The organism is Frankia sp. RB5 (assembly GCF_059816245.1).
The window spans coordinates 57,672-173,014 of sequence record NZ_JCBATA010000004.1; the positions used below are offsets into that span (position 1 = coordinate 57,672).

Sequence of the window (115,343 nt, forward strand, 5' to 3'; positions counted from 1 at the left end):
GGTCCCCAGCGGACGCCTCGAACCGCCGTGCCGCTGGGGCGGCGGGCGCGCCGGGACGGTAGGCGCCCCCGCTTCGGGGGCGGGTCAGGACGCGCTGACGGACGACCCGAACGGCGAGCGGGCTACTGGGCGACCGCCTGGCCGTGCCGCCCGCGGCGTTCTCGTTCGCGGATCGCGCCGTTCGTGGATCGCGCCGTCGCAGAGCCCGTCGTTCGTGGATCGCGCCGGCCGGAGTGCGCGACAAGGCCGGGGCACGCGACAAGGCGGGAGCACGCGACAAGGCCGGGGCATCCGTCGCATCGCGGATGCCCCGGCCGAGGGTGGCTCAGATCTGGCCGGCGTGTTCCGGGATCGGCTGCCGGCGATCCTGCTCGAGTGGGGCCTGGGCGGCTGCGACCTTGGGATGATCCGGGTGCAGGAAGACCCACTTCTTGTAGGCCCAGAACCGGAACACCGTGCCCAGCCCGGTGCCGATGATGTTGCCGAAGACATTGAAGGCGACAACGCCGCGCAGATCAAGAACGTACCGGGCGAAGCCCAGGCAGCCGAGCGCGATCAGCAGGCCAACGGTATTGAGGATCACGAACAGCGTGTACTCCCGGCGCAGCCCCGTCCGGGCGCGGTGGTTGAAGGACCACTGCCGGTTTCCGATGTAGGAAAGGGTCGCGGCGACGACCGTGGAGACGGTCTTGGCGCTGAGCGGGCCCATTCCGAGAAGCGTGTGACACAGGTTCGAAACCAGGAAGTCGACGGCATAGCAGGCGCCACCGACCAGGCCGAACTTACCCATCTCGTGGATGAGTACCTGCACGGGTGAGCGCGTCTGCCGGTGCCTCACCACAGGCGACCTCGATCGATTTTTACCACCACAGGAGAGTACCGGCTGGCCCGTCGCCGCCGGGGGGCCACCCCCTGTGCCGTCGACGGGTTCGCGGTCGTCCTGGGCGGCGGCGCCCGCTCGACGCACGCGCAGGGTCACAAGTCGCAGAGCACAGTGTGTCCGACCCACCGGGTGAGTGTTCCCAGATCTACGATGGGTGATGCAACCGATCCGCTGCGGCGGGCTACGTGAGCGGCGCAACCCCGCCGAACGTGCGGATCGTTGACGAATGTGGGTAGGTAGACGGCATCCTGGCAACGCGGCTCTGGCGACGCGGACCGCGGGCATCATCGATCGGAGGACTGACGACCATGATCTGCTCTGGTGGCCGGTTGGTCCGCGCTGACGGAAGGATGCGGGGCTGACGGCGATGTCGACCGAGTACAGAGGCACTTCCGAGACGTATCAGGGCGTCGCCGGGGGGGATTCCCCCGAGGGCGGCCCGCTCCCGACGGTCGCTCTGGAGGAGAGCTCCACGGCCACCGAGGCGCTGCTGACCTACGCGGCGCGCAACCCCGCCCGCCGGCAGGAGGCGGGCCTGCCGCAGGCGCCGCCCGCACGGCCGCGGCTCGGCGTCGCGGTCGTCGCCTGCATGGACGCCCGGCTCAACGTGGAGGCCCTGCTCGGCCTCGCCGAGGGCGACGCCCACGTGCTGCGCAACGCGGGCGGCGTCATCACCACGGACGTCGTGCGCTCGCTCGCGGTCAGCCAGAACGTGCTGGGTACCAAGGAGATCATCCTCCTGCACCACACCGGCTGCGGGCTGGAGAAGATCACCGACGACGGTTTCCGGGACCAGCTGGAGCGGGACACCGGGGTGCGCCCGGAATGGCCGGTCCAGGCCTTCGCTGACGTCGAGGAGGATGTGCGGCTGTCGCTGCGGATCCTGCGCTCGTCACCGTTCCTGCAGTCCACGACCTCGGTCCGCGGCTTCATTTACCAGGTCGAGACCGGTGCCCTCGTGGAGGTCCCCGCCTGACGGCGGGCGCTCCCGCGGCACCAGCGGTCCGCGTGCCGGCCGGCCCAGGGCGTGGTAGGCCCAGCCGGCCTCCTGCCAGCGCCGGGCGTCCAGCGCCCCTCGGCCGTCGAGGACGACCGGGCGGGTGACGTGCGGACGGATCAGGGCCGGGTCCAGCTCGCGGAACTCGGGCCATTCGGTCAGAACGAGGAGCAGCTCCGCCCCGGTCACCGCTCCCATGACCGAGCCCGCGACGTGCAGGTCCGGATGGCGATCCTGCGCGTTCGCCGCCGCGGCCGGGTCGTAGACCGAGACGTGGCAGCCGGCCCGGCGCAACGCCACGGCGACGTCGAGTGCCGGCGAGTCGCGGATGTCATCGGAGTTCGGCTTGAAAGCGGCGCCGAGCACGCCCACCGCCCTGTTCGCCGGCTGGCCGCCGAGCACCTCATGGGCCAGCGCGACCGCCCTGTCCCGCGCGCGCATGTTCACGGCGTCGACCTCGGCGAGGAATCCGAGCGCCGGGCCGACGCCCAGCTCCCGTGCCCTCGCCTGGAACGCCCGGATGTCCTTGGGCAGGCAGCCACCGCCGAATCCGATGCCCGCCCGCAGGAACCGCGGCCCGATCCGAGGGTCGTGCCCGAGCGCGGCGGCCAGTTCGGCGACGTCGGCGCCGGTCGCGTCGCAGACCTCGGCCATCGCGTTGACGAAGGAGATCTTCGTGGCGAGAAAGGCGTTCGCGGCGACCTTGACCAGTTCGGCGGTGGCGTAGTCGGTGACGATCACGGGTGTCCCGGCGTCGGTCATCCGGGCGTAGACGGCCCGCAGCCGTGCCTCGGCGGTGCCACCCGGGGCGACACCGAGGACGATCCGGTCCGGGTGCAGGGTGTCGTCGACGGCGATGCCCTCCCGCAGGAACTCCGGGTTCCAGGCGAGCTCCGCGCCGGGCGCGGCGGCCGCGAGCCGGGCGGCCAGCCGCGACGCGGTGCCCGCGGGCACCGTCGACTTGCCGACCACCAGGTCGCCCGGCCCGAGCCCCGCGGTGACCAGCCCGCTCACCGCCGCGTCGACATGCCGTACGTCGGCGGCGCCCGAGTCGGGGCGCTGTGGCGTGCCCACGCAGACGAAGTGCACGTCGGCCTGGTCGACGGCCGCCGCCGGTGACCCGGTGAACGACAGCCGGCCCGCCTCCAGATGCTTGCGTAGCAGGGCCTCGAGCCCCGGCTCGAAGAACGGCACCTCGCCGGCGGCCAGCCGCCGCACCCGCTCGGCGTCGACATCGACGCCGACAACCTCGAACCCCAGCTCGGCCATGCACACGGCGTGGGTCGTGCCCAGGTAGCCCGTGCCGATGACGCTGATGCGCGGATCGGTCGGCCCGCTCACGCTCACCACCTCCGCTGCCTCGGCCGTCCTACTGCCTCGGCGATCCTGCGACCTCGGCCGTTCTGCCGCCTTGGCCGTTCTGCCGACTCGGTCGTGCTGCCATCTCGGCGGTTCCGCCGGTTCGGCGCACCGATGCCCGCCGACGCTCCGCCGTGCCGGAAGCCGGAGGTCCGTCAGGTCGCGGGTGCTGACGGTGACCGGCCAGGTGGTGACGAGCGTAGTCACTACCCGCGTCGGACGGCTGCCACCGCGGCCCGATCGGGTGTCACCCACGACGGGTGACCCGTACGCGGCTCAGGAGGTGAGGCTCAGTGCCCGCACCCGCTCCGGGAGCGCGCTGGGCGTCGGGACGAGGGTGTCGGCGTCGGAGAGGACGGCGCTCACCCGCTCGCTTTCGAGGCGGCGGGCAAGCACGGCGGGGTCGAGACGGCGGCACAGCACGATCGACGCGCCGGCCGCCAGCGGCGCCAGCAACCCGCCGAGCAGTCCGGTGGCGGTCGACATCGCGGCGGTGACGAGGATCCGGTCGTCCGGGCCGAGGCCCCAGACGGCGGCCGTCCGCTCGGCCGCGCGGACCAGCCCGGCCTGCTCGGGCGGCGCCGGCGGTGCGGCGAAGCGGTCGCCGTGCGGGGGGACCTCGGCGGCGTAGTCCAGCACACCGGGAACCTGCCGGGTGAGCCGGCCGCCCAGCGGGCGCAGCGACAGGGCCACCGTCTCGTCGGCGGGCAGGTCGGCGGTCGCCTCCAGCCGATCCTCCGCGACGAACAGCGCGCCGAGCCGGGACACCGGGGGCGGTGCGGCCGCCGAACGGCCGCCATCGGCGCCGAGGCCGGCGGAGTCACCGGAGTCGGAGTCGGAGTCGGAGTCGGCGAGGACGAGGTCCAGTCCGGCCGACCAGCTGGCCAGCGCGACGACCACGGCCAGCCAGTGCGTCGGCAGGTCGACGCCGACCCGCTCACCCGGTTCGAGCCCGACGGTGTCCACGAGCATGTTCGCCGTCTTCGCCACCCAGTTGTCCAGGGTCGTCGCGGAGAACTCGACGCGTTCGCCGGTCGCGTCGTCGTAGAAGGTGAGCAGCGGCCTGGCCGGATCGGCGGCGAGGCGCCGGGCGAGCAGTCCGGCGACGCCGGGCACTCCCGGGCGGGCCTCGGCGCTCGTACGCGCTCCAGTGTCAGGACCGCTGGCCGCGGCGGACTCCACCAGCGCGACCGCGGACAGGAACTGTGGTGGCGTCGCGATCACGGCTGAGTCCCTGGTTCCCGGCGGGCTGCTGTCGGCGTCGTCATCGGTCCAGTGTGGTCGTCATCGGTCCAGTCAATCGGACGCGGCGCGGACCGTCGACAGCGCGGGTGGGACGCGCGGGCGAGGTGCGCGCCCGCCCCGGTCCGGTGCGCCCGGTGCCGCGGGGCGCTCGCGGGCGTGTCGTCGGGGCGCACAGGAGGGTCGTCTACCCTGACGAGAGATATGGATGAGTCGCAGCCGACGGCGGCCGGGCGGGTGGGTTCCGCGGCCGACGCCGAGAAGGTCGAACAGCCGCGGCGCTCCGATGGGCCCGCCGGCATCCGCGCCATGGGCGAGGGCCCTGCCGGCGACCAACCGCCGCCTCGCGGGGACGGTCTGGGCAACGCGGACCCGGACCGCCCCGCCGCCAACCCACCGTCGCGTCGCGAGGACGGTACCGCCAGCGTGCCGGGGATGCGCGGCCCACGGCCGGGACCTGCGGTCTTCCGGGCGGTGCGGCTGCCGCGGCGGCTGCGCCGCGCCCCGCTGCTGCTCGTCCTCATCACCGCGGCCCATCTGGCCATGTTGCTGAGCTACGCCTTCGTCTACCCGACCTGGACCGGCTACGACGAGGCCCAGCACGTCGACATGGTGTACGGCCTGCAGCACGGCGCCGGCTGGCCGGCCCCGGGTGAGAAGATGATCTCGACGGGGGTCGCGGCCGCGTCGGACGACTTCGATCGCGGCCGCTACCAGGACATGTTCCAGTCGGGTGGGAAACGCCGCGGCGCGGCTCCCTTCGCCGAGATCGATCCGACGCCCCGCGGCGCGCGTGCCTCGTTCGACGCCCTCGGCGGGCCGAAACCCGTCGACGACGGCCGGCTTTCCAACCAGATGGTGCAGCACCCGCCGGTGATCTATGCGGTCGGCGCGGCGCTGCTCGACGTGCTGCCAGGCTCGCAGGACTGGTCCTACGACCGTCAGGTGTTCGTGCTGCGGTTGCTGAACATCCTGGTGGTGGGGCCGCTGCCGTTGCTCGGCTGGCTGGCGGCCCGCCGCTTCGGCCTGGGTGAGCCGGCCGCGCTCGCCGCCGCGGCGCTGCCGTTGGCCGTTCCCGGGCTGACCAGGGTGGGGGCCACCTTCAACAACGACGGCATCCTGATGCTGACGACGGGCGCGCTGACCGTCGTGCTCGCCGGGGTGCTGCGAGGAGACCTGCGGGCGCGCACCGGCGCCTGGGCGGGGCTGTGGTTCGGGCTCGCGCTGCTGTCGAAGGCGTTCGCCCTCACCCTGCCCTTCATGATCGTCGGTGCGTACCTCGTCGGCTGGTGGCGCTCGCGACAGACGGCGGCCGGCGGCGGCCGGGCGCGCGCGATGTGGGCCGGGATGCGCTCGCTGCCGTGGCTGCCGGCGGCGCTGGCCGTCGGTCTCGGCATCGTCGTCGGCGGTTGGTGGTGGGTGCGCAACTATCTGATGTACGGCGCGGTGCAGCCCAACGGGTGGGCGACTGATCCGCCGCGCCGTGAGCCGCTGTTGCTGCCAGACTCGTTCTGGACCTGGTTCTGGTATTTCGTCCGGACGATGATCTCGAGGTTCTGGGGCGGCCTGGGGATGTTCGAGCCGCCGCAGCTCGCCCCGGTCGCGATCGTGCTGGCAACGGTGGTGGTCGGTGGGCTGTGCGTGATGGCGCTCGCCGGGGGCCGCCGCCGGCTGGGCCGGGCGCGGTGGCTGATGGCGGCGGCCGGGGTGGTCGTGCTGCTGCTGCCGGTCGCCTTCGCATATCTGTCGGTCGGGCAGCGCAGCTGGGCGGACTATCAGCTCTACACCCGCGGGATCGCCGTGCAGGGCCGCTACCTGTACCTCGGGATGGTCGGGCTGGGGGTGGTGGTCGGCAGTGGGCTGTGCCAGGCGCTGCGCGGGCGCGAGCGGCTCGCCCCCGTGGTGATCCTGGCCGGGGCGCTGCTCATGCAGGGGGCCGCGTTGCTGGCCATCTGCTCCTACTACTGGCTGCCGCGTCAGGTGGCGTACACCCCGGCGAGGACCTGGCAGGTGGTGTCGGGGATCGCCCGCTGGGCGCCGTTCCCGATCGGCGTGACGGTCGCCGTGTTCGTGCTCGCCGCCGCCCTGTTCGTGGCATCGCTCGTCGTCGCCGCCCAGCAGGCGCGCGGGTGTTGGGCCCGGTCGGCGGTGGATCGCCCAGGCTCCTCGGACCGGCCCGTGGATCAGCCCGAGGGCAGCGCCGAGAAGACACCGTCGGCCGCGGACGACGGGCCGTTCGGGGGCCGCGTCGCGGTACCCGCGGGCTCCCCGGCCGACGGCACCTGAGGGCCCGCCCGGGTCCCGGGAGGGCCCGCCCGGGTCCCGGGAACTCTGTCCGGGGACCGCGTGCGGGTCCTTCTTCCGCCTCGAGGACCCGTCCGCCCGCGCAGAACGTTGCCCGCGGGGCTGACCGTCCCGCGGGTGCGCCGTGCTGGCGCCCCGGCTCCTGGGGGACGGTCCGAGCCGTCACAGGGCTGGGCCGCGTCAGTGCCCCGAGGTTGTGGCCACCGAGACGCGGGAGTGGTCGCCGAGCATCAGCCGGTGCGCCTTCGGCAGCGCCGCGGACGGCACGACCTCGACGTCCCGACCGATCAGTGAGTCCTCGATGCGGCCGATGCCTCGGATCGTCGCCCGTTCGAGGACGATCGAGTACTCGATCTCGGTCCGCTCGATCGCGCACGAGTGGAAGATCGAGGTGAACGGGCCGACGTAGGTGTCGACCAGCGTGGTGCCCCGGCCGATGATCGCCGGACCGCGCACGGTCGAGCGGACGAGCGAGGCGCCCTCCTCGATCACGACCCGGCCGACGATCGAGCTGTCCGCGTCGACGCTGCCGTGGATCGCGGGCTCGATCGACTCCAGCAGATGGCGGTTCGTCTCCAGCATGTCGGCGAGCCGGCCGGTGTCCTTCCAGTAGCCCTCGACCAGGTGCGAGGCGACCTCGTGGCCGCCGTCGACCAGCCACTGGATGGCCTCGGTGATCTCCAGCTCGCCGCGGGCGGACGGCTTGATCGCCCGCACCGCCTCGTGCACCGCCGTGCCGAACATGTAGACGCCGACCAGCGCGAGGTCGCTCGGCGGGTCCTGCGGCTTCTCGACCAGGCGGATGATCCGCCCCTCGGCACCGAGCTCGGCGACGCCGAAGGCGGACGGGTTGTCCACCTTCGTCAGCAGGATGAGGGCGTCGGGCGTGGTGCGGCGGAACTCCTCCACGAAGCTCGCGACGCCGCCGATGATCAGGTTGTCCCCGAGATACATGACGAACGGCTCGTCGGCGAGGAAGTCCCGGGCGATCAGCACCGCGTGCGCGAGGCCGAGCGGAGCCTCCTGCTGGATGTAGGTGACGCGGATCCCGAACGCCGAGCCGTCCCCGACGGCGTTCTCGATCTCCGCGGCCGTCTCGCCGACGATGATGCCGACGTCGAGGATGCCGGCGTCGCGGATGGCCTCCAGGCCGTAGAACAGCACCGGTTTGTTCGCCACCGGGACGAGCTGCTTCGCGGACGTGTGCGTGATCGGCCGCAGACGGGTTCCCGAGCCACCGGCGAGGACGAGGGCCTTCATGATCCGTGACCCTATCGCGTCGCGCTGAACTGACCGAAAGTAACGACAGGTGTGGCGCCCGTCATCGACAGCTGCCGGCCCCTTTTTATCCGAAAGTAACGGAGGACATCCGCCTCACCCGCCCGTCTTTCCTACGCCACCGGGTCGTTGACGGGTACACGCCACTCGATACGGGTACGTTGAGTAGCCGAAGGGTTCGCGACGGCCAGCGGGCCGGAATGCGTATAGCCCGGTTGATCGTTCACGACTCGGGTGAAACCGCCGGCCGCCTGGGAGGGGGACACGGTGACCGATGCGCCGCCGCGGCCCTCGGGCTCCGCGACCGCCGGGAAGGCGGAGTTCGCCCCCCGCCGGGAGCGCTCCACGCTTGGCCGGCTGACGCTGGTGCTCGCGGCCGGCCTGTCGGCCCTGGTCCTGCTGACCACGGTGGGCGGTTGGACCGCCTACCAGTACTTCGGCGCGCAGATCCACCGCATCCGGCTCGGGCTGGGCGACGACCGCCCGGCCGACGCGGCCGCCGGCAACCGCAACTACCTGCTGGCCGGCTCGGACAGCCGGGCCGGCACCGGGAACGAGTACCAGCGCGGCGGCGCCGTCAGCGACGAACGGTCCGACACGACCATGCTCGCCCACCTCGACGCCGACGGCACCACGACGATGGTCTCCTTCCCCCGTGACACCCTGGTGCGCATCCCCGGCCACGGCCGCGGCAAGATCAACTCTGCGATCACCCTCGGCGGTCCCAGTCTGCTGATCAGGACGATCGAGGACCTCACCGACATCAGGATCGATCATTACGTCTCGATCGACCTGGCCGGCTTCAAGGCGATGACCGACGCGCTCGGTGGCGTGACCGTCTGCGTGAAGGCGCTGGCGAACGGCTCCCGCTCCAACCTCTATGACCCGTGGTCGCAGTGGCGCGGCCACGTCGGCCAGAACACGCTCTCCGGTGAGCAGGCGCTCGCCTTCGTCCGCCAGCGTCACGGCCTGCCCGACAACGACTTCGACCGCATCCGCCGCCAGCAGCAGTTCATCGGCGCGGTGTTCACCCGGGCGACGTCCAGCGGGGTGCTCGCCAATCCGATCAAACTGGAGAGCCTGCTGCACGCCGCGACGAAGGCGCTCACCGTCGACGACGGCACCAGCATCAACGACCTGCGCGCGCTCGCGACGCGGCTGCGCGGCATGTCCGCCGACCAGATCCGCTTCGAGACGATCCCGGTGCACACGCCGACTCCCGCCGAGGGCGCCAACGCGATCGGGGAGCTGCCCCGCTTCGGCGCCGTCCAGCTCTACAGCCCGATCGAGCTGGAGAAGTTCCTCGCCCCGCTGCGCGGCCGGCCCGGGCGCGCCAGCACGCCCTCGGCCGCGAGTCCGTCGGCGTCACCCACCGCCCTGCCCGCCGCGCGGGTTCGGGTGGACGTCTACAACGGGGCCGGGGTGAGGGGCCTGGCCTCGTCGGCGGCGACCCGGCTGACCAGCGCGGGCTTCCAGGTCGGCAGTCCGCGGACCTGGTCCGGCGCGTCGCAGCGCACGACCCAGGTGCGCTACCACCCGGGCGACGAGGCCGCGGCCCGCACATTGCTGATCGCCGTGCCCGGCAGCCGGATGCAGCCCGACTCCGGCGTGCCGGCCGGCCGCGTCCGTCTCGTGCTCGGTACCGCCTTCACGGTGGACTCGATCGTCACCCCCGTCTCGACCTCGACGGCTGGTACCGACGGCGCGACGGGGGGCGGCGAGGCCGGCACCGGCGTCGCCGGCGGCACGACCCCGGACGCCGCCCCGGGCACAGGCGCTATGCCGGGCAGCGGGGCGGGCACGTCGACGAGCGCCCCGAATCCCACGACCACGGCCACCCAGCTCACCACGGGCTGCACCTACTGACCGCCCGCCGTGACCTCGTGGCCGAGACGGGGTGGCGAGGTGACGGTGCCGCGGCGCGGACGGGTGCGTCTGGAAGACTCGGGGGCGTGCGTGTTCTCGTGACCGGCGCCGCCGGACAGCTTGGTGCCGACCTGTGCCGCCTGCTCGAGACCCGGCTGGCCGATCCGGGCTCGCCGGTGCTGGCCTGGGCGGGGCTCGGCCGTGCCGAGCTCGACATCACCGATCCGGCACGGGTGCGCGCGGTGCTTCGTGACCAGGCCCGCCCGGCGAAGGTGCAGGGCGGTCTCGTCGTCGTCAACACCGCGGCCTGGACGGACGTGGACGGCGCCGAGTCGGACGAGGCCGGGGCCTACGCCGCGAACGCCGCCGGTCCCGGGCACCTCGCCGCCGTCTGCGCCGAGGTGGGCGCCATCCTCGTGCACGTCTCCACCGACTACGTCTTCGACGGCCGGGCGACCAAGCCCTACGAGACCGACGACGAGCCGGCCCCGGCCAGCGCCTACGGCCGCACCAAGCTCGCCGGCGAGCAGGCCATCCGCGCCCTGCTGCCGTCAGCGTCGTACATCGTGCGCACCGCCTGGGTCTACGGCGAGACCGGCGGCAACTTCGTCAAGACGATGGCCCGCCTGGCCCGCGAGCGCGGCGCCGTGTCCGTCGTCGATGACCAGACCGGCTCGCCGACCTGGTCCGCCGACCTCGCCGCCGCCCTGCTCGACCTGGCCGCCGCCGCGTCCGCCCGGCCGTCCTCGGTACCGCCGGGCATCTACCACTGCACGAACACCGGCGAGACGACCTGGTACGGCCTCGCCCGCCAGATCATGACCGAGCTCGGCCTCGACCCGGCGATCGTGAGCCCCACCACCACCGACGCCTTCCCCCGCCCGGCCGCCCGCCCCGCGTACTCGGTGCTGTCCTCTCGCTCCTGGGCCGACGCCGGCCTGCCCCTGCCGCGCGCCTGGGAGGACGCGCTGCACGCGGCCTTCGCCGCCGGCGGCGCCGCTCTGCGCGGCTGAGGGATCATCAACCCCGGACAGCCCGTGCTCAGTCGTCAGCCCCTGTTCTTGGCGGTCGCCTCGCGGACCGCGGGAGCGATCTCCTGGGCCCAACGGGCGATGGACGTGGCGTCCGGCGCGCCGCCGGTGGGGGCGAACAGGATGAAGCCGGTCGCGCCGTGCTCCAGCACGGCGCCGGTCAGCTCCTCGATCCACTGGTCGGGCGATCCGCCTGCCCAGCGGCCCGCATCGTCCCGGGTGGCGCGCAGCGGCTGGTCGGTGATGCGTCCGGGCAGGTTGTAGACGGTTCTGATCGCGGCCGGGTCGCGGCCGGCGGCGATCGCGGCGGCATCGATGACCGGTCGCGACTGCCGGAATCGATCGCTGAGCCAGTCCGACGCGTGGCCGGGAATCCAGCCGTCGGCGACCCGACCGGTCGCCGCCAGCGACCGGGGGCCGACCGAGCCCGTCCACACCGGGGGCGCGGGGACCGGCGCCGGCTCGATCTGGCGCACCCGGTAGTGCCGGCCCTCGTGGGTCACCGGCGGACCGCCGCCGGACAGCGCGCGCACCACGACGATGGCCTCCTCGAAGGCCTCCACCGCCTCCGCGGGAGTCAGCCGCGCCACCCCCAGGTCCGAGATGCGATCCCACAGCCCGCCGGCGCCGGCGCCAAGCACGACGCGGCCGCCGGACAGGGCCGACAGCGACGTCACGGATCGGGCCAGCAGGGCGGCGGGCCGGGACGGAATGTTGGTGACGTTCGCGAGCCCCGCGATCTGCCGGGTGCCACCGAGCACGAACCCGATGGCTGCATAGGCGTCCACTCGGTCGCCGACATAGGGGTGATCCGAGAACGAAAAGATGTCCAGCCCGTCGCGGTCCGCCTGCTGGGTGGTGCGCAGGAGTTCGGCCGTGCTGCCGATATCGGTGAGCGCGCCGAAACCAAAGACAACATCCTGTACAGCCATGTGTTGGTTTCTCTCCCACGGGTCGTCTGATGATGCCGACGCTGGCGATGGGGCAGAAGTATCCATCGGGATACCGGCGGGGAGCGGGATCGACGCCGCCAGCTCAGAGTTCGTTCCACGAACTATAATGGTTCGTGGTACGAACCGCAAGGTCGTGCCCGGCGCCGCCGGCCCGGCCCGGCCCGGCCCGGCTCAGCGGGCGCGGCCCCGGGTGGCCTCGTCGTCCAGCTCCAGGAATACCGCCGGTACCTGGTTGTCCAGGACGATCCGGCCGAGCAGGTCGGCGAGAAGCCGCCGGTCGGCGTCGCCGAGGCCGGCGGACAGGCGCTCGATGCGCCGGCACGTCTCCGCGTAGAACGTCGCCGCGAGCCGCTCGCCCCGCACGGTGAGATACACCCGCACCGCGCGCGAGTCCTCCGCGGAGGGGCCGCGCCAGACCAGGTTGATGCGCTCGCAGCGGTCAACCAGGCCCGTCACGCTCGACTTGGCCAGCCCCAGTACGCCGCCCAGTTCGCTCATGCCATAGGGCCGAGCCATCAGCACGCACAGTAGTTGACCCTGCTGCGCGGTGAGCCCGTGCTCCCGGGCGGACTCGGCGTAGACCGCGTTGACGAGAAAGGCCGACCGCACCAGCCCGGCGACGACCCCCAATGCGCCGTCGCCCTGCTCGCCCACCTGGTCAGCGTATCGCCGAGCCGCGCCCGGCTCCCGCGACGGAGACCCACCTCGGATGAGGCCGGTCAACGGGTGCGGTTGATGCGACGCCTGTCTATAGTTCATGTTGACAACAGTTCATGGGGAAACCTGGGATTATGTAGATCGCAGGGTTGAGCTCAGCGGTCCTCCCCGTGGCGGGGTAAGCCGTTCAGCACTGCGTTCAGGGGGGTGACCGGCGGCCATCGGCGTCGCCTCCGTCAACACGCTCCGCACCGCCCCCAGCGTCGTGGTGTCCGGGCATCCGGCATAGACGAGTGCGGTGGTGCCAGCCGTGTCCAGAAAAGCCGTCGCGGAGAGAATTCCGGCCGGCGACGTGGGCGCGCTCAGTCGTCGGATGACGGTATCGAGCGCAGTGGTGCCCTCGCCTGGAGGACAGATGCCAGTGGCCGACGAGGACGGCGGCGACGCCGGCGGGGCGCATGCCGGGCACGGTGAGGAACGGTGCCAGCGTCATGGGTCTCCCTGCTGGGGCTGGTCGGGTCGATCGATGCCGTCCGCGCGCGCATGCCCCTGAACGTGCCGACCAGAGACCGGGCCCTCGGAAGCGACACTCGGTCCGTGGCCCGCCGATTCTGTGTCGGCGAGGTCGGCGAAAGTGCTCGCGCCCTGCTCCAGGCCGACGGGAGCGGGTGGTCGGCGATCCCCTTCCCTGCTATAAGGCGCGCCAAGTCCATTTCTTTGGCAGGCGAAGCCGCGGCTGGCGTGCGAAAACGGGATCTCGCTGAGAATCGTCATGGTGCGGATCCTTCTCCAAGGTTCGCCGGGACTTCCGAGGCTGTCAAGAACGGCCACCATGAAGAAGTACGGGTACTTGTCAGATCGCGGAAAGCGGAATGCGATGTGCGTACGGTGGCGTCCGCCGCCGCCGCGGGGACGCCGCCGAACCACCCCGGCGGACCCTGAAGATCACGTGGCCGATGCCGGTGGCCCCCCGGAGGGTGGCAGGAGGGGTGCCTGCGACACTGGCGAGCGATGCGCGGTGGCGGAGGTTCTCCCGGAGATGAGGGCAGCGCCGTGCGTCGCGAGCGCACCGGCCAGCCGGTGGCGATCGCCGACCGTCCCGAGGTCACCATCACGCCGGCGCCCGACTCCGGCTCGGCGCGGCCAGCCAGGCGGATGCGACGGCTCGTGCGGCGGCATGCGGTCTTCGGTGTGCTGGCGCTGCTGGGAGCGGTGGGGCGGATCCTGGTGCTGGTCGCGTATCCGCCGGCGCTGATGTATCTCGGGGATTCCGGGGCCTACCTCGATCAGGCATGGCGTGGCCTGTGGCCGGGAGACTGGCGGCCGTCCGGTTACCCGATCTTCCTGCGGTTGCTGGACGGGCCGGAGCACATCACCCGGGTCGTGATCGTTCAGCATGTGCTCACCCTGGTCGTCGCCGGCGGGCTTTACGCGGTGGCGGTGCGGGCTGTGCGCCGACCGTGGCTCGCCGCGCTCGCCGCCACGCCTGCGCTGCTCGCCCCCTGGATACTGGACCTGGGTCAGTTCGTGCTGGCCGACTCGCTGTTCGGGGTGCTCACAACGGCCGGGGTAGCCCTCCTGGCCTGGCCGAACCGCGCGGGGCCGCGGGCGGCGGCGCTGGCCGGCCTGCTGCTGGGGGCGGCGTTGTGCGTCCGGACCGTCGGGTATGGGCCACTCGCGGTCGCGCTGGTCACCCTGATCGTCGACGCCGCTCGCCGCTCGCCGCGCCCGTGGCGGGCAGATATCTCGGGGCGAAACCTCTCGGGGGCTGACCTTCCGGCGCCGACTGTCACGGGGGCGGACATGCCGCGGGTAGATGTTTCGCGGGTAGATGTTCCGCGGACAGGTGTATCGCGGACAGGTATGCGGCAGAGGGCGTGGCGGCGGGTGCGCGTGCGGCGGGTGCGCGTTCGGCGCGTGGCGCCGGTGATGGCGTTCGTGGTGGGCGCGGCGATGCCTGTCGGGGCGTACGCGGGATGGAGCGCCGCCGCGGGCGAAGGCTTCGCCGTGTCGGCGCATTCGGGATTCTTTCTGTACGGACGGGTCGCGCCGTTCGCGGACTGCGCGGATGTCACCGCGGCCGGTCTTCGGTCGCTGTGTGACCCGCGGCCGGTCGGTCAGCGGGGCGCGCCGGTGCGCTACCTCTGGCCCGCGGACTCGCCGTTGCGGCAGGGGCATCGGCATATCCCGCCTGGTCGTGAGGAGCTCGCCGGACGGTTCGCGCACGAGGTGGTGCGGCAGCAGCCGTGGATGCTCGTCACCTCGTCTGCCCGGTATCTCGCCGGCTATTTCTCGCCCGTGCCCTATGAGACGGCGAAAACGTCCCGGGCGGACACCTGGGAGCTGCCCACCGACCGGTCGAACGCGCTGCCACCGAGCGATCCTCATGCCGACGACGGCTATTTCGTGGCCACCGCCGTGCGCGGGCCGTCCGGGCTGCTCGCCGAGTGGTCCCGGGTGTCCTATCCGCTGATGCCCATGGTCGGCCTCGGGCTGCTCGCCGGGCTCACCGCCGCCGTGATCGCGGCCGTCCGCGCGCTGCGAGCTCGACGATCACCACGTCAGGCGGACGGAACCGGAGTCTCGAACGTCGCGGTGGACGCGACCCCGGAGGCGGAGGCGGAGGTGGGGCCGGGGGCGGACGCGGGCCTGGGCCGGGGGACCGAGGTGGGTGTGGGCCCGGGGACGGGTGTGAGAAGAGGCGGAGAAGCGGGTGTTGTGGCCGAGGGGGACACCGCGGCCGAGCGTGCGCCAGGCGAGGTGTGGCGGGTGCTCTGGTTGGCGGGAGGTGCGGGAGGGTCGACGCTGGTGCTCTCGGCCGTCACGTCGGGCTTCGACTATCGGTATCTGGGTGGGGTGATTGGGCTGGTTGGGCTGGCGGCGATGATGGGCGCGGTCGCGTTCGTGCGGGTCGTGAGCCGTCGGCCGGCCGGATAGGTGGGTCGATCGGCCTGTCGAGCCGATGACCGTGCCGGTGGGCGCGGGGAAGGTCGGGGGGACCGGTGACGTGGGGCACGTCGGGGCGGCGCTGGCTGATGGCCGGCGTCGTGGGCGCGGCTGTGCTCCTCAGCTCATTGGGACTGCTGGTGGTGGCGGTGGTGCCACCATTCACCAGCGCCGACGAGGCGGAGCACACCGCGTACGCCGTTCAGATAGGGCACGGATCGCTGCCCACCCTCGACACGCCGATGCGTTCGCGGCTGCCAGGCATGCCGGGGTTGCCGAGTGGCTGCCGCGCGTCCTCGGCGCAGGCCCGGGCGGCGATCGAGACGCGGGCCCGGGAGCTGTGCGGGGTGCGGCTCGACCGACCGCTGACGAACTTCGACCTGATCTACACCGCGAACCATCCGCCGCTGTTCTACGCGGCCGAATCGGTGCCGCTGCGCATCGGGACGGGTCTCGATCGGCCGCGCGGCGGATTCCGGGCCGCCCGGGCGCTCAACGTGCTTTTCGGTGTGGGCCTCGTTGTCGCCACGGCGGCACTCGCCCGCGAACTGCTGCCCCGCCGGCCCGCGGTGGCGGTGGGCGCGGCGGGGATCATCGCGGTGATCGGCCTGGTTGTGACAACGTCCGGGCAGGTCTACAACGATGTGCTGGCGATGGCCATGATCACCGGTCTGCTCGCGGCCGCCTCCGCGCTGATACGGCGGGGGGCGGACTGGCGGGCCGTGCTCGCCGTGTCGGTGCTGGCGGCTGCGGCGGCGGCCAGCCGGGCGAGCGGGGCGGTGGCGCTCGCGGTGGTGCTGCCCGCCGTCGGCGTGGGGGCCGCGCTGGGCGTGGCGGGGCGATGGTGGCGGCGGCTGGGCGTCGGAGTCGTGGCGGCGGGTGTACCCCTGGTGGTGACAATGGGTGCCATTGGCTGGTTCTACCTCCGCAACGACCATCTTTACGGTGATCCGACGGCGTCTGGGCGGATCGCGACGATGTTCCCGGTCGGTGGTCAACGGCCCATGGTGCGCCAGCTGCTCGGCGACGGTCACCTGTGGTGGGAGCTGTATCGAGGCCTGCTGGGACGGCCGGCCCTGGTGACGGGGTGGCCCCGGCGAACCGAGGTGGCCGTGGGCGTGCTGACCTGCGTGGGACTGCTCGCCGCGGCGCTGCGGACGGGATGGCGCCAGCGCCGGCCCCAGCACCGGGCCGGTGGATCGGTGGTGGGCCGGGTTCCGGGGGCGGGAACCGCCTGGGTGGCGTGGCTGATGGTGGGCGGGCACTGCGTGCTCGTGCTCGGGACGCTGGTGGGCTATATGGCCGCGGGTGGGGCACCGTTCGCCCGGTACCTGCTGCCGATGGTGCCCGTGCTCGCGGTGCTGGTGGCGTTGGCGGCGGACGCGGTGCCGCTGGGGCGCTGGGGAGTGCCGACGATGGCGGCGGTGGTGGGGTTGGCCGGCAGCACCCTGGTGGTGATCTCGCGGGAGCTGGCGTGGAAGCAGCACGCGCTCGGACGGTACAACGAGGCCGACCGGCTCCTGGCGGCCTGGTCGATCGCCGGGCCGGGATCACCGCGGCTGGGACTGGGGGCACTGGCTGGTTGTGCGGTGGTCGGGCTGGTGCTGCTCGCGGTGGCGCTAGGGCGTCTCGGCGACGCGCTGGTAGACAGCGGCGGTGCGCTCGGCGGTGCGCCGCCAGGTGAACGTGCGGGCATGGCGGCGGCCGACGGCCGTGTCACCGGGAGAGACGAGCAACTCGCCGATCGCCCCGGCGAGTTCGTCAGCGAACGAGGAGGCGCTGCCGGCCTGCCGGACGAGCCGGACGGGACTGCCTGTCGCGACGGTGCCCACGCTGCCCGCGGCGCCAGTACCGCCACCACCGAAACCCCCACCGCCAACGGCCCCACCAGTGCCACCAGTGCCACCAGTGCCACCAGTGCCACCAGTGCCACCAGTGCCACCAGCGTGACCGGCACCAGCACCAGTGCGCGGGTGAACGGCCGCGGAAACGGGGGCGAGGAGCGCTCCGGTGACCTCGCGGACGGTGGGGATGTCGGCGGCGACGACGGGGACACCGGCGGCAAGAGCTTCCAGCGGCGGTAGGCCAAAGCCTTCATACCGCGACGGGAAGCACAGCACGCTGGCCCCGGCCACGGTGGAGCGCAGCTGGTCGGCGTCGAGGTAGCCGGCGGTGATCACGCTGCCGCACGGCATCGCGGCGAGGTCGAGGGCCGGCCCCCAGCCGTGCGGGCCGACGAGGACCAGGGGCGGGGCGTCGGTGTCCGACGCGTGCAACCGGCGGACCGCCTCCAGCAGGACGGGCAGGTTCTTGCGCGGCTCCACTGAGCCGACGAACAGGAGATACCGCTCGGGCAGACCGTTCGCCCGCCGCCAGGCCGCCGTCGGCGCCGGAGTGGTGAACCAGGCGTCGTCCACGCCCAGCGGGGTCGGGGTGACGCGAGCCGGGTCGAGTCGGTACGCCGTGATCACCTCCTCGGCGACGGCGCGGCTCGGCGTGAGCACGGCGGACGCCCGGCGCAGGCCGCGGGGCACCAGCTCGCTGTAGCGGGCTGACGTGGCGCTCACCGTGTCGGGAGTGCGCAGGTAGGAAAGGTCGTGCACGGTCAGCACGCCCCGGGCGCGGCGCATCGGCGGGAGTACGAAGTTCGTCCCGTGCACCAGATCGGCCGCCCCGACCAGCCATTCGATCGGCGGATGCTCACCGCGGACCCAGCTCTCCTGCAACAGCCGTGCGGGCGCCCGCCACCCTGCCGGTCGCACGCCCGCGGGCAGCGCACCGGCGAGCGCGTCCATCCCCCGCCAGGTGAACGCCGTCGCGGCGAGTTCCCACGACGCGTCGATCCCCAGGCCGAGTGCGTCGACCCCCCGAGCGGACGCATCGGCGCCAGTGTCGATTCTGGCCTGGGCAGTGGTGCCGCCATCGCGGGTCTCGGCGATGAGGCGGGCCAGGCTGGCGAGCAGGTGCTCGGTGTAGCGGCCGACGCCAGTGCGGCGGCCGAGCAGGGGGGTGCCGTCGAGCACGATCCTCATTGGCCGCCTCGGCGTTCCACGTCCGAGCCCGCGTCGCGTCTCCCCGTGCCCGTGCCCCTGCCCGTGTCCGGACGCGTCCCGGCCGCCATCATCACGCCTGGTAGAGGCGCTGGCGTAGGGCGATGTCGCGCCACTGGTCGGCGAAGGCGGCGTCGGAGAAGGTCGTCGCCCGTTCGATCGCTGCCGCGGCGAGCCGGCCGCGCAGCCCCTCCTCGGCGGCGAGGCGCCGGGTGAACGAGGCGACCTGCTCGGGGCCTGTCCACCGGTAGCCGTCGACGCCGTGGCGGACGATCTCCCGCTGACCGGCGCGGTCGATGACGACGGGCACACAGCCGCCGGCCATCGCCTCCACCGTGGTCATCCCGAAGTGCTCGGCGGTCCAGGGACGGCGCCGGTCGTCCTCGCCGTAGCCGGTGGCCGACCAGAACACCGAGCTCGTCGACAGCAGCCGCTCGACCTCGGCGCGGGGCGCGTTGGGATGCAGGTGCACCGGCAGCCCGGCGCCGGCCGCCCGGACCTGCTCCAGGTAGGGCAGTTGCGAGTCCTCACAGCCGCCGACGACGTGCATCGACCACCCGGGCAGGTCACCGGAGCGGTACAGCTCGGCGAACCACTGGACCATCTCCAGCTGCCGCTTCGCGTGCCCCAGGCCCGGCGCGAAGAACCGCCCGACGGTGATGACCGCCTTCTCCCGCACCGGTGCCGGATGCAGCCGGTCCACCTGGATCGGGGGGAACAGCAGGTCGGCGTCGCGCTTCCACAGCCGGCGGATCCAGCCACGGGTGAACTGCGAGTTCGCCATGACGACGTCGTAGCCGTCAAGGTAGGCGAGGTCGGCGGGGTCGCGCAGCAGCCAGGGGAAGCGCAGCGGCAGCCGGGCGATCGGCCCCTCGTCGCCGTCGGTGACCCGCGGCCGGCTCACCGCGACGCCGAGCTCGCGCACGTCCGCCTCGCCCGGTGAGAACGCGTCGCTGACCAGCGTGAGCTCGGTACCGTCGGTCGTCGGCGGCAACGGCACCTCGAACGGCGCGAAGTCCGGGCCGATCTCCAGCTTGGCGAGCACCCCGCCGGCCGCGTCGAGGACGCGCAGCGACGTGCCGGACGGCGCGCCGGGACGGCCGATGTCGGCGCGCAGCGTGCGCCGCTCGCCCGGGCTGACCGCGAGGATGCCCGACCCGTTCGTCCAGGTCCACTGACGGCGGCGGCCGCCCTCAGGCGGGTACCAGCCCTGGCCGAAGCTGACCGCCGGTCGGACACCGCGCAGCAGCGGACCGGCGGTGCGCACCGCTGCCTTCCGCCAGGCCGCCATGTCGTGGTCGAACGGCGTCGGGAAGAAGCACAGGTACGCCGAGCGGCGGGACTGCGGCGCGATCCGGCTCATGTACGAGCCGTTGACGAACAGGTCGTAGCTCGCCGACAGGGCGGCGATGGCCTCCTCGCCCCGGTCGGGCAGCCGGACGTAGCGGCAGCCGTCGAGATCGAGCCCGAGGTGGCTGCCGAGCCGGTCGAGGTCGACCTCGGAGTGCCCGAGGATGTCGACGTCGGCGCCTTCGCCCGCCAGCACCTGGGCGATCATGCCGTTGTGGCGCTCCCCGCCGCCCATCGAGTGCCAGAACCGGTTGTAGACGGCTGCCCGCACCCCCCGCGCCGGCCGTCCGGCGCCGTCCGGCGCCCCTGCCTCGCTCATCGGGAGACCAGCCAGCTCTGGAGGCTGCCGCGGCGTTCCGCCGCCGTGGCGCCGATCTGGCGGCGGGCGCGCAGCATCGTGGGCAGCAGCCGCAGGTAGGACCCGCAGACCCGCAGCCGCAACAGGGTCGGGCGGACCGCCGGACGGCTGCGGGCTCGCCAGGCCTGGCGCATCGTGCGCACCGCTATCGACGCGGTGGTGACCGGGTAGCGCAGCACCGCGGACAGCGCGAGCGTGGCCGTCGCGTCCTTGGTGAGCATCAGCAGCCGGTTGCGGTCGGTGTGGAACACGAACAGCGGCGACCACTCGACACTCGACGCCGAGTGGATGTGCCGCAGCACCGCGCCGGGAACGTAGCGGATCGTGTAGCCGCGTGCCCGGATCCGCCAGGACAGGTCGGTGTCCTCGTAGTAGAGGAAGAACGCGTCGTCGAACCAGCCGAGCTCGTGGCCGAGCGACGAGCGCATCGCCATCCCGTTGCCGCACGCCGTGAAGACATCCTCCGACTGGTCGAACTGGCCGGTGTCGACCTGCTGGTAGCCGCGGTCGGCGCCGTAGCCGTCGGCCAGCACGATGCCGCCCACGTTGTTGATCACGTCGACGCGCGGCGCCTCGCCGCCGACGGTGAGCGACACGGTGGCCGACTCGGGGCCGACGGCGAGCTCAGCGCGACCGCCGTCCGCCGCGCCGGTGGGGCCGTCCCAGCTCAGGATGACCTGCTTGCGGGACTCCGCCGCCCAGGTGAAGCCGAGCGTGACCGGGCCGCCGTCGGGAATCGGCACACACAGCTCGCCGTCCCCGCGGGTCCAGAAGTAGGGGTTCTTCGCCGGGCCCTCGGCGCCGTAGGTCAGTTTCTCCCACAGCACCTCGCGCAGCGCCTCGCGGCCGTCGACCGTGACCGACGAGACGCGCACGCCGAGTTCGCGGGAGTCCTGCGGTCCGGGGACGAACGTCGACGTGTGCAGCCGGATCCGCAGGAACCGCGGCAGGAAGACGACCTTGCCGGTGGTGGCGCCCAGATGCCGGCCGCCCGGCTCGTCGAAGGGCGCGAGCAGCGCGGCGAGCCAGGTCGGCTCGGGGATGGCGTCGTTGTTGACCAGTACCGCGTACGGGGTGGTGACCTGGCGCAACGCCAGGTTGTTGCCGCCGGCGAAACCGAGGTTGCGCTCCGAGGCCACGACCCGGACCCACGGGTAGCGCTCGGCGAGCAGCTCCCGGGACCCGTCGGACGACGCGTTGTCGACGACCCAGGTCTCGAACGCGAAGCTCGTCTCCTGCTTGGCGATGCCGTCGAGGCAGGCCGGCAGCAGATGCGCACCGTTCCAGTTGACGATCACCACAGTCGCGACCGGCGTCCCGCTCTGCGCTGGCGGCGAGTTCTGTGCCGACGCCGCGTCCGCTGTCGGGGTCGGGGTCGGGGTCGCTGTCGGGGTCGGGTCCGCAGCCGGGGTCGCTGTCGGGTCCGCTGTCGGGGGCGGGTCCGCAGTCGGGTCGGTCATCCCCGCCTGATCCGTCATGCGCGCAGCCTCGCCTCGTAGTCGACCTTGAGAAGTCCGTCCGCCTGCGGGCCGGTGACGCCGAACAGCTCGTCGAAACGCCTCGTCGTCACCGGAGCACCGGTGGCGGCGTCGGACACGTGGACCTTGATGGCGAACGCGCCGAGCAGCTCGGGCAGGTGCGGCACGGAGAAGTCCACCGTGTGCCGACCCGGGCCGAGAACGAACCCTCCGGCCGGCGTCTCCATCATCCAGATGGGGACCTCACTCTGCCCGACGATGTAGGTGTGCAGGTAGATGTTTTCGGGCGCGCCCTCGGTGACGTCCAGCTCGACGCTGACGGTGAGCCGCTGGCCCGGGTCGTACTGCACCATCGACAGTCCGCCGGGCTCGGGGCTGAAGCTCACCGACTGGGGGCGGACGGTGGCGTACTGCCAGTCGACCGGGCCTTCGGCCGGCAGGCTGCCGAGCTTCTGGCGCAGTAGCTTCGTGCCGACTGCCGGCTGCCCGTCGAAGATCAGCGAGCCGGACTCCAGGACCAGTACCCGGTCGCACATGCTCTCGATGAGGTCGAGGGAGTGCGTGACGAACAGGATCGTGCGGCCCTGCGCCCGGAACTCGGCGATCTTGGCGAGGCACTTGCGCTGGAACGCCTCGTCGCCGACGGCCAGTACCTCGTCGACGAGCAGCACGTCCGGGTCGACGTGCACGGCGACGGCGAACCCGAGGCGCACGTACTGGCCGGAAGAGTAGTGCTTGACGTCGTCGTCGATCTTGTGGCGCAGCTCGGCGAAGTCGACGATCGAGTCGAAGAGGCGGTCTATCTCCCGCTTGGACAGCCCGAGCAGCGAGGCGTTCAGGTAGACGTTGTCGCGCCCGGAGAGCTCCCCGTTGAACCCGGCGCCGAGCTCGAGCAGTGAGGCGATTCGCCCGTGCACCTCGACGTCCCCGCTGGTCGGGCGCAGGATCCCGGCGAGGACCTTGAGCAGCGTGGACTTGCCGGAACCGTTCGCGCCGGCGAGGCCGACCGTCTGGCCGCGTCCGATCGTCGCGTCGATGTCACGCAGGGCCCAGAAGTCGTCGCCCGCCGGGCCGCCGCGCCGGACGAAGCGCTCCTTCAGGCTCGTCGCGCGGTTACGGCCCGACACGAACCGCTTGCTGATACCGGCCGCCCGGATGACCGCCGGCGCGCCCGGAGCCACACCGGCCGGCCCCACGGCATCGGCGGCGCCGAACCGGCCCGGCTGGTTCGGCGCCGCGACGCTCGGGTAGGCCGGGCCGCCGGCCGCGTTCGGGTGATCCATGGAGGGCTCGGAGATACCCGGGTAAGCGGGAGACCGCGCGGCGCCCGGGTGGGGAGACCCCGCGGCAGCGGGATAAGCCGCTGGATCGGCGGCGGTCGGGTAGGCCCGCGGACTGGCGGCGTCCGGAAAGGTCGCAGGATCGCCGGCGCCCGGGTAGCTCAGGGGATCGGTGACACCCGGGTAGGCCCCGGAGCCGGCTTCCGGGTGCGTGGGGGAGTCGGTGGCGTCCCGCGCCGGCTCGGGCTGGGGGCTGGGGGACCGCCGCCCCGACGGCGGGAATGCCGAACCGCGCTGGTACGCGGACGAGTGTCGGGCCACTGCAACTCCTTGCTGACCGCCGGGGGCGTCCTGCCATGATCGCACCACGGCCGGCGCGCTGACTCCGAGGGCTGGCAGCGGGGATACCACGCGGCACCCCGCCAGGCGCCCGCTTACAGATCCTCGGCGAAGTCCGCCTGCATGGTGCGGAACACGTGCAGCCCGACCCACAGCAGGACGAGCGAGATGAACCCGGCTATGGCGAGATGTTCCAGGTAGAACCGATAACCCATGTCGGCCAGGACCGTCGTCGGCCCCGCTCGGTTCCCCGGCGGCGGATCGTAGATCGCGCGCTGGAACGAGACGACCACCACCGCCATCGGGTTCAGCAGATACACCCAGGTCCACTCGTGGAGCCGGTCCTGGATGAGCCCGAAGGCGTAGACCATCGGGTTGACCCAGAACCAGGCAAGCAGCGCGACGTCCAGCAGGTGTGAGGTGTCGCGGTAGCGCACGTTGAGTGAGCTGACCAGAAGTGACAGCGCGATGGTGAACGTCAGGGCGACGGCGCCGGCTGGCACGAGGAGCAGCAGCTCCGGGCCCAGCAGGCTGTAGCCGAGGATGAGGATCACCACGAACAGCACGAGCAGCTGGAGCAGGAAGTGCACCGCGGCGAAGCCGACCGCCGACAGGGGGAGCACCGCGAGCGGGAACCGTACCTTCTTGACCAGATTGGCGTTCGCGACGACGCTGCCACACGCCGCGGAGACGCTTCCGGAGAAGGCGTTCCAGATCAGCAGTCCGGACATCAGGTAAATGCCGAACCGCGGAACCTGGGACTTGAGCACGATCTGGAAGACGAAGGTGTAGACGACGAGGATCAGGAGCGGATTCGCCAGCGACCAGGCGAAACCAAGGCTCGAGCCCTTGTACTTGACCTTCAGGTCCTTGCGGACGAGATTGCGCAGCAGTTCCCAGCGCACCTTCGTCTGGGCGCGGCTGCGGCGGGCGAGCCGGCTCGCGTCGGCGGAATGCGCCGGGGTGTGCTGCGGCGCTGTGCCGGACGTCACCGGGTTCCCGGGCGGCAGCGCCGCGTCGGTCAGACGTGACACGGCCGGCTCCTCCCGCCATGGGGCGGATCGGGGCGCTGCCTGCGGGCGCCACGTGGCTGGAGCTGCACCTGTCCGCTCCTCACTCGATCCGACAAGGTCACTCTCGATACAACAGGGATGCGACAGTACCGAGAACCGCCGCGAGCCCGGCGGGGGGAGGCGCGAGTCAGGTCCGTCCCGACTTCGCCGGCTCCGTTGGCTACCATCGGTGCTACCGTGACCACGGCTGAATCGGATCCGGTGGGACGGGTGGCCCGCCGCCGGTGAACGGCCTGTGGTGCGCGGTGACGGCCCGGCCCGCTTCTCGTCACAATCGTGACGCTACCGTGCGCACGACTCCAGGGTGACGCCGCCTCGGTTCGAGGCCTGCCCGAGTCGGGATGCTCTGCGTCATGGTGTGTTCGCCGGCGTGATGCTCCGGTGTTGACCAATGGTCCGGTGGTTGGCGTCCGGAGCGGGGTTCATAGTATCGACCCGTCCAACTGGCTTCGGCCGGCCGATGCCGCGCGGGATTCCCGGCGTTTGGCGAGCCGTCGGGGCCGACCCGGCGGAGGCGGCCACCGACGGCCGCATGGAGAGGACGGCCGTGTTCACCGACGTCCGACTACGCGAAGTGTGGTCGCATCTGGAGTCGGGCGGGGCACAGGCCCTGACTCTCGACGTTTTCGACACCCTGCTGTGGCGCATGGTCCCCGAGCCCACCCATGCGTTCGTGCTGCTCGGCCACCGCCTCGCCGACGCCGGGCACCTGCCGGCGAGCGTCTCCCCCGGCGAGTTCGCCCGGCTGCGGACGCACGCCGAGCACGTCGCTCGGATGCACGCCCACGACACCCGCGGCACGTACGAGGTGCGTCTCGACGAGATCTGGCAGACACTGCTGCCCGCGCTGCCGGGCACCGCCGGCGTGCAGGACCTGCTCGACGCCGAGGTCGCCGTCGAGCGGGAGCTGTGCCGGGCGGACCTCGCGGTGGTGGAGCTCGCCGAGCTCGCCATGACCAAGCTCGGTCTACCCGTGTACCTGCTGTCGGACACGTACTTCTCCGCGAGCCAGCTCGAGCGGCTGCTGAACCGGCCGGAGCTCGCCGGCGTCCAGTTCACCCGGATCTTCACCTCGTCCGACGCGGGCACGTCGAAGAGCGACGGACTGTTCCGGCACATGCTGGCGGCGTCCAACCTGCAGCCCTCCCGGGTCGTCCATCTCGGTGACCATCCCGTCGCCGACGTGGAGGGCGCCCGCGAGCACGGGTTCGTCGCCATCCACTACCCCAAGTACGCCGGTGCGCTGCGCAGGACCCTCGACCTGGAGGGCCTGCGCAACGCCCCCAGCGACGACCTGCCGATCGACCCCGTCGACGGTGACTACGGCATGACCGCGCTGCGGGCCCGGGTGCTGCACCGCGCCGACGCCGCCGCCGTGCCCGCCGGACTGCGGCGGTACTGGGAGACCGGGGCCACCGTGTTCGGCCCGGTCTTCGCCGGCTTCGGTGAGTGGGCGGTCGAGCGGGCCCGGGACTTCGGCGCCGACCACATCCACTGCCTGATGCGCGAGGGCGACTTCCTGTCCCGGCTGCTCGTCGACCCGGGGGAGGACATCGGTGTCACCACCTCCACCCTGTGGGCGTCCCGGCAGGTGTGTGCCCTTTCGAACGTCTTCGAGGGCAGCCCCGACGAGCTGAAGAGCTTCCTCGTCCGCCGGCACGCGCCCAGCGTCGGCCAGCTGCTGCGCCAGCTCGGCGTCCGGCTGGAGAACGTCGCCGGCATCTCCGCGCTCGCCGACCGCCGACTGGACGTGCCAGGCCTGCTCGACGACACACTCGAGGCACTCTGCTCGGACGAGCGGATCCGCAGCGAGATCGTGCTCACCGCCACCAGGCTGCGCGAGCGCTACGTGCGCTACCTCGACGGCCAGCTGCCCGAGACGGGCCGGATCGTCCTGTGCGACCTGGGCTGGGGCGGCACGATCCAGGTCCTGATGACCCGGCTGCTCGCCTCCACCGGCCGCAGGCTGGAGATTCTGGGCCTGTACCTGGCGACGAACCAGGCCGCGATGACCCATCGTCTCAACGGCCTTGAGCTCGAGGGCTATGTCGCCTCCGGCGGCCAGCCGGAGACCATGGCGGGCCAGCTCATGCGCAGCCCCGAGGTGCTCGAGCAGCTGTGCATGCCCGACGTCGGCTCGCTCGTCTCCTTCGACGAGATGAGCAACCCGGTGCTCAGCATCGACCGGACCTCGCGCACCCAGGTCGCCCAGCGGGCCGCCGTGCAGGACGGCATCATGGCGTTCCAGCGGGAGTGGCTGCGCTACCGCCGCTCGGAGACGCCGATGCCGTCGCTGGCCGCCGCCGGTGCACGGCGCGCCGGGCTGCGCACGCTGACCCGGTTCGTCGCCCGGCCGACCGCCGCCGAAGCCGCCGCGTTCGGCTCCTGGGCCCACGACGACAACTTCGGCTCGGACGCCACCGAGGGCCTGCTGCCGCCCGAGCTCGTGCGCCGCATGCCGTACCTGACGCCCGCGGACATCGACCGGATCTCCATGCGGGAGCTGTACTGGCCGGCCGGCGTCGCCGGAGTGGCCAACCGCCCGCTGGCCGTCATCAGCGGGCTCGCCGCCGCCGCCGGGGTGCCGACCGAGGAGGTCTCGCCCGAGGCCGCCGCCGGACCGGTCGAGGTGTACGTCGACACCGGCGCCGACTTCGTCAACGGGCCGAAGGAGACCGTGGTCACCCGCTCGGCCCGCGACGGGCTGTCCCTGGTCCGGCTCAGCCTGGAGGCGGTCGGAGCGCGGCGCGTCCGCATCGACCCGGCTGGCCGGCGCGGCCTGCTACGGCTCGACTGGCTGACGATCTCCTTCCACGTGAACAACATGGCCGAGCCGTACAAGGTGACCATCACCTCCCTGGACGACCCGGCCCAGCAGCTTGCCCTGCTTGGCCTGCGGCTTCTCCAGCCGAACCTGGTCGAGATCGTCGGCGACGACCCGCAGTTCATCTACACGATCGATCTGGCCTCGCAGCCACAGCTGGCCGGGGTCTACGCTCTCGATGTCGAGATGGCCTTCGGCTGGATGGGGATCCGGGGCGATCCGCTGTCCCTGCCCGACGAGGGTGCGATCCGCGATGGGTTGCCGGTCCGGGCGGCCCGCAAGATCCGGCGGGAGCTGGGAGGGCTGCGGTGACCGAAGAGGCGGACCCTGTCGCTGATCGTGATGGGTCGGACGCCGAGGGTGTCGCGCCGGACGGTCGTGGCACCACCGAGCCCGGCGGGAGTCTCCCCGTGCGAGGCGCCTTCCAGAGCCACCAGGCTGGCGGCTCGGGGGGCGAGTCGATGGCGCGCGGCCCGTTCGAGGTCCGCAGCGGCACGGGTCGGCCGGCGGCTGCGTCGCCCCGCCCGGACGAGGACCCCTCGACCCGCACGGCGGGTGCCCGGCCGTTCGCCGCCGCGGCCGCCGTCGCCGCGGCCCGCGCCGCCGCTGAGGACGCACTGCGAGAGGGCCTGGACACGACCACCCGCCTGGACACAACCTCCTACCTGGAGGCCGCCGTCCAGCGGGGCTCCTCCGCCGCCTACCCCGGTCCGGTTGCCGGCTTCGGTGGCCCGACCGCGGCCGATACGGACCCGTCCGGCGATACGGACCCGTCCGGCGATACGGACCGGACCGATCGCGGTGCGGCGAAGACCGCTGGCGACCCTGCCCAGGCTGTGGGCGGTCCGGACCGCGACGAGCAAGGCGACGGTGAGGACATCGCCACGAGGGTCGTCTTTCCCGGGCCCCTTGGTCCGATAGACGTCGCCTCGCGTGAATCCGACGCTCCGCTTGGTCCTGGCGCCAGCGATGGGCGGGTCGATTTCGGCTCGCGGTTCGGGGCCGACGCGTGGGGGGCCAGCGTTCCCCCCGGCCGTGACAGCGCCGCGAGCGGGAGCGGACTGGAGCCCGAGGACCAGTCCAGGGCCCAGGAGAGCGAGGCCCACGCGGGCAAGGCGTGGGACGGCACAGTCCGCCCAGGCGGGGTATGGGGCAGTTCCCCCCGAGACGGGGAGCCGTGGGAGAGCTCGGCCCGGGATGGTGATGGGCGGGGCGGCTCGGCTCGGGATGGTGATGGGCGGGGCGGCTCGGCTCGGGATGGTGAGCCGTGGGGCAGCTCCACCCGGGACGGCGAGGTCCGGGACAGTTTCGCCGAGTTGGCGGCCGCCGCCGCGGCTGACCTCGCCGTCTCCGGCGGGCCCGCGACGGATGGCCCCGCGACGAGCGGATCGTCTGCCCAGGCGGCGGCGCCCGTGAACACGCCGGTACCCGAGGGTCCCGCCGCAGGTGGATTCGCCCCGAGCGGGTCGGTGACAAGCGGGCCGGCGGTGGGCGACCCCGCGCCCGGTGCGGTGGTCGGCGGCGGGCTGGTCCGCCAGGATGATCACGCGGTGGAGGTTGAAGAGGCCGCCACGTCCACGCTCGCCCCGTTACTGCTGCACTCGCTGGCCGATCTTCGCGAGATCTGGGTGCCGTTGATCGAGGCGTCGGGCGCCCGCAGCGTGGCCGAGATCGGCTCGGAGAGCGGGGTCACCACCTCGCTGCTCGTCGATCTGCTCCGTCGAGGTGGGGGCGGCCGGCTGCTGGTCGTCGACCCGGAGCCGGGAGTGGAGCCGGCCTCGGGCGGCGGGCTCGATGTTCAGGTCATCCGTGGCTACAGCCCGCAGGCCCTGGACGGCCATGCCCCGACCGACGCCTACCTGATCGACGGTGACCACAACTACGCCACGGTGAGCGGCGAGCTGAGCGCCATCGCCGAGGCGGTTGAGCGGTTCGGCCGATCTTACTTCCCGATGGTGATCCTGCATGACGTCGGCTGGCCGGCCGGCCGGCGCGACCAGTACTACGCTCCCGACCGGATCCCCGAGGACGACCGCCAGCCCCACTCGTGGGACATCGGCGTCGAGATCGACAACTCCGGGGTGGTGCGCGGCGGCTTCCGCGGGATGGGGGCCTTCGCCTGGGCGCTGACCGAGGGCGGGCCGCGCAACGGCGTGCGTACCGCCATCGAGGACTTCATCGCGGGCCAGCCGGAGCTGCGCTTCTTCACGGTCGCCCCGATCTTCGGCCTCGGAGTCGTTGTCGACCGTCGAGCGCCGTGGGCCCGCCGCATCGCGGACCTGCTCACCCCCTGGGTGTCGAACCGGTTGTTGTCCCGGCTGGAGCGCAACCGCATCGACCTCTACCTGCATGTGCTGCGGCTGCAGGACTCCGCGGCGGCCGTCGCCCGCGCCCGGCAGCGGGAGTGGTCCCGGCTGGACGACGAGCGCAGCCGTCTCGCCGCGGTCGACCTGGAGCAACTGGCCCGCATCGCCGAACTCGAACAGGAGCTTGCCGAAGCGCGCCGCCGCGAGGCCGACCGGGAGCGGTCAGCCACCCGGGGCCGCGCCACGGTGGACGCCGACGCCCCGCGCCTCGCCCAGGTCGCCCGTCTCGCTGGCTCCGCGCTGCGAGCTCGCCTGGGCCCGGCCGGGCAGGAACGCCTGACCCGGGTCCAGACGCGCATCACTGACGGCGGCCAGGCCCTCCCCGCCCTGCGCCGCCGCTCGTCCTCCTCACTGCCTGGCCGGGACACGCCCAGACGGCCATGACTCCGGGTGTGCCGGGCGCCCGGGTGGCATGGCTGCTCGCCCAGGCACTGGGGTCCGCTGAACATCCGCGTGCGGCGTAAGGCTGGGATGGGTCTGGGCGGGTGTGGTGTTCGGGTGGACCGGACACCAGGTGGTGGGCGTAGGTCGTCGCGACGTGGGCGCCGGTCTCCGCCGCTACCCGCGCATGCCGCTCCTGGCACGCGACGGAATGCGGCTACTGTCCGCAGCCCTGGCATGCGGCTGTCGGCAGGTGGCCGGGGTGTGCGGCCTGTGGCTGCCGACTTGTGGCCGGAGTATGTGGCCTGCGGTTGTCCGCGTGCGGCCGGGCAGAGCGGCGTGCGGTTGCCGGCATGTGGCTGGGGTGAGCGGCGTGCGACCACTGGCGTGCGACCACTGGCGACCGCCCCGCCCCGCGCCTGCGGGCGGTGCCTGCCCTTGCCCGTCAGGTCCGCTGATCTGCCCCGTGCGCGGGTCTCCGTGGAGCGCTGGAGGAGCGGTTTCGCCGCGCGCGAGCCATTCCTCGTTGACGCTTCGGCTATGGCATGCCGAAGGAGGGCGGGGGGTGACTGTAGGGGTTGCGGCGGGGGCGCCGGTGGGGGTCGATGTGCGGGGGCGGGATGTAGGAGGGGTGGCCATCGTCCTCCACGGTGATCTGCCACTTGTCGTGGTGGACCTGGCGGTGGTGCGGACCGCAGAGGAGGACGAGGTTGGGGAGGGCCGTCGGACCTCCGTGCGTCCAGTGCCGAATATGGTGCGCGTCACACCACTGCGGTGGGGTGTCGCATCCGGGATAGGTGCACCCATGGTCGCGCGCGGTGAGAGCGCGGCGTAGTTGCGACGGGACGACGCGGCTGGATTGTCCGATGTCGAGAGGCACGCCGTGGGCGTCGAGGATGATTCTGCTGATCTCGGCGTCGCAGGAGAGCCGGGTGAGGACTCCGCGGGGGAGGGGAAGCCCCCAGTCGGTGATGGCGGCGTCGAGGCCGCTCGTGACCAGGGTCTCCCAGGAGACGTGGACGCTGAGGTGAGGGCGGACGCCTCCGCTGGTGGGTACGGCGGCGGCGGTCAGGGCTCGGGCGACGAGTTCGATCAGTGCGTCGGCGCGGCGGCGGGCGGGGCTGCGGACGTCGGGGGTGCCGTCCGCGGCGGGGCGGGGTGCGGAGAGCCGGTCGAGGGCGGTGCGCAGGAGCGCGGCGCCCTCCGCGTCGAGCTCCCCACTGACCAGGGTGGTGCCCTCAGGCGTGTCGATGAGGGAGAGCCGGCGGATGGCGGCGGGGTCGGGGGAGGGCCGTTGGTCCTCGTCGCCGTGTCCCAGTCCGCACGTCCCGTTGCCGTCGGTGCCGGTGTCGGTGTCGGTGTCCGCCTCGGCCGAGGCGTCGCTCTGGTTGTCGCCCCCGCCGTCGTCGCCCTTGGCGTGGCTGCCGGGGGAACTGGGGTTGTCGTCGTCCGAGGGGTCGCCGGGGCGGCCGCGATGGTTGTCAGCGTCCGGATCGCCGCCGGGGGACGTGTCGACGCGGGTGAGGTGCTCGCGGATACGGGCGGCGAGTTTGACCAGCGCGTAGGCATCGAAGGCTCGGGCGTTGTGAAGCAGGGTCTGTTCGGCGCGGGTCCGCTCGTCGGGGGTGACGTCCTTCGGAAGGGCGGCGAGGGCGGCGCGGATGACATGCGCGTGCTCGACGGTGATCTCTCCGTCGGCGAGTGCCTCCCCGGTGGCCTGGCAGGGGCCGTCGGCGACGGCCTGGGCCAGCGAGACCTGCCGCCGGGCCTCGCGGCCGGTCAGGGCCAGCCGGTCGCGAAGAAGACTGCCGATGTCGGTGGCCCCGAGGCGGGGAGCCAGATTCCGGTCGACAGCCTCGGTGATCAACCGGTTGTTGACGGCGGCCACCGGCCCGCCCAGCCGGCCGATACCCTCCAGCAGCGCGTCGAGGTCGCCGTCGGACAGTTTCCAGGCGGCGTCGGTGAGCAGGCCCTCGATCTGTTCGCAGATCACCGCCAACCGGCTCGCCATATCCCCCGCACGCGAATCGGGCGCGGACGGCCTGGGCAGGCCCCCGCCGGGTGGTTCGGGGGGACCGAGAAGGTCGCACGGATCGAGGGGTTCGGGTGGGTCGGGAGGATGCGCTGTGGGGCTGGAACTCTCGCCGCTCGGCGCGTGAATGACCATGGACCGAAAGTAGGGCGGGAACCTCGGACTGTCGAACGCATGTTTGAATCTGTGGATAGTTGAGGCAGGCCCGCCGGGCTGTGGACAAGGCGGTCGTGAGCCCTGGACGGGAGCCCTGGGTCGACGGGAACACGTCCCGCCCGCTCGCGCGGGGTACGGTGCTGGACTCGACCTCGCCGGGAGGCTCCGGCCCCCGACAGACGAGTGGGCGCCAGGGGGTGCGCTAGCAGACGGGCTGGTATGGGACGTCCGAGATGTAACGCCGCCACTCCGCGGCACTGATCTCCTTCGACGGGTCGGCGCAGGCGGCGGCGATCAGGCTGGCGTCGTCGACGCGGCTGATCCGGACGGTGTAGTCGTCACTCGCGGTGGCGATGCCGGAGCCGTCCGGTGTCCAGTCGACGGCCTGGATCCAGTCGCCGTGCCCGTTGATCGTGCCGATGGACGGTGGGCGGCCGGGGCCGCTGACGTCCCACAGGTGCACGGTCGTGTCCCAGCCGGCGGTGGCCAGCGTCCGGCCGTCCGGGCTGAAGGCCAGGTCGAAGACCCACTTCTCGTCAGCGGGGAACGATGCCACGGCCTTGGGGCGGGACGGATCGGCGATGTCCCACAGCCGTGCCGTGCCGTCGTACCCGCCGGTGGCCAGCCGCCGACCGTCCGGGCTGAACGCCACCGTCCAGACGTAGTCCGTGTGCGCTGTGATGGCGGCGAGCGGACGCGGGTGACGTGGATCGGCGACGTCCCACAGCCGAGCGGTGCGATCCGCGCTGGCGGTTGCCAGCAGACGTCCGTCGGGGCTGAAGGCGACCTCGTTGACCCAGCTGGTGTGCCGGTCGAGCACCGACAGCTCGCGGGGACGGCGCGGATCGGTGACGTCCCACAACCGCGCCGTGTTGTCGTAGCCGGAGGTGGCGAGGATCCGGCCGTCCGGGCTGAACGCGGCGTCGAGCACCCAGCCGTCATGGCCGAGGATGACAGACAGCTGGACGGGGTGGCGCGGATCGCTGACGTCCCACAGGATGGCCGACCGGTCGTAGCTGACCGTCGCCAGCAGCCGGTTGTCCGGGCTGAACGCGGCGTCGAGGACCCAGGAGTGGTGCGCGTTGAGGGTCGCGAGCCGCTCCGGATGCGCGCGGTCGGCGATGCTCCACAGCGCAACGAGGTCGTCGGCACCGGTGGAGGCGAGCAGCCGGCCGTTCGGGCTGATGTCGACACCGAGCGCGGACGCGGTATGGCCGGGCAGCACAGTCGCCGTCGCCGACGCGAACGACGTGCGCAGCGCGGCCCGTGCCTCGCGCACCGGGCTGATCCGGTAGGCGGCCAGCGACAGCCGGGCGGCCAGGTCGGCGTCGGAGTTGCGCACCGCCTCCGCGGCGAGTGCCACTCGCGCCGCCGTCTCCTGCCGGCTGGGTCGCACGTCGCCACCGGACGTCAGCGCGAGTGGGACGAGCGCGGTGATGAGCAGCACCGCGAGCACCGGGGCGGCGAGCAGCGCGACACGCCGCCGGCTCCACCGCCGGTGTGGTCGCGTCGCTGGTTCAGTCGGGGCGGGTCCGACGCCCACCGCGGTTCCCCCGGAGCCATCGCCCCCGGCGGCGGCGCCCAGCGTGCCGGGCATGGCGAACCCGGCGGGATCGGCGAAGCCGGTGCGATCGGCGGGCCCGGCGGGATGGGCGAGCCTCGGTGAGTCGGCGAACCTCTCTGAGCCGGCGATTCCCGCGGAGTCGGTGAACCTGGCCGAGTCGGCGATTCGGGCGGAGTGGGCGGAGTGGACGGATCGTGCTGACTCGGCGGATCGCGTGGGATCGGCGAATCCGGCGCTGCCGGCGGAATCCGGCCAGGCCGCGGGTCCAGCCGCGTCGTGGGCGACCTCGCGGCCGGTGCCGCTCGCCTGGCCGGCGCCGGCGCCGGCGCTGGGTCGGGGGCCGGTGCGCGTGGCGTATCCGCCGCCCACACCATCGACGTCACCTGAGCCACTGCCGTGATCTGGGCTGGAACCGGTGCCGCCGGTGTGGGGTCGCCCGGCGGCGCCGGGCCCGGACTGGACGGCTGCCTGACCGGCGTCCGGGCCGGGCCACGCCCGCGCGTGCGGGCGTGGGGTTCCGCTGGCGCGATCCCCGGGAGCCGGGGCGGCACCGGTGGACGCGGCCCGCCCGGGTCTACCCGGGTCGCTCGGCCCTGCGCCGGTGTCGGTGCGCTGAGGTGGCGTCGCGATCGGGACCGACGAGTGCAGGACGCGGGTGAGATCCGGATCGGGATGCGTCGACGGCCCCATCCCCACCAGCCGCAGGAACAGCTCCTGCGCGCTCGGCCGGGCGGCCGGGTCCTTGCGCATCGCCTCCTCGACGATCGGGCGCAGCGCCGGATCCAGCCCGTCGAGCAGCGGCTCCCGGTGCACGACCCGGTAAAGCTGCACCGGCGTCGGGCCGTCACCGAACGGGAACGAACCGGTGCCCGCGTAGGTGACGAGCCCGCCCCAGGCGAACACATCCGCAGCCGCCGTGACCGGCTCGCCGTTGGCCTGCTCGGGGGCCATGAACGCCGGCGTCCCGATCCTCTGGATCTCCTGGCTGAGCATCGTCTGGGCGTCCAGTGCCCGCGCGATCCCGAAGTCGATCACCCGGGGACCGAGGGACGACAGCAGCACGTTCGACGGCTTGAGGTCCCGGTGCACCATGCCCGCGCCGTGGATGGAGGTCAGCGCCGCCGCGACGCTCACCGCCAGGCGTTCCAGGTCGGCCGAGCGCAGCGGGCCCTCCGTGGCCACGCTCTGGGCGAGGGTGAGTCCGTCAATGTACTCGGTGACCAGGTAGGGCAGGCCGTCGGGCGGGTCGACGACATCGAGGACCTCGGCCGTGCAGAACCGGGCGACACGGCGGGCGATGTCCGCCTCCCGCCGAAACCGGGCCCGGAACTCGGACACCCGCGCCAGATCCGGCCGGATGACCTTGGCCGCGACGAGTCGGCCCGCGTACCCGGGTGCGTTCGGCCGGCCCCGGCCGAGGAAGACGGTGCCCATGCCGCCCTCGCCGAGCCGGCCCAGCAACTCGACCCGGTCGAGGTCGATCGGATCGTCGCGTTCGAGCGGGGCGATGGGCCCGCCGGGCCCGGTACCGCCGGGCCGGGTACCGCCCGTCGATCCCGACCACCCGACCGGGGTGGTGGGCCCACCCGGACGAGAACGGCCCGCCCAGGGCGGTGAGGTCACCCGGGCGGTGGTGCCGCCGGCACCCGACGGCTCCCCACCGCTGCTGGCCGCCGACGGCTCCCCGCCGCCGGCCCCGGGCTCCACGGGCCCCGGCGGTGCTGGTACCACGCCCGCGGCGACCTGGGCGACGACCTGCGCCACGCCGGCCGCCCCGGTGGGCGCGGGCCCGATGATGCCTGGCGCGGCTCCGGCCGACCCGGAGCCGACACCCGCGGCCGCGGGGTCCGAGGAGGCCGAGCCGGTCGCCTCGGGCGCGCCGGACGGGTTGGGCCTCGCGGTGGACAGGAGGCCGGCAGCGGAGTCGGTGGAGCCGGCCGAGTCGGCGGACGCGATGCTCGGATCGGCAGGCGGATCCGGCTGGGGGGCGGGCGGCGAGGTGGGCGGGGGCGTCATCGCCCGCGCCCTGCCCGTCTCCCGCTTGCGGCGCACGATTCCCCCCGAGCTGAGACGGTCGACCAGGCGGACACCGGACGCACGATCACCATCTCATGGTGCGACGGCCCCGGCGGCTGGCGGCCTCGCGGTCAACCGCCCGGGTCCAGGATCGAGGTAAGTCTGCCGCCACGCGCGGGAGTGCGCATGCTGCGCCGTGGATATCGACGCAATGTCGCCGTTCGCTACTCCGCCGGGTCCGTGGCGGTACCGCCGCCGAGACTGGCGATCGGACGCAGATCGGCGGATCCGCCCGTGCCGCGGGACGCGTCACGCCGCGCGCCCGCCTCCCGCCGCCGCGGGCGGCCGGACCCCAGCGGAGCCTTCCGGAGCTGGCCGGGACGGTCGCCCGACGAGGCGTGTGTCGGCGGGTCGAGTCGCGTCCGCGCCGGCGGGTCGGCGTCCGCGCGCGGCAGGCCGCCCGGCTGTGGGCCCGCGGCACGGACGGCACGCCGACCGCGCCGCGGCGGGCGGCGCTCACCGTCGCCGACGACGAGCACCCACAGGCAGACGCCCAGGGTCGCCACGGCGAGCACGCATACCGCGACGGCCATCGTCACCAGCGCGGATTCGGGCCAGGGGGACCACGCGGCCATGTCGGTCCAGGCGTCCCCGAGATCGCCGCCGGCGGGCCGCCAGAAGCGCGGGAACACCATCATGACCGACCAGACCTGCATGGTGACGGCACCGGCCAGGAACAGCAGGGGCATCAGCCGCGACAGGTAGCGACCGGTGGTGGCCGCGCCCATCCCGACCCCGATCGCGAGCGAGGCGAGCCCGGCGTACAGGTAGCGCCCGGAGATGCCGCTGACGTGGAGGTACTTGTCGAAGTTCTTCGCCGACTGCAGCGTCATCAGCCCGAACAGGCCCCAGGTGACCCACAGCAGGAACAGCAGGTCCACGCGGATGCGCCCGCTGCGGGCCCGGATCAGTGCCAGCGCGAAGAAGGTGATGACCAGGGCGGTCCCGGTGCGCACCGGGACGGTCGTCAGATTGACCTCGAACCAGCCGAACGAGCCCCACCAGCGCAGGATCGTCCCGTTGATGAGCAGTTCGGTGTAGGCACCCCAGTCGTCGCCGAGGTACTGGCCGAGCGGGAAGCCGGGGGTCTCCGGCTGGAAGGCTCCCCAGCGTACGACGTTGACCACCCACCACCAGCCGCCGAGCGCCAGCATGATGGCACCGCCGAGCGCGACGGGCCGCCACGGGACGCGCAGCGCGGCCGCGGACGGACCGGCCGGGCCGACGTCGGCGAGCCGGAACGGGCTGTTCCCCTCGTCCTCGCCACCCCCCGCGGCGCCGTTGCTCGTTCCGCCGAGGCCCGTGAGGCCGCCACCAGCACCCCTGGTGCGGCTGGTGCCGCCGACGGCAGCGGCGGTGCTCGACGTGGCGGAGGTGGTGGAAGCGCCGGCGGCTCGGCGCAGCCGGCGGGCGTCGCGTCGGGCCCGGGACCAGGCGACGAGGTACGCCAGCACCGCCATCGGCACCAGCACGATCGCCAGGGACTTCGTCATCAGCGCGAGGCCGAGGAAGGCGCCGGTCCACGCCGCCGTGCGCAGGGAGGTGTCGCCGCGCAGCACGTAGACGATCGCCACGGTGGCCAGGCCCGCGGTCAGGACGAGCAGGTTGTCGTTGTTGACGCTCGACCCGATGTGGGAGAGCTCGGGGATGGCGAGTGGGACGAGCGCGGCGCAGATGCCCGCGACCCGGTTGCCGTCGGACAGGCGATGCGCGCCGGCCCAGGCCAGCAGCGGCAGCGGCGCGACCATCGCCACGCTGACCAGGCGCAGGATGCCGATGATCTCATCCCAGCGCAGGTGGGTGCCGCCGTCCGGGATCGCCTCGAGGATGACCGCGTTGACCCAGTAGTACAGCGGCGGGTGCTGGACGAGCTGCTGGACATCGCCCGGCGGGTTCCGTCTCTTCTCCAGAGTCTGCCAGCTGGGCCGCTCGTCGCGGTCGGGCGCCCGCGCGGCGGTGAACGGGCCGGCGGACAGGTCCCGCGGCTGCTGGGCGGAGCCGTAGGGTGCGGACATGATCGCGCCGACGCCGCCGTTGGTGACCGTGGCATGGCCGGGATGCGGCCAGCCGCGCCCCTCGACGAGGCGCATGACGGCGTCGACGTGGTTCGGTTCGTCCGGTGCGTGGTACTGCGGCATCATCACCGACCAGCTGGTCAGCACCGCGGTGAACAGCAGCGTGATCACCCAGACGGCGGCTGGCGCGGAGCGCACGATGCGCCATGGCCGGAACCGGGCCATCACCGGCGGCACGGCCGCTCCGGTGGCAAGACCAGCCGAGGCCCGACCAGCCGTGGTCGGTTCGGATGGAGCCTGCCCCACTGTGGCTGGTTCGGGCGGGGCCGGAGCAACCGCAGCCGGGTCGGACGAGGCTCGCCCCGCCGTGGCCGGGCCGGCCGAGCTCAGGCCGGACGGGGCCGGACTGGCGGGACTGGCGGGACTGGCGGGACTGGCGGGAGCTTGACCGGCGAGAGCGGGGCGGTCCGCCGCGTTCGGTTCGGCCGACGCGGACGATGCGGCCGCCGCGCCGGATTCGACGGAGTCACCCAAGTCAGCACAGTCCCATCGGACGAAGGTGCTGTCATGTTACGGACACCCCCCGCCTGTTGACGGTGGGGGTGCCCGCGCAGGTCAGCGCCAGGAGTCGATGTGGCCGACGACCTTGGCGGGCGAGCCGGCGACCACGGCCTTCGGGGGCACGTCCCGGGTCACGACCGAGCCCGCCGCGACCACCGCGCTCTCCCCGACGGTGACGCCCTTGAGCACGATCGAGCCCGTGCCGATCCACGCCCGGTCCTCGAGGATGATCGGACCGCTCATCGGCTGTTCGACACCGTCGACGACCATCGGGTGGAAGTCGTTGTCGAGCAGCTGAGTGTTCCACGAGACGTTGCAGTAGGCGCCGATCGACACCCGCTCCCGGACGAGGATCTTGGCGAAACCGTTGACGTTCGCCCCGGGCGCGAGTTCCAGCACGCCGGAGTCGACAACCACCCGTACCCCCCGCTGCAGCGAGACGACGCCCTCGCAGCGCAGCCGGCCCTCGGGATGCACCCGGATGATCGACGTGTCCCGCTTCGTCGACAGCCCGAACGCGCCCATCCCGACCCGCAGCGCCGCGCCGTCGGTGAACTCGATGCGCTCCCGGCCCTCGATGACGGTCGGCGAGCCGATCCAGATCGGCTGCCGGTGTGCCAGCGGGTAGCGCAGCCCGGCGACGAAAGCGCGGGCCGAGGTCTCCCGGGCGGCCCGCAGCGCCCGGACGTGCCGGACGTACTCCCGTAGATCACTTCTGAACGCAGCCACCACCAAACAGTAGGCGCAGGTGTGGCCCGGCCCGTGGCCGGCACCGGTCCGCGTCCCGGCGTCCCGGCGGCCCGGCCCGCGCCTTGCCCACCTTGCCCGCCTCGGCCGGTGGCGTGCCCGACCGGGCCCGCACGCGCACGCACACCCGGTGATGGCGTGTCGTGCCTGGTAGCCCGGCCGATCGGGCGCCTGGACGGACCGGTCGTCGTCCGACCGGGCGGGGCGTGCCACCCTAGAACAGCAGGTCCGTGGGGACGGACCGCACGACCACCGCCACGGGCCGGCGATCGGAGTGGGGACGACGTCGGGCCACCGAAGCAGCGGCGGCAGCGTCGCCCATGCGGCGACCACCGCCGGGAACGGACCACCGCCGTCGAACGACGACCGGCGGGAACGACGACCGGGAGCCACACCGACGTGAGTGTCAGCGCCATCCACACACCCGAGCAGCCCCAGAGCGGCACCCCGACGCAGCCGGCGACGGGCGACGGCCGTGCCGAGGCCGGGCCCGACGTCCCGTACGTCACCATCGTGCTGCCCTGTTACAACGAGCAGGACCATGTCGTGCGCGAGCTGGAGCGCATCTCGGCCGCGATGGACGTCAGCGGGTACGCCTACGAGATCCTCGCGATCGACGACAAGTCGACCGACAGCACCCTGGCCGTCCTGCGCGACGCGGCCCCCCGCTTCCCGCGGATGCGGATCATGCCGTTCCGCCGCAACGGCGGCTCGGGTACCGCGCGGCGGATCGGTACCCAGGAGGCCCGCGGCAAGATCGTGGTCTGGACCGACGCGGACATGACCTACCCGAACGAGCGGATCCCCGAGTTCGTCCGCTACCTCGACGACAACCTCGACGTCGACCAGGTCGTCGGGGCCCGGCTCACCGAGGAGGGCACCCACAAGTGGGCCCGGGTGCCGGCCAAGTGGCTGATCCGGATGATCGCGCAGCGGCTGTCCGGCATGAAGATCCCCGACCTGAACTCGGGCCTGCGCGCCTTCCGCCGGGAGGTCTCCCTGCCGTACCTGCGGCTGCTGCCGCCCGGGTTCAGCTGCGTCACGACGATCACGATGTCGTTCCTGTCGAACCAGCACCCGGTCGACTACCTCCCGATCGACTACGCCAAGCGGGCCGGGACGTCGAAGTTCCACCCGTTCCGGGACGCGCGGCGCTACATCCTGCAGGTCCTGCGGATGGTGATGTACTTCGACCCGCTCAAGGTGCTCATGCCGCTGGCCCTGTGGATCATGGGGTTGGGCTTCGTCAAGCTGATCGTCGACCTGGTCCGCTACGACTTCCACGTGGCGACGTCGACGTTGCTCGCGATCCTCGTCGGCTTCCAGATCGTCGTGCTCGCCCTGATCGGCGACCTTGTCGCGCGCTCGCGCAGCGACACCTGAGGCGCCCGCGGATGCGTGTCGCGATCGTCGGCCCGACCCACCCCTACAAGGGCGGCATCGCCCAGCACACCACCGAACTCGCCCACCGGCTGGCCGCTCTCGGCCACGAGGTGGTGATCGAGTCCTGGTCGGACCAGTACCCGGCCCGGCTCTACCCGGGTGTGCAGCGGGTGAGCGAGCCCGAGATGGAGCCGTACGCGCCGACCCGCTATCCGCTGTCCTGGCGGCGCCCCGACGGCTGGGTGCGGCTCGGCCGGCGGCTGCGGCGTACGGTGGACGCGGTGGTGCTGGTCGTCGTCACGCCGGTGCAGGCGCCGGCGTACCTGTCGATCCTGTCCGCGCTGCGCGCTGGTCGCGGTGCCCGGCCGCGGGTGCTGGCGCTCTGCCACAACGTGCTGCCGCACGAGCGGCGGGCGGTGGACGAGCCGCTGACGCGGGCGGTGCTGCGGCGGGTGGACGCGGTGCTGGTGCACACCCCGGCGCAGGCGGAGCTCGCGGGCCGGCTCACACCGGTGCCCGTCACCGTCGCCGAGATGGCCCCACACCTGTGGACCGCGCCGAGCATGACCACCACCGGTGCGGTCGACGCGGACGGTGCCGGGACGCGCCGGCGGCTGCTGTTCTTCGGCCTGGTCCGGCCGTACAAGGGACTGGACGTGCTGCTGCGCGCGCTGGCTCGCGGGCCGGCGGAGGTGGGCCTCACCGTGGCCGGGGAGTTCTGGGGGGACGAGGCGGCCACCGTCAGCCTGATCGACGAGCTCGGTCTGCGCGCGCGGGTGGACCTGCGGGCCGGCTACGTGGCCGCCGCCGACGTGCCCGCCCTGTTCGCCGCCGCCGACGCGCTGGTGCTGCCGTACCGGGCGGGGACGGCGTCGCAGAACGTCGACCTCGCCCGTCTGCACGGCCTGCCGGTCGTCGCGACCACCGTGGGAACGCTCGCCACCTCCGTCCGCGACGGCGTCGACGGGCTGCTCGTGCCGCCGGACGACGCCGCCGCCCTCGCCGCCGCCCTGCGCCGCCTCTACGAGCCGGGCGTGCTGGCCGACCTGCGGGCGAAGGTGGCGCCACCGGACGTGCACGGCACCTGGCAGCGGTACCTGGACGTCACACTCGCCGCGCTGGCGGGCAGACTGGCGGTCAGCACCAGCGCGAACAGCGAACCTGCGGGAACGGCCGCACCTGCGGGAACGGCCGCACCAGCAGGAATGGCCGAGTCGGCGGGAACCGTCGCACCAGCGGGAACGCCCGCGTCCGCGGGGACGGCCGGGTCGGCAGGAACCGTGAGCACCAGTGAGGCCAGTCAGTATCAGCGGGAACGGAAGGCGGATCGGTGAGCCCCGTACGTGACGATGCCCTCGCCTTCGTGGGACACCAGATCCACGTGATGCGCCGCCGCGAGGTCGGCACGCTGCTGTCGTGGGCCGGCGAGCTCACCGGGCGCACCCTGCTCGACGTCGCCGGCGGCGACGGCTACTGGGCCGGCCAGGCGGCCCGGCGCGGCGCCCGCGCCGTCTGCCTGGACCTCGCCCGGCACAAGCTGGAGTTCGGCCGGCGGCTGCGCGGCCATCCCGGTCTCGTCGAGGGCGACGCGCTGGCGCTGCCGTTCGCGGACACCAGCTTCGACGTGGTCATGTCCGTGTGCGCGATCGAGCACTTCGACGACGGCCCGGCCGCCCTCGCCGAGATGGCCCGGGTGCTGCGCCCCGGGGGCGACCTGGTGATGTCCGCGGACGCGCTGACCCGCGCCGGCAGCTGGCCGGACCTGTTCGACCGGCACCGGGAGCGCTACCACGTCAAGCACACCTACCCGGGTGAGCGGCTCGCCGAGCTGCTCGACAAGGCGGGCCTCGACGTCATCCGGCAGTCCTACATGTTCCGCGGCGAGCGGGCCGAGCGGCTGTACCTGACGTTGTCCGCCCGCGGCGGCCGGGCCGGCTGGAACGCGGCGGCGGTGCTCTCCCCGGCGATCGCGCTGGCCGACCGGCGCGCGCCCGAGGGCAGCGGGGGCAGCGTCGTGCTGACCCATGCCCGCAAGCGGGGGAGCTGAGCGCGGATGGCTGCCAGACAGCGCCCGTCCCGGCCCGCCGACGGCCCGCGCCGCACCCCGCCGGGCGGCGCCGCCCGCCCGCCTCGCCCCGGCACCTCTCCCGGCACGGGAACCCCGTCCCGCCCCGGCGCCGCGGCTGGCTCCGGGCCGCCGCCGCGCACCGGGCCGCCACCGCCGCCGACCTCCCGACTGGCGCAGCGGGTGGTCGCCGTCCTGCTCACGGTGCTGCTGTTCGGGCTGATCGTGTTCGGTGCGGGCGCGGGGTTCGCCACCTTCACCGATCGCTGGGTGGGGTACGCCGTCGGTGGCCTGTTCTGCGTGGTCATGGTGGGCGCCGGGATCTGGTCCAGCCGCCGCTGACCGACCCACCGCTGCCGTGTGTCCCGCCGCTGTCTGCCCGGTGCCCCGCCTCCGCAGGTCGCCGCGGCTGCCTGGCCGGTGCTCTGCCCGCGCAGGTCGCGGCCGTGGTGAGGACGGCTGCGGTACCCCGCACGCGGGGCGCGGCGGGGCAGGGGCAGACTGTGAACCGTGCGTGTGGGCTTTCTGGTCGAGCAGCTGCTCGCGCCGGTACCGGGTGGTACCGGCCGGTACAGTGCCGAGCTCGCCGCCGCCCTGGCCCGGCTCGCCGAGCCCGGTGACTCCGTCGCCGGCTGGTGCGCCGCGCATCGCCGGTTCGAGGAGGCGGCGCTGCCCGGGGTCCTCGGGCCGATGCGCCTCGCCCTGCCGCGCCGGGCGCTGGCGGCGAGCTGGTCGCGTGGTGTGGGTCCCGCGCCGCGGTCCGTCGACCTGATCCACGCCCCGACCCTGCTCGTTCCCCCGGCGGGGGGCACCAGCGGTCAGCTGACCAGGAAACTGAGCCAGCGGCTGCGGGGCGAGCCCGGCCGGTCCGGCGGCGGTTCCGGTCGCTCGGGCGGATCCCCCCGAGCCGCCGGGGGGCGTCTGGGGGCCGGGCGGCCGCGGCCGCCGCTGTCGGCGTGGGCCAGCGCCACGGTGGCCCCGGCGCTCGCGGACGCCCTCGACCGGCGCCGCCCGCGCCCGAGACTCGTCGTCACGATCCACGACGCGGTGCCGTGGACGCATCCCGAGACGCTCACCCCGCACGGCGCGCGCTGGCACCGGCAGATGGGCGAGCGCGCCGTCCGGCTGGCCGACGCGATCGTCGTCCCGACCTTGGCGGTCGCCGCCGAGGTGGCCCGCCACCTGCCCATCCCTCCGCAGCGGCTGCACGCGATCGGGGAGGGCGTGGCAGAGGCGGTGACGCGGGTGCCGCCCGACGCCGACGCCCGGGCCGCGCGCCTGGGCCTGCCGCCACCCGGCGGCTACCTGCTCACCCTGGCCACGCTGGAGCCCCGTAAGGGGCTGGACACGGCGCTCGCCGCGCTGTGCCGCCCGGACGATCCGGGCCTGCCGCTTGTCCATGTCGGTGCCACCGGCTGGGGCGGGCTCGACGTGCGTACCGAGGCGACGCGCCGTGGGCTGGATCCCGCCCGCGTCCGCACCCTTGGGCGCATCAGTGACGAGGATCTCGCGGTGGTGCTCTCGCGGGCGGCGGTGCTGCTCGCGCCGAGCCGGTCGGAGGGTTTCGGGCTGCCCGTGGTGGAGGCGATGGCGCACGGGGTACCGGTGGTCGTGTCGGACGCGCCGGCGCTGGTCGAGGTCGCGGGCGATGCCGCGCTCGTCGCGGGGGTCGGCGATGCCGCGGCGCTGGCGGCGGCGGTGGCCCGGATCGTGGGTGATCCGGACCTGCGCGGGCGGTTGTCGGATGCCGGACGCGCCCGCGCCCGGATGTTTACCTGGAATGCGGCAGCGGAGGCGACGTGGGCGCTCTACCGTCGAGTCAGCGGTTCCCCTGCCGTGTCCGTCGCCGACGACGGGCGGGCGTAGTGTTGCCCCCGTTGAGAAGCAAGCGGTCAGCGTGAAGCGAGCGGCCACCCCTGGTGGGGTGGCGCGTCAGGGAAGGAGCGCCGTGGGACCCCGGGTGCTCGTCGACGCGACTTCGGTCCCGGCGGACCGTGGTGGCGTGGGGCGTTATGTCGACGGGCTGGTCGCGGCGCTGGGCGCGGCCGGTGCGGACATGGCGCTCGTCTGCCAACGGTCAGACGAGGAACGTTACAGCCGGATGGCTCCGCATGCCACCGTTCTGTCCGGACCGGCGGCGATCGCCCACCGGCCGGCGCGGCTGGCGTGGGAGCAGACCGGTCTGCCGCTGGTCGCGGAGCAGGTGAACGCGGCCGTCATCCACTCACCGCACTACACGATGCCGCTGCGGGCGGCACAGCCGGTGTGCGTGACCATCCACGACGTCACGTTCTTCACCGAGCCGGACATGCACACGGCGGTGAAGGGGACGTTCTTCCGCTCGGCGATGCGCACGGCGGTGCGCCGGGCGGCCCGGATCATCGTCCCGTCGAAGGCGACCCGTGACGAGCTCGTCCGGGTGCTCGACGCCGAGTCGACGACCACCGACGTCGCCTACCACGGTGTCGACACGTCGACCTTCCACCCGCCGACCGCGGAGGACAAGCAGCGGGTGCGCCGCCGCCTCGGCCTCGGGGACTCGCGCTACGTGGCCTTCCTCGGGATGCTCGAGCCGCGCAAGAACGTGCCGAACCTGATCCGCGGCTGGGCGGAGGCGGTGCACTGGCGGGACGAGCCGCCCGCGCTGGTCCTGGCCGGCGGCTCCGGCTGGGACGACGACGTCGACGCGGCCGTCGCCTCGGTGCCGAGCCACCTGCGCGTGATCCGTCCCGGCTACCTGCGCTTCTCCGACCTGCCCGGCTACCTGGGCGGGGCGACTCTGGTGGCCTACCCGTCGCATGGCGAGGGCTTCGGCCTGCCGGTGCTGGAGGCGATGGCCTGCGCGGCTCCGGTGCTGACGACGCCGCGGCTGTCGCTGCCGGAGGTCGGCGGCGACGCCGTCGCCTACACCCAGCCGGACGCGGACTCCATCGCCCGGGAGATGGGCACCCTGCTCGACGACGCCGACCGGCGGGACGCTCTCGGTCAGGCGGGCCTCGCCCGCGCCCGCGAGTTCACCTGGGCGGCGAGCGCCGAGGCCCACCTGGCGAGCTACGCCCGCGCGGTCGCCGAGCGCTGAGCGGTCCGCCGCCGCCCTGCCCGTCGGCCGTGTTCCGCGGCGGCCCCCTGCCCATCGGGGGCCGACGGGCGGTCGGTGATGGGCGGGCGCGCGGCGGAGTCCTCGGGGCACCCGGGGGGCGGACCGTCGGAAAGCGCGCGCTACGGTCTCCATCGGTGCGGATGCCGCGGTGTCACCGGGGCGGCGCGGGCCGTGGGGTTGCGGGGCCGTGGAAGGGCGGTAGGCGAGGACATGGGTGTGGAGCCGGAGATCCGGGTCGTGGTCGTGACCTTCCGATCCGGAGAGATCATCGGCGACTTTCTCGACTCGCTCGCCAAGGCGACGACCCGGCCCTACGAGGTCGTCGTCGTGGACAACTCGCCCAAGCTCGACGCCGGCACCGCCGCGGTCGAGCGACGGCCCGAGGCGCGGCTGCTGCGTCCGGGGCGCAATCTCGGCTACGGCAGTGCCGTCAACCGCGGCGCCGCCGGAGCCCGGGCGCCGTGGCTGGTGTTCTCCAACGCCGACATCGCCTTCGTGCCCGGCGCACTCGACGATCTGGTCGCCGCCGCGGGCCGCTGGCCGGGTGGCGGTGCGTTCGGCCCCGGGATCACCAATCCGGACGGCGCGCTCTACCCGTCGGCGCGGGACCTGCCGTCGCTGGGCCGCGGGATCGGGCACGCGCTGCTCGGCTGGTGCTGGCCGACGAATCCGTGGACCGCGTCCTACCGGCGCGAGCGCGGCGCGCCGCGGGAGATGACCGCCGGCTGGCTGTCGGGTTCCTGCCAGCTGCTGCGCCGGGAGGCGTTCGAAGCGGTGGGCGGCTTCGACGAGTCGTACTTCATGTTCATGGAGGACGTCGACCTCGGCCGCCGGCTTGGGCTCGCGTCCTGGTCGTCGGTGTACGTGCCGGCCGCGGTGGTGGAGCATCTCGGCGGGCACTCGACGAAGCGGTCGTCGCGGCGGATGGTGCTCGCCCATCACCGCAGCATGTTCCGGTATCTGTCCCGGCAGTACCCGGGGCCGTCCCGGGCCCCGCTGCGGGCGCTGCTCGGTGTGGGACTGGCCGCGCGGCTGCTGGTGACCCTCGCGTTCGCCAAGGACAGCGCCGGAGCGCGGGCCACCCGTTCCGCCCGCCTGCTGCCCGCCCGCGGCAGGGCCACGGACGATGCGGCGACGGGCGGCACGACATCGGGTGGCGCCCCCGGCAGCCCGGCGACCCCCGTCAGCCCGGCGACCCCCGGCGTCACGGCGACCCCCGGCGGCACGGCCGGCCCGGGCGCGGCTGTCAGCGGTACGGCCGTCAGTGGTACCGCGGTGGATTCCTAGTGGTCTTCCTGATGGCTCGGGGCGGCGGCCTATCGGGCTTCTGCCGGACATCTGACGGTCCGTCCAGGGTTCATCGGCGGAGGAAACGGGCTTCCGGTTACTGTGCCGGAGCGCCTGGAGTACTCGCTTCGGTGGTCGTCTGGCCGCGTAGAGTAATTGGTCCATGGCGGCCCGTTGGTGGTGTGGTCTTGGTGCCCATCCGTCTCCAAGGGCTACCCCGTGCTCTGCGACACTGACGCCCCATGGACGCAGTGATGCTTGTCGGCGGTCAGGGGACCCGTCTACGACCGCTCACGATGTCGGCTCCCAAACCGATGTTGCCGGTCGCCGGAGTGCCGGTCACCGCGCACATGCTCGCGCGAGCCCGGGACGCCGGCATCGCGCGGGTGGTCCTGGCCACCTCCTACCGGGCCGAGGTCTTCGAGGAGTACTTCGGCGACGGCTCGGCGCACGGGCTGGAGCTCGAGTACGTCACCGAGACAGAACCGCTGGGCACCGGCGGCGCGATCCGCAACGTCGTCGAGCGGCTGCGCGGCGGCCCGGACGACCCGGTCGTCATCTTCAACGGTGACATCCTGTCCGGCCTCGACATCCCGGCGTTGGTCCGCCGGCACTCCGAGGCGGACGCCGCCGTCACCCTGCACCTGACGGAGGTTGTCGACCCGCGCGCCTTCGGCGTGGTCCCGACGGACGCCGACGGCAGGGTCACGGCCTTCCTGGAGAAGACACCCGACCCGCCCACCAACCTGATCAACGCGGGCTGCTACGTGTTCCGCCGCTCGGTGATCGACATGATTCCCGCGGGCCGGCCGGTGTCGGTCGAGCGGGAGACCTTCCCGGGCCTGCTGGCGGCCGGTACGCCGGTGATGGGCTATCCGGACAGCACCTACTGGCTCGACCTCGGCACCCCGGCGGCGTTCGTCCAGGGCAGCCGGGACCTGGTGACCGGGCGGATGGCTTCCTCGGCGCTGCCCGGCCCGGTCGGTGACTGCCTGGTCCTGCCCGGGGCGGCCGTCGCCGCCGACGCCAAGATCGGCGGCGGGGCGACCGTCGGGGCAGGCGCCCGGGTGGGTGCCGGCGCCGCCGTCGACGGCGCGGTGCTCTTCGACGGCGCGGTCGTTGAGGCCGGTGCCACCGTGCGGGACAGCGTGATCGGCCGGGGGGCCGTGATCGGCGCCGGAGTCCTGCTCGACGGCGTGGTCATCGGCGACGGCGCGATCATCGAGCGGGATAACGAGCTGCGGGCCGGGGCCCGGGTGTTCCCCGGCGCCGTTCTCGCCGCCGGCGCGGTCCGGTTCAGTTCCGACCGCACCTGACCCCACCCGACATCCCCCCTGACCATCCCGGCGCGTCCCGGTCGGGCGGCCACCGCGCCGCCCGACCAGGGCGCGCCCGCCCATCCGGCCGTCGTGGTCGCGGCCACCGGGGACTTTCCCGGCGATCCCCCCATGCTCCGGGAGCCGACGGGCCAGACTGATGATCGTGCCGGTCAGCGCATCCGACGCCCTCGCCGACGTCGTCGTGCGAGCCTTCGCCGTGCTGCGGGTGCTCGGGATCGTCACGACCGCGCTGCACCTGATCGTGTGGCGCTCCTGGTACGGCGGGCACCCGGTGGCGCTGGCCGGGGGGCTGCTCGTCGAGGTGTGGGGGCTGGCCTACATCCTCCTGAGCACGCGCCGCGGGCTCGGCACCCGGCTGGTGCTCGCCAACGTGGCGGTCGGCGCCGCGGCGGCGGTCGCCGCCGGGGTGCTCCTGCCGCCGGTGTCCGTCGGCACGCCGGGAACCTGGGTCTTCCTCGGCTGTGCGCACGCGGCGCTCGTCGCCGGCTGCCGGACCGGCCGGCGCCTGTTCGCCCTGGTGCTCGCCACCCTTGAGGCCGCCCTGCTCGTCGGCGTCGCATGCGCCGACCGGCTCGCCGCCGCGCTGCCCGGCCCGGCCACCGCCACCGCCACTGCCGCGGCGCTGCCCGGCCACCCCGCCGCCACCGCTGCCGGCGGCACCTACGCCCCCACCGCGACGAGCACCGCGGCCGCCGTCTCGTCCGCGGTCGAGCGGGCCGCGGCCGATCCCGGTGGCGGCTACCGGCGGGCCGCGGTGTCGATCATGCTGATCGTCATGCTGACGGCACTGATCCGGTTCGGTGTCGGCCGGCTGTGGACGATCGCGCAGGACGCGGACACCCGACTGCGCGCCGCCGCCGACCATCTGAGCGCCGAGGCGATCGCGGTCGCCCGGGCCCGCGCCGAGCGGGAGCGGGAGCGGGTCCTGCACGACACGGCGCTCAACACCCTCGCCGGCATCGCCTGGGGCGGCGGCGACGACCTGGAGCTGACCCGCGGCCAGGCCGCGGACGCGATCGCCGCCGTGGACCGGCTGCTGCGCGGGCCGGCCGGCGACGTCGGCGACCTCGACACCCGCCTGGACGCCGTCGTGGCCGCCGCCCGCCGACGCGGGCTGCGCGTCGAGCTGGGCCGCACCGGCGCGATCGGCCTGGCACCCGGCGCCCCGCCGCGGCCATCGTCCCTGCCCGGCCCCCTGTGGGCGGTCCTGGGGCCGGCCGACCCCGGCCCGGCGCCCTCGGGCGAGGCGGCGGGGGAGACGGGCCGGGCGGCGCCGCCCCGGGAGGCCGTCGACGCGCTGGCCGCGGCGGTCGCCGAGCTGCTGTCCAATGTCCGGCGGCACGCCGGCACCGACGAGGCGTGGGTGACGGTCCACCGCACGCCGTCCGCGGTCGGTATCGAGGTGCGCGACGAGGGCTGCGGCTTCGACCCGGCGGCCGTCCCCGCCGACCGGCTCGGGCTGAGCCGCTCCGTCCTGGCGCGGGTCGCCGATGCCGGCGGCCGGGCCCGGGTGGACGCGATGCCCGGCCGGGGCACCCGGGTGCTGCTCACCTGGGCCGTCCCGGTGCCCGCCGGCCAGACGCCGGCCGGAGCGGTTCCCGCCGGCGCCTGGCGCCGCCGATCCGAGCCGCTGGCCCGGCCGATCTGGCCCGCCTGGTCGACCTGGCCCGCCGGCCTCGCCCGACCCGGCCCGTCTGCGCTGCCCGCCCGGCCCGCCCTGCCTGCCCGGCTTGGCTGGCTCACGCGGCCTGCCAGGCTCGCCCGGCGGATGCACCTCGGCCCGCCGGTCCGGGCACTGCGCCGCGCGCTGATCCGCGTCGACGGCCCGGCGGCCGCGCCCGGTCCGCGGTCGGCGGCGCAGTTGCGCGACGCCTACACCGCGGGCCTGCGCCGGGCCGTCGCCACCGCGGTGCTGGCCTGGTATCCGTGCACCCTGCCGGTGCTGTTCGTGCTGCCCGCCGGTCGGTATCCACGCCCGGCGGTGCTCGGGCTGTGGTGCGCGCTGGGGGTGTGCGTCCTCGTCGTCACCCGGCGGGTCCGGCGCCGCCCGGCGACCAGGCTGGACGCGCTTGGCCTGGTGGCCGTCGCGCTGGTGGTCACGGTGGCCACGGCCGCCCTGGTCGGCGTCTCCCGCCCTGACGGCAGCCGGCTCGCGATCTGGCCGGTGCTGATCCTGCCGCTGCTGCTCATGCAGGTGACGGTGGCGCGTCCCCGCAGGGAGCGGATCATCGCACTGGTCGCGACGACCGGCACCCTCACCGCGATCGCCTGCGCCGACGGCGTTCCCGGCCCGCTGCCGGCGACCCAGCTCGTGGCGGTGCTCAACGCCCTGGCGTCACTGCAGATCGTGGCGGCGATGGGCGGCCCGGTGCTGCTGCGGTCCGCGGACGCGGCGGCGCGGGCGATCGACTCCGAGGCGCGGCTCGCGGCCCGCCAGGAGGCCGAGCTGCGCATCCGGATGGACCGGGCCCGGGCGCTCGGCATGATCCGGCGGGAGGTGCTGCCGCTGCTCACGGCGCTGCGCGACGGCCTGGTCGACCCGCGCGACCCCGCCGTGCGGGCCCGCTGCCGCCGCGACGCCGGGACGATCCGGCGCACCCTGGTCACCAGCCAGACGGCGACCCTCGGCGAACTCGCGCCCGCACTGTTCGAGGCCGAGACCCGGGACCTGCGGGTCGACGTCCAGGTGTCCGGTGACCTGCGGGCGGTCCCGGACGAGGTGCGGGCGGAGCTCGCCTGGCTGCTGCCGCGGGCGCTGCGGTCGCTGTCGGACGGGCGCGCGCTGCTGACCCTGATCTGCACGCCCGCCGCGGGCAGCCTCACGCTGACCGTTCCCGGCACGTCGCTTCCCCCGGACTGGACCGGCATGACCACCGCGGGGGGCGGGGAAGCCCGACCGGACCGGGCCCGACTCGCCGCCGTGGCGGTCCGCGCCGACGCGGATGACGGCCAGCTGTGCCTGGACCTGCACTGGCCCGCGGGCGGTGGTCTGCTCGGCCGGGCTTCGGCCGGCCACACCCGCTCCCGGCCCGCCTGACCTCATCCCGGGCGCGGCATCCCCGCTCCTTGCTCTCGGCGTACGTGACGGTGATCAGGCCTGACCTCATCCTCAGGGCGCGGCATTCCTTCCCCGGGGCCAGGAAGGCAGGCCCTCCGGAAGGGGCGCACAGCGTCGCCGGAGGCCCTGAACGGGGGCGTGGCGGTGCGGTCGGGAGGCCGCGGGCGACGTCCAGGCCACGAAGCGGACGGACAGAGCACGGACACCGGCAGGTGAATGCGGCGATTTCCGGCTGTGGACGGGGACAATCAGGCCCCATGAGGTTCAGCGTGGAACGCGACGTGCTCGCCGACGCGACCGGCTGGGCCGCCCGGCACCTGCCCAGCCGCCCGGGACAGACCCCGACCGTGCTGACGGGCCTGCTGCTCGAGGCGTCCGCCGGCGCGCCGGCCACCGCCGGGCTCGTCGTCTGCGCCTTCGACACGGAGGTCGCCGTGCGCGCGCCGGTCGCCGCCGAGGTGGCCGAGCCCGGCCGGGTGCTGGTGCCCGGTCGGCTGCTCGCCGACATCGTCCGCAGCCTGTCCGCGACGGTCGTCGAGGTCGAGGTCGACGGGGAGCGGCTGGTGCTGCGCTGCGGCAGCGTGCGCTTCACCGTCCCGCTGATGGATCCCGCGGACTATCCCGAGCTGCCCCGCTTCCCCGCCCCGATCGGCGAGGTCGACACGCTTGGCTTCGCCGCGGCCGTCGGCCAGGTGGCGCCCGCGGCGGGCCGGGACGAGACGGTGCCGGTGCTGACGGCGATCCGCCTGGAGATCACCGGGCGCGGGCTCACCCTCGCCGCCACCGACCGCTACCGGCTCGCGGTGCGCGGCATCCCCTGGCAGCCGACCGTCGAGGACCCCTGGGCGCTGGCCCACGTCCCCGCCAGGGTGCTCGCCGAGGTCGCGCGCACGCCCACCCCGGCATCGCGGATCGTCGTCGGCCTGGACGTCGCCGATCCGGCCGGTGCCCGGCTGGGGCTCGCCGCCGCCGGGCGGCAGACCATCGTCCGGCTCATCGACGGCACCTTCCCGAACTACCGCAAGCTGCTGCCCGACACGGCCGCGTACACGGTGACGGCGTCGACGGCGGCGCTGGCCGCGGCGGTCCGCCGGGTCGCCGTGGTCGCCACCCGCACCGCGCCGCTGCGCTTCACCCTGAGCACCGACCAGATCGTCGCCGAGGCGGGGGACGGCGGCGGCGCCCAGGCCAGCGAGACCATCCCCGTCGAGTACGCCGGGCCCGAGCTGTCGGTGCTGTTCAACCCCCAGTACCTGCTCGACGGGCTCGGCGCGGTGGAGGACGACGAGGCGACGATCGGCTTCGTCGCCGCCGACCCGGGTGAGGCGTCGGCGCGCCCGGCGGTGCTGACCGGCAAGGACAGCGGCGCGCGCGGGCGCGACGGCCGGCCCGCGGACGGGGGTGCCTTCCGCTACCTGCTGATGCCGATCCGGACCGATCCGTCCGCCTGAGCCGCCTGAGCCGGCGGGCCGGCCGGCTCAGGCGGGCGCGGGTCAGGGGGCCGCGGCGGGCGTGGTCGGAGACAGCGACATGGTGCCCGCGCCCGGGCTGGGAGCGGTGGACGACGTCCCGTCCGAGCCGTTCGCCGGGATGGTGAGTGGGCCGTCCTTCGAGACGTCCGGGGTGCCGCCGGCCGCGCCCGACTCGGGTGCGGTCGGGGAGTCCCAGGTCGCGCCCTCGATGCTCGGGTTGGCGTGCTTGGCGACGAAGTCGCTGATCACGTCGGCGGAGACGGTGGAGCAGCGCTGGGTGCGGTCCCAGGCGGTGAGGACGAAGTGCTTGCCGTCCGGGAAGGCGCCGCGGGTCCACGGCACGCCGATGAACCGCGGCCCGGCGTCGGCGGCGATCGAGCGCAGCTTCTCCACCTGGGCGGCGGGCAGGCTCTTGTCGTACCAGCCGACGACGAAGCCGTGTTCGAGGTTGTGCACGGCGCGCTCGACCGGGATGCCGGAGGCCGGGTTGTAGAACGGGATGCCGTCGGGCAGCGGATCGGGGTTGTGGCTGCCGGAGGACGGCGGCGAGACCTTGTAGTCCACCGTCGTGCTGACGTGCGACGAGCCCTTCGAGGCGTCGTTCACCGTCCCGGTGCAGCCCGCGGCGGTCGCCGCCGACGAGGCGGCGGCGACGTAGCCGACCTCGCGGGTCTTGTTCTTCGCATGGGAGTCGGCGACCGTGTAGAGCACGATCCCGAGCAGCAGGGCGACCGCGGCGAATCCCGACGTGCCATAGATGAGCAGCGCGCGGCGACGTTCCTTGCGCTTCTGGTCGCGGCGCAGCTGTTCGAGCCGGGCGTTGCGTTCGACGCTCTTCTTCCCCACGGGGGCTGATCCTACGAAGTGTCGAACCACTTCTCACGGGCAGGCGGCGTCCGACCCGCCGGTGGGCACCCGGAACGGCCATCCCGGGTGCCCAGCGTCATCGTCATACCGGCCCGCATCGTCGAGTAACCGTTCGTAACGGACGTCGGGTGCCCGGGCGAGCGAGGTGGATGTCACCCGGCCATCGCGCCCGTCGGGTCCGCGTCGACCGCACCGTGCTCGCCCGAGGCCGTGTCGGCGGGCCCTGAGCTGTCCGGCCGGTTCTGATCAGCGGTGCAGCAGGAACTCGCCGGGCTCGCGCGGGGGGCGGGGGGCGGCGGGGGCCGCGGCGTGACCGACGCCGACGGCGCCCATCGGTACCCAGCTCTCCGGCAGGTCCAGGACCTGGGTGACCACCTCGGCGCAGAACAACGTCGAGGACACCCAGCAGGAGCCGAGCCCCTCGGTGGCGAGCGCGACGAGCAGGTTCTGCACCCCGGCGCCGACGGCGACGGTGAACATCCGCTCCTCGGCGCGGGCGCGGCGCGCGTCGGGGTAGGGATGCGCGCCGTCCAGCACCATGATCGGGACGATGAGCAGCGGGGCGCGGCGCAGCACGTCGCCGCGGCGCAGCCGGCGTTCGATCGCGGCCTCGTCGAAGCCGTCGCGGCGCAGGTCCTCGGCCCAGGCCTCGGCCATCGCGGCGAGCAGGTCGGCGCGCCGCCGCTCGACGAGCACGAACCGCCACGGCGTGGTGTGGTGCGGCGCCGGCGCGGTCAGCGCGGCGCCGACCGCCCGCTCGACGGCCGCCGGGTCGACCGGCTCCGGGCCGAACTCGCGCACGGTGCGCCGTTCGGTCAGCGCCGCGCGGCGGGCCTCCAGGGTGCCGAGCCGGAACAGGTCCTCGTCGCTGGGGCGCACCAGCGCGCGGGCGCCGCGGCCGTCGTCGGCCAGTCGGCGGTAGCCGCGCACCACCGCCACCGGGATGGCGCCGAGCTTGCCCTTGACCAGGTCGGCCGCGGCGGCGAGCTCGTCGGCCTCGGCGACCTCGGTCATGCCGAGCTCATTGCCGTAGCCGTCGACGTCGCCGATGTGGCTGCGCAGCGCCGCCATGCCGGCGACGCCGATCGCGAGGTCCGTCAGGCCGCGCCGCCACGGCCGCCCGGCCGTGTCGGTGACGACCACCGCCACGTCGACGCCGAGCCGGGCCGCGACGCCGGCCCGCAGCGCCGCCGCGCTCGCGTCGGGATCCACCGGGAGCAGCGCCAGCGTGTCCTTGGCGATGTTGGACGCGTCCACCCCGGCGCTGGCCATGACCAGCCCGTGCCGGGTCTCGACGATCCGGGTCGGCCCGCGGCTCGCCACCACCCGCACGGTCTCGGCGTCGATCGCCGTCGCCCGCGCGGCCTCCCGCTCCCGCTGGCCACCGGTGACGGTGACGAGCCGGCCCTCCGCCTTCGACATGATCTTCGAGGTGACGACGAGGACGTCGCCGTCGGCGAGCGGGCGGCCCGAGGCCGCCACCGCATCGGCGACCGCCGCGGCGAGGTCGTCGCCCGGGCGGATCTCGCCGATGCCGCCGAGCCCGAACACCTCCAGCGCGCCGCTCGGCGGCTGTGGCTCAGACACCGGCCAGCTCCAGCGCGGCGCGTACGATCGCCGCGGTCGCGTCCAGATCGGTCATCAGCAGCGGCCGCGCCACCACGGTCGCGCCCGGCACGGCGGCGCCCGCGTCCACGGTGTCCACCAGCCAGCCGTCCAGCAGCCCGCCGTCGCCGGAGCGGCCGCCGTAGTGACGGCCGACGGCCTCGGCGGACGTCTCGACGCCGATCGCGGTCAGGCAGGCGTCCGCCATCCCGCGCACCGCGGCGCCGCCGATGATCGGGGAGACGCCCACGACCGGCGCCGGCGCGGCGGCCACCGCGTCGCGGATGCCGGGGACGGCGAGGATCGTGCCGATCGACACCACCGGGTTCGACGGCGGGAACAGGATGACGTCCGCCTCGGCGAGGGCGTCGAGCACGCCCGGCGCGGGCTTCGCGGTCTCGGCCCGCAGCGGCACGATCGCCCGGGCCGGCACGGCCGCGCGCAGCCGCAGCCACCACTCCTGGAAGTGCACCGCGCGCTGGCCCTCGTCGTCGTCGAGGACGACGTGGGTCTCGACCCGTTCGTCGGTCATCGGCAGCAGCCGCACCCCGGGCCGCCACCGCTCGCACAGCGCCCGCACGACGTCGGACAGCGGGTAGCCGGCGTCGAGCATCTGGGTGCGGACGAGATGGGTGGCGAGGTCGCGGTCACCGAGGCCGAACCAGGACGGGCCGACGCCGTAGGCGGCGAGCTCCTCGGCGACGACGAACGTCTCGTCCTCGCGGCCCCAGCCGCGCTCGGCGGAGATGCCGCCGCCGAGGGTGTACATCACCGTGTCGAGGTCGGGGCAGATGCGCAGGCCGTGCAGCGTGATGTCGTCGCCGGTGTTACCGATCACCGTCACGTCGGCGTCGGGCAGGGCGGCGCGCACACCGCGCAGGAAGCGGGCGCCACCGATCCCGCCGGCCAGGGCTGTCACTCTCACAACCCGTGATCCTCGCACCGGACGCCGGCCGGTGACCCGCGGGCCTGGCCGCGCGGGATGGGGCCCGCGTGACCAGCACTGGCGGTCGAGGCCGGCGTCGATATTGATCATGAATGGTCGATCTCGGTCGGCGCGCGTCTGATCGCTGCGCCAGAACGCGGCCACGACCCGCGGCGCGACGACACCCACGAAGATCACAACCAGAGGCGCGGCCCGGAGGGCTGGGCTGGTGCGGCCCCGTCAGTCGAGGCGGGGGCGGGCGAACAGCGGGGCCACCCAGCCGGTGAACTCCGGGCGGGCAGGCAGGGCCGTGTCCTTGCAGAACGCGGCGAGCAGGAAGTGCACGAGGTGGCTGGTCGGCCGGGTGGGCGCCGGGTTGGCCAGGCCGCCCTCGATGGTGGCGACGACCGCGTCGGCGGCGAGCGCGCGGTCCGTCTCGGGCACGAAGTCGTGCACCGCGGCGAGGGCGAGGCCGTGCAGCCACTTGTGCAGCCGCTCGTGGTACTCCATCACCGGCTCGGCGTGCGGGGCCCGCTCGGCGACGCAGGGGTGCAGCGTGCGGCGGCGCTCGACCGAGTCGAGGGCGAGGAACAGCTTCTCCGCCGGGTCGCCGGACAGCCCGGCGATCCGCTCGACCTCGACGTCGAGCAGGCGGTTGAGCACCGCGGCGAAGGCGTGGTCCTTCGACCGGAAGTACCAGTAGACGCTGCCTGGCTCGATGCCGGCGGAGCGGGCGATCTCGGCGATGGAGGTGCCGGCGAAGCCGCGGGCCAGGAACTGCTCCTCGGCCACGGCGAGCAACGCGTCGATCCGCTCCTCGCGGGGAACGTCCTGGCGATTTCGTGGCACCTGATCAGGGTAGCGACTTCGGCTCGCACACAGGAGGGATTCGTTCGGCGGCACACCTGACGGCGCTGCGATACCCAGCCGGAAGCCGGCCATGCCGCATTGGGAAGCTCTGTGGCGAGGATCACTCGCAGGTCGGTTCCGGCGGCGGTGGACGGCCTGCCGGTCGAGGGTTCGGCCAGGTCGGTGGCCCTGTCGGAGGGTGCGAACCGGGGTGAGCGGGGCCTCGTCCGGGGACGACCAGCTACGTCGTCCGGCCCCGGACGGTCGGGCGAGAGGGGGGCTGTGTCGTCCATCACGCGGTATCTCTTGATTCCGATTAGAGAGAGCTGTGTGATGAACCTGAGCTCTCCATGTCGCTGGAAGGACCGTCATGTCCGAGATCAGGACCACCAAGAGCCTCGAAGCCCTGTCCGCGTCCCTCAACCGCGCGCTCGCGGGTGCGCGTGCCCCTCAGGTGGCCGCCGCCCGCCGGGCCCAGATGCGGCAGGCCGCCGCGTCGCCGGCCTCGGGCGCGGCTGGCGAGCCGCACCGGCGCGCCCACGCCGTCACCGACGTCCTCGCCGCCCGCTCCCGGACGAACATGCTCATCGGCACCCTGGATCGCCTGCGCCACCCGACCGCAGGCCGCCGCGCCGGACGGTCGAAGCCCTGACCCGACCGTGACCGGGCCGCCGCCGTCCCTCGGCGGCGGCGGCCCGGCCTCACCCTGGCCCACCCGGGCCACCCGCGGGCCCGGCCGCGGCGGATGCGCGACCGGCGCGGACGCCCGCGGAATCCCGGCCCGCTGTGATGTCGTTTCCCTTTCACGATCCGTGCCCCTTCGACACCGGCGGCGGTGGGACGGGCTCGCCGCCTCACCGGGCGGCGTCCGGTTCCGCCGCGCCGGACGACGATCAGGAACCGAGGAAGCCATGACGAACACGGCGGCGAGATCCGACTGCGTGGACGGGCCGCCGGCCCCGTCGGCGATGCGGCGCGCGCTGCGCCGGGCGCGCGACGGAGCCACCCTCGACCCGGTCGAGGCCGCCGTGCTGCTCGCCGCCCGCGGTGACGATCTCGCCGACCTGTGCGCCTCGGCCGCCCGGGTCCGCGACGCGGGCCTGGCCTCCCTCGGCCGCCCGGGGGTCGTCACCTACTCGCCGAAGGTCTTCATCCCGCTGACCCGGCTGTGCCGGGACCGCTGCCACTACTGCACGTTCGCCACCGTGCCGCACCGGCTGCCGGCGCCCTACCTGAGCCTCGACGAGGTGATCGAGACGGCCCGAGCGGGCGCCGCCGCCGGCTGCGCCGAGGCCCTGTTCACCCTGGGCGACCGTCCCGAGGAGCGCTGGCCCGCGGCCCGGGAGTGGCTCGACGCCCACGGCTACGACTCGACCCTGGGCTACCTGCGCGCCGCCGCCATCGCCGTGCTGGAGGAGACGGGCCTGCTGCCGCACCTCAACCCCGGGGTGCTCGGCTGGGCCGAGCTCGCCCGGCTCAAGCCGGTCGCGCCGTCCATGGGCATGATGCTGGAGACCACGGCGACCCGGCTGTGGTCCACGCCCGGCGGCCCGCACTACGGTTCCCCGGACAAGGAGCCGGCGGTCCGGCTGCGCACGCTCACCGACGCGGGGCGGCTGTCGATCCCGTTCACCACCGGCCTGCTGCTCGGCATCGGCGAGACCCGTGCCGAGCGGGCTGAGACGATCTTCGAGCTGCGCGGGCTGGCCCGCCGGTACGGCTCGATCCAGGAAGTGATCGTCCAGAACTTCCGGGCCAAGGACGACACCGCGATGCGCGGCGAGCCCGACGTGGGTGCCGAGGAGCTCGCCGCGGCCGTCGCGGTCGCCCGGCTGGTGCTGGGCCCGACAATGCGGGTGCAGGCGCCGCCGAACCTCGTCGACATCGCCGAGTGCGCCCTGTTGCTGTCCGCGGGCATCGACGACTGGGGTGGCGTCTCGCCGGTCACCCCGGACCACGTCAACCCCGAGCGGCCCTGGCCGGACCTGGACGTGCTGCGTGAGGTGACGGCGGCGGCCGGCCTCACCCTGCGCCCGCGGCTCACCGTCTACCCGTCGCACCTGGACGAGCCGTGGCTCGACCCGCGCGTCGCCGGGCACGTGCGGGCGCTGGCCGGCCCGGACGGCCTGCTCGCGCCGGACGCCCGGCCCGTCGGGAGGCCCTGGCAGGAACCCGACGGCGGCCTCGCCGACACGGGCCGCGTCGACCTGCACACCGCGGTGGACACGGTCGGCCGGCACAGCGAGACCCGCGCCGACTTCGACACCGTCTACGGCGATTGGGAGTCGCTGCGCGCGCAGGTCAGCGCCGCCGGCACCGGCGCGGACGGCGTCGTGGGCACCGGCCGTCGAGCCCCCGCGGTGGCCGGATCGGCCGCGCCGGCGGCGGTGACGCCGGGCGGCGAGCCGGCGGTGGGGGGCGCTGGGCGAGGGGCGCCGGAGCGGGGGGACGCCGACGTGGTGGCGGCGCTGCGGCACGCCACCCGCGATCCGGCGGGGATCAGCGACGCGGAGGCGCTGACGCTGTTCGGCGCCTCCGGGGCCGCGCTGGAGGAGCTGTGCGGGCTCGCCGACGGGCTGCGTCACGACGCCGTCGGCGACGACGTCACCTACGTCGTCAACCGCAACATCAACTTCACCAACGTCTGCTACACCGGCTGCCGGTTCTGCGCGTTCGCGCAGCGCCGCGGGGACGCCGACGCCTACACCCTGTCGCTGTCCGAGATCGGCTCGCGGGCCGCCGAGGCCTGGTCGGTGGGGGCGACCGAGGTCTGCATGCAGGGCGGCATCCACCCGGACCTGCCGGGCACCGCGTACTTCGAGCTCGCCCGCGAGATCAAGCGGGCGGCGCCGGGCCTGCACCTGCACGCCTATTCGCCGATGGAGGTCCTCAACGGCGTCACCCGGACCGGGATGAGCATCGAGGACTGGTTGGTCGCCGCGCGCGAGGCGGGTGTCGACTCGGTGCCCGGCACCGCCGCGGAGATCCTCGACGACGAGGTCCGCTGGGTGCTCACCAAGGGCAAGCTGCCGACGGCGAGCTGGGTCGAGGTGATCAGCACCGCGCACCGGGTGGGCCTGCGCTCGACCGCCACGATGATGTACGGCCACGTCGACACCCCCGCGCACTGGGTGGCCCACCTGCGGCTGCTGCGCGGGATCCAGGAGCGTACCGGAGGGTTCACCGAGTTCGTCCCGTTGCCGTTCGTGCACCACAGCTCGCCGATCTACCTGGCCGGCGTCGCCCGTCCGGGCCCCACCGTCCAGGAGAACCGGGCGGTGCACGCGATGGCCCGCATCCTGCTGCACGGGGCGATCGACAACATCCAGTGCTCGTGGGTCAAGCTCGGCGTCGACGGCTGCCGGCAGGTGCTCGCCGGCGGGGTGAACGACATCGGCGGCACGCTGATGGAGGAGACGATCAGCCGGATGGCCGGGTCCCAGCACGGGTCGCGGCGCTCGGTGGCCGAGTTGGAGGAGGTGGCCGCGGCGGCGGGTCGTCCCGCTCGGCAACGGACCACGACCTATGGCCCGGTCCCGGACGAGCGGTTTCGCGCTGCCCGAGGAGGAACCGTCCGGACCGTGCTGCCGGTGGTGTCCTGACACCCGCCAAGTCGACGACATCAGAAACTACTCTAAGTAGCTGTACGGTTCGGGCTGGTGGGATGTGGTGTCCGTTAGGAGGGGAATAAGTGGCTTGTCTGTCGGCAAGCCTGCCCGTTTAGGCCTTTATGTCCGCTGCGTCGGGGCGGCATAATGCGGTCATCGTCGCCGCGCCGATTGCACACAGTTACCGATCGGAAGGTTGTCTAGACCCTCGGCGATGGTGTGCAGTGACTGTGAGCTATGGTCTCATCGCTGGTTGTAGAAGATGTTGCGCTGGTGGGGTTGACGCGACCGAGTCTGGAGCGTGTAATTACCGGCGTGTCATTCCCCTCGCTGGCGGGGTTCGTGCGGTAGTGCGACGCCTGACCGGTGTGGAACCAGTCACCTGCGCGCCGGCGCCCAGGGGGTGGCCGACCGCACCGCGACGGGTCTGGAGGAGTCCCCATGGAGCACACCGACGCGGGCGTCCACACCGTCCTCGCGGACGTCGAGCGTCCCGCTGAGCATGACCCGTTCGGTGACCACTCCGAGCGGGTGCTCACCGAACGGCCCACCCAGGCCACACCGAACCCGGTGCTGCCGCGGCCGTCGGCGCCCGCCGTCGACGTCCCGCCGGCCCGCTCCGGCTCCCCCGAGCGGATCCTCGGGGCCGCCGCCTTCGCCCCCGGGCCGCGGGCGGCGGAGGCAGGTCTGCTCGCCCGGCCGAACGTGCCCGCGCACGCGCCCGTCGACGATACCGCCGACGACCCGGCCGATGATGATGTCGATCCCGCCGGCCTCGCCGACGACCTGGTCGACGATCCGCAGGCCGCCGAGGAGGACAACCTCGCCGCGGTCATCGACCTCGGTTTCGGTGACCTGCTCGGCGAGGCGATGGAGTGGCAGGAGCGCGCGCTGTGCGCGCAGACCGACCCGGAGGCGTTCTTCCCGGAGAAGGGCGGCTCCACCCGGGAGGCCAAGCGCATCTGTTCCGGCTGCGAGGTCCGCGCCGAGTGCCTGGAATACGCCCTGGAGAACGACGAGCGGTTCGGGATCTGGGGCGGCATGTCCGAACGGGAGCGACGCAAACAGCGGCGCCGAGCCGTCTGATCCGGGACGGTGGGTGGCGTCCGACGGGGGGTGCAGGTCCCGGCGGCGCCGCGTGCCGTCCCGGGCGGGCCCGGTGCGGGCCCCGCGGCCGTGCGCCGCGTCGTCGCCGTGTGCGTGTGCCACGGCGGGTCCGAGGCGGGCGCTCGGCTGCGCGCCGCCGTGGCCGCCCAGGTCCTGCCGCCGGACCTGACGGTCGACCTGCGCGTCGTCGAGGTGCGCGTCGGTGAGCCCGCCGGCGGCGGGCCGTCCGGTGGCGCGGCATCCGAGGGTGCGGCCTCCGAGGGTGCGGCCTCCGTCGGCGAGGTGTCCGTCAGCGAGGTGTCCGTCGGCGAGGTGTCCGGCGGTGGGGCGCCGGTCGGCGGGCTGTCGGTCGGCGGGCGCTCGGTCGAGGCGGCGTTCGTCGGCGACGACCGGGTCGGCGAGCCTCCCGTTGGTGACGGCCCGGTGGGTGAGATCCACATCGGCGCGGCGTCGCGGTCAACGCCGGCGGGCGAGGGCTGCGCACCGGTCGAGACGGTGGATGTCCCGGCGAGCACCTCCCTCGGCGCCGCGCTCGCCATGGGCCTGGCCCGGGCCGGCGGTCCGCCACCCGGGACCGGGGGCTTCGTCTGGGTCCTCGACGACGCGGCGGTGCCGGACCCCGATGTCCTGCACACCCTGCTCGCCTACACGGTGCTCGATCCGGGGGCCGCCGTCGTCGGGCCCAAGCTGCGCACGCCCGCGGCGCCCTCACGCTCGCCGTCTCCGGCACCGCCTCGCTGGATCGTGGTCGAGGCCGGGGCGAGCGTCGACCGTTGCGGGCGGCGCCGTACCGGCGTCCGCCCAGGCGAGGTGGACCATGGTCAGCACGACGCGGTCCGCGACGTGCTGGCCGTCGCCTGCTCCGGCACGCTGGTGCGCTCGGCCGCCTGGTCGCTGCTCGGCGGCCCGGACCCCGACCTCGACGCCGCCCACGACATCGACCTCGGCTGGCGCGCGGCCCGTGCCGGTCTGCGCGTCGTCGTCGTCCCCACCGCTGCCATGACCGTCACGCGCACCCCGGCCTGGCCGGTGGCGCAGCGCGCCGCGGCGCTGCGGGTCCAGCTCGCGAACGTGAGCGGCCCCGCGGCGCTGCTGGCCGCGGTCGTCCTCGTGGCGGCGAGTGTTCCCCGGGCCGTGGCGGCGCTGCTGCGGGGCCGGGTCCGGGCGGCGCGGACCGAACTCACCCTGCCCTGGATGGTGCTGGGACGACCGCGCCGCCTGCTGCGCCTGCGCCGGCGCGCCGCACGGACCCGGGCTGTCTCCCAGCGTGCCGTCCGCGTGTTGTTCCCGTCCGCGCTGCCCGGCGGACGGCTGCGGGAACGTCCCGCCCGCCGGCGACGTGGCATCCCGGTCGGTGCGTCCGGGGCATGGCACGGTGTGGCACCGCGCGACCGGCTGGCGCCCACACCATCAGGAACGCCCGCGATCCCCGCCCCGCGATCCCCGGTCTCGGACCTGCCCACAGCGCGACCGTCCGACCCGCGATGGCCAGATCCGCGATGGCCCGACCAGGGACCGTCCGGCCCGCGTCCCTCCGGCGCGCGACCATCCGACGCGGGGCGTGCGCGGGACGTGAGTTCGGCGGGCGAGCGGGTGGCGTGGGCGCCGTGGGCGCTCGCCGCGGTGCTCGGTGTCGCCGGGGCCGTGGCGATGCGGGGGATGCCCACGGACGCGCTCGGTGCTGGGCTGCCGCTGCCCACGGGCGCCCGCGATCTGTGGTCGGCGGTCCTGTCGGGCCGACCGGCCGGCTCCGGTGGGCCCCTCGACGCCGCCGGGCCCACCCCACCCATGACCGCCCTGCTTGCCGCGCTCTCCACCGTGTTCGGCGGTCGGCCAGCCGCGGCGTGCTGGCTGCTGCTCGCCCTGGGACCCGCGCTCGCCGGCGCCGGGGCGTATCACGCGCTCGGTCGGCTCGCCGCCCTCGGCCGGCGTCCGCGGATGGCGCCACGCCTCGGTCTCGCCGCCGCGTATGGCCTGTGCCCGGTGCTGACCCAGGCCGCCGTGGCCGGTCGGGTCGACACGGTCGGGGCGCTGGCACTGCTGCCGATGGTGCTCGCCGCGGCGGCCGGCGTGCTCGGGGCCCGCCCGCGCGGTGGGCGGGTGGGCGCGCTCTGGCTGCTGGCCGTGACCCTGGTCGGGCTCGTCGCCTGTGCCCCGGTGCTGGCGCCGCTGGCCTGGCTCGGGCTGCCCGCCGCCGCTCTGCTCGTCAACCGGTCCCGGCTGCCCGACATGCTCGCGGCTGCGGCGGCGACGGTTGTCGCGCTGCTGCCCGTCCTGCCTGACGGGGTGGTGGCCGAGCCGCCCGTGGCGCTGCCACAGGTGCCGCGGACCGCGCTGGCTCTGCTCGCCGGCTCGGGGGAGCAGCCGACCTCCGCCATGGCCGGATTCCTCGCCGTCGCCGCCGCCTGCTGGCTGCTCGCCCGCCGCCGGGCGACCGCGTCCGCGCGGCGGGCCGCCCGGGCCGGCGGGGCGCTGATCGCGCTGGGCCTGTTCGCCGTGCTCCTCACCCCACGCCTGGCGCCCGGCGGCGGGCAGCGGGTCGCCGGCGCGCAGGGCTGGTGGGTCGGTCCCCAGTACGGCCTGGTCATCGCCGGCGCGCTGCTCGCCGCCGCGGCGGTCTGGCTGCCATCGGAGCGCGGGCCCGGCCGGGTGGGCCGCCTGACGGCGCTGCCGCTCGCCGCGCTCGTCGTCGCCGGGCCGGTCGCGCTGGGCGTCGATCGGGTCGCCGCCGGTTCCGCCTGGGTGGACCGCGCGTCCGGTGGGAGCCGCCCGCCGGTGGGCGCGGTCGCACCGGGCGGTGGCGGTTCGGCCGGCGGTCTCGACGGGCCCGGCGGCAGCTCCGGTGACGCCGGCCTCGAGGCCGCGCCGGATCTCGCCGGCCTCGCGGCGGGCAACGGTGTGTGGGACCCGGTGATCGCGCGGGGGATCCTCGCGGTGACCCGCACCGCGCCGCCCGGCTCGCGTGTCCTGCTGCTGGACCGGCCCGACCGGTCGGGCGCCATCCGGTACACGCTGGCCGCCGGCCACGGGCCGCGCTATCCGGCCAGCCTGGTCCGCCCGGCGTGGCCGGCGGCGCGGTTCCTCACCGCCGTCGTCGACGATCTCGCGGCCGGCGGCGACCGGGCCGCCGGGTGGTTGCCGTTGCTCGGCGTCACCGCGGTCGGCACACCTGCCGCACACCCGAACGCCGCCCTGGTCGACCGGCTCGACGCGACGCCGTCCCTGGTCCGGGAGCGCCCGCGGCCGGGACTGCTGGTCTGGCGTCCCGAGGGCGCCCCGAGCCCGGCCGTCACCCGCGGGCCGCGGCCATCGACGCCCGCTCTCGCGGCGTTCCCGGGGCTGGCGTCATCCGTGGGAGCGGCGTCGTCCGTGGGAGCGGCGTCGTCCGCGGTGGCGGTCGTCGACGTCGCCGACGCTCGTGACCTCCCCACCCGACCGTCGCTGCCGGCGGCACCGGCCTCCGCGCGGCCGCTGCCCGTGACCGGGCGGATCGTCCCGGTGGCCGCCGGGCGGGGCGGGCAGCGTGCCCTGGTCGTCGCGGTGCCCGCCGGCACCGGCTGGCATGCCTGGCTGGACGGGCGGCCGCTGCGGGCCTTCCGGGCGTGGGGCTGGGCCACCGGCTTTGACCTGCTCCGCGAGGGCGGTCAGCTGCGCCTGGCCCGGGACGATGCGGCGGCCCACCGCCTCGCGGCCGCGCAGGCCGTGGCGCTGGGCGCGCTGCTGGCCGGCGGGGTGCCGATCGGTCTACGCGCTCGGCGGCGCCGCCACGAGCTGGAGATCGCCCCCGCGGTCACCGCCCCCGCCGCCGGTCCCGCCCCTGCCGGTCCCGCTTTCGCCCCCGCCGGTCCCGCTCGTCTGGGCGCGGGCCGGCGGCCGGGGGCAGCCCGGCGCCGGGCTGCCGTCCGGGCGTTCGTGCCGCTGACGATCGTGGGGCTGGGTGGGGCGATCCTGCTGCAGGACGACCGCGGGCCGGCCGTGCCCGGCAGCGGACCACTCACGGCCGCCATGCTCGCCTGCCCGGATCTCGCGGTGACGCCGCCGGGGGCGCACGTCCCGCTGCTGCCCGGCCCCGCCGGCCTGGACGTGCGGACCGGGACCACGGCGGGTCGGGTCCAGGTGTCGTCCCGCGACGCAGAGCTGCGGACCACCCTCGGCAGCGGGCGGCTCGCCCTGGGATCGTCCGCTGGCGGCGCCGGTGCCGTGCTGCTGACCGGCCGGGACGACGCGGCCGCCGGATTGTCCGCCGTCGTCACCGCCGCCGGGGACGGTGCCGGGCCGGCCCGGGCGCGTTGCGTCCCGCCGGTGTCGCGCAGCTGGTTCGCCGGCCCGTCGACGGCGGCGGGCCGAGACCCCGTCCTCGTCCTGGCGAACATGGCGGACCAGCCCGCCCGGGCCAGCGTGCGCACGCTCGCGGACGGCCCGGCCGGGCCGCCAGTGGACATCACGGTGCCACCTGGTCGCACCGTCACCCGACGCCTCGCCGCGCTCGCCCCCGAGGCGGCCACGACGGCCCTCGACGTCCAGGTGCGGGCCGGCAGGATCGTCGCCTGGATGACGGACCGCTCCAGCAGCGGCGGGCCGTTCACGGCGCCGCGTCTCGTCCCGGCGACCGCGCCGCCGGGCCGCCGACTGCTGCTCGGCGGGGTGATCGTGCCGTCCGGGCCGCCCGCGCCGGCCGCGACGCTGGTGCTCGCCGCGCCCGGGACGGCGACGACGGTCCGTGTCAGCATCCTGACCGCATCCGGTCGCCGCACCCCGATCGATCTGGCCGACGTGCCCGTCCCCGCCGGCGGCGCCCTCGCGGTGCCGGTGCCGCTGCCGGCGGGCGCGGCCAGTGCCGTCCTCGTCGAGTCGACGGGGGCCGCGGCGCCGGTGTTCGCCGAGCTGGGCGTGGCCTCGGGCTGGCCCGGCGTATGGACCTGGGCGCCCGCGTCCCGGGTGGAGGCGCCGTCCGGCGGCCAGGCGCTCGACGCCTACGGTCGGGGCGTCGGTCGGCTCGCCACGGCCGGCCCCACCACCGGGCCGGGCACGGCCTCCGACGCCGTCGTCGCCGTCCCCCCGACGCCCGCGGGGGCGGTGGGAGCCGTTGTCCTCACCGCGCCGCTGGGTCCCGTCACGGCGCGGCTGGACGGCGTGCCGGTGCGGGTCGACGCCGGCTCGGTCCGCGTGATGGCGGCCCCGGTTGCCGGGCGCGGCGGGCGTCTCGTCGCCGAGGGCGGCCCGCTCGTCGCCACATCCATCCTCGGTGCCGGCCCAGCCGGTGCCGGGGCCTCGTCGGGTGCCCTTCGGGTGGTGCCGCGGGTGCTGTCCGCGGCCGTCCCACTGACCGGGGCGCCGAGCCTGGCCGAGCTGCCGGCCAGCGTCGCCGACCCCGCGCTCGCGTACCGCTGACCATCCGTGGGCGAGGACGTCTCGCGCCCGCGCTTCGGTGCACCGCGTGGGCACCCGGCTCCATCACGACGGCAGCCAGCCGTCATGCGCTCGCGGTCAGCCGCCTCGGCTGGCCAGGAAGGCGCGGCCGTTGCCGCGCACGGTCACGTTCGCCGGTGCCGTCACCAGCGCCGCTTCGCCGCGGCGGAGCGTGAGCGGGGCGGGCGCGGGATCGGCGGGCGCGGCCTCGATGGTCACCTCGCCGTCGACGGCGAGCAGCACGGTCGGGCGGCCCACCGGCACCGGGGCGCCGCCGGTGCAGAGCACCTCCGTGAGGGCGAAGTCCGCGACCGGGACGTCCCAGCCGCGGACCAGACCGCCGGGTCCGGCGGCGATCGTGCGCGGGGTGAGGACCGGCGCGCCGCTCGGTGTCGCGTCGATGACGCGCAACAGCTCGTCGACGTCGATGTGCTTGGGCGTCAGGCCGCCGCGCAGCACGTTGTCCGAGGTCGCCATGATCTCGATGCCCAGGCCCGCGACGTAGGCGTGCAGCATCCGGGCCGGCTGGAACAGCCCCTCGCCGGGTCGCAGCGTCACGTCGTTGAGCAGCAGGGCCGCCGCGACGCCGACATCGCCGGGGTGCGCCGCCGCGAGCAGACCCACCAGGTCCGCGGCCCGCGCCAGGTCGTCCTCGCCGCCGGGACCGCGCAGGCGCGACGCGGTGGTGACCAGTTCACGGACGAGCGCGGCGGCGGGGGCCGCGGGCATCGTCAGCAGGGCGCGCAGCACGCTCGCCGCGCCCGCGGCGGGATCGCGCGCCAGCGGCCGGAACGCCGCGTCGAGCGCCGCCAGACCGAACCCCGCCACGACGGCGAGCGTGCGGGCGGGGTCGCGGACGCCGGCGAGCGCCCGGAACGGCGTGAGCGCGACGATCAGCTCGGGCTTGTGGTTGCGGTCCCGGTAGCGGCGGCGCGGATCGCCGACGGGGATGCCCGCCGCCTCGTCCGCGTCGAAGCCGACGGCCGCCTGGCCAAGATCGGGATGCACCTGCAGCGACAGCGCCTTGTCCGCCGCGAGCACCTTCAGCAGGAACGGCAGCGGGCCGACGAGCTCGGCCGCCGGCCGCCGCGCGCCGTCCGCCTCGACGAGCGCCGGCGCCACCGGATGGGTGCCCAGCCACAGCTCGGCCACCGGACCGTCCGCGGCGGGCCGGCCGAGCAGGTCCGGGATCGCCGTTCGGGAGCCCCAGGCGTAGGCCTGCTCGGCGCCGTGCATCGCGAGCAGCCGGGCGGCGGCGGCCGGCCGCGACGCCAGGTCGGGGATGCCGGCACCGGGCGTCGGCGGCACACCTACGGGCTTCGGGGGCGTGGTGTTCCTGGTCACGATCTCCCTCGCAGTGGCGTGCGGTGGCGGGCGCCGCTGGCTGACCGGATCGGGCTAGTCCTCGTCGCCCCAGCCATGACCCTCCGGGTCGATCACCGCCGGGTCGACGCCCATCATCTCAGCCACCTCGTGGATGATCGCGTCCAGCACCAGCTCGGCGAGATCCTCGCTGTCGACCGCCCGCGCCTCGATCGGCCGGCGGTAGACGACGATCCGCCGCGGGGTGCCTGACCGGCCCTTTCCGGTGGCCGGCTGGTACCTGGCCAGCGGAATCTCCTCGTCGGTGACGGCCACCGGCGGCACGTCCTCGACGGCGAACTCGACCTCGGCGAGCTCCGCCGACCAGCGATGGTCGAGATGCTCGACCGCGTCCAGGACGAAGTCGTCGAAGCGGTCGCCCCGGGTCGCGTAGGCCGGCACGTCCGGGGGTAGTAGCAGGCCGCGCACGCCGCGGCCGCGCCGATCGCGGCGTCGGCGAGGCCGGATCGGCCGGGCCGCCGACGGGAACCGCTCGAGCTCCGTCACCCTGTGAGCGTAGCGTTCGTGGACGGGGCTCCGGCCGGCGTCCGGCGGGCGCGCGCACACTTCGGCACCTTCCGGGGTGAGCGCGGCCGCCGGACGCCGGACGACCGGCCCCGGCGGCCGGCCGGGCCCGCGGGTCCGGCCGCCTCGACCCCGCCGGCCGGGGAACTGGCCCGGATTCCCTCCCAGCCCGAGGAGGTTTCACGGTCTTGATGATCTCAATACCGCGCTGGACAAGGTCGTCGTGCACGAGATCGACTGCGCGGCGCGACGCATCGGTCGACAACGCGTGACGATTCAGCCTCGCGTCCCGCGACACGACGAGAGGTGGTGGCCGTCGCCCGTTCCGGGGGCTACCGTCCGGAACGTGAAGCCTCGGCGCTGCTCCCGCTCGGCCTGTTCCGCAGCCGCGGTTGCCACGCTCACGTACGCCTACGCCGAGTCGACGGCGGTGCTGGGCCCGCTGTCCCCGTACGTCGAGCCGCACTCGTACGACCTGTGCGGCACCCACGCCGATCGGCTCACCGTGCCGCTCGGCTGGGCGGTCGTCCGGCTCGAGGCCGAGGCGTCGCGTGAGGGTGGTCGTGAGGTGGCCGGGGACGACCTGGAGGCTTTGGCGGACGCCGTGCGCGAAGCCTCCCGGCGTGCCCCCGAAGCGCCTCGACGCGGTCCCGAACCACCCCATGGCGGTCCGCACGGGCCCCAGGGTGGCACGCCGCCGGGTGGCCGGCGCGGCCATCTGCGGGCGGTGCCCAGCCCGTCCTGACCATCGCGGCGGGCTCGTCGGGTCCCTGCCCGGCCGGTGGCGTGGCCGTCACCGGCGTGGCCGGGCGTGTGCCGTGGGTCGGGCGTGGGCTTCCGCGGGTGCGGTCCCGAAGACGTCGGACCCGGCGGATATGGTCGTCCCTGGCGACGGCGGCAGGCGCCGAGCGAGCCGGGAGCACCATTCACCCGGTGCCGGGGGACACCAGGAGAAGGGTGCGAAGCGCGATGCGTGACCTCTCGCGGATCTTCAAGGCGTACGACGTTCGTGGCGTCGTGCCGGCCGAGTTCGATGCCGACATCGCCCGGCAGACCGGCGCCGCCTTCGTGCGCCTGCTCGGCGCCGAGCGGATCGTGACCGCCCACGACATGCGGGAGTCGTCGATCCCACTGGCCGCCGCCTTCGCCGAGGGCGCGGCCGAGCAGGGCGCCGACGTCATCTGCGCCGGTCTCGGCTCCACCGACCTGCTCTACTTCGCCGCCGGCTCGCTCGACATCCCGGGCGCGATGTTCACCGCGTCGCACAACCCGGCGAAGTACAACGGCATCAAGCTCTGTCGGGCGGGCGCGGCCCCGATCGGGCAGGAGACCGGCCTCGCCGAGATCCGCGCGATGGTGGAACGCGGCGTCCCCGCCGGCCCCGGTCGGCTGGGCTCGATCACCGAGCGTGACCTTCTTGTCGACTATGTCCGCCACCTGCACACCCTGGTGGACCTGTCCGCCATCCGGCCGCTCACCGTCGCGGTCGACGCCGGCAACGGCATGGGCGGGCTGACCGTCCCCGCCGCGTTCGCCGGGCTGCCGCTGCGGGTCGTCCCGCTCTACTTCGAGCTCGACGGTTCGTTCCCCAACCACGAGGCGAACCCGATCGAGCCGGCGAACCTGCGCGACCTGCAGGCCGCGGTCCGCGAGTCCGGCGCCGACCTCGGCCTCGCCTTCGACGGCGACGCCGACCGGTGTTTCGTCGTCGACGAGCGTGGCGAGATCGTCTCCCCGTCGGTCATCACCGCGCTGGTCGCCGACCGCGAGCTCGGCCGCGAGCCCGGCGGGACCATCATCCACAACGTGATCGTCAGCAAGGCCGTGCCGGAGCTTGTCACCGAGCGTGGTGGCGTGCCGGTTCGGACCCGCGTCGGCCACTCGTTCATCAAGGCCGAGATGGCCCGCACCGGCGCCATCTTCGGCGGGGAGCACTCCGGCCACTTCTACTTCCGCGACTTCTGGCGCGCCGACTCCGGCATGCTGGCCGCCCTGCACGTCCTCGCGGCCCTCGGTGGCCAGCAGCGGCCGCTGTCCGAGCTGCTCGGCGGCTACGCCCGGTACAGCGCGTCCGGTGAGATCAACTCCGAGGTGGCGGACGCCGTCGCGGCGATGCAGGCGGTCGAGAAGTCGCAGGCCCCGCGCGCCACCACTGTCGATCAACTGGACGGCCTGACCATCACGTTCGCGGACGGATCGTGGTTCAATCTGCGCCCGTCCAACACCGAGCCGCTGCTCCGGCTGAACGTCGAGGGCCCCGACGACGCGACGATGCGCCGGCTGCGCGACGAGATTCTCGCGCAGGTCCGGAGCGGAAGGGAAGACTGATGAGCCTCGACCCGCTGCTGCTGGAGATCCTCGCCTGCCCGTGCAGCAAGCACGGCAAGCTGCGCCCCGACGAGCTGGACGGCGCCCCCGTGCTCGTCTGTCTCGCCTGCGACCTGGCCTTCCCCGTGCGTGACGACATCCCGGTCATGCTGCTCGACGAGGCCGTGCCGTTCTCCGACTCGTCGGCGTCCGCGCCCGCCTCGAGCTGACCGCGGCGTGTACCTCGACGAGGCGATTCTCGACGACCTCGCCCGGCTCGACGCCGGCCGCGCCGCGGCCCTGCTGCCGCACGTCGCCTCCGCGGGTCCGCAGGTCCGCCAGAGCGCCACGCTCGCCCAGGAGGCGGGCGTCGAGCGGCTCGCGGCGGACGGGCGACCGCGGGCGATCCTCGTCGTCGGGGTCGGTGGCTCGGCACTCGCCGCCGGCATCCTGGCGGCGGTCGCGAGCGCGACGGGCCCCGTGCCGATCATCGGCCACCACACCCACGGCCTGCCCGGCTGGGTCGGCGTCGCCGACGTCGTCCTCGCCGTGTCCGCGTCCGGCACCTCGGCGGAGACCCGCTCGGCGGTGGAGGAGGCAAACCGGCGCGGTGCCCGGGTCGCCGTCGTCACCCCGCCCGACACCCCGCTCGCGCACCTCGTGGCGCTCGGCGGGGGAGTGCTGGTCCCGCTGGCCGGGCAGCGCCCCGCCCGTGCCGCGCTGTGGTCGCTGGCGGTGCCGCTGCTGATCGCCGGGCGGGCGCTCGGTGTCGTCCGCGCCGGGGACGCGGCGATCGAGGCCGCGGCCACCCGGCTGGAGGACGTCGCCACCCGCTGCCGCACGTCGAGTGAGTCGTTCGTCAACCCGGCCAAGACCCTGGCCCTCGAGCTCGCGGGCACCCTGCCCGTCCTCTGGGGGACCTCCCAGGTGACCGCGGTCGCGGCCAGCCGGGCGGCCGCCCAGCTCGCGGCGACCGCGAAGTACCCCGCGCTGGTCGGATCGCTGCCGCATCCCGGTCACGATCAGATCGCGCTGCTGGACGGACCGTTCGGCGGTGGTCTGAAGGACGCCTCCGGCGGCGGGCGTGACGCCCTGGAGGACTTCTTCCGGGACCGCGAGGAGGACGAGGAGTCGGTCCGGCTGCGGCTGATCCTGCTGCGGGATCCGACCGCCGAGCGACCGGAGGTCGCCCGGCAGGCCGAGGCCGCCGTCGCAGTGGCGGCCGAGCGCGGCGTCGGCGTCACCGAACTGCGCGCCGAGGGGCAGGTCGCGCTGGAGCGGCTCGCCTCCCTGATCGGCCTGTTCGACTTCACCGCCGTCTACCTCGCGCTCGCCCTCGGAATCGATCCCGGCCAGACCCCGGCCGCCCACGACCTCGGCCGCTGACGGGGCTGCACGGGCCGTGATCCTCACGGTCGCCGTCCTGCACCCCGACCAGGAGGCCGAGCGTCGGGCGGACTTCCCGTAGGTGGGAAGCACGTGCGGGGGCAGCGGCGCCGTGTCGCGAACTCCGCGTGTCGTGTCCGTTTTGTCGCCGAATTCGCGACACGGGTTGCCGCGACGTTGTCAGAAGGCTGCCGCGGCCCGCCGCGACAACCCGCACGAAGATCACAATTCGAGACGTGGCCTAGCGACCGCCGCCACCGCCCTGGCCTCCACCGCCCTGGCCTCCACCGCCCTGGCCTCCGCGACCGCCGCCCTGGCCGCCTCCTCCTGCCGGGCCGCCGCCTGCCTGGCCGCCCTGGGGCTGGCCGAAGACGCCAGGCAGGATCTGCTGGCCGAGGTTCTGGAGCGGGTTGGCCGGGGGCTGGCCCTGGGTGGGCGGGGGCTGGGGCGCGGGCGGCGGGGTGTTCTGCAGGCCGCCCTTGGTGCCGCGGGCGACTGTCGGGTCGGCGGCAGGCAACGGGACGACCGGCAGGTTCGCCAGTGCCGCCCGCATGGACTTGCCCCAGATGATGGCCGGCAGGTCACCGCCGAAGACCCGTGGCCAGGTCCGGCCGTCGGCGACGACGCCCCGCAACGGGTGGGATTCGGCGCCCGACGGGTCGCCGACCGACACCGCCGCGGCTATCTGCGGGGTGAAGCCCACGTACCAGGCAGCGGAGTACTCGTCGGTGGTGCCGGTCTTGCCGGCCGAGGGGCGCCCGATCGCCGCGTTCGTGCCGGTGCCGTTGATCGGCACGCCGGCCAGCACGCTGCTCACCGTGTCGGCGACCCCCTTCGCCAGGACCTGCTCGCACTTCGGCGGTCCCGCGACGTCGATCGGGTCCTTGCTGGAGTCCACCGCCCCGGTCGCGAAACGCGGGGTGCAGCGCACGCCACCGCCGGCGATCGTCGCGTAGGCGTCGGCCATCTGCAGCGGCGAGACGTACATGTACTGGCCACCGCCGATCGCCGTCGCACCGTCGGTGGCGCCGATCTTGTCGGCCTGCGGCGGGCTGACACCGAGCCGCCTGGCCATCTCCAGCACCGCCGGGATACCGGTCTTCTCCGCGAGCTGCACGTAGAAGGTGTTCACCGAGTCCCAGGTCCCCTTGGGGATGTCGTAGATGCCGGCCTCGGCGGGGTCCGAGTTCGAGAAGCCCTTCGCGCAGTCGCCCTCGCCGCGGTCCAGAGGGAACTTCTTGCTCTCGTAACAGGCCGGTGAGTAGAACGCCGTGGACGTGCCGTATCCCTGTTCGAGGGCGGCGGCGAGCACGAACGTCTTGAACGTCGACCCCGGCTGGAAGGTGGCGTTCGTGGGCAGCGGCACCACCGTCTGGTTCGCGGCGGTGTCCGGGCCGTACACCCGGTTGACCGCCATCGCCAGGATGTTGCCGGTGCCCGGCTGGATCACGACCTCCGTCGCCGAGACGCGGTTGTCCGGCGCGACCGTCGAGTTCACCGCCTCCTGCACCGCCTGCTGGACCTGCGGGTCCAGCGTCGTGCGGATGACCAGACCACCCTCGTAGATGCGCCGGTTGCGCTCCTCCATGGTGCTGCCCAGCGACGGGCTCCCCTGCAGCTGGGTGCGGACGTAGTCACAGAAGAACGGCGCCGTGGATGTCACACAGGAGTCCGCCGCCGGCGGCGGAGTGGGCACCACGGTGATGGGGACCTGCTTCGCCGCGTCCGCCTGGGTCGGCGAGATGTACTTGTACTCGGCCATCTTGTCGAGCACGGTGTTGCGGCGGGTGAGCGCCGCCTGCGGATGGGCCGCCGGGTTGTACCGTGACGGGCTCTGCACCAGGCCGGCGAGCAGCGCGGCCTGTTCGACGTTCACCTGCGAGATCGGCACGCCGAAGTAGTGCTCGGCGGCCGTGCCCACACCGTAGGCACCGTCACCGAAGTAGGCGATGTTCAGGTACCGCTCGAGGATCTCGTCCTTGGACAGGCGCTTCTCGATGTCGAGCGCGTACCGCAGCTCCTGGATCTTGCGGTCCAGCGAGTCGCCGGCGGCCACCTCGCGCTCCTGTGAGGTCCGGGCGTTCTGCAGCAGCACGTTCTTGACGTACTGCTGGGTGAGGGTCGAACCGCCCTGGGCGACCCCGCCGGCCTCACTGTTGCGCAGCGCCGCGCGCAGCACGCCCTGCGGGTCCACCCCGCCGTGCTGGTAGAAGCGGGAGTCCTCGATCGAGACGATCGCCTCCCGCATGACCTTGGGGATCTGGTTGCCGGGGACGACGATCCGGTTCTCCGAACCGCGCAGCGTCGCGATCACCGAGCCGTCCGACGCGAGGATCGTCGAGCTCTGCGGCAGCGGCGGCGTGATCAGCTCGCTGGGCAACGAGAGGAAGTGATCGGCGCTGCCCTTGGCGAACAGGCCGATCGCGCCGACCAGTGGCAGCGACAGCAGGGCCACGACCACGCCGAGCGCGCCGGCGGTCAGGGCCATCTTCCGCGCGACCCGCCGCCGGTTCACCGGCGGCCGCACCAGCGGGCGGGTTCCCGGGCCGCCGGGCGAGGGTGGACGGTCACCCACTGCGGACTGCGAGTCAGGGGTGTCGCGGGCGCCCGCGCCGGCTCGCCCGTCGTCCTCCGGCGCCGCGACGGCCACACCGCCGGTGGGGCGCACCCCGGTTGCGTGTCCATTGCGGGACTGGGCGGGCGGGTCCGCGGGTCGCGTCACCGCCGGAACCGAGCCCGATCCTGCCCCCCGACGACCGGAGGCCGCCACCTTCGTGCGCGCGCCCTTCATGCCTGCCGCCTTCATGCCTGCCGCCTTCGTGCCCGCGGCCCCCGCGCCCGCGGCGGGCGGCGGGGAGCCGGCCGCCGGCGCGTTCGCCCTGGGCGGCGTCGCGGCCCGCTCCGCCGCGACCGATCGCGGCTGGGCGCCGGCCCGTGGTGGCACGCTGGCCGACCCCGCGCGCCCGGATCCGGCACGGCCGGAACTGGCACGTCCCGATCCGGCGTGGCCGGAACCGTCGCGGCCTGACCCCGCGCGCGACGCACCGTCCGCCGAAGGGACGGGCCGGGATGGAGCGCTCGACTCCCGTCCGCCAGACGTCGACGTCACCCCCTCGGTGGGCCGGCGAGTTCGCCGGGATCTTCGTGGGACCTCCACCAGCATGCGGGAGCCGGTGCTTGGTCGCCCTTCGGCCCCCGTGTGGTGCGAGGGATTCGGACATTCCCGACGAAGCGCGCCTGGTCGTACGTGCGTACGGATTGCGGCCGGTTGCCGGGGACGGTCCGATACCGCTGGTAACGGTAGACGAGCGTTTCCCCGTGAAGCCAACCGGCAGGTCGCATGTGCGCGGTCCGTCCGGGATTGTTTAGCGGACGTTAAGGGAGTGGGGCTCCGATGGCCCGGCTCCGGCTCCGGTGTCCGACGGGTGCGCGCGAACCAGTCCGGGCATGCGCAGCAGCCGACGGGCCTTCTGCGCCTCGAAGTCGAGGGCCGCTACCGGCGGTGACGGCGGAATGCGCCGGGTGAGCTGCCCCAGCCGGCGCACGTCCGCGGCGACCTCGACTTCGGCGAGCACCCGCACGGCGAAGGCGAGATCGCTGGGGCTGACGTGGTAGCGCCGTTCCAGCTCGTCGGCGTAGGCGGCGGCCAGCAGCTCGCGCTCGCCGTACTCACGGTGACCGCCCGGTGAGCGGGCGGGGGTCACCAGACCGAGGGACTCGCGGTAGCGCAGCATCCGCGGCGTGGTCTGCAGCACGGCCGCCGCCCGGGCGATCGGCAGCCGCTGCTCGGGCCGCAGCTGGACGCGCTGGCGCAGCCGCTCCAGCACCTGCCGCACGAACGAGTCCTCCCGCCGCGGTGGGACGGCGGCATCCTGGCCCCTCACGTCGGTCCGATCATGCGGCGAAGCGTACGGTCGGTCGGCCGTCGCATGCACTCATCCTGACAAGAGGCTGTCAGTTTCGTTGACGCCATCCGGGTCCGCTGGTCATCGTGATGACACACCTCGCCGCACGCACCGCAGGAGCGTCATGCCCGACCTGGCCGATCTGCTACCCGACCTGCCCGATCCCGCCGCGCTGCCGCGCCACGACGTGGCCGACCTGGCGCTGGCGGCCCAGGGCCGGACCCGGATCGAATGGGCCGATCGGGCGATGCCGGTGCTGCGCCGCATCCGCGAGCGCTTCGCGGCCGAGCGCCCGTTCACCGGCGTGCGCGTCGCGGCCTGCATGCACGTCACCACCGAGTCGGCGAACCTCATGCGCGCCCTGGCGGCCGGCGGCGCCGAGGTCACGCTGTGCGCGTCCAATCCGCTGTCGACCCAGGACGACACGGCCGCGGCGCTGGTCGCCGAGTACGGCATCGCGACCTTCGCCCGCAACGGCGTCGACCGGGACGGCTACTACGCGCACATCGGTGCCGCGCTCGACACCGCGCCGCACTACGTCTTCGACGACGGCTGCGACCTGGTCACCCTCCTGCACACCGAGCGCACGGACATGCTGGCCGGGGTGCGCGGCGGCTGCGAGGAGACGACCACCGGGGTGATCAGACTGCGCCAGATGGCCGCCGCCGGCGCGCTGCGTTTCCCGATGATGGCGGTCAACGACACCGACACCAAGCACATGTTCGACAACCGCTACGGCACCGGGCAGTCGACCCTGGACGCGATCTTCCGCGCGACCAACACCCTGCTGGCCGGCCGCACCGTGGTCGTCGCGGGCTACGGCTACTGCGGCCGCGGGGTGGCCTCCCGGGCGAAGGGCCTCGGCGCCGCGGTGATCGTCACCGAGATCGACCCGACCAAGGCGCTGGACGCGGCGATGGATGGCTTCCGGGTCATGCCGATGGCGGCGGCCGCCCCGCTTGGCGACGTGTTCATCACGGTCACCGGAAACCGCGACATCCTGTGCCGGGAGCACTTCGTGCTGATGCGGGACGGCGCGATGCTCGCGAACTCCGGCCACTTCGACATCGAGATCGACATCGTCGCGCTGGCCGAGCTCGCCGTCGACGAGCCGCGTCGGGTCCGCCCCTCGACCGACGAGTACGTCCTCGCCGACGGGCGCCGGCTGCTGCTGCTCGCCGAGGGCCGGCTGGTGAACCTGGCCGCCGCGGAGGGGCATCCCGCGGCGGTGATGGACATGTCCTTCGCCGACCAGGCGCTGACCGCCGAGTGGCTGCACACCAGCGGCGAGCGGCTCGAACCCGGCGTCTACGACGTGCCGACCGAGATCGACAAGGACGTCGCCCGCATGAAGATCGCCTCGATGGGCATCGAGATCGACGCCCTGACGCCGGCCCAGGTGGAGTACCTGAACTCCTGGGAGCATGGATCCTGACAACCCGATGTCAGGATCTGCCGGTCACCATGACGGTGGCGAGGGCGGCCTCGGCGGCACCAGGACGGGTGGCCGGGACGGCATCGGCGCCGGCGGGTGGGACACCCACGGTGGCGCTCCCAGGTGTCCGCCCGGCGGCCCCCCGAACCCACCGCCCGCGTACGCGGCGGGGCCGCCCGGCGGGCCCGTGGGTGCCTCCGGCGGGCGCTGCGCGATGAGCCGGGCGTAGGCACGCCGGGTTCGTTCGGCGAGCACCGCCGACAGGAACGCCCAGCCCGGTGTCCCGGGCGGCGGCGCGGGGGTGACGACGGCGCGGACCTCGTCGACCAGCCCCCGGCCCATCCGGTCGAGCGCCGCCGGCGACAGGGCGTGGGCCCGGCTAAGGAAGTGCCGCGCGCGCAGGGCGAGGGAGTCGTCCAGCCCGGACAGGTCCAGCAGACTCGCCCAGCCCAGCAGGGCGGGCGGCACGAACGGCGTCGCGCCGACGGTGCGCGGCACGCGGACCTGGAGCACCACCGTCCCGGCGAACACGTCGCCCAGCCGCTTGCTGTTGCGCGAGACCAGCATGCTGATGACGGCGGGCAGCCCCAGCAGCGAACCGGGCCGCTCGACGACCGCGCCGACCAGGCCGCGCACGAAGGCATGCCGGAAGTGGATCGGCCCGCCGTCATCCCGCACGACCCGCAGGCCCATCGCCATCTTGCCGAGCGTGCGGCCGCGGGTGAACGTCTCGCACGCCACCGGGTAGCCGAGCACGATCGTGACGTAGACGAGCAGGAACACGGCGGCGGCGAGCGCGTCGTCGTCGGGCCGCACGGCGAACACGACCACGATCGCGAGGAAGTAGAAGATATACAGCTGGGCGAGCAGGTCGATGAGTCCGGCCACCAGCCGGGAGCCCAGCCGCGCCACCCGCAGGTCGATCGCGACCGCCTCGCCGGTGATGATTCGCTGCGCGCCCCCGGCCCCCGGCGCGTCCCCAGCGGCCCCGGCCCGCGCGCGGCCGGTAGCGGCGGCGGACCGCGCGTCGGTCGCGCCGCGCGGCATGGCCTGGTTCACGCCGCCCCCAGGGGATCTCGGTATGCGTCAGACCATCACCCTATGGGGTTCACGCGGACCCTATGGGGTTCACACGGACCCTATGCGGTCGATCGACGGGCACACCCGTTCCGGCGGGAGACATCCGGATCGGCGTCTCGGGAGCCCGGTGACCTGACGACCCTCGCCTCGCCGGGCTCGCCGAACGCCTCCTGACGTCCTGGTTCGGCGGCCGCTCTGGAAGGATGGGTCCGTCATGGATCTCGATGCGTACGTCGCCGTGCACCGGCCGGAATGGATCAGGCTCGGCCGGCTCGTCGACCGGGCCGGGCGCCCCGGCCGGATGGCGGCGGCGGAACTCGACGAGCTGGTGGAGCTCTACCAGCGCACCGCCACCCATCTGTCGGTCATCCGTACCCGCTCGTACGACACGAGCCTCGTCGACGACCTGACGAACCTGGTGAGCCGGTCCCGCGCGGCGGTGACCGGAGCGCCCGATCCCGGGTGGCATGTGGTCGGCCGGTTCTTCACGATCACGTTCCCGCTGGCCGTCTGGCAGCGGCGGTGGTGGGTCCTGGCGACGGCGGGTGGCTCGCTGCTGCTCGCGCTGGCCATCGGCCTGTGGATCGTGGGCGACGACGAGGCGCGGGCGGGGATCGTCCCGCCGGGCGCGGTCGCCGACCTGTGCCGCAGCGACTTCGCGTCGTACTACACCGAGCATCCCGCCTCGTCGTTCGCGAGCCAGGTGTGGACCAACAACGCCTGGGTGTCGGCCACGGCGGTCGCGGCGGGCGTGCTGCTCGGCCTGCCGACCCTGCTGGTGCTGCTGGTCAACGCGGTGAACACCGGGATCGTCGGGGGATACATGGCGAGCTGCGGGCAGAGCGACCAGTTCTTCAGCCTGATCCTGCCGCACGGGATGCTCGAGCTCACGGTGGTGTTCGTCGCGGGCGCGGTGGGCCTGCGTCTCGGCTGGTCGATCATCGCTCCCGGCGCGCGCCGCCGGGCCGAGGCCCTGGCGGCGGAGGGCCGGGCCGCGGTGTCGATCACGCTGGGCGCAGCGCTCGCGCTCGCGGTCTCCGGGGTCATCGAGGCGTTCGTGACACCGTCGGGCCTGCCCACCGCGGTGCGGATCGGGATCGGTGCCCTGGCCTGGGCGGGCTTCGTCGTCTACATCGCCGTCTACGGCTCCCGGGCGGCTGCCGCGGGGGAGTCCGCCGACCTGGAGACCACCCGCGGCGCCGCCGATCTGGCGCCCGTCACCTAGGCACACCTGGGCAGGGAGCCGCTGGGTCGCCGTCAGGCAGCCTGACCGGGGCCCGCGACCGCCCTGCACGCGAACGCGCCGCCTGTCATGGTCCGTGATGTACTGCCTCGACGTTGTGGCCGTCGGGGTCGCGCAGAAACACCGCGTAGTACCCGGGGTGGTACTCGGGCCACTCGCGCGGGGCGTGCAGCACCTCGACGCCGTCGCGGACAGCGGCCTCGTGTACGGCGGCGACGGCGGCGCGGTCGGGTGCCCGGAACGCGACGTGGAGCTCGCGGCGCTCGGTGGCGAACGCGGGGCTGAGCCAGAGGGAGGCCTGGCCGTCCGGCCCGGCCAGGCCGACGACGATCGAGTCGCCGTGCGGGAAGCGCATCTTCTCCTCGATCCCGACGCGGCGAAGGTACGGAGGTAGAAGGCGAGGGACGCCGGGACGTCGGCGGCCTGCACCCCGAGGTGATCGATCATGGGCGGGAGCCTACGGGGAGGGCCCGACAGTTCTCGGCGCCGAGGGCTGCGTTCCGGCCGGCCCGGCGTCGGGCGTCTGACACATCCGTCCACGGACCTACTCGTAGACCGGGGTGGAGCCCGGCCAGTACTGTCGTGGATCAAATCTGGAAGATTCGAGCAGACAAGGCAAATCGACCTCGGCCGTCGCCCGGCGGTGCCGGCGAGGGCCTCGGCTACCCTCCGCCACCCGCCCTGGCACACCGCCCTTCGCCGGGCCGGGAGGGCCGGGAGGCGGGCCCAGGCCCCGGGTTCGCGGCGCCGACCCCTGCCGGGCCCGGCCCGTTTCCGCCCGGCGCGATGCCCTGTCCGGGCCTGCCATGCCGCCCGGACCACCCGGTCAGGGCGCGCCGCCGTTCGGTGGTCCGGCGGGACCTCCCGGTGCGCCGACTGCCTGGCAGGCGCCGGCCGGCGCGGGTGCGCCGGCTCCGTGGCCGCACGGCGGCCCGGCTCCGGTGGCGGGTGGGCCGACGTGCCGGATCTGCGGTGCCGCCCCCGCGGCGGCCGCGCTGACGCGGCCGTCCGCGGCCCGCGGTGGCGCATGATGTCGCGGTGCGCATCCGCGTCGAGGCCCATGATCTACCCGGTGTCCGCTGCGCCCCGGACGGTGACCGCGTCCACGACAACGTCCATGTCGGCCTGCAGGCCCGTGGCCGCCAGGACGCCCTGCTGGACCTACAGCGGGGCGACGCCATCGGCGCGGTGTGGACGATCGACTGCACGGTGACCTCCGGCCCCGCCGGCGTCGACCTGCGGGGCCGCCACGTCCAGGGCCGGCCGGGCGCGAGGTTTCTCTATCTGTCCTGGGGAGACGTCGACGCGGCCGGCACGTTCGCGATGTTCCGGCGCGCCAAGCTCATGCTCGACGCCGTCCCGGCGGACGTCCTCGCCGACGCGATGCGCGGCGGCCTGCTGGTGGGCCGGCTCGGGCTGACCGATGACCGTGGTGACCCCCTGTGCGCGGCGGTCCGTCCGCCGCGCGTCACCTGGGTCGCCGGCTCCAGCGAGCCGCCCGGCCAGCCCGGCGGGGCCGGATGATCAGAGCCGGCCGAGGGACTTGAGGGTGAGGTAGGTGTCGGTGACCGCCGCGGCATAGCCATCCGGCGGCGCGTCGACGACCTCGACGCCGCGCCGGCGCAGCGTCTCGGTGAGCGCGCGCCGGCGCAGCAGGGTCTGCTCGGCCGCCGCGGCGGCGTACACGGCGCGTACGTCGTCCCGGCCGGCGGCCAGCTCGTCGATCCGCGGATCGCGCAGTGCGGCGACGACGACGTTGTGCCGGGCGGTCAGCGTCGGCAGGGCCGGCAGCAGGCCCTCCTCGATCACCGCCGGGGCGAGCTCGGTGAACAGCACGACGAGGCTGCGGCGGGACGCCTCCCGCAGCACTGTCGTGACGATCCCGCCGTGGTCGGCCTCGACGATCGCCGGTTCCAGCCCGGCCATCGCGTCGCTGACGCGGGCCAGGAAGGCGTGGTCGTGCGAGCCGGGCAGCCGCAGCCGCGGCACGCTGTCGTGGGCGACCAGGCTGACCCGGTCACCCGCGCGCAGCGCGACGGCCGTGAGTAGCAGCGCGGCGTCGAGTGCATGATCCAGCCGGGGGGTGTCGCCGACCCGCCCCGCCGAGGTGCGACCGGTGTCGAGCACGCAGACGACTCGGCGGTCGCGTTCCGGCCGGAACGCGCGGACGACCACGGCGCCGCGCCGCGCGGTGCCCCGCCAGTCGATGAGACGGACGTCGTCACCGATGACGTAGTCACGGAGACTGTCGAACTCGGAGCCGGCCCCCGCGCCGCGGATCGAGACCTCGCCCTCGACCTCGCGCAGCCGGGCCAGCGCGGCGGGCAGGTGCCGCCGCGAGCTGAACGGCGGGAGCACCCGCACCCGCCACGGGCAGTGATGGCGACCCTGCCGGCCGGCGAGGCCGAGCGGCCCCAGCGAACGCACGGTGATCCGGAACGGCTCGCGGTCCCCGCGCCGGGTGGGGTACAGCGTGGTCTCGAGGAAGCGGCGTTCGCCCGGCGGGACGCGCGCCCGGTGCGTCCGCGGTCGCGCGCCGGCCGACGGCGGCCACGCGTCCCGCAGCCGGACCCGTGCGACGCGCCCGCCCCCGTTGCTGACGGCGAGCACGAGGGGCACCGGCTGACCCAGGCGGGCCGACGTCGGCCCGGACCGGCCGAACTCCAGCGGGCGAACAGCGCCCGCCAGCGCCACGTCCACCGCGACCAGACCGACGAGCACGACGTTGACCAGCGCGAGGGTCAGGCCGGGCGCGGGGGACAGCACCACGACGGCGACCCCGAACAGGGCCAACGCGACAGTCCGGCCGCTGATTGCCATAGGGCGCCGCTACCGCGGGGCCGGGACGGTGGCCAGCACCTGTTCCAGCACCACGTCGGCGGTGACGCCGTCGAGCTCGGCCTCGGGCCGCAGGCTGATCCGGTGCCGCAGGGTCGCGCGGGCCAACGCCTTGACGTCGTCCGGGGTCGCGTATCCGCGCCCGGACAGCCAGGCCCACGCCCGCGTCGTGGCCAGCAGGGCGGTGGCCCCGCGCGGCGACACGCCGAGCTGCACACTGGGGGCGACCCGGGTCGCCCGGGCGAGGTCGACGATGTAGGAAAGCACCTCGGGATGCACCGCGACCTGCAGGACGGCCGCCCGCGCCGCCGCCAGGTCCGCGCCGCTCGCGACCGGCCGCACGCCGGCCGCGGACAGGTCCGTGGGGTCGAACCCGCCCGCGTGGTGGGCCAGTACCCGGATCTCGTCGTCGCGTGGCGGCAGCGGCAGCGTCACCTTCACCAGGAACCGGTCGAGCTGCGCTTCGGGCAGTGGATAGGTGCCCTCGTGCTCGATCGGGTTCTGGGTGGCCAGCACCGCGAACGGCGTGGGCAGCGGCCTGGGCACGCCATCCACGCTGACCTGGCGCTCCTCCATCACCTCCAGCAGCGCGGCCTGGGTCTTCGGCGGCGTCCGGTTGATCTCGTCCGCGAGCAGCAGGTTGGTGAAGACCGGACCCTCCCGGAAGGTGAAGGCCGAGCTGCGGTTGTCGTAGACGAGCGAACCGGTGACGTCGCCGGGCATCAGGTCCGGGGTGAACTGGATCCGTCTGGTGTCCAGCGACAGCGCGGTGGCGAGCGTGCGCACGAGCAGGGTCTTCGCCACCCCGGGCACGCCTTCGAGCAGCGCGTGCCCGCGACAGAGCAACGCGACGACGAGCCCGCTGACCGCCGCGTCCTGACCCACCACCGCCTTCGCGATCTCCCCGCGCAGCGCGATCAGCGCGCGGCGGGCGGCCTCCGGGTCGGGCGGGACGCCCTGGCCCGCCGGGCGCTCCGCTGCCGGAGGTGGTGGGACCGGGGCGGCGGACGCGGTCGGGGCCGGAGCCTGCGCCGGGGCGCTGGCTGTGGCCGGGGCGAGCTGGGGCGGTGCCGTGTCCGGGCGGCGCAGGGTCACGTCACCGGGAGCATCCTCCTCGGCTCGCGGCTGCGCCGCGGGGGGCTGCGCGGCCGTGGCGGTCGACTGCGCGTCGATGTTCGGGGAGCTCACCGTCCACCTACCTGTCGGTCGAGGTCGTCGAGGGCCAGGGCGAGCGCCAGCAGGTCGGCGTCCGCCCGGCCGGGCTTCGCGCCGCGGCGACCGGGCGGCCCCGCGAGTGCTCCGGGCGAGGCGCCCGACGGCCACTTCGGGCTCGGGGGCAGGTCACGGGTCTGGACCTGATCGACGATATGGCCGACCGGGCCGGGACCGGGATGGCTCCGCGGCGGCATGCCCGAACCGTACAGGAGCGATCCGATTTCCGACGGTGACCGTCCGGTGCGTTCCGCGACGGAGGCCACAAGCGAGATCGGATCCGGTCCCGCGGGACCGGCGGGACCGGCGGGACCGGCGGGACCTGATCGCACCGGCAGGCCGCTTCGCTCGGCGAGCCGCACCCGCGCTCCCGCCCGCAGCGCGTCGGCCGCCCGGTCCCGGGCCCGCGCCACCGCGTACAGGCGACCACGGCCTTCCACGGTCTCGGCTGCCCGGACCACGACCGGCAGCGGCTCCGCGACCGGCGGGCCCAGGCGGCGCCCACGCCACAGCGCCAGCAGCACGAGCAGGACGATCACCTGCAGACACGCCACGCGAACACCGGCGGGCAGCAGGTCGACCAGGCTGCGGCTGCCCACCCCGTCGCTGGCATCCGCGACCGGGGTGATCCAGGACAGCCCGGAGTGCCGGGCGAGCAGCCCCAGCGCCAGCGCCGCATTGCCGTCCTGGTCCAGTTCCTGGTTCGTGAGCAGGCCGGCCGAGCCCAGCAGCACCAGCCGGCCGCTCTGCCCGCCGCCCGGCACGGCCGCGACGTCGGGCGTCAGCACCGCGAGACGGGCCGCGGCGGGCGGATTGCCGTAGCAGAGCAGGAGGCTCATGTCGGCCCGCCGGTCGGTCTCGGCCCGGGTGTAGGCGCGGCCTCCGCGCAGCGTCGTGCTGCCGGCGGTGGTGGCTTCGGGCAGTGCGCAGCGCGGCACGCCGTCCTGCGCCGAGGGGGGATCGTCGGACAGGCGCACCCCTACGTCGAGCGCGTCCAGGACGGCGTCCCCCGCCGCGACGAGTACCACGTCGGACCCCTGCCAGACCTGGCTGAGCAGGTCGGTGAGCTCGTCGTGGTTCAGCCGGCCGGGCTCGAGCACGACCAGCGTGCGGCGTGGTTCCCCCGCACCGGCGTGGGCGGGCAGGGTCTGCGCGGCCGACACCGCGATGCCGCGGGCGCGCAGGATCTCGGCCAGCGCACGCGCGCCGTCAGGCCTGGCGGCGCGGATGTCGAGGGCGTCGGAGCCGGTCGACCGGCTGGCGACACCCAGGATCACGAGGAGGAGGACGACGAGGACGCCCAGGACGGCGACCACCCAGGCGCCCCTGCGCACGGCGGGCCGCCCGGGCCCGACCCGCAGGGCCGTGGACGTCGGACCTGCCGCGGGAGCGGTCCGGACGCCGGCGGCGCTCACACCGGCACCGCGAGCGTGTCCGCCGCGTCGTCCCGCCCGCCGCCGACGCCACGTACCCGGGACAGCGTGGCGTCCGCGTCGACGATCACCTGGTAGCCGGCCCGGGACCCGGGCCGGCCGCCGTACCAGGTCTCACTGAAGACGTCGACGGCGGCGGCGAGGGCCGTCAGCGGCTCGTCGGCGGCAGTCCCGCGGCTCTCGCGTGCGACCGGCCGGGTCGGCGGACGACCCCCGGGCGCGATCGCCGCCGCGACGTCGGCGACGAGTTCGCCGGCGGTGCGGCCGGGACGCGGATCGAGCACGCCCTTCTCCTCCATCATGCGCGCGATCGCCCGGAGCCGGGACCGCACCGCCATCGTGTAGTCGCCGCCGACGGCATACCGCTCGGCCTGCGCGCGCAGCTGTGCCGCCGTCAGCGGGCTCGACAGATCGTCCTGGTCCGCGCGCTTCGCCCGCGCGGTCCGATGCACCGGACCGAGCCACCAGCGTGCCGCGACCACGGCGAGGACGAGCACTACCACCAGCGCCAACGCTCCGAGCCCACGTGAGCTGCCGCCACCGGGCCCGTCGTGCGGGAAGATCCGGGACAGTAGGTCCGAGACCCGATCCGTCATCCAGCCGAGCGCGCGATCCCACCAGCTCGGCCCCTTGCCCTGGTAGATGGCGCGCGACAGCTCGCGGTGCGCCTCGTCGCGGGCGCCGTCCCGGCTGACGGGGCCGCCGAGGGTCATCGGGGGGTTCCGGCCGCCGCGCGCTGGCGCGCCGCCTCGGCGAGGGTGACGTCGAGGCCCTCACGCCGGATCCGCAGGTCGATGTAGAGCAGGACGACGGCGCCAGAGATGATCGGCGCGGAGACGGTGGTGGCCAGCAGGTTGCCGATGCCCTCGACGATATGGCCCGTCGTTGTGAGGTCTCCGTCGAGGAAGTCTCCGAAGACGCCAGGCGCTGAGGCGAGGACGATCCCCGTGGCGAGGGCGAAGACCGCGCTGAGCATGAGCGCGACCACCGTCGCCAGCAGGAGGATGCCGAACGTCCGCCACCAGGACCCGCGCACGATCGTCACCGAGCGGCGCAGCGCATGGCGGACCCCGCCGCCCTCCAGGACGTAGGCGGGGGTGGCAAGCCCCAGGTAGACCCCCACGACGATCGCCCCGACCAGCAGGGCAACGGTGCCGAGCAGCACCGCCAGCGTTACCAGGACGGTGAGGCCGAGTAGCCCGGCGAGCCGCGGCAGCACCCGGCGGACCGCGTCGACCGGACCGATCCGGCTGCCCAGCGTCGCCTCGCTGACCACCACGCTGAGCACACCGGACAGGAACAGCCGCACCACGAAGCCGATGACGACCGTGCCGAGCGTGCCGAGCGCCATGGTCGCCGTCGAGGAGTCCTCGGTGGAGATCGTGACGGCCGTGGCGATGATCTGCTCGACGGTCGCCGCGGCCAGGGTGACGCCGATGGTGGCGCCCGGATTCGCACGGATGGTGGCGAAGGTGCCGTCAAGTATCTCGCCGAGCGCGAGGGGACGCAGCGGGATGATGCCGGGCTTGGGCGCGGCACTGCCCCAGCGCCAGGGGTTCGGCGGCCCGGGCGGGGCGCCGTGCCAGCTCGATGGCGGACCGCCGCCCGGGCCCGCCGGACCGCCACCGGGACCGGCACCACCCGACGGCGTGGCCTGGCCGCCTCCCCACCCGTCCGGTGGGAGTGGGGAGCCCCACCTCGGCCCGCCAGGACTGCTACCACCGGGCGGCGGCGCACCAGGGGCGGCCCAGCCGGGTCCTTCGGCCATCGCTGTGTCTCCACTCGTCGTTCGTGCAGGTCGTGCGGGCTGCTCGGGCGACTGACCGGGACCGTTCCGCACCTGTCGGATGGTGGGGCCGGGACCGGGCGACCGTACGCCGCCGGGCCCATACTGACCTGGCGGGCCCGGCCCCCAGCGGGGCGGCTGCGCTCCCTGGCGCCGTCGTGACCACGACACGGCGGGACGGCACCTGATGATCTGTCGTTGCCGATCGTCTCAGATCCGTGCCCGGCACCTCGCCATGGAGCCGTAGCTGTGGACACTCGATGCGGGCTGTGGAGGAGAACGGGCTCGCAGGGCCCGAGGAGCAGCTCTGTCCACAGGCGTGGACCTCACTCGGGCGCTGTCCACAGATGGAGTCCTCGGGGTTGGCCAGCGGCATGGTCCCGGTGATCCTTCTTGCGTGACCCGCTTCCTCCCGCCCCTCGTCGGCCGTGGCCTGGCCGTCCTTGCCGACCTCGTCGTTCCGCTGTCCTGCGCGGGCTGCGGCAGTCGCGGCGCCGCCGCCTGCCCGGCGTGCGTGGCGGAGCTGCGCGGTCCCACCCTCCTCGCCGCCGCGGGCTCCCTGGCCACCCCGCGGCGGCGGGGGCTGCCGCCGTGCCTGGCGGCAGCCCCCTACGGCGGCCGGGTCCGGTCGCTGCTGCTGGCCTACAAGGAACGCGGCCGGACGGACGCGGCCCGGCCCCTCGGCGCCGCGCTGGCCCGGGCCGTCCTCCAGGGACTTCCGTCCGACGATCCGCGAGGCTCACACCGGGTCGCCCCCGCCGGCCGCGGCCCGGCCGGGCACCCGTCCCTGGCGCTCGTGCCCGTGCCGACGACCCCGGCCGCCCGTCGCCGGCGCGGCTTCGATCATGTGGCTCTGCTGTGCTCCGCGGCCGCCGCGGTGCTGCGTCGAGCCGGGATCCGGGTGCGGGTGGTGCCTCTGCTGCGTCCGGTGCGGCGCCTGGCGGACCAGGCCGGGCTTGGCGCGGCGCAGCGGGCGTCGAACGTGGCTGGGGCGTTCGCGCTGGGGCGGCCGGGTCGCGCGGCTGCTCTGGCGGGCGCCTCGCCCCGGGCAAGGGTCGTGGTGGTCGACGACGTGCTCACCACGGGAGCGACGGTGGGTGAGGCGGTGCGGGCCCTGCGGGTCGGCGCGGTGCGGGCCGACGTGATCGCCGTCGTCGCCGCCGCGGGTCCGACGCGCGGAAAAGCGCGACTGCCTGCGATCGGCGGCCCATCGGGGTGAAACTACCGCTACGCGCCACCCGTAAGGGGCCAGGTGCCGAACGGCCCTCGCCGCCGGGACCTGGGACCGGTGCGGAGTAGCGCACCTGTCGTGCGGATGCTGGGCGAACGGGCGGAGTAGCGGGACCGCAAGCGGGAAGGAGCCGAACACGGGCAACCGTCCGCAGAACGGCACGATGGGAAGGTGTGACAACCGTGGACAGGGCGTCCGTGGATCGTCTCGGCCCGCATGCGGGCGAACGCGGCGGGCGCCGAGGGATACCGGCGTGTGACGAGGCCGTTCGGACGAGTCGCGACGCCGGGATTGCGAACGGGAGGTGGATCGCGTGGACATCGTGGTCAAGGGCAGGCACACCGCGGTTCCGGAACGGTTCCGCAAGCATGTCGAGGCCAAGCTCGCCAAGCTCGAGCGGCTGAACTCCCACATCATCCGGGTGGATGCCGAGCTGTCGAAGGAGCACAACCCGCGTCTCGCCGACGTCTGCGACCGGGTGGAACTCACCGTGTACTCGCGGGGCCCGGTGATCCGGGCCGAGGCCGCCGCCGCCGACTGCTACGCCGCCCTCGACCTGGCCGCCGGCAAGCTCGCCGAGCGCCTGCGCCGGGCCGCCGACCGGCGGCTCCGCCACCACGCCAACCACGCCGGCAGCCGGCCGGCCGGCATCACCTCGGTGCCGCTGGACAGCCTGATGCCGCTGGAGGGCGCCCGCCCCGCCGATACGCGCCGCCCGGCCGAGGCAGAAAGCGCTGGGGTCTCGCCGGCCCGTCCGGTCGTCGCCGCCCCCGTCGACGCGGCGGCCTCACTGCACCAGCAGGCCGACCAGGAGGGCTCCGCCGACGAGGCGCCGCTGGTGGTACGGGAGAAGCTCCACGAGGCCGACCCGATGACGCTCGAGGAAGCGCTGTCGAACATGGAGCTGGTCGGTCATGACTTCTACCTGTTCCTGGACGCGGACCGCGGGTTGCCGAGCGTGGTCTACCGCCGGGTGGGCTACAACTACGGGGTCATCCGGCTGACCGGCTCCGAGGCCGCCGGCGCGGAGGCGGGCGACCGCAGCGAGTTCGCGAGCTCCGCCGCTCTTTAGACGATCTGCAGGTCACGTCCACCGGGTGGCGTGGGACCATTTGCCTCGGGTGTCGGAGTGCACGGTACGCCACCCCGCGTGTAGTCACGTGGGGTGGCGTAACCGGGGTGAAGGTGGTCTAAGGAGGTCAGATGACGGTGGATGAGCAGCGCGCTGAGGAGGTGCTGCCGACGCCTTCGGAGGCGAATCCGATCCGGGTGCTCATCGTCGACGACCACGCACTGTTCCGTCGCGGGTTGGAGATGGTGCTCGGCCAGGAGGTTGACATCGAGGTCGTCGGCGAGGCCGCGGATGGTGCCGAGGCAGTGACCATGGCGAAGGAGATGGCCCCGGACATTGTGCTCATGGACGTGCGGATGCCGCGGCGCGGCGGAATCGACGCGACCAGCGCCATCAAGGAAGCGGTGCCGAGCGCGAAGATCGTGATGTTGACGATCAGTGACGAGGAGGCCGACCTCTACGACGCGATCAAGGCGGGGGCGATGGGCTACCTGCTGAAGGAGATCTCGATCGACGAGGTCGCCGCGGACATCCGGGCGGTCTACGGCGGGCAGAGCCTGATCAGCCCGTCCATGGCGTCGAAGCTCCTCAGCGAGTTCGCGGCCATGATCAAGAACAAGGACGACCGGCCGCAGCTGCCCACGCCCCGGCTCACCGACCGGGAGATGGAGGTGCTGCGGCTCGTCGCCAAGGGCATGAACAACCGCGACATCGCCAAGCAGCTGTACATCAGCGAGAACACGGTGAAGAACCACATTCGCAACATCCTGGAGAAGCTCCAGCTCCATTCGCGGATGGAGGCCGTGGTCTACGCGGTCCGGGAGAAGCTCCTCGAAATCACCTGATCAGCCGCGGCATCACCCGGACCGGTGTGGCGGCCGGCCGGGTGGGGTGGGATCGGCCGGCAGTCGGGAGCCGACCCAGCAGTCGACTCGCCGGCCGCCCCCCACCACGAGGGCCTGACGAAGAGTGCCCTCCAGAACGAAGCCCGTCTTCCTGGCCACCCGCAGGGAGGCGACGTTGCCCACAGCCGCCCGCCACTCGATCCGGGACAGGCCCAGCGTGCCGAAGCCCCACCGGCAGACCGCGGCCACGGCCTGCGACGCCACGCCCTGGCCGCGGCAGTGCGCCGCGCACCAGTAACCGATCTCAGCCTCTCCCTGCGCCGTGATGTGCATCAGCTCCACCGAGGCGAGCAGCTCCTCCGTCGTCGCGTCGACGACCGCGAACGGCGCACCGGTTCCCTGCACCCAGGACAGGGGGGCCTGCCGGGTCGCGAAGTCCTCGGCATGTGCGTGCTCGTAGGGAGACGGCAACCGCGTCCAGCGCTGGATCTGCGGATCCTGGCACAGCCGGTGGACGGCGTCGGCATCATACGGACGCCATGGCCGCAGGTGTAGTCGACCGGCGGTGATCTCCGCGGCCTCGAGGGACGGCATGCCTTCTTCTACTACCTGGCCTCGCCCGCCGATGTTCGGCCTGTCCGGATCCGGTCCGGACGGTGTCCGGCGGGCCATCGTGGGTGGACGCCGCGGACGGCCAGGACAGGGTTGGCGACGCGCGCGGCCGATGTCGGGCACCGGACAGAGCCGTCGCTCGTTGGAGGTGGAGACGGCGGTCGACCGCACGCCGGCGGTCCGCGCGTCGCCCTGGCGTTTGCCGCTGTGCACGTTGCTCGTCCATGCGGAGACACCCGTGGCGCGACTTCCGTGTTCCGGAGGAGCGCCGCGCGGGAACCGCGCCCCGATGGATGTTGTGGGTGCCGGTCCAGGGGCTAGCATCGTGTGGTCGGTGACCTCGCCGACATGCCTGCCGGAGGAGTTTCGCCCGTGGTTCTAGACAAGATCTTGCGTGCCGGTGAGGGCCGGATTCTGCGCAAGCTCAAGGCGATCGCCGAGCAGGTCAACCTGATCGAGGACGACTTCACCGGGCTGTCCGACAGCGAGCTGCGCGGCATGACCGACGAGTTTCGCCAGCGCCTCGCCGAGGGCGAGGAGACCCTCGACGATCTGCTGCCCGAGGCATTCGCCGCGGTGCGCGAGGCCGCCCGACGGACCCTCGGCCAGCGGCACTTCGACGTGCAGATCATGGGCGGCGCGGCGCTTCATCTCGGCAACATCGCCGAGATGAAGACCGGTGAGGGCAAGACCCTGGTCTCCACCCTGCCGTCCTACCTGAACGCGCTGTCCGGCAAGGGCGTGCACATCGTCACGGTCAACGACTACCTCGCCCAGCGCGACGCCGAGAACATGGGCCGGGTACACCGCTTTCTCGGGCTGACCGTCGGCGTCATCCACCCGCAGATGCCGCCGGCCGTGCGCCGAGTCCAGTACGCGTGCGACATCACCTACGGCACCAACAACGAGTTCGGCTTCGACTACCTCCGCGACAACATGGCGTGGAGCGCCGACGAGCTGGTGCAGCGCGGCCACAACTTCGCCGTCGTCGACGAGGTCGACTCGATCCTCATCGACGAGGCCCGCACACCGCTGATCATCAGTGGTCCGGCCGACCACCCGACCCGGTGGTACACGGAGTTCGCCCGCATCGCCCCCCTGCTCGAGCGCGACACCGACTACGAGGTCGACGAGGGCAAGCGGACGGTCGCCATCACCGAGTCCGGCGTCGAGAAGGTCGAGGACCAGCTCGGCATCGAGAACCTGTACGAGTCGGTGAACACGCCGCTCGTCGGCTACCTGAACAACTCGCTGAAGGCCAAGGAACTCTACAAGCGGGACAAGGACTACATCGTCACCGACGGTGATGTGCTCATCGTCGACGAGTTCACCGGCCGGGTGCTGCACGGCCGGCGTTACAGCGAGGGAATGCACCAGGCGATCGAGGCCAAGGAAAAGGTCGAGATCAAGCAGGAGAACCAGACCCTCGCGACGATCACGCTGCAGAACTACTTCCGGCTCTACGACAAGCTCTCCGGCATGACCGGTACGGCCATGACCGAGGCGGCCGAGTTCCACCAGATCTACACCCTCGGCGTCGTTCCGATCCCGACGAACAAGCCAATGGTCCGCCAGGACCGCGCCGACGTCGTCTACAAGACGGAGATCGCCAAGTTCGACGCCGTGGTCGAGGACATCGCCGAGCGGCACGAGAAGGGCCAGCCGGTCCTGGTCGGTACCACCAGCGTGGAGAAGTCCGAGTACCTGTCCAAGGCGCTCGCCAAGCGTGGCGTGCCGCACGAGGTCCTCAACGCCAAGCACCATGAGCGGGAGGCGACCATCGTCGCCGAGGCGGGCCGCAAGGGCGCCGTCACCGTGGCGACGAACATGGCCGGCCGTGGCACGGACATCATGCTCGGCGGAAACCCGGAGTTCGCGGCCCGGGAGGAGCTGCGCCAGCGCGGGCTGTCGCCGATCGAGACGCCGGAGGACTACGAGGCCGCCTGGCAGGAGGCGCTGGAAAAGGCCCGCCAGGCGGTGAAGAACGAGCATGAGGAGGTCGTCGCCGCCGGCGGCCTGTACGTCCTCGGCACCGAGCGGCACGAGTCCCGGCGCATCGACAACCAGCTGCGCGGACGCGCCGGCCGCCAGGGCGACCAGGGCGAGTCGCGCTTCTACCTTTCCCTCGGCGACGACCTGATGCGTCTGTTCAACGCCGCCGCCGTCGAGGGAATCATGGATCGGCTCAACATTCCCGAGGACGTGCCGATCGAATCGAAGATCGTCACGAGGGCGATCCGATCCGCGCAGACGCAGGTCGAGGGCCAGAACTTCGAGATCCGCAAGAACGTCCTCAAGTACGACGAGGTCATGAACAAGCAGCGCACCGTCATCTACGACGAGCGCCGCAAGGTTCTCGACGGCGCCGACCTGCACGAGCAGGTGCGGCACTTCGTCGACGACACGATCGAGGGCTACGTCGTCGGCGCCACGGCCGACGGCTACCCCGAGGACTGGGAGCTCGACAAGCTGTGGACGGCGCTTGGCCAGCTCTACCCGGTCGGTGTTGAGGCCCCCGAGACCGACGATCGCGACGGGCTCACCCCGGACCACCTGCTGGAGGACATCCAGGCCGACGCGCAGGAGGCGTACGACCGGCGCGAGCTGGAGCTCGGAGACGGCCCCGACGAGGAGCCGATCATGCGGGAGCTGGAGCGGCGCGTGGTGCTCGCCGTCCTCGACCGCAAGTGGCGTGAGCATCTCTACGAGATGGACTACCTGCAGGAGGGCATCGGCCTGCGGGCGATGGGGCAGCGCGACCCGCTGGTCGAGTACCAGCGCGAGGGCTTCGACATGTTCCAGACGATGATGGAGGGCATCAAGGAGGAGTCCGTCCGCCTCCTGTTCAACGCCGAGGTGCAGGTGGCCGGCCAGGAGGGCGAGGCGCCCGCCGTCGGCGAGGACGCCGCTCCCGCCGGCACGCCGGCCCTCCCCGTCAGTGCCGCCGTGCTGCCCGCCGCGCCGCCCGCCGCCCTGCCGGGCGGTGCGCAGGACGAGGAAGCCGCGCCGACAGCCCGCCGGACGTCGCCGCCGGTGCCGGAGGCGCCGACGCCCGCCGCTCCGCCGCCCGTCTTCGTCAAGGGGCTGGAGACCCGTCGGCCCACCGGCGGCCTGCGGTACACCGCGCCGTCCGTGGACGGCGGCTCGTCCGGATCGGTCACCAGCACGGACAGCGGCGGCGTGCCCGGCCTGCGGGCAGCGGGCGGCGGCGCCGGCGGCGGTCGTGCCGCCACCTCCGGCGGTGACTCCGCAAGGCCCGCCCGCAACGCGCCGTGCCCCTGCGGCTCCGGCCGCAAGTACAAGCGCTGCCACGGCGACCCGTCGCGCCGCAACGCCGAGTAGCTCGGTCCGACGCGGGCCCGCCCCGGCGGTGGAGACCAACCCGGGGCGGGACCTGGGTCGCGACGGTCGCGGCAGCGCTCAGCCGACCTGCAGGGTGGTCACCCGCCAGCGGCCGCTCGTGGACTCCATCCGCAGCGCCAGCGCCGCCGCCCTGGAGCCACGGCTGATCACCGCGGACACCTCGGCGACGCCGGGTCGGGGCTCGCTGACCCGGACACTGCGGACCTGACCGCGCCGGCGATCCGTGAGCTGCGCCGCGGTCCTCTCGAGATCGTTCTGCAGGCGCGGGGTCGTCCAACTCGCGAGGTGGGAGACGGGACGGACGCCGCCCAGCGCCTCGACGATCGCCCTGACGACGATCACGGCGGCCTCGCGCGGCGAGGGCATCGGCCGTCCGTCGGCGCCGTGTGTCGCACCGCCCGCGGTGGCCGGGGACGAGGCGTTCGGCGCGAGCGGCGGAACAGGCCGTCCGGACTCCGTGAAGACGTGCCGCGGGACGGCCAGGCGCCGCGGGGAGCGGTCGACCGGCCGCTCGGGCGCCGTTCTCCTACCCGGCGGCCGGGTGGCGGGTGAGGACATCACCGTCGAGGTGGGACGGCCGGCGGCGGGCGGTCGAGCGGTGGGTGGCCGGGTGGCGGGCGGCCCGCCACCCGTGCCAGCGGTCCCACCCCCCCGGCCGTCGGCGAGCGGGGTTCGGGCGGCCGGGACGCCCAGGACGGAGTGTGCCCCGGCCGGGTCGGGGGCGCCGTGCGTGGCCGGAATCGCGGTGGCGGCGTCGGCGTCGGTCGTCGGGACGAGGGGCGGCGCGGAGATGGTGGGGTTGGACCGGGCGGGATGGCCGGGAGCCCGCACGGTGCGGCTGATGGCGGTCCCGGCGGGGGCTGGGCCGAGCTCGTCGTCGAACGGCGGTTCGGTGGAGGGGACGGGGAGTAGCCGCACGCTCGCGGTCGACGGTGTTCGTCGGGGCAGGGTCAGGGCACAGGATGCGGTCACGGCTGGCTCCGAGGGTGGCGGGCGGGGTCAGGGCCCGGATGGCGGTCTGAGACGTTGGCCGGGAAGGATGACGTTCGGGTCGTGGCCGATCAGGTCCGCGTTGGCGGCCCACCAGCGGGGCCATTCGGCCGCGATCTGCTCGTGCGTGGCGGTCGGGCCGAGGTGGCGCGCGGCGATCGTCCACAGGCTGTCGCCGCGCAGGACGACGATCTCCTCGCCGCCGGTCGCCGCGCCGGTCGCGGGTACTCCCGTGCCCCGATGCGCCGGGGGGACGACCGGGTCCCGCGACGGCGCGCTCGGTCTGGCCGACGGCGGGGGCGAGGTGTTCGGCCTGCTCGGGGACGCCGCGGTTCCCGGGGACGGGGGACGGGTGGCGTGGTCCGATCCGCTCGCGGTCGAGGCACCGCCGGCGGGGGCCGGGCCGGTCGGTGCCGTCGACGGACCCGCCGGGCTCGCCGGCTGCGTCGAGGGGCGGGTCAGATCGGGCCAGCTCGCCGGGAGCCGGGCCGTGGTGAGTCGGACGGGTGTGCCGGGGTCAGGGGCGGTGTGCTCCGGAGCCACGCCCTGGGCGGCCTCCGGGGATCTGGGCGGCGTCGTGGCTCCGGGGCGTGCCAGGGACGCGGGCAACGTCGAGGGACCGCCGGCGGAGGCCGACCTGGCGGATGAGGCCGGGGAGTCCGCCGCCGGGGTGGTCGGCGCAAGATCCACCACCGGCACCGACGCGCCCAGCCCGGGGACGGTGACCCGCGGGCTGGCCTCGGCGGCGACCGCGGTGGCCTGGCCGGGGGCCGCGGCGACGGTGGGCGTCGCGGCCCGCACGGTCACGCCCGGGTCCGCCGCCCTGGACAGATCCGGGAGCACCGCCGACGCGCTGACGGCGGCGGGCGAGGCGGGACTCGCGGCCAGGGCGGGCACCGCCGCCATCACCGGCGCGACGCCGGCGGCGAGGGTGACGCCGAGGCCGAGTTCGACCAGCCGGCGCATGGCGCGGGGCAGGACGAGCCGGGCCAGCACGGCGCTGATCCGGCCGACGCCGCCGGGGATGGCGGCGGCGACGCCGAGCAGGACGCCGAGGCACAGCCAGAGCAGGCACAGCCACGCGATCGCTGCGACGATCGTCACCAGGCCGCGCTCGGGTGCCTCGGCGAACCAGTGCGGTACGTCGCCGGCGCCGGCGGGAAGGTCCGCAAGAGGCGGGCCGAAGACGATCAATATGATCGCCATGCCCACCGCGCCGGCCGCGCCGGCGAGCCGCGCCAGCGTCCGCCGGACCGGTCCCGCGCTCATCGCCACATCCCCTGTCTGCCGGATGGCATCGAACGGCTTCGTTTGCCTATGTTTGGTTGTGTAAACCTCTTGAGCCCCACTGTCAATCCCGCTTGCGTCGTCCGTGAGTGAACGGGTCGATCGGCGCGCCGCGGAACGTACCCAGCCGGGAGGAGACCTGATGCGGTGGGAGGACCTGTTCGCCGACCTGGAGCTGCAGTGGGAGGCGGAGGAGGCGGCCGAGCTCGCGGCCGAACTCGCCGACCGCAGCCGCAGGGAGGCCTCCTACCTGCGGATGATTGATCGGATGCGCCCGGTCGTCGGGCACCGGACCCGCTGCCGGGTCCTCGGCGGCCATCGGGCACCGGAGACGCTGCACGGCACCCTCGCCGCACTCGGTGTGGACTGGTTCCTGCTGGCCGAGGCCGGTGCGACGGAGGCGCTGGTGCCGATGCGCTCGCTGCTCGCGGTCGAGAACCTGCCGGTGGTGTCCGCCCAGCCTGGGCACGAGGGGCCGCTGGCCGCCAAGCTCGACCTGCGCTACGTGCTGCGGGGCCTGGTGCGGGACCGATCGGCCTGCACGCTGCGGCTGGTGGACGGCGACGGCCTGCATGGAACCCCGGTGCGGGTGGGCGCGGACTTCCTGGAGGTGGCCGAGCACGCCGTCGGCGAGTTCGCCCGGCGCGGGCGGATCCGCTCCGGATGGACGCTCCCGCTCGACGCGATCGCGTACGTCCGCCGGATCCCCTGAGCGGCCGGCTCCGCTCCGGACGGGATGGCTCGGCACGGTCTGGCGCGGGATGGCGGTGGGCTCAGTCCTCCGGGACGGCCTCGCCCCGGCTCATCGGATTGGCGGCGACGAACGCCCTGGTCTGCTCGTAGGCACGCTGGATGTACGCCTCCAGCTCGGTGCGCTCGACGCGCCACTGCCCTCGGCCACCGATCTTGATGGCGGGCAGCTCGCCGGAGCGCACCAGCGCGTAGGTCTGGCTGGAGGAGATGTTCAGGATGTCCGCCACGTCGCTCAGCTGAAGGAAGCGGTCGTTCATCGGGTCCTCCTACTGAGGGCGGGTGTCTCTCCTCTCGTGTGTATCAGAGATTCCACGGTTCATCGCCTCCAGATGCCTCAGGTTGTGGATAACTGCGCGCGGACGCGATCGAAAGCCCTTGCTCGCCCCTGACCGGTTCGGTTCTTTCCCGGATCCATCGCCGACCGGGCCTGCTCGCGTCGGCCGGTTCGGCGGCGTGGTCCCGGTAGCAGGACAGACGGGTCGAGGTTGCCGCGGGCGCACATCGCCGGGGGCGAGGTAAGCGTCCAACTGGTGTGCTCAGATGACCCGGATTGTTGCGGTGTGCGATGGTCGGTCGCGGCCGGCCGTCGATTGTGCCGTTTTCGCGGCGATGCGCTTGCCGGTATGACTGGGTTCGGAGCCTTCGACCACGTACGCTCTGCGACCGGAAGGTGTGTACCCGCACCCGACGGCCCGCCAGGAAGATCAAGGGAGGTCACCCGGTGACCGAGCTCGCCGCGGCGCCGGTCCGTCCCGAGGCGTCCCCGCCCCCGGGGTCCCCGCCCGCCCGCCGGCTCACCCGGCGACGATGGCGCGACTCGCGGCTGCTCATCGGCGTGCTGCTCGTGCTCGTCTCGGTGGTCGTGGGCGCGCGGCTGTTCGCGTCGGCGGACTCGACGCGCCAGTGGGTGGTGGCCCGCGGCGACCTGCCGGCCGGTCACGTCATCGTCGATGGCGACCTGAGCACCGTGCTTGCCCGCCTCGACGCGGGCACCGCCGACCGCTACTACCCGGGCGCCCGGCTGCGTGATCTCACCGGGGCGACCCTCGCGCGGCCCGTCAACGCCGGCGAGCTGGTCAGCGGCGCCGACTTCGCCGGGCGCAACACGCAGGCCACCCGGCTGGTGCCCGTCATCGTCAAGGCGGGCCGGCTGCCCGAGCTGGAGCCCGGCGACCACGTGGACGTCTACGTCTTCCAGCCCGGTGGGGCCGCGCAGGATTCCGGCGGCACGACCGGCGCCACCCAGGGCGGCGGTCAGAACCAGCCCGCCCCGGCCGCGGGCGCAGGCGGGGAGTCCCTGGTGCTGCACGACGTCGAGTTCGTCAGCCTGGAGAAGCTCGCCAGCGGGGACCGTTCGCTGACGTTGCGGGTCCCGGTCGACAGCGCGATCCAGGCGGTGGCGGCGTCGCAGAGTGAGCGCGTCGACGTCGTGAAGCTCGAGCGGGACTCCCGTGGTGGTGTCGGCGCGACCGGGCCGACCGCCGTGGCGGGGTACGGCCGGTGAGCCTGCCGATCCTGACCGCGGTGACCGACTCGGACGTCGAGGCCGGCCTGGTGTCGGCCTTCGACCGACGTGATCTCGGTGTCACCGTGGTCCGCCGGTGTGTCGACCTGCCGGACCTGCTGGCGGCGGCGACGACCGGCGCGGCGCGGGCCGCGCTGCTGTCGGCCGACCTGCGCCGCCTCGACCGCGACGCGCTGACCAGGCTCGCGATGGCCGGCATCGCGGTCGTCGGTCTGATCGCCCCGGGCGACGAGGATGCCGATCGCCGGCTGCGTCAGCTCGGCGTCGCGGCGGTTATCCCGGCGGACGCCACCGCGGAGGTCGTCGCCGGCGCGGTGGTCGAGGCGTCCCGGGCCCTGGTATCGAACGCCGTGCCCGCCGCCACCTGGGGCACCGGCGCGTTCACCGGCTCGTACAGCGAGGCGCTGCCCGGGTTCGGCCAGCTCGCCCCGGTCGGTGCCGGCGCCGACCCGATGGGCGTGGCCGAGGCCGGCAGCGGCCGGGTGGTCGCGGTCTGGGGCCCGGCGGGCGCGCCGGGGCGCACCACGCTCGCGCTGTGCCTCGCCGCCGAGATCGCCGCGCTCGGCGCCGCCACGCTGCTGGTGGACGCGGACTCCTACGGTGGCGCGGTCGGCCAGCTCGTCGGCCTGCTGGAGGAGGCGCCGGGCCTGGCCGCCGCGGCGCGGTCCGCCAATCAGGGCCTGCTCGACGTTCCCCGGCTCGCGATGCTCTGCCGTGACCTCGGTGACGGGCTGCGGGTGCTGCCGGGGATCTCCCGGCCCTCCCGCTGGCCGGAGCTGCGGCCGGCCTCCATCGAGACGGTGCTCTCGCTGGCCCGGCGACTGGCGACGTTCGTCGTCGTGGACTGCGGCTTCTGTCTGGAGACGGACGAGGAGCTGTCCTTCGACACTGCGGCGCCGCGGCGCAACGGGGCGACGCTCGCGGTCCTGGAGGCGGCGGACGTGGTGCTCGCCGTCGCCTCGGCCGAGCCGGTGGGGCTGGTTCGGTTTGTCCGAGGCCTTGCGGATCTGCGGGAGGCGGTGCCGGCGGCGGACCCGCTGGTGGTGGTCAACCGGCTGCGGGCATCAGTGGTCGGCGGCGACCCGTCCCGCGAGGTGAGCCGCGCGATCCTGCGCCACACCGGGACGGAGCCGGTCGCGCTGGTGCCCTACGACCTCGCCGGGCTGGACGCCGCCCAGGTCGCCGGCCAGCTACTGCGGGACATCGCACCGACCTCACCGGCCCGGCTGGCCATCCGGGAGCTCGCCGGGCGGCTCGCCGGTCGCCCGGCGGCTCCCCGCCGCCGGGGCGCCTTCCGCCGACAGACCCGCTGATCCCGGCTCCGGGCAGGGGACGGACGGCCGAGGGCCGCGGCGCCCATGCCGGCGGCGTCCGGCCGTGCCGCGCAGCCGCCTACGCCACACTCTCACTCTTCGTGTGTGAGATGCCGAGGCGCGGCAGGTGCAATGGCAACTCACGGTTACGCCTACGGCATAACCGTGACAATTCGTGTCCGTCCTGTGGCGCCCGGGTAGCGGTCACGGTTACAGCGAGCGATTCGTGGGCATCGCTGTGTGGAACGGTCTCGGCTGGGAAGTGAAGGAGATCTTACCAATCGCTTTCCATCGGATGCGATCAGGCCATTGCCGTCATTGATCCGACGCGCTGGGAAGTGGAAGGCCGGGTGGCGGCGCTCGCACACCGCAGAGAGTGACATGTGGTGTGTTTGTGTGTCCGTTCCCTTTCGGCAACGTTACGTTAGTGTGGGCATGCCCAGGAGTGCCTGTCGGATCGTGGCCGCGATCGCGACCCGCGATCTGGACGGCAGGGGGATGCTCGGGCGAGACGGCTGGGGGTGTGTCGGGTGAGCCGGGAGTACGCGAAGGCGGTGGGCGCCCGCCTGCGAGCGATTCGGATACAGCAGGGCCTGTCGCTGCAGGGAGTGGAGCAGAAGTCGCGCGGTCGGTGGAAGACCGCCGCGGTCGGCTCCTACGAGCGCGGTGACCGCATGATCAGTGTGCATCAGCTCTCCGAGCTCGCTGGCTTCTACGGGGTTCCGGTGTCCGCGCTGTTGCCCAGTGAGGATCAGCTGCCGCCGCGGGAGCGCCGTCCGCGCACGGTGCTCAACCTGGAGAAGCTCAGCGAGGCCCCGCCCGACTCGTCCGCGCTGGTGCGCCGCTGGGTGGCGCAGATCCAGCGCCAGCGCGACGACTACGCGGGGCGCGTCCTGTCGATCCGCGACGGCGACGTGCGCGCCCTCGCCCTGCTGCACGACACCACACCGCAGGAGTTCGCCGAGCGGCTGCGGAACTGGGGCGTGCTGGAGACGAGTTTCGCCGAGGAAAGCGAGGAACCGCCGGAGTAGTCCGGTGGCCCGTCCGGGCGCGTCTCGCGCCGCAGGCGACGTACGGTCAACGCGGACCGTGGACTGCGACTGGCCCATCCCCGGTCGAGTTCGGGCGGCGAGGTCCCGCCTCGGGCTCGACCGGGCCAGGTGCGACCGGGTGGCCCACATGACAGCGGGCGGACCGGGGCGGCAGCTGCCCCCGCGCAGGGGACTGCACCATCCGGTCGTTGTGCCGGGAGGTGGACGATGTCCAGAAGGCGGGCAGTGCGTCGTGGCCTGGTCCTCGGTGCCGGTGGAGTCCTCGGCTCCGCCTGGATGATCGGCGCGCTGCGTGCGATCGAGAGCGAGACCGGCCGCGACCTGGCCAGCAGCGACGTGGTGGTCGGCACGTCCGCCGGCGCCGTGGTGGCGTCGCTGCTGCGCCTCGGTGTCGGTGTCGAGGTGATGGCCAACTCGGAACGCGGGATCTACGAGGCCGGCGACCCCGTCCTCGACTATCGGGATCTCGGTGCCTCCCTGCCGCCCCGGCCGCGCATGCGGATGGGCTCACCGCGGCTGCTCACCGCGAGCGCCCTGCATCCGCGGCACGCGTCGCCGATGGTCACGCTGGCGGCGATCCTGCCGCAGGGCCGGGGCAAGATCTCCGCGGTGGGCGACCTGGTCGCGGCCGCGATGGAGCGCGCGGGCCTGGACCGGTCGGGCTGGCCGGCGCCCGGCGACCTGCGCGTGGTGGCGATGAACTTCGACACCGGACACCGGGTGCTGTTCGGAGCGCCCGACGCGCCGCGGATGTCGCTGCCCGATGCCGTGATGGCCTCCTGCGCGATCCCCGGCTGGTACGCCCCGATCGAGGCGGACGGAGCGCGGTTCGTCGACGGCGGCACCCGTTCGCCGGCGTCGGTCGATCTGGCCGCCGCCGCTGGGCTCGACGAGATCATCGTGGTGGCGCCGGCCTGCTCGTTGGCCTCGGACCGGCCTCGGGGGGCCGTCGCCCGCGTCGAGCGCCAGGTGCGCCGCGCCGCGACGCGTCGGCTGCTGCGCGAGGTCGCCGAGGTCGAGGCGGCCGGCGCCCGGGTCACCGTCCTCTGCCCCGGCCCGGAGGACCTCGAGGTCATGGGCGGGAACCTGATGGATCTGACCCGTCGGGCGGAGGTGTTCGAGACCAGCCTGCGCACCACGGTCACGGCGCTGCGGGCGGGCGCGCGGTCGCGTCCCCGGACCCGGCCGTCGCCGAGCCGGACCGGGCAGCCGGCGAGCGGCGTCGACGCGGGTGGCGCTCGGACCAGGTCCGGAGCCGGGGCTGGCCCTGGGGCGGACGGCGACGCCGGCCCGGCAGGCGCGACGTCCACCGGGCGGACGGGCCGCTCGGTCGGGCTCGACCTGGCCGGTTGAGTCCGCGAGCGAGCGTGCGACCCGGGCCCGTGCCGACCCCACCAGCGGTCGGCACGCGCCCCGGCGGCGCGCCGTGGTCGGAGCCGGACCCTCGTCGAACGCGACCGGCGTGCACTTGGGAGACTGATGCCGTGCGCATCTACCTGCCCTCCACGCTCACCGCCGCGCGATCGGTCTGGGAGTCCGGGCAGGTGCCGGCCGGCACGGGTTTCGCGGTGACCCCCGCGTTGCGGGAGTGGTACGCCCAGTCGGAGTCCGAGGAGGAGCTGGAATACGCGGTGCTGCACGACGCGGCGCGGGCGAGCCTGCGGCTGCTGGACGCGGACCCGGCGGCGCCCCGGCGGCGGCTGGTGTTCGTGGCCGAACTGGCCGACGGTGAGGTGCGGGTGCGCGACGATCTGGGGCGCGGCGTCGTCGAGGTCGACTTCCCGGTGCCGTGGACGAGCGTCGAGGCGATCCACGTCGACGACGGTGACGACGCCGACGTGCTCGCCGCCGTCCACGCGGCGGCCGACCAGATCGTCGAGGCCGATCTCGGTGGCGACGACGCCGCCTTCACGGTGGACAGCGTCGAGGGCTTCGAGCTGCTCTGGTTCGCCCCCCAGGAGCTACCCGACCTGCTCTGACCGTTATGACACGGACCACACCCGTTGACGGTCCCGTGGGTTTTTTCCCCTGGACCGGTGGTGATCCAGTATGGAATGTTGATATCGCACCGCGTCCGCGGTGGCTGTCCGGTTCCGCTCCGGTGGTGTCGGTCGTCGCCCGGCGTGTCCGTCTCCCGATTTCTCCACGCGCGACGGGACGGACGGACAACGGTTGTCCCTCCCCGGGTTACGCCCGATGTTCGCTGTTGCGAATAATGCGTAGGTAGCCGTGAGGCGCCGCCCGGGACTGTGCCCGGACGGTGCCGATGGCTCGTTCTTCCACATCCTTCGTACCGAGATGCCGCCCCCGGACGGACGGGCGGGCGTGGATCTCGAACGGCCCACCGCGGTAAGGAGGCTGGCAGCCCATGCTGTACCTCGCCGGGCAGATCCTGGCATACGTGCTGGTGGCGATGGTCATCGGCGCCGCGCTGGCGTGGGTGTTCCTGATCGCCCCGCTGCGCCGGCAGGTGCGGGAGGCACGAGCGGGCCAGGTGCCTCCCCACGCCGACGACGAACCGGAGCTCGCCCCCCTCCCGGCGCCGCCGGACGAGGGCGAGGGCGAGCCGGCGGCCCGGGACGCCGTTAGGTCCGATCTCGGGGACGGCGCCGGCAGCCGGGTGGGTGCCGGACCCGCCGTCGAGCCCGCCGAGGCGGAGCATGCCGACGTGGAACACCCCGCGGCGGACGCCGGTCGGGTCGTCGCCGCGGTCGAGCCCGACGCGGCGGACGCCGATCGGGACGAGGCCGACGCGGGCGACGCCGATCGGGACGAGGTCGTCGCGGCGGTCGAGGTCGTCGCGGCGGTCGAGGTCGTCGCGGCGGTCGAGGCCGACGCGGGGGACGCCGATCGGGACGAGGTCGTCGCCGCGGCCAGGGCCGATGCTCCCGATCAGGTCGATGCTCCCGATCAGGTCGACGCTCCCGATCAGGTCGACGCTCCCGATCAGGTCGACGCCGCTGATCGGGTTGGCGCCGCTGATGGGGGCGAGGCCGCCGATCCGGCCGGCTATGCCGGTGCGGACCTGGCCGAGAGCGTGGTCGCCGCCAGCGTTCCGGTCGGCGCGGAGCTGGCCACCACCGGGCCGATCCCGATCCCGGTGCCGGTCCGCGCGCCCGGTGAGCCGGTGGCGGAGCTGGTCTCCCTGCTGCACCGGCAGCGCGACGACTCCGCGCTGGAGAAGGCGGACCTGACGGCCCGTCTCGCCGTCGCCGAGCAGCGCGCCGCCGAGGCCGAGCAGCGGATCTTCGACGCCGAGCGGCACGCCGCGACCGCGAGCGCCCGGGTGGAGGAGATCGAGTCGGCGTTGCGTTCCCGGGTGGAACAGGCGACGGCCCCCCGCCCGAGCCGGGGCGCCCGGGCCGTCCCCTCGATCGACGCGCAGACCGGACCGGATGTCGCGGACCTGGTACGCACGGCGGAGGCGTTGCGCCGTCAGCTCGCCGAGGCGGAGGGGCGGGCGGCCAAGTTCTCCTCCCGGCTGGCGATGTCCCGCACCGAGGCGGAGGACGCCCAGCGTCAGGTCGCCACCATGACCACCCGTCTCGACCGGCACCAGGCCGAGTGGGCCGCCGAGCGGATCAGCCTGCTCAACCGGATCGCGAAGTCCGAGTCGGAGCTGGAGCCGGGCGCCGGTCAGGACACGGCCGCCGACGTCGAGAACAGCGCGGCCGTCGAGTACGCCAAGATCGTTGGCTCCGCCCGGGCCGTGGCCACCGCGCGGGCGGCGGGGATCGCCCGGGCGGCCGCGCCGGCCCGTCCCGGCGACGACGCGGATGTCGTCGGCGCCGAGCCGGCCCCTGGCTCCACTCCCACGCCCGCGCCTGCCTCCGGGTCCGGCTGGGCGCTCGGTGCGGGCGCGGAGCCCGGCACCGGGGGCGTCCGCGCGGGCGGACCCGACGGTGGGGCCGAGCCCGCTGGCGCCGCCGAACCCGGGCATGGGATCGCGGACCGCGGGGACGGCGGGATCGCGGACGCGGGCTTCGGGCGCCACCCGCTCCTGGAGGGCCCCCGGGAGGCGATGGTCGGCGACGTCACCACGAGACTGGCGCGGCCGGCGGTGACCACGAAGGAGCGGCCGCCGGCGGTGGCCGGCGCGTCGTCGAGAGTGGGCGCCGCGCTGGCGGTGGGGGTCCGCGCCGGGGCGACCGGCGAGCAGGCGGCGGGCGGCCGGGTCGTCATGGAGCCGTCGCCTCGCTGGAACGGACTGCTGGACGCCGGTACCACCGCCGGGGACAACCTGAAGGAGATCGTCGGTGTCGGCCCGGTGATCGAGGCGCGGCTGCGGTCGCTGGGCATCACGACCTTCGGGCAGCTCGCCGAGATGGGTGACACGGACGTGGCCCGGCTGGCCCGCATGCTCGACGGTTTCGGGGACCGCATCCTCTCCGACGACTGGGTCGGCCAGGCCCAGGACCTGCAGGCCCGCCACTACGGCGGGGTGTACTAGTCGGTCGTGACGCGCGGGCGGCGGCGCGGTCCGGTCCGGTGCCCGCGGGCAGTCGCCGACCACGCGTGCGGGAGGCGCACGCTCAGAGCCCGGAGATCAGACCCTCGATCTCGGCTTCGAGGATCCTGCGGTCGGTGACGTCGCAGTAGAGCCACAGGTGGCCCCGATATCCGTCGGCGGAGGTCAGCGCGATGTGGCTGCGCTCGAGCACCCGGCCGTCGGCGAACATCACCGCCTCGCGGCGCAGCGTCCGCCGCCGCCGCAGCAGCGTGTCCAGCCGGGCGGCGAACCCGGACGGGTCGTCGACCAGGCCCGCGCGGGGACGCAGGTGCCGGCGACAGTCGGTACCGACCAGGTCGACCGGTGACTCCGCCAGGTCGAACAGATCGCAGTACAGCTGGTTGACGGCGACGACGGCACCGTCCCGGTCGGCTATGAGCACCGCGGTCGTCAGCTCGGCGAGCAGCGTCGTCAGCCAGCGTTCCCGATCACGACAGGCCTCCTCGATCCGGCGCATCTCGGCCAACATGCAGCCACAGTCCCCGTCATCGTGGGGCCGGAGGAGCTCGGTGGGTACCGTCGGGCGCACGTCGGCCTCCTCATTCCGGTGCAGCACGACGGCGGCGCGCCACTCCGCGCCCGGGGGCAGCGCCCCGCGGGGATAGGACGGCGCACGCTCCTCCGCGGCGTTCGCCCCGCCCGCGCGGCCGGGAGTCGGCTCACCGGGGACGGGGCGGCGCGGCCGGGGAACCGTCCAGCGTGGCTCGCCGGCCGAGGAGCCGCCCTGGTCGGGCGATCGTGCCGGTGGCCCGGACGGGGGCTCTCTTGTCGTGTCGCGTCGGCCGGTGCCGGAAGGGTGGGCGGAGCCCGGCGGCGGGACCCGTCCTGACCCGGACGGATGGCGGCGATGCGCCGGGCGGTCGCCGGTCTGACGCGGGCCGTCCACCTGATGATCAGGCTGGTCGTCGTCGTCGGCGGCGCCGGACGCGCCGAGGGCCTGGGCGGCCTCGTCGAACGGGTCGTGGCCGCTGAGCCCGTCGAAGATGCCGTACCGGTCCGGGCCGCTGGGCAGGATGCCGTCCGCCCGGCCCGCCCACGGTCCGGGTGCCTGCGGTCCGGGTGCCTGCGGTCCGAGCGCGTCCCGGCCGAGGATCTCCTGGCCGAACAGCTCCGAGCCGAACATGTCCGGGCGGAATATGTCCGGGCGGAACAGATCCTGGCTGAACGCATCCTCGCTGAACGCATCCTCGGTGAAGGCATCCTCGGTGAAGGCGATCCGGCCGAGGACATCGTGCTCGAGCGGGTCGTCGCCGAGACGGTCGTCGCCGAGCAGATCGGTGTCGAGGAGGTCGCCGGCGAGCCTGTCGCCCTCGGGCACGGGAGGCGAGGCCGGGGTGAGGGTACCGACGATGCGTCGACGACCGTCGCCGGCGGACGTCTCCACCGCCTGCATGATCGCGGGCGGGGCCGGCCGGCCGGGCGCGATGAGCCGGATCCGGAGTGAGAAGCCGTCGCCGTGTGTGATCAGGCGTCGCCAGTGGTCGCTGACGGTGGCGAGGTCGTCAGGGTGGACGATCTGCTCCAGCCCGTGGCCGACGGCCTCGTCGCGGGGGAGTCCGGTCAGTTCGGACCACGGCTGGTTCACAAAGAGATGCCGGCCGACCGCATCGGTCGCGAATATCGCCACCGGGCAGTTCTCGACAATTCGCCAGAACATTTTCCAGGCGGTCGTGTCGAACATGTCTGACGGTTGCGAATCCCGATTTCCGCTCATCGGGCCGCCCCTTTCGGGCCGCGCGGTCCACATCCCCGCCGGGCCCCGGGCAGCGCCGCCGGAGCGGACGGACAGGCTACTCGCGGGCAGCGGGCGAGCCCAGCTATCGATGGCTGACCGGACACGGAAGAGACCCCCGAGGCAGGTGTCGGCCGCTCACCGGGTGGGATCGGCGGGGTGGGGGGAGGCACCACCGGTCGACCTGGCAGGCGGTTGTGGCAAGACGGTCGCGCGGGTTAGGGACCGCAGCGAGGTTATCGCCTCGACGACGATTCGAGGCCGAAATCGCGCGGGCGTTTCCAGGGCGGTCGGTACACGGCTGGTCGCGACCGGCATGTGCGCCCCGTGATGCCCCTGTCTCGCTCCGCACGCGGGACGATAGTTGCGGAGAGTGACGCATCGGGTGGTCAAGGTGGGACGCTGTGCACACCGTGACCTGGCTGTGTCCTACCCGGCCCGACGGGCGATGGGAGGTTGTGCGAACGTTGTTGCGTCCGCCCCGATCGTCGGGGCTTGATTTGGAGTGACCTTCTTTCTACGCTTCGTAGCAATTATCCGGGCGAAGGAAGAAGCGGAGCCGGAGGAGCAGCGGTTTCGTGGCGGTGGCACGCGGCGGGTGGATGGACGCCACATCGTTCGTCGAGGACGAGGTCCGAGAGCTCGTCCGGCGGCGTTCCCTCGATCCCGTGCGCGATCCCGCGCAGGTGCGCCAGCTTGTTCTCGAGGTGCTCGCGGACTACGAGGAACGTGTTCTCGTCAGCGACCTTCCGCCCGTGGTGGACCGGGATGTCACGGCCCGCCTGGTCTACGACGCGGTCGCGGGGTTCGGCCCGTTGCAGCGCCATCTCGACGACCCGTCCATCGAGGAGATCTGGATCAATGAGCCGGGCCGGGTATTCGTCGCCCGCGCCGGCCGCAGCGAACTCACGACGACGATTCTGACCGCCGACCAGGTGCAGGATCTGGTCGAGCGGATGCTCAAATCGTCCGGCCGCCGGGTCGACCTGTCGACGCCGTTCGTCGACGCGATGCTCCCCGACGGCTCCCGGCTGCACGTGGTCATCCCGGACGTCACCCGGGTGCACTGGTCGATCAACATCCGCAAGTTCGTGCTGAGCGCGGGCAGCCTTGACGAGCTCATCGGGCTCGGCACGATCACCGCCGCCGCCGCCGCGTTCCTCGAGGCCGCGGTGGTGGCCGGTCTGAACGTCATCGTCGCCGGCGGCACCCAGGCGGGCAAGACGACGCTGCTCAACTGCCTCGGCTCGGCGATCCCGGCGCGCGAGCGGGTGATCTCCTGCGAGGAGGTCTTCGAGCTCAAGCTGCGCGCCCCCGACTGGGTCGCGATGCAGACCCGCCAGGCCAACCTGGAGGGCAGCGGCGAGATCCGGCTGCGCCGGCTGGTCAAGGAGGCGCTGCGGATGCGCCCGGACCGCCTGCTCGTCGGCGAGGTGCGTCAGGAGGAGGCGCTCGACCTGCTCATCGCCCTGAACTCCGGCCTGCCCGGGATGTGCAGCCTGCACGCCAACTCGGCCCGCGAGGCCGTGACCAAGCTGTGCACGCTGCCGCTGCTCGCCGGTGAGAACGTCAGCCACGCGTTCGTCGTGCCGACCGTCGCCGCCAGCGTCGACCTCGTCGTCCACCTCGCCAAGGACGTCTCCGGCCGGCGCCGGGTCACCGAGATCGTCGCCCTGCCCGGCCGGGCCGAGGGCGACATCGTCGAGATCGCCCAGATCTACCGCACCCGGGCGGAGGGCCTGGTGCGCGCGGACGGCTATCCGCCGCACGCCGACCGCTTCGCCCGCGCCGGCTACGACCTGCCCACCCTGTTGGCCCAGGGCGACCACGACCATCCCCACGGGCAGGCACACCGGCGGCCCGCCGGCGGCTGGCCCGAGATCGCGGTGGAGCACTGATGGGAATCTTCCTCGGCCTGCTGTTCGGGCTCGGCCTGTTCCTCATCGTCACCAGCGGCCGTCCCCGCGCCTCGGCCGGCCCGACCGTCATGCGCTGGGAGACGGCCACCGCCGAGCTGCTCGCCCAGGCTGGCATCCGCGGCCTGAACCCGCGGCAGTTCGTCGCGATCAGCGCCGCGCTCGGCGTCCTGGTCGGGCTCGTCGTGCTCGCGCTGACCGGAACGATCTCCCTGGCCGGTGCCTTCGCGCTGTTCGCGGCCCTGCTGCCGCGGACACTGATCGTCCGCCGCCGGCACGCCCGCATGCACGACCTGCGGGAGCTGTGGCCCGACGTCGTGGACAACCTCGCCAGCGCCGTGCGGGCCGGCATGTCGCTGCCCGAGGGCCTCGCCGCGGTCGGGGTGCGCGGGCCGGTGCAGCTGCGCCCCGCCTTCACCCGCTTCGGTGAGGACTACAGCGCCACCGGGTCGTTCTCGACCTGCCTGGACCGCCTCGCCGACGAGCTCGCCGACCCGGTCGCCGACCGCATCATCGAGTCGCTGCGGATGGCCCGCGAGGTCGGCGGCACCGACCTCGGCCGGCTGCTGCGCACCCTGTCGACCTTCCTGCGCGAGGACGCCCGCACCCGCGCGGAGCTGGAGACCCGGCAGGGCTGGACGGTCAACGCCGCCCGCCTGGCGCTGGCGGCTCCCTGGATCGTGCTGCTGCTGCTCGCCACCCGCGGCCAGAACGTGCGGGCCTACGACAGCCCGACCGGCGTGCTGGTGCTGGCGATCGGCGGTGGCGTGTCGGCGCTGGCCTACGTCCTGATGCGGCGGATCGGCCGGCTGCCGGAGGAAGGCCGGGTGCTGCGCGGCGGTACCGCGGCCGCGGTACCGGACGCAGAGCCGGTCGCGGCGACCGTCGGCGGCGCTCCCCCCGCGGACCCGCCCGGCGCCCGGCCGAGGCTCGGCCCCGGCGGCGGACCCCGGATGCCCGGTGGTGGTTTCGGCGGCGGCCCCGGCAGCGACACCGGGGGCTGGGCGGGCGGACCCGGCGGACTTGGTGGATTCGGCGGGTCCGGTGGATTCGGCGGGTCCGGCGGATTCGGCGATCCGGATGATGACGATCCCGGCTTCGGGGGAGCGGGGGTGCGGTCGTGACCATGGTCGCCGCCGGGGCGCTGCTCGGTCTGCTGGTGGGGATCGGGCTGGTCGTCATCGTCTACCGGTCGCCGCGGGCCCGGCGCATCCAGCTCGCCGACCGCGTCGATCCCTACCTGCGGGACACGCCGCGTCCGTCGCGGCTGCTCGCCGACCGACCGCGCAGCAGCGCCCGGCCAGGCTTCGCCGCCGTCGAGGCGCTCCTGCGGCCGCTGCTGGCGGATGTCGCCGCGCGGCTGGACCGGTTCCTCGGCGGCCGGGCGGCCCTGCAGCGCCGTCTCACCCAGGCGGGCGGGCGCACCAGCATCGACGAGTTCCGCGTCCAGCAGGTCATCGCCGCGGTGTGCGGCGCGCTGCTCGGCGCGTTCCTGCTGGCCCTGCGCGCGCTGCTCGGCATCGGGCCGCCCGCGCTCGTCAGCGTGGCGCTCATCGTCGCCGGTGCCGCCGGCGGTGTCGTCGCCCGCGACTACTGGCTCACCCGGGCCATCGCCGAGCGCGAGGACCAGATGCTGCTGGAGTTCCCCACGATCGCCGAGCTGTTGGCGCTGGCGGTGACGGCCGGCGAGTCGGCCATCGGCGCCCTGGAGCGGGTCGGCCGGCTCACCCATGGCGAGCTGGGCCGCGAGCTGCGCCTGGCGCTCGCCGACGCCCGCGCCGGTGCCACGCTCGTGCAGGCGCTGGAGGGCATCGCCGCGCGCACGGCCCTCGCGCCGCTGACCCGGTTCGTCGACGGCATGGCCGTCGCGATCGAGCGCGGCACCCCGCTGGCCGACATCCTGCGCGCCCAGGCGATGGACGTCCGCGAGGCCGGCAAGCGGCAGCTGCTGGAGGCCGGTGGCCGCAAGGAGATCGCGATGATGATCCCGGTCGTGTTCCTGGTGCTGCCGACCACGGTGATCTTCGCGTTCTATCCCGCCCTGGTGAGCTTCACGGTGATCGCCCAGTGAGCGCGCCAGGAACGAGACGCGGTGGTGGGCCACCCGCCCGGGTCTGGCCTGCGGGGCCGGACCCCGCGGTGGGGCGTTCCGACCACCGGTGGCATTCGGCAGCCTTGGAGGAGGGGACATGGGACGACGTATCGGGCAGGCCATGACGGCGAGGTTGCTCGCCTGGCGTGCGGTCGGCGGGGGCGCTTCCCGCGGCGGCCGGGACCGCGACCGGGGTGACGTCCCCGGCTGGGTGATGATCACCGTGATGACGGCGGCGCTGGTGGTGGCGATCGCGACCCTGGCGACGCCGGCGTTGCAGAACCTGTTCAACTCGGCGATCAACTCGGTGTCCGGCGTCGGCGGTGGCGGCGGCAAGTGAGCCGGCGGCCGTAACGGCCGCCGACGATCCCGCCGGCGTCGGTGCCAGGGCCGAGGCCGGGGCCACATCCAATGCCGGTGTCGAGCCCGATGCCGGTGCCGGTGCCGGTGCCGGTGCCGATGTCAATGTTGATGTCGGCGTCAGGGCCGACCTGGGCGCCTCGGCCGACGTCGGCGCGGACGTCGAGGTGGAGGGTGAACCAGCTGACGCGGGATCAGCCGTCGTCGAGTTCATCCTGGTCGGGACGCTGCTGCTGTTCCTGTTCCTTGGCATCCTGCAGGTCGGGCTGCTCCTCTATGTCCGCAACACGCTCGCGGCCGACGCGGCGGAGGGCGCCCGGCACGCCGCCAACCTCGGCGTCCCGGCCGGCGACGGCGGCCCCTACGCCCAGGCGCTCATCGCCCGGACGATCCCCGGCCGCTCGGACACCACCTGCACCGGGACCGACGTCGACGGACCCGACAACACCCCGCTCGTCCAGGTGACCTGCCGGGTCGTCGTGCCCCTGGTGCTCGTCCCGCTCGGCGACGGCGTCACCCTCACCGTCACCGGCCATGCCGTCAAGGAGCAGCCGTGACAGCGACGTCACGAGCACGGCGGGGATGGCGCTCGGCCGCGGCCGCCTGGTCGGCGATGGTCTGGGGCCGCGATCCCGGCCCGGGCCGGACGGCTGGTGCGGGACCGGGAGCGGGGCCGATGGCAGGCTTGGGGGCCGCTCGCGGGCCGGGCCGCGACGAGGGCTCGGCGATGATCGAATTCGTCGGACTGTCGATCGTGCTGCTCATCCCGTTCGTGTACCTGTTCCTGAGTGTGTTCGCGGTGCAGAAGTCCGCGTTCGGCGTGACGCAGGCGGCCCGTGAGGCCGGCCGCGCGTTCGCCACCGCCGACAGCGAGACGCAGGGCGCCGACCGCGCCCGACTGGCCGCCGAGCTGGCCCTGCGCGACCAGGGCGTCTCCGGTGAGCCGCAGATCCACTTCGCCCCCGCGGGCGCCGACTGCGGCGCCGGCAACCCCGGCGACGGCGCCGAGACCCTCGAACCGGGCGCGTCCTTCGTGATCTGCGTCCGCACCGTCGTCGCCCTGCCCGGCACCGGCGCCCTGTTCGCCGGCATCACCGACGTCACCGTCAACGGCCAGTTCACCGTCGTCATCGACCAGTTCCGCGCCAACCGCCAGAACCCCGAGCCCTAGCAAGGGGCTCCTGCGTCTCCGCATTGCGATCGCCGCGTTCGGCCGGCGGAGGCGGGAATCCGGGGTTCCGGCGGCGTGATGCCGGCGGCGCGGAGGGCGGGGCCGACTTCCGCACGCGACTCGTCCGCCCGGATTGGGCTGCACTTCGAGTCGTTCGCCTGCCGAGCCCGTGAATGCGATTTTCGCGACAGATTCGTGGCCGGTGGAAGCGATGGTCCTGTTACGCTTCATTCGTGGGCCGGAGCGGGCCTGAGGCGGTTCCCGTCCGGTCGTCGGCTATGACAAACGGGGGTTGTCAATGCTGCGCCGTCAGTTCTCCATGCTTGCTGTCATCTCCATGGCGTGCGTCGCATCCTTATCGGGATGCGGAGGCGGAAAATCGTCGCCGTCGCCGGTGACTCCGACGGTCGCGGCGATCAGGCCGAAACCGACCCCGGTGGCCTCCTGCCCACCGCTGCCGGCATCGCGTCCGGCGCCCGCCGCTGTGCCGGTGACGGTGGCCGGTCTGTCCGTAGACGGCCTGCAGCCGGACGCCGAACGAGTCGTGACGACGTACGGCGGCCGACGGCACACCCTGACGGGAAAGGTCGTGGGATCGATCCCCGCGGGGGTGCAGCTGTGGGTCATGACGAGTCCGCCGCATCTGCAGAACAGGTACCTGCAGGGGCGGATCGTCCCCGGGCGGGACGGTGCCTGGAGCGTCACGGTGAACGTCGGGCGTACGGACGACCAGCCGCAGAAGTTCCCCGACCCGGTCACCATCTTCGCAGTGTCGGATCCGGTGGGCTCCTATCTTCTGCGCTGCGGCGGAACGGTGGATCAGAATCCTGTGATCCCGCCGGGTCTTCCCTTCACGAAGCTCGGCATGGTCACGATTAGGAAGCTGACTCGCTGACGAGATCCTTCAGCTGTGGGGCGGTGCCGTCGGACGGCCCGAGGAGGGTTCGTGGCGCGAGTCTTTGTCAGTTACACCGAGAAAGCGGATGGCGGGCGGGCCCGGGAGATACTCGGCTGGCTCAGGGAGGACGGGCACGAGCCGTTTCTCGCCGCCGATCGCGGTCACGGAATGCGCCCAGGTGACGCCTGGCGAGATCGAATCGCTCAGGAACTGCGGGCCGCGGACGCGGTGGTCTTCGTCGTGACCCGGGCGTTCAACGCGTCGATCTGGTGCAACGCCGAGGTGGGCATGGCTGTCCTGCTGGGTTGCCGCCTGCTTCCGCTGCGCGTCGAGGCCGGGGTGTCGAGCCCGCTGCTCGACGAAGTGCACTACATCGAGTGCCACGACGATCCGGTCTCCGCACGGCATGCCCTGGACGGCGAGCTGCGGGCCATGGGAGGTGGCTACACCGGCTGGCGCGGCAGTAACCCCTATCCCGGCCTGCACCCGTTCTCCACCGAACACGCCAGGACCTATTTCGGCCGCGACGTCGAGATCCGCGATGCTCTCCGGCTGCTGCGTGCGCCGACGGGATCGACTCCGTCGCTGCTGGCCATCGCCGGACCCTCCGGCTGCGGCAAGTCCTCGCTTCTGCGCGCCGGACTGGTCCCCGCGCTACACGCGGAATCGGCGTGGGTGCTGACCAGGGCCTGGCAGCCGCTGGACGATCCGCTGGACGGCCTGGCGCACACGCTCGTGGCCGCCGCGCGCCAGCTCGGCGTCGACTGGTCGCTCGCCCGCGTCCGTTCCGAACTCGACGAGCCGGACGATCTGGGGTTGCGCCGGCTGGCCGCGGAACTGTTGCTCACACGCCCCGAGATCTGGCACC

General features: G+C 74.0%; 80 protein-coding genes and 3 pseudogenes (1 of these 83 only partly in view). 48 read left to right on the forward strand and 35 right to left on the reverse strand.

Annotation, left to right across the window (positions count from 1 at the left end):
- Positions 1–325 precede the first annotated feature (325 nt).
- Positions 326–811 carry a GtrA family protein gene (locus tag AC6EXY_RS03105; protein ID WP_243407370.1) on the reverse strand — a complete coding sequence of 162 codons (486 nt, stop codon included), beginning with the start codon at positions 809–811 and terminating at the stop codon, positions 326–328.
- A gap of 439 nt (positions 812–1,250) precedes the next feature.
- Here AC6EXY_RS03105 and AC6EXY_RS03110 point away from each other — a divergent pair, with 439 nt between their 5' ends.
- On the forward strand, positions 1,251–1,859 hold the full coding sequence (locus tag AC6EXY_RS03110) for a beta-class carbonic anhydrase (protein WP_101831197.1): 609 nt from the start codon (positions 1,251–1,253) through the stop codon (positions 1,857–1,859).
- Here AC6EXY_RS03110 and AC6EXY_RS03115 read toward each other — a convergent pair.
- Both AC6EXY_RS03115 and AC6EXY_RS03120 read right to left on the reverse strand, forming a co-directional pair.
- Positions 1,776–3,230, reverse strand: a complete 1,455-nt coding sequence (locus AC6EXY_RS03115; protein WP_101831196.1) for a UDP-glucose dehydrogenase family protein — start codon at positions 3,228–3,230, stop codon at positions 1,776–1,778. The two genes, AC6EXY_RS03110 and AC6EXY_RS03115, sit on opposite strands and share 84 nt — an antisense overlap.
- A gap of 285 nt (positions 3,231–3,515) precedes the next feature.
- Positions 3,516–4,463: a TIGR03089 family protein gene (locus AC6EXY_RS03120; protein ID WP_101831195.1), complete on the reverse strand. Its 948-nt coding sequence runs from the start codon at positions 4,461–4,463 to the stop codon at positions 3,516–3,518.
- A 222-nt stretch (positions 4,464–4,685) separates the two neighbouring features.
- Here AC6EXY_RS03120 and AC6EXY_RS03125 point away from each other — a divergent pair, with 222 nt between their 5' ends.
- Complete coding sequence (locus tag AC6EXY_RS03125) at positions 4,686–6,767, forward strand: glycosyltransferase family protein (protein ID WP_243407369.1); 2,082 nt, start codon at positions 4,686–4,688, stop codon at positions 6,765–6,767.
- 198 nt (positions 6,768–6,965) lie between these two features.
- Here AC6EXY_RS03125 and AC6EXY_RS03130 read toward each other — a convergent pair whose 3' ends face one another.
- Positions 6,966–8,045 carry a glucose-1-phosphate thymidylyltransferase gene (locus tag AC6EXY_RS03130; protein ID WP_101831194.1) on the reverse strand — a complete coding sequence of 360 codons (1,080 nt, stop codon included), beginning with the start codon at positions 8,043–8,045 and terminating at the stop codon, positions 6,966–6,968.
- A 285-nt stretch (positions 8,046–8,330) separates the two neighbouring features.
- Between AC6EXY_RS03130 and AC6EXY_RS03135 the strand changes: the two genes are divergently transcribed.
- Together AC6EXY_RS03135 and rfbD are read left to right on the forward strand one after the other, a co-directional pair.
- Complete coding sequence (locus tag AC6EXY_RS03135; RefSeq protein WP_165818309.1) at positions 8,331–9,929, forward strand: LCP family protein; 1,599 nt, start codon at positions 8,331–8,333, stop codon at positions 9,927–9,929.
- Between the two features lie 86 nt (positions 9,930–10,015).
- Positions 10,016–10,942: a dTDP-4-dehydrorhamnose reductase gene (gene rfbD, locus AC6EXY_RS03140; RefSeq protein ID WP_499816654.1), complete on the forward strand. Its 927-nt coding sequence runs from the start codon at positions 10,016–10,018 to the stop codon at positions 10,940–10,942.
- A 35-nt stretch (positions 10,943–10,977) separates the two neighbouring features.
- Here the strand turns inward: rfbD and AC6EXY_RS03145 are convergent, their stop codons facing one another.
- Positions 10,978–11,892 (reverse strand): LLM class flavin-dependent oxidoreductase, encoded by a 915-nt coding sequence (locus AC6EXY_RS03145; protein ID WP_101833141.1) that lies wholly within the window; start codon positions 11,890–11,892, stop codon positions 10,978–10,980.
- Positions 11,893–12,084: 192 nt separating this feature from the next.
- Entirely contained in the window at positions 12,085–12,567 is a 483-nt protein-coding gene (locus AC6EXY_RS03150; protein WP_207770412.1) for a MarR family winged helix-turn-helix transcriptional regulator, read from the reverse strand.
- Between the two features lie 1,158 nt (positions 12,568–13,725).
- Here AC6EXY_RS03150 and AC6EXY_RS03155 point away from each other — a divergent pair.
- Complete coding sequence (locus AC6EXY_RS03155; RefSeq protein WP_499816678.1) at positions 13,726–15,507, forward strand: hypothetical protein; 1,782 nt, start codon at positions 13,726–13,728, stop codon at positions 15,505–15,507.
- A gap of 65 nt (positions 15,508–15,572) precedes the next feature.
- Complete coding sequence (locus AC6EXY_RS03160) at positions 15,573–17,600, forward strand: hypothetical protein (RefSeq protein ID WP_499816655.1); 2,028 nt, start codon at positions 15,573–15,575, stop codon at positions 17,598–17,600.
- Here AC6EXY_RS03160 and AC6EXY_RS03165 read toward each other — a convergent pair.
- The 5 genes and pseudogenes from AC6EXY_RS03165 to AC6EXY_RS03185 form a co-directional block, all read right to left on the reverse strand.
- A pseudogene (locus AC6EXY_RS03165) lies at positions 17,517–18,548 on the reverse strand (glycosyltransferase family 4 protein); the annotation flags it as partial. The gene AC6EXY_RS03160 and the pseudogene AC6EXY_RS03165 sit on opposite strands and share 84 nt — an antisense overlap.
- Positions 18,549–18,639: 91 nt before the next feature.
- Positions 18,640–20,235: a glycosyltransferase gene (locus AC6EXY_RS03170; protein ID WP_101830919.1), complete on the reverse strand. Its 1,596-nt coding sequence runs from the start codon at positions 20,233–20,235 to the stop codon at positions 18,640–18,642.
- A complete protein-coding gene (locus AC6EXY_RS03175) occupies positions 20,232–21,734 on the reverse strand; it encodes a glycosyltransferase family 2 protein (RefSeq protein WP_499816656.1) in 1,503 nt (500 codons plus the stop codon). Before AC6EXY_RS03175 ends, AC6EXY_RS03170 begins: the two co-directional genes overlap by 4 nt.
- Before the next feature lie 14 nt (positions 21,735–21,748).
- Positions 21,749–23,035 (reverse strand): ABC transporter ATP-binding protein, encoded by a 1,287-nt coding sequence (locus AC6EXY_RS03180; RefSeq protein WP_243407318.1) that lies wholly within the window; start codon positions 23,033–23,035, stop codon positions 21,749–21,751.
- 431 nt (positions 23,036–23,466) lie between these two features.
- A complete protein-coding gene (locus AC6EXY_RS03185; RefSeq protein WP_243407320.1) occupies positions 23,467–24,363 on the reverse strand; it encodes an ABC transporter permease in 897 nt (298 codons plus the stop codon).
- A 628-nt stretch (positions 24,364–24,991) separates the two neighbouring features.
- Here AC6EXY_RS03185 and AC6EXY_RS03190 point away from each other — a divergent pair.
- The gene (locus AC6EXY_RS03190) at positions 24,992–27,580 is read left to right on the forward strand and encodes an HAD family hydrolase (RefSeq protein WP_101830922.1); all 2,589 of its coding nucleotides are present in this window, start codon (positions 24,992–24,994) and stop codon (positions 27,578–27,580) included.
- Complete coding sequence (locus AC6EXY_RS03195; protein ID WP_499816657.1) at positions 27,577–30,018, forward strand: class I SAM-dependent methyltransferase; 2,442 nt, start codon at positions 27,577–27,579, stop codon at positions 30,016–30,018. The genes AC6EXY_RS03190 and AC6EXY_RS03195 overlap by 4 nt, the downstream gene beginning before the upstream one ends.
- A gap of 535 nt (positions 30,019–30,553) precedes the next feature.
- Here AC6EXY_RS03195 and AC6EXY_RS03200 read toward each other — a convergent pair.
- The 4 genes from AC6EXY_RS03200 to AC6EXY_RS03215 form a co-directional block, all read right to left on the reverse strand.
- A complete protein-coding gene (locus tag AC6EXY_RS03200) occupies positions 30,554–32,026 on the reverse strand; it encodes an HNH endonuclease signature motif containing protein (protein ID WP_499816658.1) in 1,473 nt (490 codons plus the stop codon).
- A gap of 379 nt (positions 32,027–32,405) precedes the next feature.
- A complete protein-coding gene (locus AC6EXY_RS03205) occupies positions 32,406–35,783 on the reverse strand; it encodes a WD40 repeat domain-containing serine/threonine protein kinase (protein ID WP_499816659.1) in 3,378 nt (1,125 codons plus the stop codon).
- 224 nt (positions 35,784–36,007) lie between these two features.
- Positions 36,008–38,095 (reverse strand): glycosyltransferase family 39 protein, encoded by a 2,088-nt coding sequence (locus AC6EXY_RS03210; RefSeq protein WP_243408079.1) that lies wholly within the window; start codon positions 38,093–38,095, stop codon positions 36,008–36,010.
- 378 nt (positions 38,096–38,473) lie between these two features.
- Complete coding sequence (locus AC6EXY_RS03215) at positions 38,474–39,148, reverse strand: acyltransferase (protein ID WP_101835507.1); 675 nt, start codon at positions 39,146–39,148, stop codon at positions 38,474–38,476.
- A gap of 417 nt (positions 39,149–39,565) precedes the next feature.
- On the opposite strand from AC6EXY_RS03215, the gene AC6EXY_RS03220 reads away from it, so the two are divergent.
- From AC6EXY_RS03220 to dnaN, 10 genes and pseudogenes are all read left to right on the forward strand, one after another.
- Positions 39,566–40,549, forward strand: coding sequence for a glycosyltransferase family 2 protein (locus tag AC6EXY_RS03220; protein ID WP_101835505.1), 984 nt, complete (start codon positions 39,566–39,568; stop codon positions 40,547–40,549).
- An 11-nt stretch (positions 40,550–40,560) separates the two neighbouring features.
- Positions 40,561–41,883 carry a glycosyltransferase family 4 protein gene (locus tag AC6EXY_RS03225; RefSeq protein WP_423748167.1) on the forward strand — a complete coding sequence of 441 codons (1,323 nt, stop codon included), beginning with the start codon at positions 40,561–40,563 and terminating at the stop codon, positions 41,881–41,883.
- Positions 41,880–42,596 carry a class I SAM-dependent methyltransferase gene (locus AC6EXY_RS03230; protein ID WP_101835503.1) on the forward strand — a complete coding sequence of 239 codons (717 nt, stop codon included), beginning with the start codon at positions 41,880–41,882 and terminating at the stop codon, positions 42,594–42,596. The genes AC6EXY_RS03225 and AC6EXY_RS03230 overlap by 4 nt, the downstream gene beginning before the upstream one ends.
- Positions 42,597–42,602: 6 nt before the next feature.
- Positions 42,603–42,956, forward strand: coding sequence for a hypothetical protein (locus tag AC6EXY_RS03235; RefSeq protein ID WP_101835501.1), 354 nt, complete (start codon positions 42,603–42,605; stop codon positions 42,954–42,956).
- A gap of 168 nt (positions 42,957–43,124) precedes the next feature.
- The gene (locus tag AC6EXY_RS03240) at positions 43,125–44,480 is read left to right on the forward strand and encodes a glycosyltransferase family 4 protein (RefSeq protein WP_207770571.1); all 1,356 of its coding nucleotides are present in this window, start codon (positions 43,125–43,127) and stop codon (positions 44,478–44,480) included.
- An 82-nt stretch (positions 44,481–44,562) separates the two neighbouring features.
- Positions 44,563–45,693, forward strand: coding sequence for a glycosyltransferase family 4 protein (locus tag AC6EXY_RS03245; RefSeq protein ID WP_101835499.1), 1,131 nt, complete (start codon positions 44,563–44,565; stop codon positions 45,691–45,693).
- Between the two features lie 231 nt (positions 45,694–45,924).
- Positions 45,925–46,830: pseudogene (locus AC6EXY_RS03250) on the forward strand (glycosyltransferase family 2 protein); the annotation flags it as partial.
- Positions 46,831–47,255: 425 nt separating this feature from the next.
- Entirely contained in the window at positions 47,256–48,317 is a 1,062-nt protein-coding gene (gene manB, locus AC6EXY_RS03255; protein WP_499816679.1) for a mannose-1-phosphate guanylyltransferase, read from the forward strand.
- A gap of 160 nt (positions 48,318–48,477) precedes the next feature.
- A complete protein-coding gene (locus tag AC6EXY_RS03260) occupies positions 48,478–51,378 on the forward strand; it encodes an ATP-binding protein (RefSeq protein ID WP_499816660.1) in 2,901 nt (966 codons plus the stop codon).
- A 278-nt stretch (positions 51,379–51,656) separates the two neighbouring features.
- Positions 51,657–52,850 (forward strand): DNA polymerase III subunit beta, encoded by a 1,194-nt coding sequence (gene dnaN / locus AC6EXY_RS03265; protein WP_101835491.1) that lies wholly within the window; start codon positions 51,657–51,659, stop codon positions 52,848–52,850.
- 42 nt (positions 52,851–52,892) lie between these two features.
- Here the strand turns inward: dnaN and AC6EXY_RS03270 are convergent, their stop codons facing one another.
- The 4 genes from AC6EXY_RS03270 to AC6EXY_RS03285 all read right to left on the reverse strand — a co-directional run bounded on the left by AC6EXY_RS03270 (position 52,893) and on the right by AC6EXY_RS03285 (position 57,117).
- Positions 52,893–53,717, reverse strand: coding sequence for a thioredoxin-like domain-containing protein (locus tag AC6EXY_RS03270; RefSeq protein WP_101835489.1), 825 nt, complete (start codon positions 53,715–53,717; stop codon positions 52,893–52,895).
- 267 nt (positions 53,718–53,984) lie between these two features.
- On the reverse strand, positions 53,985–55,325 hold the full coding sequence (locus AC6EXY_RS03275; RefSeq protein WP_243408078.1) for a coenzyme F420-0:L-glutamate ligase: 1,341 nt from the start codon (positions 55,323–55,325) through the stop codon (positions 53,985–53,987).
- Entirely contained in the window at positions 55,318–56,268 is a 951-nt protein-coding gene (gene cofD / locus AC6EXY_RS03280; RefSeq protein ID WP_499816661.1) for a 2-phospho-L-lactate transferase, read from the reverse strand. The genes AC6EXY_RS03275 and cofD overlap by 8 nt, the downstream gene beginning before the upstream one ends.
- A gap of 240 nt (positions 56,269–56,508) precedes the next feature.
- The gene (locus tag AC6EXY_RS03285; RefSeq protein WP_101835487.1) at positions 56,509–57,117 is read right to left on the reverse strand and encodes a TetR/AcrR family transcriptional regulator; all 609 of its coding nucleotides are present in this window, start codon (positions 57,115–57,117) and stop codon (positions 56,509–56,511) included.
- 370 nt (positions 57,118–57,487) lie between these two features.
- On the opposite strand from AC6EXY_RS03285, the gene AC6EXY_RS03290 reads away from it, so the two are divergent.
- From AC6EXY_RS03290 to AC6EXY_RS03305, 4 genes are all read left to right on the forward strand, one after another.
- Positions 57,488–57,769, forward strand: a complete 282-nt coding sequence (locus AC6EXY_RS03290; RefSeq protein WP_101835485.1) for a hypothetical protein — start codon at positions 57,488–57,490, stop codon at positions 57,767–57,769.
- A 259-nt stretch (positions 57,770–58,028) separates the two neighbouring features.
- Positions 58,029–60,719, forward strand: a complete 2,691-nt coding sequence (locus tag AC6EXY_RS03295) for a bifunctional FO biosynthesis protein CofGH (protein ID WP_101835483.1) — start codon at positions 58,029–58,031, stop codon at positions 60,717–60,719.
- A gap of 447 nt (positions 60,720–61,166) precedes the next feature.
- On the forward strand, positions 61,167–61,811 hold the full coding sequence (locus AC6EXY_RS03300) for a WhiB family transcriptional regulator (RefSeq protein WP_499816662.1): 645 nt from the start codon (positions 61,167–61,169) through the stop codon (positions 61,809–61,811).
- Positions 61,812–61,841: 30 nt separating this feature from the next.
- Positions 61,842–67,223: a DUF5719 family protein gene (locus tag AC6EXY_RS03305; protein ID WP_499816663.1), complete on the forward strand. Its 5,382-nt coding sequence runs from the start codon at positions 61,842–61,844 to the stop codon at positions 67,221–67,223.
- Positions 67,224–67,319: 96 nt separating this feature from the next.
- Here AC6EXY_RS03305 and manA read toward each other — a convergent pair whose 3' ends face one another.
- Both manA and AC6EXY_RS03315 read right to left on the reverse strand, forming a co-directional pair.
- Positions 67,320–68,585 (reverse strand): mannose-6-phosphate isomerase, class I, encoded by a 1,266-nt coding sequence (gene manA / locus AC6EXY_RS03310; RefSeq protein ID WP_423748088.1) that lies wholly within the window; start codon positions 68,583–68,585, stop codon positions 67,320–67,322.
- A gap of 54 nt (positions 68,586–68,639) precedes the next feature.
- Positions 68,640–69,110, reverse strand: a complete 471-nt coding sequence (locus AC6EXY_RS03315; RefSeq protein WP_243407617.1) for a metallopeptidase family protein — start codon at positions 69,108–69,110, stop codon at positions 68,640–68,642.
- Between the two features lie 364 nt (positions 69,111–69,474).
- On the opposite strand from AC6EXY_RS03315, the gene AC6EXY_RS03320 reads away from it, so the two are divergent.
- The 4 genes from AC6EXY_RS03320 (at position 69,475) to AC6EXY_RS03335 (ending at position 72,821) form a co-directional block, all read left to right on the forward strand.
- The gene (locus AC6EXY_RS03320; protein ID WP_101832352.1) at positions 69,475–69,873 is read left to right on the forward strand and encodes a DUF3499 domain-containing protein; all 399 of its coding nucleotides are present in this window, start codon (positions 69,475–69,477) and stop codon (positions 69,871–69,873) included.
- A 224-nt stretch (positions 69,874–70,097) separates the two neighbouring features.
- Positions 70,098–71,456 carry a phosphomannomutase/phosphoglucomutase gene (locus tag AC6EXY_RS03325; protein ID WP_101832351.1) on the forward strand — a complete coding sequence of 453 codons (1,359 nt, stop codon included), beginning with the start codon at positions 70,098–70,100 and terminating at the stop codon, positions 71,454–71,456.
- A complete protein-coding gene (locus AC6EXY_RS03330; protein WP_101832350.1) occupies positions 71,456–71,665 on the forward strand; it encodes a Trm112 family protein in 210 nt (69 codons plus the stop codon). Before AC6EXY_RS03325 ends, AC6EXY_RS03330 begins: the two co-directional genes overlap by 1 nt.
- A gap of 7 nt (positions 71,666–71,672) precedes the next feature.
- On the forward strand, positions 71,673–72,821 hold the full coding sequence (locus AC6EXY_RS03335; protein WP_101832349.1) for an SIS domain-containing protein: 1,149 nt from the start codon (positions 71,673–71,675) through the stop codon (positions 72,819–72,821).
- Positions 72,822–73,062: 241 nt separating this feature from the next.
- Here AC6EXY_RS03335 and AC6EXY_RS03340 read toward each other — a convergent pair whose 3' ends face one another.
- Positions 73,063–75,612, reverse strand: coding sequence for a transglycosylase domain-containing protein (locus tag AC6EXY_RS03340; protein ID WP_499816680.1), 2,550 nt, complete (start codon positions 75,610–75,612; stop codon positions 73,063–73,065).
- Between the two features lie 574 nt (positions 75,613–76,186).
- Complete coding sequence (locus tag AC6EXY_RS03345) at positions 76,187–76,705, reverse strand: MerR family transcriptional regulator (RefSeq protein ID WP_207770126.1); 519 nt, start codon at positions 76,703–76,705, stop codon at positions 76,187–76,189.
- Between the two features lie 145 nt (positions 76,706–76,850).
- Here AC6EXY_RS03345 and ahcY point away from each other — a divergent pair, with 145 nt between their 5' ends.
- Positions 76,851–78,161: an adenosylhomocysteinase gene (ahcY, locus tag AC6EXY_RS03350; protein WP_101829966.1), complete on the forward strand. Its 1,311-nt coding sequence runs from the start codon at positions 76,851–76,853 to the stop codon at positions 78,159–78,161.
- A 24-nt stretch (positions 78,162–78,185) separates the two neighbouring features.
- On the opposite strand, the gene AC6EXY_RS03355 is transcribed toward ahcY, so the two are convergent.
- Positions 78,186–79,220: an RDD family protein gene (locus AC6EXY_RS03355; protein WP_243407104.1), complete on the reverse strand. Its 1,035-nt coding sequence runs from the start codon at positions 79,218–79,220 to the stop codon at positions 78,186–78,188.
- A 235-nt stretch (positions 79,221–79,455) separates the two neighbouring features.
- Between AC6EXY_RS03355 and AC6EXY_RS03360 the strand changes: the two genes are divergently transcribed.
- The gene (locus AC6EXY_RS03360; RefSeq protein WP_101829965.1) at positions 79,456–80,466 is read left to right on the forward strand and encodes a stage II sporulation protein M; all 1,011 of its coding nucleotides are present in this window, start codon (positions 79,456–79,458) and stop codon (positions 80,464–80,466) included.
- A gap of 85 nt (positions 80,467–80,551) precedes the next feature.
- Here AC6EXY_RS03360 and AC6EXY_RS03365 read toward each other — a convergent pair whose 3' ends face one another.
- A complete protein-coding gene (locus AC6EXY_RS03365; RefSeq protein WP_243407103.1) occupies positions 80,552–80,839 on the reverse strand; it encodes a VOC family protein in 288 nt (95 codons plus the stop codon).
- 683 nt (positions 80,840–81,522) lie between these two features.
- On the opposite strand from AC6EXY_RS03365, the gene AC6EXY_RS03370 reads away from it, so the two are divergent.
- The gene (locus AC6EXY_RS03370; RefSeq protein WP_101829964.1) at positions 81,523–82,008 is read left to right on the forward strand and encodes a DUF5990 family protein; all 486 of its coding nucleotides are present in this window, start codon (positions 81,523–81,525) and stop codon (positions 82,006–82,008) included.
- Here the strand turns inward: AC6EXY_RS03370 and AC6EXY_RS03375 are convergent, their stop codons facing one another.
- From AC6EXY_RS03375 to AC6EXY_RS03395, 5 genes are all read right to left on the reverse strand, one after another.
- Positions 82,009–83,304, reverse strand: a complete 1,296-nt coding sequence (locus AC6EXY_RS03375) for a DUF58 domain-containing protein (RefSeq protein ID WP_499816664.1) — start codon at positions 83,302–83,304, stop codon at positions 82,009–82,011. It abuts the gene before it with no gap.
- Between the two features lie 9 nt (positions 83,305–83,313).
- Entirely contained in the window at positions 83,314–84,411 is a 1,098-nt protein-coding gene (locus AC6EXY_RS03380; RefSeq protein ID WP_423748029.1) for an AAA family ATPase, read from the reverse strand.
- A gap of 95 nt (positions 84,412–84,506) precedes the next feature.
- On the reverse strand, positions 84,507–85,949 hold the full coding sequence (locus AC6EXY_RS03385) for a DUF4350 domain-containing protein (RefSeq protein WP_499816665.1): 1,443 nt from the start codon (positions 85,947–85,949) through the stop codon (positions 84,507–84,509).
- Entirely contained in the window at positions 85,946–86,680 is a 735-nt protein-coding gene (locus AC6EXY_RS03390) for a DUF4129 domain-containing protein (protein WP_101829962.1), read from the reverse strand. Before AC6EXY_RS03390 ends, AC6EXY_RS03385 begins: the two co-directional genes overlap by 4 nt.
- Positions 86,677–87,735: a DUF7847 domain-containing protein gene (locus AC6EXY_RS03395; RefSeq protein ID WP_101829961.1), complete on the reverse strand. Its 1,059-nt coding sequence runs from the start codon at positions 87,733–87,735 to the stop codon at positions 86,677–86,679. Before AC6EXY_RS03395 ends, AC6EXY_RS03390 begins: the two co-directional genes overlap by 4 nt.
- Before the next feature lie 415 nt (positions 87,736–88,150).
- On the opposite strand from AC6EXY_RS03395, the gene AC6EXY_RS03400 reads away from it, so the two are divergent.
- The 3 genes from AC6EXY_RS03400 (at position 88,151) to AC6EXY_RS03410 (ending at position 90,901) form a co-directional block, all read left to right on the forward strand.
- Positions 88,151–88,972 (forward strand): ComF family protein, encoded by an 822-nt coding sequence (locus AC6EXY_RS03400; RefSeq protein WP_101829960.1) that lies wholly within the window; start codon positions 88,151–88,153, stop codon positions 88,970–88,972.
- 325 nt (positions 88,973–89,297) lie between these two features.
- On the forward strand, positions 89,298–90,056 hold the full coding sequence (gene hpf, locus AC6EXY_RS03405) for a ribosome hibernation-promoting factor, HPF/YfiA family (RefSeq protein ID WP_101829959.1): 759 nt from the start codon (positions 89,298–89,300) through the stop codon (positions 90,054–90,056).
- A gap of 131 nt (positions 90,057–90,187) precedes the next feature.
- Entirely contained in the window at positions 90,188–90,901 is a 714-nt protein-coding gene (locus AC6EXY_RS03410) for a response regulator (RefSeq protein WP_101829958.1), read from the forward strand.
- A 12-nt stretch (positions 90,902–90,913) separates the two neighbouring features.
- Here the strand turns inward: AC6EXY_RS03410 and AC6EXY_RS03415 are convergent, their stop codons facing one another.
- The gene (locus AC6EXY_RS03415; protein WP_101829957.1) at positions 90,914–91,495 is read right to left on the reverse strand and encodes a GNAT family N-acetyltransferase; all 582 of its coding nucleotides are present in this window, start codon (positions 91,493–91,495) and stop codon (positions 90,914–90,916) included.
- Positions 91,496–91,885: 390 nt separating this feature from the next.
- Between AC6EXY_RS03415 and secA the strand changes: the two genes are divergently transcribed.
- Entirely contained in the window at positions 91,886–94,855 is a 2,970-nt protein-coding gene (gene secA, locus AC6EXY_RS03420) for a preprotein translocase subunit SecA (RefSeq protein WP_499816666.1), read from the forward strand.
- Positions 94,856–94,933: 78 nt separating this feature from the next.
- On the opposite strand, the gene AC6EXY_RS03425 is transcribed toward secA, so the two are convergent.
- Both AC6EXY_RS03425 and AC6EXY_RS03430 read right to left on the reverse strand, forming a co-directional pair.
- Positions 94,934–95,848 (reverse strand): Rv3235 family protein, encoded by a 915-nt coding sequence (locus tag AC6EXY_RS03425; protein ID WP_101829955.1) that lies wholly within the window; start codon positions 95,846–95,848, stop codon positions 94,934–94,936.
- 27 nt (positions 95,849–95,875) lie between these two features.
- Positions 95,876–97,135: a LysM peptidoglycan-binding domain-containing protein gene (locus tag AC6EXY_RS03430; protein ID WP_499816667.1), complete on the reverse strand. Its 1,260-nt coding sequence runs from the start codon at positions 97,133–97,135 to the stop codon at positions 95,876–95,878.
- Positions 97,136–97,295: 160 nt separating this feature from the next.
- Between AC6EXY_RS03430 and AC6EXY_RS03435 the strand changes: the two genes are divergently transcribed.
- Positions 97,296–97,865, forward strand: coding sequence for a hypothetical protein (locus AC6EXY_RS03435; protein ID WP_101833586.1), 570 nt, complete (start codon positions 97,296–97,298; stop codon positions 97,863–97,865).
- Between the two features lie 61 nt (positions 97,866–97,926).
- Here AC6EXY_RS03435 and AC6EXY_RS03440 read toward each other — a convergent pair whose 3' ends face one another.
- Positions 97,927–98,163, reverse strand: coding sequence for a helix-turn-helix domain-containing protein (locus AC6EXY_RS03440; protein WP_101833587.1), 237 nt, complete (start codon positions 98,161–98,163; stop codon positions 97,927–97,929).
- 464 nt (positions 98,164–98,627) lie between these two features.
- On the opposite strand from AC6EXY_RS03440, the gene AC6EXY_RS03445 reads away from it, so the two are divergent.
- The 6 genes from AC6EXY_RS03445 (at position 98,628) to AC6EXY_RS03470 (ending at position 106,246) form a co-directional block, all read left to right on the forward strand.
- Positions 98,628–99,410 (forward strand): SAF domain-containing protein, encoded by a 783-nt coding sequence (locus tag AC6EXY_RS03445; RefSeq protein ID WP_499816668.1) that lies wholly within the window; start codon positions 98,628–98,630, stop codon positions 99,408–99,410.
- The gene (locus AC6EXY_RS03450) at positions 99,407–100,744 is read left to right on the forward strand and encodes a CpaE/TadZ family protein (RefSeq protein WP_101833492.1); all 1,338 of its coding nucleotides are present in this window, start codon (positions 99,407–99,409) and stop codon (positions 100,742–100,744) included. The genes AC6EXY_RS03445 and AC6EXY_RS03450 overlap by 4 nt, the downstream gene beginning before the upstream one ends.
- A 530-nt stretch (positions 100,745–101,274) precedes the next feature.
- Positions 101,275–101,775: a transcriptional regulator gene (locus AC6EXY_RS03455; protein ID WP_101833491.1), complete on the forward strand. Its 501-nt coding sequence runs from the start codon at positions 101,275–101,277 to the stop codon at positions 101,773–101,775.
- 228 nt (positions 101,776–102,003) lie between these two features.
- Positions 102,004–103,149 (forward strand): patatin-like phospholipase family protein, encoded by a 1,146-nt coding sequence (locus AC6EXY_RS03460; protein WP_101833490.1) that lies wholly within the window; start codon positions 102,004–102,006, stop codon positions 103,147–103,149.
- A gap of 131 nt (positions 103,150–103,280) precedes the next feature.
- Positions 103,281–103,775, forward strand: a complete 495-nt coding sequence (locus tag AC6EXY_RS03465) for a DUF6912 family protein (protein ID WP_101833489.1) — start codon at positions 103,281–103,283, stop codon at positions 103,773–103,775.
- Positions 103,776–104,164: 389 nt separating this feature from the next.
- A complete protein-coding gene (locus AC6EXY_RS03470; RefSeq protein ID WP_499816669.1) occupies positions 104,165–106,246 on the forward strand; it encodes a helix-hairpin-helix domain-containing protein in 2,082 nt (693 codons plus the stop codon).
- A gap of 82 nt (positions 106,247–106,328) precedes the next feature.
- On the opposite strand, the gene AC6EXY_RS03475 is transcribed toward AC6EXY_RS03470, so the two are convergent.
- Positions 106,329–108,020 carry a PAS domain-containing protein gene (locus AC6EXY_RS03475; protein WP_499816670.1) on the reverse strand — a complete coding sequence of 564 codons (1,692 nt, stop codon included), beginning with the start codon at positions 108,018–108,020 and terminating at the stop codon, positions 106,329–106,331.
- Between the two features lie 620 nt (positions 108,021–108,640).
- Between AC6EXY_RS03475 and AC6EXY_RS03480 the strand changes: the two genes are divergently transcribed.
- From AC6EXY_RS03480 to AC6EXY_RS03515, 8 genes and pseudogenes are all read left to right on the forward strand, one after another.
- On the forward strand, positions 108,641–109,936 hold the full coding sequence (locus AC6EXY_RS03480; RefSeq protein ID WP_243407867.1) for a TadA family conjugal transfer-associated ATPase: 1,296 nt from the start codon (positions 108,641–108,643) through the stop codon (positions 109,934–109,936).
- Positions 109,936–110,790 (forward strand): annotated as a pseudogene (locus AC6EXY_RS03485) (type II secretion system F family protein); the annotation flags it as partial. The gene AC6EXY_RS03480 and the pseudogene AC6EXY_RS03485, both read left to right, overlap by 1 nt.
- Positions 110,791–111,074: 284 nt before the next feature.
- Complete coding sequence (locus AC6EXY_RS03490) at positions 111,075–112,025, forward strand: type II secretion system F family protein (RefSeq protein WP_101833485.1); 951 nt, start codon at positions 111,075–111,077, stop codon at positions 112,023–112,025.
- Between the two features lie 118 nt (positions 112,026–112,143).
- On the forward strand, positions 112,144–112,386 hold the full coding sequence (locus AC6EXY_RS03495) for a hypothetical protein (protein WP_101833484.1): 243 nt from the start codon (positions 112,144–112,146) through the stop codon (positions 112,384–112,386).
- Entirely contained in the window at positions 112,370–112,963 is a 594-nt protein-coding gene (locus AC6EXY_RS03500) for a TadE/TadG family type IV pilus assembly protein (RefSeq protein ID WP_499816672.1), read from the forward strand. The genes AC6EXY_RS03495 and AC6EXY_RS03500 overlap by 17 nt, the downstream gene beginning before the upstream one ends.
- 170 nt (positions 112,964–113,133) lie before the next feature.
- Positions 113,134–113,577 (forward strand): hypothetical protein, encoded by a 444-nt coding sequence (locus AC6EXY_RS03505; protein WP_101833483.1) that lies wholly within the window; start codon positions 113,134–113,136, stop codon positions 113,575–113,577.
- Between the two features lie 490 nt (positions 113,578–114,067).
- The gene (locus tag AC6EXY_RS03510) at positions 114,068–114,472 is read left to right on the forward strand and encodes a hypothetical protein (RefSeq protein ID WP_133150799.1); all 405 of its coding nucleotides are present in this window, start codon (positions 114,068–114,070) and stop codon (positions 114,470–114,472) included.
- Positions 114,473–114,523: 51 nt separating this feature from the next.
- A protein-coding gene (locus AC6EXY_RS03515; protein WP_165818553.1) for an nSTAND1 domain-containing NTPase crosses the window boundary here: on the forward strand, positions 114,524–115,343 show its start. Its footprint extends 3,305 nt past the window's final position; the window shows 820 of its 4,125 coding nt (coding positions 1–820); it begins with the start codon at positions 114,524–114,526; the stop codon falls past the right edge of the window.

Coding starts and splice junctions, on each gene's coding strand:
- AC6EXY_RS03110 (WP_101831197.1), top strand. CDS start 1,251: ATGTCGACCGAGTACAGAGGCACTTCCGAGACGTATCAGGGCGTCGCC.
- AC6EXY_RS03125 (WP_243407369.1), top strand. CDS start 4,686: ATGGATGAGTCGCAGCCGACGGCGGCCGGGCGGGTGGGTTCCGCGGCC.
- AC6EXY_RS03130 (WP_101831194.1), bottom strand. CDS start 8,045: ATGAAGGCCCTCGTCCTCGCCGGTGGCTCGGGAACCCGTCTGCGGCCG.
- AC6EXY_RS03145 (WP_101833141.1), bottom strand. CDS start 11,892: ATGGCTGTACAGGATGTTGTCTTTGGTTTCGGCGCGCTCACCGATATC.
- AC6EXY_RS03155 (WP_499816678.1), top strand. CDS start 13,726: ATGCGACGGCTCGTGCGGCGGCATGCGGTCTTCGGTGTGCTGGCGCTG.
- AC6EXY_RS03170 (WP_101830919.1), bottom strand. CDS start 20,235: ATGAGCGAGGCAGGGGCGCCGGACGGCGCCGGACGGCCGGCGCGGGGG.
- AC6EXY_RS03175 (WP_499816656.1), bottom strand. CDS start 21,734: ATGACCGACCCGACTGCGGACCCGCCCCCGACAGCGGACCCGACAGCG.
- AC6EXY_RS03180 (WP_243407318.1), bottom strand. CDS start 23,035: ATGGATCACCCGAACGCGGCCGGCGGCCCGGCCTACCCGAGCGTCGCG.
- AC6EXY_RS03200 (WP_499816658.1), bottom strand. CDS start 32,026: ATGGCGAGCCGGTTGGCGGTGATCTGCGAACAGATCGAGGGCCTGCTC.
- AC6EXY_RS03205 (WP_499816659.1), bottom strand. CDS start 35,783: ATGACGCCCCCGCCCACCTCGCCGCCCGCCCCCCAGCCGGATCCGCCT.
- AC6EXY_RS03225 (WP_423748167.1), top strand. CDS start 40,561: ATGCGTGTCGCGATCGTCGGCCCGACCCACCCCTACAAGGGCGGCATC.
- AC6EXY_RS03235 (WP_101835501.1), top strand. CDS start 42,603: ATGGCTGCCAGACAGCGCCCGTCCCGGCCCGCCGACGGCCCGCGCCGC.
- manB (WP_499816679.1), top strand. CDS start 47,256: ATGCTTGTCGGCGGTCAGGGGACCCGTCTACGACCGCTCACGATGTCG.
- AC6EXY_RS03260 (WP_499816660.1), top strand. CDS start 48,478: ATGATCGTGCCGGTCAGCGCATCCGACGCCCTCGCCGACGTCGTCGTG.
- dnaN (WP_101835491.1), top strand. CDS start 51,657: ATGAGGTTCAGCGTGGAACGCGACGTGCTCGCCGACGCGACCGGCTGG.
- AC6EXY_RS03290 (WP_101835485.1), top strand. CDS start 57,488: ATGTCCGAGATCAGGACCACCAAGAGCCTCGAAGCCCTGTCCGCGTCC.
- AC6EXY_RS03295 (WP_101835483.1), top strand. CDS start 58,029: ATGACGAACACGGCGGCGAGATCCGACTGCGTGGACGGGCCGCCGGCC.
- AC6EXY_RS03300 (WP_499816662.1), top strand. CDS start 61,167: ATGGAGCACACCGACGCGGGCGTCCACACCGTCCTCGCGGACGTCGAG.
- AC6EXY_RS03325 (WP_101832351.1), top strand. CDS start 70,098: ATGCGTGACCTCTCGCGGATCTTCAAGGCGTACGACGTTCGTGGCGTC.
- AC6EXY_RS03330 (WP_101832350.1), top strand. CDS start 71,456: ATGAGCCTCGACCCGCTGCTGCTGGAGATCCTCGCCTGCCCGTGCAGC.
- AC6EXY_RS03340 (WP_499816680.1), bottom strand. CDS start 75,612: ATGAAGGGCGCGCGCACGAAGGTGGCGGCCTCCGGTCGTCGGGGGGCA.
- ahcY (WP_101829966.1), top strand. CDS start 76,851: ATGCCCGACCTGGCCGATCTGCTACCCGACCTGCCCGATCCCGCCGCG.
- AC6EXY_RS03360 (WP_101829965.1), top strand. CDS start 79,456: ATGGATCTCGATGCGTACGTCGCCGTGCACCGGCCGGAATGGATCAGG.
- AC6EXY_RS03365 (WP_243407103.1), bottom strand. CDS start 80,839: ATGCGCTTCCCGCACGGCGACTCGATCGTCGTCGGCCTGGCCGGGCCG.
- AC6EXY_RS03375 (WP_499816664.1), bottom strand. CDS start 83,304: ATGGCAATCAGCGGCCGGACTGTCGCGTTGGCCCTGTTCGGGGTCGCC.
- AC6EXY_RS03390 (WP_101829962.1), bottom strand. CDS start 86,680: ATGACCCTCGGCGGCCCCGTCAGCCGGGACGGCGCCCGCGACGAGGCG.
- AC6EXY_RS03395 (WP_101829961.1), bottom strand. CDS start 87,735: ATGGCCGAAGGACCCGGCTGGGCCGCCCCTGGTGCGCCGCCGCCCGGT.
- AC6EXY_RS03410 (WP_101829958.1), top strand. CDS start 90,188: ATGACGGTGGATGAGCAGCGCGCTGAGGAGGTGCTGCCGACGCCTTCG.
- AC6EXY_RS03415 (WP_101829957.1), bottom strand. CDS start 91,495: ATGCCGTCCCTCGAGGCCGCGGAGATCACCGCCGGTCGACTACACCTG.
- AC6EXY_RS03430 (WP_499816667.1), bottom strand. CDS start 97,135: ATGAGCGCGGGACCGGTCCGGCGGACGCTGGCGCGGCTCGCCGGCGCG.
- AC6EXY_RS03435 (WP_101833586.1), top strand. CDS start 97,296: ATGCGGTGGGAGGACCTGTTCGCCGACCTGGAGCTGCAGTGGGAGGCG.
- AC6EXY_RS03440 (WP_101833587.1), bottom strand. CDS start 98,163: ATGAACGACCGCTTCCTTCAGCTGAGCGACGTGGCGGACATCCTGAAC.
- AC6EXY_RS03460 (WP_101833490.1), top strand. CDS start 102,004: ATGTCCAGAAGGCGGGCAGTGCGTCGTGGCCTGGTCCTCGGTGCCGGT.
- AC6EXY_RS03470 (WP_499816669.1), top strand. CDS start 104,165: ATGCTGTACCTCGCCGGGCAGATCCTGGCATACGTGCTGGTGGCGATG.
- AC6EXY_RS03475 (WP_499816670.1), bottom strand. CDS start 108,020: ATGAGCGGAAATCGGGATTCGCAACCGTCAGACATGTTCGACACGACC.
- AC6EXY_RS03480 (WP_243407867.1), top strand. CDS start 108,641: ATGGACGCCACATCGTTCGTCGAGGACGAGGTCCGAGAGCTCGTCCGG.
- AC6EXY_RS03495 (WP_101833484.1), top strand. CDS start 112,144: ATGGGACGACGTATCGGGCAGGCCATGACGGCGAGGTTGCTCGCCTGG.
- AC6EXY_RS03505 (WP_101833483.1), top strand. CDS start 113,134: ATGATCGAATTCGTCGGACTGTCGATCGTGCTGCTCATCCCGTTCGTG.